Annotated in this window: 93 protein-coding genes and 2 pseudogenes; 35 read left to right on the forward strand and 60 right to left on the reverse strand. The window is 57.6% G+C overall.

Annotated elements, in window-relative coordinates; translation table 11 throughout:
• The first annotated feature begins 148 nt into the window (after positions 1-148).
• The 8 genes and pseudogenes from PuT2_RS10860 to PuT2_RS10885 all read left to right on the forward strand — a co-directional run bounded on the left by PuT2_RS10860 (position 149) and on the right by PuT2_RS10885 (position 22,909).
• Entirely contained in the window at positions 149-1,513 is a 1,365-nt protein-coding gene (locus tag PuT2_RS10860; protein ID WP_123661356.1) for a TolC family protein, read from the forward strand.
• A 9-nt stretch (positions 1,514-1,522) separates the two neighbouring features.
• Positions 1,523-12,031 (forward strand): annotated as a pseudogene (locus tag PuT2_RS10865) (Calx-beta domain-containing protein); the annotation flags it as partial.
• Positions 12,032-12,274: 243 nt separating this feature from the next.
• Positions 12,275-15,958: pseudogene (locus PuT2_RS16215) on the forward strand (Calx-beta domain-containing protein); the annotation flags it as partial.
• Positions 15,959-16,177: 219 nt separating this feature from the next.
• A complete protein-coding gene (locus PuT2_RS16220; protein ID WP_371596779.1) occupies positions 16,178-17,293 on the forward strand; it encodes a calcium-binding protein in 1,116 nt (371 codons plus the stop codon).
• On the forward strand, positions 17,293-18,960 hold the full coding sequence (locus PuT2_RS10870; RefSeq protein WP_093971077.1) for an ATP-binding cassette domain-containing protein: 1,668 nt from the start codon (positions 17,293-17,295) through the stop codon (positions 18,958-18,960). Before PuT2_RS16220 ends, PuT2_RS10870 begins: the two co-directional genes overlap by 1 nt.
• Positions 18,957-20,450, forward strand: coding sequence for an HlyD family type I secretion periplasmic adaptor subunit (locus PuT2_RS10875; protein ID WP_093971078.1), 1,494 nt, complete (start codon positions 18,957-18,959; stop codon positions 20,448-20,450). Before PuT2_RS10870 ends, PuT2_RS10875 begins: the two co-directional genes overlap by 4 nt.
• Before the next feature lie 79 nt (positions 20,451-20,529).
• On the forward strand, positions 20,530-22,137 hold the full coding sequence (locus PuT2_RS10880) for a peptide chain release factor 3 (RefSeq protein WP_093971079.1): 1,608 nt from the start codon (positions 20,530-20,532) through the stop codon (positions 22,135-22,137).
• 100 nt (positions 22,138-22,237) lie between these two features.
• Positions 22,238-22,909 (forward strand): hypothetical protein, encoded by a 672-nt coding sequence (locus tag PuT2_RS10885; RefSeq protein WP_093971080.1) that lies wholly within the window; start codon positions 22,238-22,240, stop codon positions 22,907-22,909.
• A 49-nt stretch (positions 22,910-22,958) separates the two neighbouring features.
• Here PuT2_RS10885 and bfr read toward each other — a convergent pair whose 3' ends face one another.
• The 3 genes from bfr to rpoN all read right to left on the reverse strand — a co-directional run bounded on the left by bfr (position 22,959) and on the right by rpoN (position 25,406).
• Positions 22,959-23,438 carry a bacterioferritin gene (bfr, locus tag PuT2_RS10890; RefSeq protein ID WP_093971081.1) on the reverse strand — a complete coding sequence of 160 codons (480 nt, stop codon included), beginning with the start codon at positions 23,436-23,438 and terminating at the stop codon, positions 22,959-22,961.
• Between the two features lie 128 nt (positions 23,439-23,566).
• Positions 23,567-23,845: a (2Fe-2S)-binding protein gene (locus PuT2_RS10895; protein ID WP_370318066.1), complete on the reverse strand. Its 279-nt coding sequence runs from the start codon at positions 23,843-23,845 to the stop codon at positions 23,567-23,569.
• A 139-nt stretch (positions 23,846-23,984) separates the two neighbouring features.
• Positions 23,985-25,406 carry an RNA polymerase factor sigma-54 gene (gene rpoN, locus PuT2_RS10900; protein WP_093971082.1) on the reverse strand — a complete coding sequence of 474 codons (1,422 nt, stop codon included), beginning with the start codon at positions 25,404-25,406 and terminating at the stop codon, positions 23,985-23,987.
• Between rpoN and PuT2_RS10905 the strand changes: the two genes are divergently transcribed.
• Positions 25,405-25,941, forward strand: a complete 537-nt coding sequence (locus PuT2_RS10905; RefSeq protein WP_093971083.1) for a hypothetical protein — start codon at positions 25,405-25,407, stop codon at positions 25,939-25,941. The genes rpoN and PuT2_RS10905 overlap by 2 nt on opposite strands.
• Positions 25,942-26,259: 318 nt before the next feature.
• Positions 26,260-27,954 carry a 2-isopropylmalate synthase gene (leuA, locus tag PuT2_RS10910; protein ID WP_093971084.1) on the forward strand — a complete coding sequence of 565 codons (1,695 nt, stop codon included), beginning with the start codon at positions 26,260-26,262 and terminating at the stop codon, positions 27,952-27,954.
• A gap of 78 nt (positions 27,955-28,032) precedes the next feature.
• Here leuA and PuT2_RS10915 read toward each other — a convergent pair whose 3' ends face one another.
• Positions 28,033-28,377, reverse strand: coding sequence for a DUF1840 domain-containing protein (locus PuT2_RS10915; protein ID WP_093971085.1), 345 nt, complete (start codon positions 28,375-28,377; stop codon positions 28,033-28,035).
• A 92-nt stretch (positions 28,378-28,469) separates the two neighbouring features.
• Between PuT2_RS10915 and PuT2_RS10920 the strand changes: the two genes are divergently transcribed.
• The 4 genes from PuT2_RS10920 to PuT2_RS10935 all read left to right on the forward strand — a co-directional run bounded on the left by PuT2_RS10920 (position 28,470) and on the right by PuT2_RS10935 (position 35,527).
• The gene (locus tag PuT2_RS10920; protein ID WP_093971086.1) at positions 28,470-32,414 is read left to right on the forward strand and encodes a phospholipase effector Tle1 domain-containing protein; all 3,945 of its coding nucleotides are present in this window, start codon (positions 28,470-28,472) and stop codon (positions 32,412-32,414) included.
• A gap of 80 nt (positions 32,415-32,494) precedes the next feature.
• Positions 32,495-34,180 (forward strand): arginine--tRNA ligase, encoded by a 1,686-nt coding sequence (gene argS, locus PuT2_RS10925; RefSeq protein ID WP_093971164.1) that lies wholly within the window; start codon positions 32,495-32,497, stop codon positions 34,178-34,180.
• Positions 34,181-34,192: 12 nt separating this feature from the next.
• The gene (locus PuT2_RS10930) at positions 34,193-34,852 is read left to right on the forward strand and encodes an SPOR domain-containing protein (protein WP_093971087.1); all 660 of its coding nucleotides are present in this window, start codon (positions 34,193-34,195) and stop codon (positions 34,850-34,852) included.
• A gap of 45 nt (positions 34,853-34,897) precedes the next feature.
• Positions 34,898-35,527 (forward strand): thiol:disulfide interchange protein DsbA/DsbL, encoded by a 630-nt coding sequence (locus PuT2_RS10935; RefSeq protein ID WP_093971088.1) that lies wholly within the window; start codon positions 34,898-34,900, stop codon positions 35,525-35,527.
• Positions 35,528-35,646: 119 nt separating this feature from the next.
• On the opposite strand, the gene metC is transcribed toward PuT2_RS10935, so the two are convergent.
• Positions 35,647-36,843, reverse strand: a complete 1,197-nt coding sequence (gene metC, locus PuT2_RS10940; RefSeq protein ID WP_093971089.1) for a cystathionine beta-lyase — start codon at positions 36,841-36,843, stop codon at positions 35,647-35,649.
• A 136-nt stretch (positions 36,844-36,979) separates the two neighbouring features.
• Here metC and PuT2_RS10945 point away from each other — a divergent pair, with 136 nt between their 5' ends.
• The gene (locus PuT2_RS10945; RefSeq protein WP_093971090.1) at positions 36,980-37,609 is read left to right on the forward strand and encodes a LysE family translocator; all 630 of its coding nucleotides are present in this window, start codon (positions 36,980-36,982) and stop codon (positions 37,607-37,609) included.
• Between the two features lie 82 nt (positions 37,610-37,691).
• Here the strand turns inward: PuT2_RS10945 and PuT2_RS10950 are convergent, their stop codons facing one another.
• Positions 37,692-38,765 carry an MBL fold metallo-hydrolase gene (locus PuT2_RS10950; protein WP_093971091.1) on the reverse strand — a complete coding sequence of 358 codons (1,074 nt, stop codon included), beginning with the start codon at positions 38,763-38,765 and terminating at the stop codon, positions 37,692-37,694.
• A gap of 176 nt (positions 38,766-38,941) precedes the next feature.
• Between PuT2_RS10950 and PuT2_RS10955 the strand changes: the two genes are divergently transcribed.
• The 4 genes from PuT2_RS10955 to PuT2_RS10970 all read left to right on the forward strand — a co-directional run bounded on the left by PuT2_RS10955 (position 38,942) and on the right by PuT2_RS10970 (position 44,441).
• On the forward strand, positions 38,942-40,123 hold the full coding sequence (locus PuT2_RS10955; protein ID WP_093971092.1) for an acetyl-CoA C-acyltransferase: 1,182 nt from the start codon (positions 38,942-38,944) through the stop codon (positions 40,121-40,123).
• A 145-nt stretch (positions 40,124-40,268) separates the two neighbouring features.
• On the forward strand, positions 40,269-40,730 hold the full coding sequence (locus PuT2_RS10960) for a DUF494 family protein (protein ID WP_093971093.1): 462 nt from the start codon (positions 40,269-40,271) through the stop codon (positions 40,728-40,730).
• A gap of 14 nt (positions 40,731-40,744) precedes the next feature.
• Positions 40,745-41,614, forward strand: a complete 870-nt coding sequence (gluQRS, locus tag PuT2_RS10965) for a tRNA glutamyl-Q(34) synthetase GluQRS (protein ID WP_093971094.1) — start codon at positions 40,745-40,747, stop codon at positions 41,612-41,614.
• Between the two features lie 124 nt (positions 41,615-41,738).
• Entirely contained in the window at positions 41,739-44,441 is a 2,703-nt protein-coding gene (locus PuT2_RS10970; protein ID WP_093971095.1) for a DNA topoisomerase III, read from the forward strand.
• Positions 44,442-44,472: 31 nt separating this feature from the next.
• Here PuT2_RS10970 and hemB read toward each other — a convergent pair whose 3' ends face one another.
• Together hemB and yihA are read right to left on the reverse strand one after the other, a co-directional pair.
• The gene (hemB, locus tag PuT2_RS10975) at positions 44,473-45,489 is read right to left on the reverse strand and encodes a porphobilinogen synthase (protein ID WP_093971096.1); all 1,017 of its coding nucleotides are present in this window, start codon (positions 45,487-45,489) and stop codon (positions 44,473-44,475) included.
• Positions 45,486-46,109 (reverse strand): ribosome biogenesis GTP-binding protein YihA/YsxC, encoded by a 624-nt coding sequence (gene yihA / locus PuT2_RS10980; protein WP_093971097.1) that lies wholly within the window; start codon positions 46,107-46,109, stop codon positions 45,486-45,488. The genes hemB and yihA overlap by 4 nt, the downstream gene beginning before the upstream one ends.
• A gap of 97 nt (positions 46,110-46,206) precedes the next feature.
• Here yihA and PuT2_RS10985 point away from each other — a divergent pair, with 97 nt between their 5' ends.
• The 3 genes from PuT2_RS10985 to ccsB all read left to right on the forward strand — a co-directional run bounded on the left by PuT2_RS10985 (position 46,207) and on the right by ccsB (position 50,405).
• Complete coding sequence (locus PuT2_RS10985) at positions 46,207-46,905, forward strand: c-type cytochrome (protein WP_173862540.1); 699 nt, start codon at positions 46,207-46,209, stop codon at positions 46,903-46,905.
• Between the two features lie 151 nt (positions 46,906-47,056).
• On the forward strand, positions 47,057-49,042 hold the full coding sequence (locus PuT2_RS10990) for a cytochrome c biogenesis protein ResB (RefSeq protein ID WP_093971166.1): 1,986 nt from the start codon (positions 47,057-47,059) through the stop codon (positions 49,040-49,042).
• 10 nt (positions 49,043-49,052) lie between these two features.
• Entirely contained in the window at positions 49,053-50,405 is a 1,353-nt protein-coding gene (gene ccsB / locus PuT2_RS10995) for a c-type cytochrome biogenesis protein CcsB (RefSeq protein WP_093971098.1), read from the forward strand.
• A gap of 198 nt (positions 50,406-50,603) precedes the next feature.
• On the opposite strand, the gene PuT2_RS11000 is transcribed toward ccsB, so the two are convergent.
• From PuT2_RS11000 to PuT2_RS11010, 3 genes are all read right to left on the reverse strand, one after another.
• A complete protein-coding gene (locus PuT2_RS11000; RefSeq protein WP_093971099.1) occupies positions 50,604-53,141 on the reverse strand; it encodes a bifunctional diguanylate cyclase/phosphodiesterase in 2,538 nt (845 codons plus the stop codon).
• Between the two features lie 42 nt (positions 53,142-53,183).
• The gene (gene lysA / locus PuT2_RS11005; RefSeq protein WP_093971100.1) at positions 53,184-54,449 is read right to left on the reverse strand and encodes a diaminopimelate decarboxylase; all 1,266 of its coding nucleotides are present in this window, start codon (positions 54,447-54,449) and stop codon (positions 53,184-53,186) included.
• A gap of 85 nt (positions 54,450-54,534) precedes the next feature.
• The gene (locus PuT2_RS11010; protein WP_093971101.1) at positions 54,535-54,732 is read right to left on the reverse strand and encodes a lipoprotein; all 198 of its coding nucleotides are present in this window, start codon (positions 54,730-54,732) and stop codon (positions 54,535-54,537) included.
• A gap of 35 nt (positions 54,733-54,767) precedes the next feature.
• Between PuT2_RS11010 and cyaY the strand changes: the two genes are divergently transcribed.
• Positions 54,768-55,100, forward strand: a complete 333-nt coding sequence (gene cyaY / locus PuT2_RS11015; protein WP_093971102.1) for an iron donor protein CyaY — start codon at positions 54,768-54,770, stop codon at positions 55,098-55,100.
• An 81-nt stretch (positions 55,101-55,181) separates the two neighbouring features.
• On the opposite strand, the gene PuT2_RS11020 is transcribed toward cyaY, so the two are convergent.
• Positions 55,182-57,668, reverse strand: a complete 2,487-nt coding sequence (locus tag PuT2_RS11020; RefSeq protein ID WP_093971103.1) for a penicillin-binding protein 1A — start codon at positions 57,666-57,668, stop codon at positions 55,182-55,184.
• A gap of 117 nt (positions 57,669-57,785) precedes the next feature.
• Here PuT2_RS11020 and PuT2_RS11025 point away from each other — a divergent pair, with 117 nt between their 5' ends.
• Genes PuT2_RS11025 through PuT2_RS11035 form a run of 3 tightly spaced genes read left to right on the forward strand, consistent with a single transcriptional unit; the run spans position 57,786 to position 60,595 of the window.
• Positions 57,786-58,361, forward strand: coding sequence for a shikimate kinase (locus tag PuT2_RS11025; protein WP_254046996.1), 576 nt, complete (start codon positions 57,786-57,788; stop codon positions 58,359-58,361).
• Positions 58,358-59,446, forward strand: coding sequence for a 3-dehydroquinate synthase (gene aroB, locus PuT2_RS11030; protein WP_093971104.1), 1,089 nt, complete (start codon positions 58,358-58,360; stop codon positions 59,444-59,446). The genes PuT2_RS11025 and aroB overlap by 4 nt, the downstream gene beginning before the upstream one ends.
• Positions 59,447-59,455: 9 nt before the next feature.
• On the forward strand, positions 59,456-60,595 hold the full coding sequence (locus tag PuT2_RS11035) for a deoxyguanosinetriphosphate triphosphohydrolase (protein WP_093971105.1): 1,140 nt from the start codon (positions 59,456-59,458) through the stop codon (positions 60,593-60,595).
• A 100-nt stretch (positions 60,596-60,695) separates the two neighbouring features.
• Here the strand turns inward: PuT2_RS11035 and dsbD are convergent, their stop codons facing one another.
• From dsbD to PuT2_RS15840, 22 genes are all read right to left on the reverse strand, one after another.
• Positions 60,696-62,645 carry a protein-disulfide reductase DsbD gene (dsbD, locus tag PuT2_RS11040; protein WP_093971106.1) on the reverse strand — a complete coding sequence of 650 codons (1,950 nt, stop codon included), beginning with the start codon at positions 62,643-62,645 and terminating at the stop codon, positions 60,696-60,698.
• Between the two features lie 14 nt (positions 62,646-62,659).
• Complete coding sequence (gene cutA, locus PuT2_RS11045) at positions 62,660-62,992, reverse strand: divalent-cation tolerance protein CutA (protein WP_093971107.1); 333 nt, start codon at positions 62,990-62,992, stop codon at positions 62,660-62,662.
• A gap of 175 nt (positions 62,993-63,167) precedes the next feature.
• Complete coding sequence (locus tag PuT2_RS11050; RefSeq protein ID WP_093971108.1) at positions 63,168-64,340, reverse strand: ABC transporter substrate-binding protein; 1,173 nt, start codon at positions 64,338-64,340, stop codon at positions 63,168-63,170.
• 265 nt (positions 64,341-64,605) lie between these two features.
• Complete coding sequence (gene rplQ / locus PuT2_RS11055; protein ID WP_093971109.1) at positions 64,606-64,992, reverse strand: 50S ribosomal protein L17; 387 nt, start codon at positions 64,990-64,992, stop codon at positions 64,606-64,608.
• A 191-nt stretch (positions 64,993-65,183) separates the two neighbouring features.
• Positions 65,184-66,179 (reverse strand): DNA-directed RNA polymerase subunit alpha, encoded by a 996-nt coding sequence (gene rpoA, locus PuT2_RS11060; RefSeq protein WP_093971110.1) that lies wholly within the window; start codon positions 66,177-66,179, stop codon positions 65,184-65,186.
• A gap of 165 nt (positions 66,180-66,344) precedes the next feature.
• Complete coding sequence (rpsD, locus tag PuT2_RS11065; RefSeq protein ID WP_093971111.1) at positions 66,345-66,968, reverse strand: 30S ribosomal protein S4; 624 nt, start codon at positions 66,966-66,968, stop codon at positions 66,345-66,347.
• 11 nt (positions 66,969-66,979) lie between these two features.
• A complete protein-coding gene (rpsK, locus tag PuT2_RS11070; protein ID WP_093971112.1) occupies positions 66,980-67,378 on the reverse strand; it encodes a 30S ribosomal protein S11 in 399 nt (132 codons plus the stop codon).
• Positions 67,379-67,392: 14 nt separating this feature from the next.
• Positions 67,393-67,758 (reverse strand): 30S ribosomal protein S13, encoded by a 366-nt coding sequence (gene rpsM, locus PuT2_RS11075; protein WP_093971113.1) that lies wholly within the window; start codon positions 67,756-67,758, stop codon positions 67,393-67,395.
• A gap of 34 nt (positions 67,759-67,792) precedes the next feature.
• Positions 67,793-67,906 carry a 50S ribosomal protein L36 gene (gene rpmJ / locus PuT2_RS11080; protein WP_003806928.1) on the reverse strand — a complete coding sequence of 38 codons (114 nt, stop codon included), beginning with the start codon at positions 67,904-67,906 and terminating at the stop codon, positions 67,793-67,795.
• Positions 67,907-67,938: 32 nt separating this feature from the next.
• On the reverse strand, positions 67,939-68,157 hold the full coding sequence (gene infA / locus PuT2_RS11085) for a translation initiation factor IF-1 (RefSeq protein WP_014752489.1): 219 nt from the start codon (positions 68,155-68,157) through the stop codon (positions 67,939-67,941).
• A 5-nt stretch (positions 68,158-68,162) separates the two neighbouring features.
• Entirely contained in the window at positions 68,163-69,488 is a 1,326-nt protein-coding gene (gene secY, locus PuT2_RS11090) for a preprotein translocase subunit SecY (RefSeq protein WP_093971114.1), read from the reverse strand.
• 12 nt (positions 69,489-69,500) lie between these two features.
• A complete protein-coding gene (gene rplO, locus PuT2_RS11095) occupies positions 69,501-69,944 on the reverse strand; it encodes a 50S ribosomal protein L15 (RefSeq protein WP_093971115.1) in 444 nt (147 codons plus the stop codon).
• 11 nt (positions 69,945-69,955) lie between these two features.
• Entirely contained in the window at positions 69,956-70,144 is a 189-nt protein-coding gene (gene rpmD, locus PuT2_RS11100; protein ID WP_093971116.1) for a 50S ribosomal protein L30, read from the reverse strand.
• Between the two features lie 3 nt (positions 70,145-70,147).
• Positions 70,148-70,669 (reverse strand): 30S ribosomal protein S5, encoded by a 522-nt coding sequence (rpsE, locus tag PuT2_RS11105; RefSeq protein WP_093971117.1) that lies wholly within the window; start codon positions 70,667-70,669, stop codon positions 70,148-70,150.
• Between the two features lie 15 nt (positions 70,670-70,684).
• Entirely contained in the window at positions 70,685-71,038 is a 354-nt protein-coding gene (gene rplR / locus PuT2_RS11110; RefSeq protein ID WP_093971118.1) for a 50S ribosomal protein L18, read from the reverse strand.
• Between the two features lie 21 nt (positions 71,039-71,059).
• Positions 71,060-71,593, reverse strand: a complete 534-nt coding sequence (gene rplF, locus PuT2_RS11115; RefSeq protein WP_093971119.1) for a 50S ribosomal protein L6 — start codon at positions 71,591-71,593, stop codon at positions 71,060-71,062.
• Between the two features lie 10 nt (positions 71,594-71,603).
• Complete coding sequence (rpsH, locus tag PuT2_RS11120; RefSeq protein WP_093971120.1) at positions 71,604-71,999, reverse strand: 30S ribosomal protein S8; 396 nt, start codon at positions 71,997-71,999, stop codon at positions 71,604-71,606.
• 11 nt (positions 72,000-72,010) lie between these two features.
• Complete coding sequence (gene rpsN, locus PuT2_RS11125; RefSeq protein ID WP_093971121.1) at positions 72,011-72,316, reverse strand: 30S ribosomal protein S14; 306 nt, start codon at positions 72,314-72,316, stop codon at positions 72,011-72,013.
• Between the two features lie 11 nt (positions 72,317-72,327).
• Positions 72,328-72,867: a 50S ribosomal protein L5 gene (gene rplE, locus PuT2_RS11130; RefSeq protein ID WP_093971122.1), complete on the reverse strand. Its 540-nt coding sequence runs from the start codon at positions 72,865-72,867 to the stop codon at positions 72,328-72,330.
• An 11-nt stretch (positions 72,868-72,878) separates the two neighbouring features.
• Positions 72,879-73,199: a 50S ribosomal protein L24 gene (rplX, locus tag PuT2_RS11135; RefSeq protein WP_093971123.1), complete on the reverse strand. Its 321-nt coding sequence runs from the start codon at positions 73,197-73,199 to the stop codon at positions 72,879-72,881.
• A gap of 9 nt (positions 73,200-73,208) precedes the next feature.
• Entirely contained in the window at positions 73,209-73,577 is a 369-nt protein-coding gene (rplN, locus tag PuT2_RS11140; protein WP_093971124.1) for a 50S ribosomal protein L14, read from the reverse strand.
• A 292-nt stretch (positions 73,578-73,869) separates the two neighbouring features.
• Positions 73,870-74,088: a hypothetical protein gene (locus PuT2_RS15840; protein WP_158214035.1), complete on the reverse strand. Its 219-nt coding sequence runs from the start codon at positions 74,086-74,088 to the stop codon at positions 73,870-73,872.
• Between the two features lie 3 nt (positions 74,089-74,091).
• Here PuT2_RS15840 and PuT2_RS11145 point away from each other — a divergent pair, with 3 nt between their 5' ends.
• The gene (locus tag PuT2_RS11145) at positions 74,092-74,658 is read left to right on the forward strand and encodes a LysR substrate-binding domain-containing protein (RefSeq protein ID WP_158214036.1); all 567 of its coding nucleotides are present in this window, start codon (positions 74,092-74,094) and stop codon (positions 74,656-74,658) included.
• A gap of 3 nt (positions 74,659-74,661) precedes the next feature.
• On the opposite strand, the gene PuT2_RS11150 is transcribed toward PuT2_RS11145, so the two are convergent.
• Positions 74,662-75,417 (reverse strand): Asp/Glu racemase, encoded by a 756-nt coding sequence (locus tag PuT2_RS11150; RefSeq protein ID WP_093971126.1) that lies wholly within the window; start codon positions 75,415-75,417, stop codon positions 74,662-74,664.
• Positions 75,418-75,555: 138 nt separating this feature from the next.
• Here PuT2_RS11150 and PuT2_RS11155 point away from each other — a divergent pair, with 138 nt between their 5' ends.
• Positions 75,556-76,440 carry a LysR substrate-binding domain-containing protein gene (locus tag PuT2_RS11155; RefSeq protein WP_093971127.1) on the forward strand — a complete coding sequence of 295 codons (885 nt, stop codon included), beginning with the start codon at positions 75,556-75,558 and terminating at the stop codon, positions 76,438-76,440.
• Here PuT2_RS11155 and PuT2_RS11160 read toward each other — a convergent pair.
• Positions 76,416-77,357, reverse strand: a complete 942-nt coding sequence (locus tag PuT2_RS11160) for a LysR family transcriptional regulator (protein ID WP_093971128.1) — start codon at positions 77,355-77,357, stop codon at positions 76,416-76,418. The two genes, PuT2_RS11155 and PuT2_RS11160, sit on opposite strands and share 25 nt — an antisense overlap.
• Before the next feature lie 107 nt (positions 77,358-77,464).
• Between PuT2_RS11160 and PuT2_RS11165 the strand changes: the two genes are divergently transcribed.
• From PuT2_RS11165 to PuT2_RS11180, 4 genes are read left to right on the forward strand one after another with little or no spacing between them, the layout of a single operon-like run.
• Entirely contained in the window at positions 77,465-78,598 is a 1,134-nt protein-coding gene (locus PuT2_RS11165; protein ID WP_093971129.1) for a cupin domain-containing protein, read from the forward strand.
• A 31-nt stretch (positions 78,599-78,629) separates the two neighbouring features.
• Positions 78,630-79,541, forward strand: coding sequence for a fumarylacetoacetate hydrolase family protein (locus tag PuT2_RS11170; protein ID WP_093971130.1), 912 nt, complete (start codon positions 78,630-78,632; stop codon positions 79,539-79,541).
• Between the two features lie 5 nt (positions 79,542-79,546).
• A complete protein-coding gene (locus PuT2_RS11175) occupies positions 79,547-80,569 on the forward strand; it encodes a carbon-nitrogen hydrolase family protein (protein ID WP_093971131.1) in 1,023 nt (340 codons plus the stop codon).
• Positions 80,570-80,580: 11 nt separating this feature from the next.
• Positions 80,581-81,330 (forward strand): FCD domain-containing protein, encoded by a 750-nt coding sequence (locus PuT2_RS11180; RefSeq protein ID WP_093971132.1) that lies wholly within the window; start codon positions 80,581-80,583, stop codon positions 81,328-81,330.
• A gap of 52 nt (positions 81,331-81,382) precedes the next feature.
• Here the strand turns inward: PuT2_RS11180 and PuT2_RS11185 are convergent, their stop codons facing one another.
• From PuT2_RS11185 to PuT2_RS11235, 12 genes are all read right to left on the reverse strand, one after another.
• Entirely contained in the window at positions 81,383-82,078 is a 696-nt protein-coding gene (locus tag PuT2_RS11185; protein WP_093971133.1) for an ABC transporter ATP-binding protein, read from the reverse strand.
• Positions 82,078-82,380 (reverse strand): branched-chain amino acid ABC transporter permease, encoded by a 303-nt coding sequence (locus PuT2_RS16225; RefSeq protein ID WP_371596782.1) that lies wholly within the window; start codon positions 82,378-82,380, stop codon positions 82,078-82,080. Before PuT2_RS16225 ends, PuT2_RS11185 begins: the two co-directional genes overlap by 1 nt.
• Complete coding sequence (locus PuT2_RS11190; protein WP_371596767.1) at positions 82,329-82,892, reverse strand: ABC transporter ATP-binding protein; 564 nt, start codon at positions 82,890-82,892, stop codon at positions 82,329-82,331. The genes PuT2_RS16225 and PuT2_RS11190 overlap by 52 nt, the downstream gene beginning before the upstream one ends.
• A complete protein-coding gene (locus PuT2_RS11195; protein ID WP_093971134.1) occupies positions 82,885-83,853 on the reverse strand; it encodes a branched-chain amino acid ABC transporter permease in 969 nt (322 codons plus the stop codon). The genes PuT2_RS11190 and PuT2_RS11195 overlap by 8 nt, the downstream gene beginning before the upstream one ends.
• Before the next feature lie 6 nt (positions 83,854-83,859).
• Positions 83,860-84,774: a branched-chain amino acid ABC transporter permease gene (locus tag PuT2_RS11200; RefSeq protein ID WP_093971135.1), complete on the reverse strand. Its 915-nt coding sequence runs from the start codon at positions 84,772-84,774 to the stop codon at positions 83,860-83,862.
• A gap of 265 nt (positions 84,775-85,039) precedes the next feature.
• Positions 85,040-86,215 (reverse strand): ABC transporter substrate-binding protein, encoded by a 1,176-nt coding sequence (locus PuT2_RS11205; protein WP_093971136.1) that lies wholly within the window; start codon positions 86,213-86,215, stop codon positions 85,040-85,042.
• Positions 86,216-86,259: 44 nt separating this feature from the next.
• Positions 86,260-87,459 carry a 3-hydroxybenzoate 6-monooxygenase gene (locus PuT2_RS11210; protein WP_093971137.1) on the reverse strand — a complete coding sequence of 400 codons (1,200 nt, stop codon included), beginning with the start codon at positions 87,457-87,459 and terminating at the stop codon, positions 86,260-86,262.
• A gap of 83 nt (positions 87,460-87,542) precedes the next feature.
• Positions 87,543-88,181: a maleylacetoacetate isomerase gene (gene maiA / locus PuT2_RS11215; RefSeq protein ID WP_093971138.1), complete on the reverse strand. Its 639-nt coding sequence runs from the start codon at positions 88,179-88,181 to the stop codon at positions 87,543-87,545.
• 4 nt (positions 88,182-88,185) lie between these two features.
• The gene (locus PuT2_RS11220; RefSeq protein WP_093971139.1) at positions 88,186-88,884 is read right to left on the reverse strand and encodes a fumarylacetoacetate hydrolase family protein; all 699 of its coding nucleotides are present in this window, start codon (positions 88,882-88,884) and stop codon (positions 88,186-88,188) included.
• Positions 88,885-89,087: 203 nt separating this feature from the next.
• On the reverse strand, positions 89,088-89,951 hold the full coding sequence (locus PuT2_RS11225) for a fumarylacetoacetate hydrolase family protein (protein WP_093971140.1): 864 nt from the start codon (positions 89,949-89,951) through the stop codon (positions 89,088-89,090).
• A 13-nt stretch (positions 89,952-89,964) separates the two neighbouring features.
• A complete protein-coding gene (locus tag PuT2_RS11230; RefSeq protein ID WP_093971141.1) occupies positions 89,965-90,903 on the reverse strand; it encodes a hydroxymethylglutaryl-CoA lyase in 939 nt (312 codons plus the stop codon).
• Positions 90,904-90,976: 73 nt separating this feature from the next.
• A complete protein-coding gene (locus PuT2_RS11235) occupies positions 90,977-92,185 on the reverse strand; it encodes a CaiB/BaiF CoA-transferase family protein (RefSeq protein WP_093971142.1) in 1,209 nt (402 codons plus the stop codon).
• 60 nt (positions 92,186-92,245) lie between these two features.
• On the opposite strand from PuT2_RS11235, the gene PuT2_RS11240 reads away from it, so the two are divergent.
• Complete coding sequence (locus PuT2_RS11240) at positions 92,246-93,367, forward strand: LysR substrate-binding domain-containing protein (protein WP_254046997.1); 1,122 nt, start codon at positions 92,246-92,248, stop codon at positions 93,365-93,367.
• A 59-nt stretch (positions 93,368-93,426) separates the two neighbouring features.
• Complete coding sequence (locus PuT2_RS11245) at positions 93,427-94,362, forward strand: alpha/beta hydrolase (protein ID WP_093971143.1); 936 nt, start codon at positions 93,427-93,429, stop codon at positions 94,360-94,362.
• A 164-nt stretch (positions 94,363-94,526) separates the two neighbouring features.
• Here the strand turns inward: PuT2_RS11245 and rpsQ are convergent, their stop codons facing one another.
• The 10 genes from rpsQ to rplC are packed head-to-tail and all read right to left on the reverse strand — an operon-like array spanning position 94,527 to position 99,280.
• Positions 94,527-94,802: a 30S ribosomal protein S17 gene (rpsQ, locus tag PuT2_RS11250; protein WP_093971144.1), complete on the reverse strand. Its 276-nt coding sequence runs from the start codon at positions 94,800-94,802 to the stop codon at positions 94,527-94,529.
• 1 nt (position 94,803) lies between these two features.
• A complete protein-coding gene (gene rpmC / locus PuT2_RS11255; protein WP_093971145.1) occupies positions 94,804-94,995 on the reverse strand; it encodes a 50S ribosomal protein L29 in 192 nt (63 codons plus the stop codon).
• A gap of 9 nt (positions 94,996-95,004) precedes the next feature.
• Positions 95,005-95,421, reverse strand: coding sequence for a 50S ribosomal protein L16 (rplP, locus tag PuT2_RS11260; protein WP_093971146.1), 417 nt, complete (start codon positions 95,419-95,421; stop codon positions 95,005-95,007).
• 2 nt (positions 95,422-95,423) lie between these two features.
• Complete coding sequence (rpsC, locus tag PuT2_RS11265) at positions 95,424-96,215, reverse strand: 30S ribosomal protein S3 (protein WP_093971147.1); 792 nt, start codon at positions 96,213-96,215, stop codon at positions 95,424-95,426.
• 9 nt (positions 96,216-96,224) lie between these two features.
• Positions 96,225-96,557, reverse strand: coding sequence for a 50S ribosomal protein L22 (gene rplV / locus PuT2_RS11270; RefSeq protein ID WP_199722959.1), 333 nt, complete (start codon positions 96,555-96,557; stop codon positions 96,225-96,227).
• Entirely contained in the window at positions 96,558-96,833 is a 276-nt protein-coding gene (gene rpsS, locus PuT2_RS11275; protein ID WP_093971149.1) for a 30S ribosomal protein S19, read from the reverse strand.
• Positions 96,834-96,845: 12 nt separating this feature from the next.
• Positions 96,846-97,673, reverse strand: coding sequence for a 50S ribosomal protein L2 (rplB, locus tag PuT2_RS11280; RefSeq protein ID WP_093971150.1), 828 nt, complete (start codon positions 97,671-97,673; stop codon positions 96,846-96,848).
• Positions 97,674-97,970: a 50S ribosomal protein L23 gene (gene rplW, locus PuT2_RS11285; protein ID WP_093971151.1), complete on the reverse strand. Its 297-nt coding sequence runs from the start codon at positions 97,968-97,970 to the stop codon at positions 97,674-97,676.
• A complete protein-coding gene (gene rplD / locus PuT2_RS11290; RefSeq protein WP_093971152.1) occupies positions 97,967-98,587 on the reverse strand; it encodes a 50S ribosomal protein L4 in 621 nt (206 codons plus the stop codon). Before rplD ends, rplW begins: the two co-directional genes overlap by 4 nt.
• 3 nt (positions 98,588-98,590) lie before the next feature.
• Complete coding sequence (gene rplC, locus PuT2_RS11295) at positions 98,591-99,280, reverse strand: 50S ribosomal protein L3 (protein ID WP_173862541.1); 690 nt, start codon at positions 99,278-99,280, stop codon at positions 98,591-98,593.
• Between the two features lie 322 nt (positions 99,281-99,602).
• On the opposite strand from rplC, the gene guaD reads away from it, so the two are divergent.
• Complete coding sequence (gene guaD / locus PuT2_RS11300; protein ID WP_093971154.1) at positions 99,603-100,940, forward strand: guanine deaminase; 1,338 nt, start codon at positions 99,603-99,605, stop codon at positions 100,938-100,940.
• Between the two features lie 45 nt (positions 100,941-100,985).
• Here guaD and PuT2_RS11305 read toward each other — a convergent pair whose 3' ends face one another.
• Both PuT2_RS11305 and rpsJ read right to left on the reverse strand, forming a co-directional pair.
• Entirely contained in the window at positions 100,986-101,762 is a 777-nt protein-coding gene (locus PuT2_RS11305) for a sulfite exporter TauE/SafE family protein (protein WP_093971155.1), read from the reverse strand.
• Between the two features lie 139 nt (positions 101,763-101,901).
• Complete coding sequence (gene rpsJ / locus PuT2_RS11310) at positions 101,902-102,213, reverse strand: 30S ribosomal protein S10 (RefSeq protein ID WP_093971156.1); 312 nt, start codon at positions 102,211-102,213, stop codon at positions 101,902-101,904.
• Positions 102,214-102,329 lie beyond the last annotated feature (116 nt).

Raw genomic sequence — 102,329 nt, forward strand, 5'->3', positions numbered from 1 at the left:
GCGATTTTGAGAGGATTTTGGCGGCACACAACAGATTTTGAGAGGAGTTTATTTTGTGCTTGTCGGCCTAGGTAAATTGACCCAGAATTATTTCAAAGTTTGTCTTTCTGTCTCTATTTTCTCTCTCGGCCTGGCCGGCCTGCCTAATATGACCAAAAAAATTTTTGCGCTAAAAAAACTTGGTGCGGCGTTGCTATTTGTCTCTCCGCTGTTGGCCCACACGGGCAAGGTCAATGCTCAAGCACTGGCCGACGAACTCGACCGCGTTCTTAAGCAGCACCAGCTTATACAAATGGTTGACGCCGACGTGGCCACCGCCCAAGAGCAGGTCAAGGTCGAACGCTCCGGCTACTACCCCAAACTTACCCTGCGTGCCGGCGCCGGCAAGCAGCATTTAAAGCGCCAAGAAGGTGAAAGCGGGCACTACGACCCCACCGAAACGAGTGTGGGTCTTAACCAGCTTATTACCGACTTTGGATACACCAATGCCCGCGTCGATGCGGCGCGTGCGGTCGTCCTCAAAGAAGAAGCGGAACGCGAACTGCAACGACAGAACCTGACTCTGGCCGCCATCGAAGCCCAGCTTCAGCTGATTCAGGCCTCGCAAGCCCTAAACTTTGCCAAGGCCTCCGAAGCCCGTATCAAAGAGCAGACATCACTTGAGAACGCCCGTATGGAGGCCGGCCGGGGCTACGCCACCGACGTGCTTCAGGCAAAAGCCCAGTTGGCCGGCGCCGAGGCTCGCCGTGTCGGCGCCGAGCGCATGCTCAGCCTGGCACTGCACCGCTACGAAACGGTGTTCGGCACTGCGCCCGTCAACATCAAAACGCTTCAGGCCATCCATATTCCTGTCGCCTTGATGCCAACATCGCAACAGCAAATCATCGAAGGTATTGCGATGCAAAACCCCGATGTGCTGGCCGCCATTCAACGCACCAACGTTACGCTGGCCGAACGTGATGTCGCCCGCAAAAACGAGCTGATGCCGCGTCTTAGCCTGGATGTCCGTCGGGCACGCAACCACGACTACGACGGGTCGCGCGGCCGCCGCGACGACACGCGCGCCATGATTAACCTTGAATGGCAATTTGATCTGGGCATGCGTGCCATCCACGTCAGCCGCTCTGCCGACCAGGCCATTGTGTCTTCGAAACAAAAGGCCGATTACGTGCGTGTTCAGGCCCGTGAAGAGGCGCTGAACGCGTGGTCCGAATGGCAAACCTCGCGTTTGCGTTCCGAACACCTGATCAATCAGGTCAATATTGCCGGCAACTTCCTTGACCTGGCCCGCAAAGAGCGCGAAATGGGTCGCCGCTCGCTGCTCGACATCCTGAACGGCGAGGTATCGCTGTTGAATGCGCAAAGCGATGCGACCGTTGCGCGCATCGACGAAGTCATTGCGGCTTACCGCTTGCTGCGCGCCGTGGGCCGACTGTCGCCGAACATTTTGCGCGAACCCGGCATTGTTGTTCCTGCTGAATCTTTGTTAACTGCTGCATTGCCCAACGGCTGAGTTTGAATCATGGCTGAACTTACTACTTCCCAAGCCGACGCCGTTGTACGCGCGGCCGAACTGCTTAACAGTTTTTTAAACGGCACACCACCAGACGGCATTAGCAGTCAGGCCGACGCGCTCAATGCAGCGCAGGCCATTTTGACCGCTGCCGGCCTGCCGGCCGACCAGGCGCAGCAAACCCTGCAGCAGTTCAATAGTTTGATCAGCCAAAACGCATTCAACCCGGCGGCGGCGCTCAATGTGGCACAGTCATTGGCCGCCGGCGGTGTATTCGGCAATCTGCCAGGCAACACCAGCCAACCGGGCCTGGGGCAAGCCAACCAGTTCAACGCCGACACCACAGTGGCGGCCTCTGGAACGGGTGACAGCACCTCGGGAAACACCGGGCCAACCCCAAGCGTCAGCGATATTTTCAGTGGGCCGATCAGCCCCATTACGACCGTGGGTACCGGCTCGAATGCCTCGATCCCTGGCTTTGCCAACCCATTTAACAGCACCATCCGCCCCGAAATTACAGGGCTGTCGCTCAATAACCGCCCGTCGTTTACCCACCAGGCACCGGCGCCCGAACGCACGGCGCTTACCGGCGACAGCACTGGCGCGGGCTCTCTGCCGCCAGGCACGCCTGTCGAACTGGCCTCACTGACCGCCGACGGCGCTTCGGGGCTGCTGTCAGGCAACACATCGGGCATTGGCAACGGCCTGGGCAACCTGGGCACCGGCGGCGTAGGCGGCGGCAATATTGGCGTTTTCAATAACTTCATCAATAACGCCAACCTTATTCCAGCATTCACACCAACCCCGCCAGCGCCTCCAGCCAACAATACACCGCCCACGGCCACCGTCAATATCAGCGCCGTACAAAGCAGTGTCCTCGAAGGGCCTACCGGCGCTACCACCACGCTGTTGTTCACCGTCAGCCGATCTGTTGCCGTGCGCGACGGGCAGGTTAGTTGGGCCGTGAGCGGCGTGTCGGCCGACTACTTTGGCGGCAGCCTGCCTGGCGGGGTCGTACAGTTTTCTGCCGGGCAGTTAACAGCCACGGTGCAAGTGACGCTTAACGGTAACTACCAAATCAACGGCGACCAGACGCTGGGGGTCACTCTCAGCAACCCATCCACCAATCACGTCCTGGGCACGGCGCAAGCCCAAACGCGCATTATCGACGACGACGGTACCGTCAGCATCAGCCCGTCTGCATCCGCCGTACTCGAAGGCGATGCGGGGCAAACTCGCGATGTCACCTTTACCATCACGCGCAGCACCCCGCATGGCACGGGCAGCGTCAACTGGGCCGCCAGCGGCCTCGATGCTGCCGATTTCGGCGGCACCGTGCCCTCGGGCACCGTCACGTTTGCCAATGGCGAACAAAGTAAAACCATTACCATCAGCATTGCCGGTGACCGCACCGTCGAACCCGACGAGACACTTACCGTTACGCTCAGCAACCCCAGCGCCAGCCTGACGCTGGGGCAGGCCAGCGCCAACACAATCATTACCAACGACGACGGCTGGGTCTCGGTACAAAGCCAGCAAGCGGCTGTACTTGAAGGCGATACCGGCAGTGTCAAGACGCTTAAATTTACGGTTACCCGCAGCAACGACAGCGGCGAGAGCACCGTCGACTGGGCAGTGAGCGGTATTAATGCGGCCGACCTGGTCGATGGCAGCGCACTGAGTGGCACGCTGTCGTTCCCTGCCGGCACCGACACGCAAGACATTGTTTTGCAGTTGCGGGGCGACCGCGACATCGAGCCCGACGAAACCGCCACCGTGACGCTGACCAATGCGCAAGGCAATATGCGCATCGACACCGCCACCGCTAGCACCGTCATTACCAACGACGACTTCGGCGTTAGCCTAAGCGGCGTCACCACCGATGTCATCGAGGGCGCTACCGGTACGACCACCAACGTCACGTTTACCGTCACGCGCTCGGCCGAGATGATGGGCGAATCGGGCGTCGACTGGCGTTTTGTACGCGTAGGCACCCACGCCGCCGACGCCAGCGATTTTGCCAATGGCCAAAACGGCTTGTCGTTGTCCGACGGCATGCCCAGCGGCCGGGTATTTTTTAACGACGGCGAATACACAAAGACCATTACCGTTCAAGTACAAGGCGACAATATCGCCGAAAGCGACGAAACCTTTGGCATTGTGTTGTTCAATGCCACAAACAGCGCACAAATCATTAATGGCGAAGCCTACGGCACGATTCGCACCGACGAATCGGTCTACAGCATCCAGGCTGTCACCGCCTCTACTGCCGAAGGCAACGGCGCCGATGGCATTCAAGAGTTCATCATCAGCCGCACTGGCAATACCAGTGCAGCCAGCAGCATTGACTTTGTCATTGAAGGCCAGGGCGAATTGCCCGCCGACGCCGCCGACTTTGCCAGTGGCCAGTTGCTCAACGGCACCGTTAGCTTTGCGGCAGGCGAGTCCAGTAAAACCGTGCAAGTCCGCTTGAACGGAGACACCACCATCGAAGGCTCGGAAACCTGGTCGATGCGCCTGGTGCCCGGTAGCGCCAACGCGCAGGTCGATGTCGGCATTGCGGTCGTCGCTATCAATAACGACGACCAGGCTGTCAGCATCACCGCCACCAGCGCCGTCGTTCGCGAAGGCAACGGTACGGGGACACCGCTTGTTTTTACGCTCACCCGAACCGGCGAATTATCGATTCCGGCAACGGTTGAATGGCAGGTGGCCGGCCGTACCGGACGCCCGGTCGACGCCGCCGACTTCGGCGGCACGCTGCCGTCCGGCGTCGTGCAGTTTGCAGCCGGGCAAGCCACAGCCACCATCACGTTCAGCCCTACCCCAGACAGCACCTACGAATTCGATGAAGGGCTTCAGGTTGTTATTACATCCAGCACGCCTGGCCTGACCATTACGCAAAACAGCGCCGACGGCGTGATACGCAACGACGACGTCTCGCTGACAGTCGATGCCGCAGCACTGACCGGCCCCGAAGGCGATGCCAACGCGCCAAAGTCGATCATCTTGCGCGTCGAACGCGCCGGCGACCTGGGCCACAACACGACGGTTGACTGGGCCTTGCTGTTCGAGGGCGGCAACCCGGCCAGTGCCGCCGACTTTGTCGATGGCACCGCCTTTAGCGGCTCGTTGTCGTTTGGCCCCGGCGAAACCGGTAAAGCCGTTACGCTGCAGCTGAGCCCAAACAGCCTGCTCGAAGCCGACAAAGATTTCCGCGTTGTGCTTAGCAACGCGAACGCCGGCGCACAGATCGTGTCGGCCAGCACCAGCGGGAAGATCACCAACGACGATGTCGTTTTCAACCTTGTCGACACCCCCGACGTGTTGGAAACACACGGCGCTCGCACCGTCACTTACACCGTACAGCGCACAGGCGACCTTTCCGGGGAGGACCTTATCGGCTGGAGCCTGACGCCTGGCGCCACACAAGGGGTAGACGCCACCGATTTTGTAGGCGGCGTCCTGCCCTCGGGCACGTTAGTCTTTTATGGCGGCGAAGATACCGCTTACATCACCTTCACTATCGCCGGCGACTCAAACTTCGAGCCCGATGAAAACTTTGTCATTACCCTGGGCGCCCCCAACAACGGCGCAACCGTTTCAAATGGTTCGGTTACCGGGCAAATTCTGAACGACGACAGCGTGTTCTCGGTTGTGGCCAACGCAAACACTGTGGTCGAGGGCAATGGCACCGACACGCCCGTCAGCTTCACCATTACGCGGTCCGGTTACCGGGGCGGCGAAAGCGACGTCCATTGGCGTATTGTGGGTACCGGCGAGAACCCCGTAAACGGCGAAGACTTTGCCGGCGGCGCCTTGCCTGGCGGTGTTGTAACGTTTGCCGAGAACGAAGGCAGCCAGACCGTTACCGTCAATGTCCGCGCCGACACCCTCATGGAAAACAACGAGACCTTGCGTCTCGAACTGTACGACCCATCGACAGGCTCGACCATTGGCACAGGCACGGCCGACGTCGTTGTGCAAAACGACGATACCGGTTTGCTCATTGCGCTGACCAGCAGCAATTTGGCAGAAGGCGACAGTGGCGAGCTCGTTCACCAATTTACGGTGACCCGAACCGGCGTACGTACCGGCACCACCACTGTCGACTGGACGCTGTATGCGCAAAGCCTGGGCCTGGATGCCGATGACTTCGTTGCGGGCCAGAACGGCCTGAATAATGCCAGCGGCTTGCCCTCGGGCACGATCACCTTCGCACCCGACGAGACCAGCAAAGTCATCGAAGTGCGCACAAAGGGCGATACCAGCATCGAAAACACCGAGGCGTTCTACATTGCATTAGGCAACGCCAGCAATAGTGCCGACATTCAGGTGGGTACGGTCAACGGCAGCATTGTGGCCGATGACATTGGCTTTGCGGTTACCGCCGAACAGACCAGCGTGACCGAAGGCGATGCAAACACCACGCAAGTGTTGCGCTTTACCATAACCCGCAGCGGCGACACCAACAGCGCCGCGACCATTCGCTGGGCAGCCACAGGCTTGCAGCCCGACGACTTTATCGACGGCACCCCTTTGACCAGCGACCTGGTGTTTAGCAGCGGCGAAACCACCAAAACGCTTGAGTTCACGCTAAAAGGCGACGTCACGGTCGAAGACACCGAAACCCTGACCGTTACCCTGACCAACCCCGACAGCAACCCGGCAAAGGCACAGACCCACATCACCCAGGCCACGGCAACCACCACGGTCACCAACGACGACACCGGGTTGTCATTAGGCACGACGCCGGTCAGTCAGAATGAGGGGCACACCGGCACCACCAGCTACACCTTCACCATTACCCGAACCGGCGAATTGACCGCCGGCAGCATCGACTGGCAGGTTAGCTTGCCCGGCAGCGGTGCTGCTGCCTCGTTGGCAGACTTCGCCACCGGTCAAGACGCGCTGGGCAACAACAACGGCCTGCCTTCGGGCTCGGTTACGTTTGCCGAAAACCAAACCACTGCCGTCATCACAGTGCAAGTCGCCGGAGACGGCTCCATCGAGCTGGACGAAGTATTTACCGTCAATCTGATCAACGCGCCGGCCAACACCCAACTGGTGCACGGCTCAGTCAACGGCGTCATTTTGAATGATGACCTGGGCTTTTCGATTGCCGCGCTTGACGCCGTCAAGGCTGAAGGGCAGTCAGGGTTAACCGCGTTTACGTTTACGGTGACAAGGGCGGGTAATCTTGAATCAGCCGCCACGGTTGACTGGAGCATCCCGGTTGGCGAGGACTTGGCCGGCGACTTTGACGCAATATCGGGCACGGTAAGTTTTGGCGAAGATGTGGCCAGCCAGACCGTAACGGTTTACGTCAACGGCGACACGGTGGTTGAAAACGACGAAACCTTTAACGTTGTGCTGTCGAACGGGCAGCTTGCGGGCGGTACCCCCGTCGCCATTATCGACAGCACGGCCCAAGGCACCATTAAAAACGACGACCAGAGCTTTGCCGTGTCGGCCCCGGCCACGCTGGCCGAGGGTAATTCGGGCAGCCAAACCCTGACGTTTACCGTTACCCGTAGCGGCGACACCAGCGCCCCCGCAACCGTGGCTTACCAGGTCACCGGCGGCGCCGGCCTTGACATGGACGACGTGATAAACGGCCTGCCCGCAAGCACGCTATCGTTCGCAGCAGGTCAGACCGAACAAACCGTGACGGTCACTGTCAAGAGCGACACGGTTGTCGAAGACAATGAAACCATCACGCTGACGCTAAGCAACCCCAGCGCCGGCATCATCGCCGAGGGTGCGGGTAGTGCCACCACCACCATTACCAACGACGACACCAACTACGCCATTTCAGCCCCCGTAGCCGCATTCGAAGGTACGACCGGAGCATATACCGAATTTACCTTTACCGTCACACGCAGCGGGGTCACAACGGCATCCAGCACGGTGAATTGGGCAGTAGATACCAGTGTGGGCAGCAGCCTATCGAACGGCGATTTTTACATCACCCAGCCGGGCGGCGTTACGCTGGTTGGCGGCATCCCCCAGGGTACAGTCAGCTTCGGCGCCGGCGAAGAGAGCAAAACCATTGTCGTGCGCGTGAATGGCGACACCACTATCGAAAGCGCCGAAAACCTGCGCATCAACCTGTCCGGCCCCAGCATCGGTACCATCGAAGCCGGCCAGGGCAGTGCCACCACGCAAGTACTGAACGACGACGCCATCTTCAGCATTGCCGCCGACGTCGCCTCCACCGCCGAAGGCAACATTGGCAGCAAAGAAGTCACATTTACCGTTACCCGCAGCGGCTACACCGGCGACGCACGCTCTCTGACCTGGACCTTTACCGGCAGCGGCGGTATCGACGCCTCTGACCTTAGCGACGGGCAGGCCACGACCGGCACCGTCAACTTTGCAGCAGGCGACTCGACCGCCCAAATTACCATTTGGCTCAAGGGCGACTCTAACGTCGAGACCGACGGCAACATCACGGTCACGCTGTCAAACCCACCGGCCAACAGCACCATAAGCACGGCCAGCGCCAGCACCACCATTACCAACGACGACGCCACGTTCAGTATTGCGGCGCAATCGGCTTCAGTTGGTGAGGGCAACGCAGGCTATATCCCCGTCACTTTTACGATTAACCGAGCCGACTTCACCTCGCAAACCAACACCGTCCAATGGCGCGTCGACACCACGGTTTCAGATGCGGTCAATGCCGCTGATTTTTATGGCGTACAGCCATCGGGGGTGCAGCTCAATAACGGCATCCCGTATGGCTCGCTGACATTTTCCCCTATCGAAAACAGTAAAACAGTCACCCTGTGGGTGGCCAGCGACAGCGCCCTTGAAGTCAACGAAAACCTGCGTGTTGTCATTGAAAACCCATCGGCAGGGTCTGAACTAGGCACCGCCAGCGCAACCACCCAAATTACCAACGACGACGCCGAACTGAACATCACGGCGGGGACAGCATCGGTTGCAGAGGGCGATGGCGGGCATGGCACTGGCGCCGCGTTTACCTACACAATCACGCGCACGGGCAATCTAAACCAAGCCTCGACGGTGAACTGGACGGTCGTACATGGCAACACTTCTTCCGCAGATTTTACAAACGGAACCAACGGCTACGGCAACACGAATGGAACGGTGACATTCGCACCCGGCCAGCACGAACAAACCTTCACCGTTTACGCCTACGGCGACACAGGCATTGGTAGCGTTGAAAACAACGAAAACTTCTCGGTGGTACTGAGTAACGCCAGTGCGGGCACGTCTATTGGCAGCACGGGCAGCTACAACAGCACCATCAACAACGACGACACCGAAGTCCTGATCAACTGGACGCAAGCCCGACAAGCTGAAAAAATTGAGGGTGAGTCGACCACTTACGAAATTACGCTGACCCGCACCGGCGACACAAACAAAATTTCCACCGTCAACTGGAACGTTTCAGGCCTGGGGTCAGTGTGGGACGATAGTACATGGGATACAGCCGCCAACGCCTCCGATTTTGGCGGGGTTTTCCCGTCCGGCACCGTGCAGTTTGCCTCGGGCCAAACCTCAACAACCATAACCATCACAGTCCCTGGCGACAACATCGTCGAAGGTGACGAGTGGTTCCGCGTGAATTTCACGAATGCCGGCGGCATTGACTACCTGAAAACCACCAATAACGGTACGTCTGGCACCGACCAATGGTTTAGCAGTACTGACACCGGCACCCTTACGCTTATTGGCGAAATCAAACGTGACGAAGCCATTTTCGACATCACAGACGTCCCCACCACCGGGCGCTCCAGATTCGAAGGAGACACCATCGCCGACGGCGGCTCGGGCGAGTACGTTGAACATACCTTTGCCGTTTACCGCACCATTTCAACAGCGGGTGAGGCCTGGGCCGAATGGAAACTATCTAACGGGGCAGTAGGCTACAGGGCCACCGATAGCAACGACTTCGTTGACGGGCAAGATGCCTTGAATACCAACGGCGGCTTACCCTCGGGGCGCCTGCTCTTTGGTGATGGCGAAACGGTCAAATATATTACCGTGAAGACCCGCACCGATGACGTCGGGGAGTGGGACGAGGCTTTCCGCGTGTACCTGTCGGCCGTTAGCGCCGGCAGCAGCATCGCTGAATATGACGGTAGCAATTACAGTCTCAATAATTACGTCGTTATTCAAAACGACGACACCCGTTTCGATGCATCGTCGGGCCGTGTCGCCGAAGGTGAGAACCTGACGTTTACCGTAACGCGGTCGGGCGACACGCGTGGCAGCGACTCGGTCGACTGGCAGATTGTGCTGCCCGGCGAAGAGACCGGCAACGAAAGCAATAACGTTACCAGCACTTGGTACAAGCTAGACGTGGCCGACCTGGACATGGACTGGATACAAGCCCACAACCCGGACGCCAACCTGGTTTGGAACGCAGAAACCCGCACACTAAGCGGCACGTTCACGTTCTTGAATGGCGAAAGCAACAAAACCCTGACGCTTAAAACCATTGACGACAACCTGACCGAAACCTGGCGTGAAGACGTTACCCTGACACTAAGCAACCCGCAAAACCTGGTTGACGACCCGAACATCGACCTGGAAACAGTGACTATTGGCGCTGGCAGCGCCGTCGGAGGCGTTACCGATAACGAACCCGACCCCATTGTTTCGGTAGAAGCCAGCACACCAACTATTTTTGAAGGCTCTAGCGGTACCAAGACATTTACCTATACGCTGACGCGCACCGATGTTGATGGCAACGGTACTGTCGACTACCCCACAACCGTCGTTTGGGAAATCAGTGGCAGCCTGATCAATTGGAGCGGAACAGGCGGCCCTCACATTGCGAGCGTCACCGGCACCGGTGTTACCAGCAACATTGTTAACAGCAGCACAACGAGGGGCACGGCTTACTTTGCCGCAGGCGAATTCAGCAAAACCATCACCGTCACATTAAACTCGGACTTGGTGGTCGAGTCAGACACCAACATTACTTTCCGGGTATTGCCAGCAAACGAAGGTTACTCATACGACGGGGACAACACGCAGAGCGGCTATGGCCCGGGCAACGCAGACCCTGACACCGCAGACAACACCGCCACCGTCGTTCTGCGCAATGACGACATTCGCCTCGCGATCGGCTCGTATTACTCAACAGTACCCCACAGTGGGGACCCAATCTCGGTTTACGAAGGCAAACCACTTACCTTCACGATTGCGCGCTACGGACGTCTCGACAACGAGATCACACTAACCTACAGCCTGATCAACGGCTCCACTTCGGGCGCTGATTTTTCGGGTACGACAGGTACCATTACACTGGCCGCCAACCAAAGCTCAACGACTGTTTCACTGACAGACCTGCTGCTTAAAGACGGTATTACCGAAAACACTGAAAACTTCACCATCGAACTGAAGGTGCCCTCTTATACCGACGGCTCTACGGTACGTTTCAACCAAGATCCAAACACAGCGAGCGGCGATGAGACTGTTAATATTGCTGCACAAATAAAAGACACAGACACCAGCTACACGTTAACGCCATCACTGGTCAGCCAAAACGAAAGTGGTCAAGGACAGTCGGCAACGTACGCTGTCACGGTAGCTCGCACGGGGTACGCCGACAGGGCTACGGTGTATTGGCGCGTTGAAGGGACCGGAGCAAACCCGGCCGACGCCAATGATTTCCCGAGTGGCGTCTTCCCCAGCGGCACTATCTATTTTGCGGCGGGCGACAACTCCGAAACCCTGACGTTCAACCTACAAGGCGATGGCTGCGTCGAACAAAATGAAAATTTCCGCGTCGTCTTGTATAAGGAATATCTCTACGGCCCTGGCGAAACGCGCGACATCAGCGTCAACAGCGCCACACTTACCGCCGTTAACGACGACACCGGCATCAGCATTGCGGACGCGACCATCACTGAAACCGACGGCAACCAAACACTGAGCTTCGAGGTGATCCGGTCGGGCGTGACCACCGGTACATCGACCATGAACTGGACGTTGCTCAACGGCACCACCGACGTGAACGACTTCGTTGGCGCAACGAGCGGCACGCTGTCATTCGGTGCCAACGAGACGAAAAAAACCATTTCCATCACCGTTGCCGGTGACGTAACACCCGAGCAACTGGAAACGTTCCAAATTCATTTAGACAATTTCAGCTCCGACGTCACCGACCCGATCGACACATCAGCCACGGGTACGATCAGCAACGACGACAGCAGTTTTTCGATTGCCGCCGACAACAGCAGCACCACCGAAAGCGGATCGCGTACGTTTACGATTACCCGCACGCACGACACCGTACAGTCGCAAACCATCAACTGGTCACTGGTATTCGACGGGACGGCCAACGCCAGCGATTTCACCGGGCAAACCACATCGGGCAGCGTCACCTTTGCCCCGGGCGAACTGACCAAAACCATTACCGTTACGCCCAACAACGACAACACCGCCGAAGCCGACGAAACATATTCTGTCAAGATCACACTGGGTACTGGTACGACCGGCGACATCATAACCACCGACACGGCCACGGGCGTGATTGTCAACGACGATGCGGCCTTTGCCATCAGTGCGGGCCAGAGCGACAAGGCCGAAGGCAGCGCGAACCCGACGGCGTTTACGTTTACCGTTACGCGTACCGGCGATACCAGCGGCAGCGGCAGTGTGAACTGGAAGCTGAGCTCGGCGTTGAGCGCCGTTAATGCGACCGACTTCAATAGCGTCGATGGGCAGACGCCGCTGGACGCTTTATCCAACAACAACGGCCTGCCCAGCGGGGCGGTCAGTTTCGCCGCCAACGAAACCAGCAAAACCATCACCATTTACGTCAACGGCGACAGCACCCAAGAAGCCGATGAGCCCTTCAGCATTACGCTGGAAAGCCCGTCTGGTGGGCAAATTCTGGCCGGTTCAGGCACGGCCAGCAGCACCATTGTCAACGACGATTCGACCATCAGTATTACCGCCGCCTCGGCCGACAAGGCCGAGGGCAACAGCGGCACAACACCCTTTACCTTTACGGTGACACGCAGCGGCGACCTGACCAGCGCCAAAACCGTCAACTGGGCCATTACCGGGTCGGGGCTACACGCCGCCGACGCCGACGACTTCGGCGGTTCGTTCCCCTCGGGTTCGCTTACCTTGCCGGCCGGGCAAGCCAGCGTGACCCTTACTGTTAATGTAAGCGGCGATCTGCTGGGCGAGGCCGACGAAGGCTTTACCGTTACCCTTAGCAACCCCGCCAGCGGCGTGACGATCGACCAGGCCACCGCCAGCGGCACCATTCGGGCCGACGACGTTGTCTTTAACGTGGCTGCCCCGACACAGCCGGCGCTAGACGAAGGCGGTACCGGGACGACCGAATTTGTCTTTATCGTGACACGTACCGGCAATTTAAACGGCAACCAAATCCTTAACTGGTCGGTCGCAGGTGTGGGTGACCACCCGGCCAATGCAGACGACTTTGCCGCTACAACCGGCATAGTCACCTTCACTCCCGGCCAACAAACCGCCGAAGTCCGGGTACAGGTCAAGGGCGATTACCAGGCCGAGAGCAACGAAGGCTTCCGCCTGACGCTGACCGGCCCAGACAGCGTCGTGTTTGAAACCGCCACGGCCGACGCCACCATCGTGAACGACGACGTGGCGCTGGCCATCGTCGCGACCGACACCCGGCACATTGAAGGCCATGACGGCATCGAAACCGTTTACACCTTTACCGTGACGCGCACCGGCAACCTGGCGCTGAACAGCACTGTCGACTGGGCATTTGACCCAGGTGCACTGACAAACGACGACCTTAAGGCCGGCCAGACACTTGCGGGCCAGCTGTCGTTTACCGACGGGGCCAGCAGCCAAACCATCACCATTACCGTACTGGGCGATCGCGACGTCGAGCCCGACGAAAGCTTCAGCATCAACCTGAGCAACGCTTCGACGGGCTCCCAGATTGTGACGAGCTCGGCAACAGGTACGGTCGTTAGCGACGATGTTGAATGGACATTGACACCGGCCTCGACACCGGTCGAAGGCGACAACGGCGCCACTGCTTATACCTTCACGATCACCCGCACGGGGGGCCAAGGGCCCACCAGCCTGAACTGGACGGTGTCCCCGCAAGGGGATCACCCGGCCGATGCCGACGACTTCGCGGGCGAGGCCTTCCCGTCAGGAGTGGTCAGCTTCGCCCAGGGCCAAATGACCCAAACCATTACCGTCTGGGTCTCGGGCGACAGCGTACTGGAGGCCGACCAGGGCTTTACCGTGAACATCTCGGTACCCGAAAACGCCAACGATGGCTTGCACCACACATTTGCCAACACCAGTGTTGATGCGATCATTGCCAATGACGACGACATTTTGGCCATTACGGCTACGGCCCCCGACGGGGCCGAAGGCTCGGGTACGGCAGGCGAACTGACCTTCACCGTCACGCGTACCGGCAGCCTGGCTGGCACGTCTACTGTTGACTGGCGTATTGTGCACGGCACGACCGATGCCGACGACTTTGTTGCCAATACCGGCACGGTTACGTTTGCCGATGGGGAAAGCACCAAAGTCATTACGATACGGCCCGCCGGTGATCGCACCGTCGAACTGGACGAAGACTTCACGGTCGAACTGTACAACCCGGGTGCTGGCAGTACCCTCAACCCCGACGCCACCACGGCCACAGGCACGATTCGTAACGATGATGTCGACCTGACCGTTACCGCTGTTGTGGGCAATATCGTTGAGGGTGACAACGCCGGCGCCGGCCGCCTGCATTACACCGTCACGCGTACCGGCGACCTGTCGGGCGAAACCACGGTCGACTGGGCGGTTATCGCCGGCACGGCCACCGCCACCGACTTTGCCGGCAATGTACTGCCGTCGGGTCAACTGACTTTCGCCGCCAACGAAACCGTCAAAGACATCTACATCGACCTTAACGGTGACGGCAGCTACGAAGGCAACGAAAACTTCACTCTGCAGTTATCGAACGCAACCGCCAATGCCGATGTCGTCAACAACAATGCCACCGGCACCATCACCGACGACGATGACCTGCTGAAACTGGTGGCCGTGGTTGCCGACCAACCCGAAGGCGACGTGGGCACGACCCAATTTACCTTCCGTATTGATCGTGTGGGCAGCGCCACCGGCGAAGCCAGCGTTCAGTGGAACGCCGCCGGTAGCAGCAGTCATGCCTTGTCTGCCGACGAGCTGGTCAATGCCACAGGCACCGTCACATTCGCCGATGGCGAGACTTTCAAAGAAATTACCGTCGAAGTCCGCGGCGACGTTCTGGGCGAATATGACGAAGGCTTCCAGGTCTGGCTGACCAACCCCAGCTTTGGCTCAACCATCGACACCAGCGTCAATGGCGGGCGTGTGGATGCTGTTGTACGTAACGACGACCCCGTCCTGTTCATTCGTGCCGACCACCCCAGCGGCATCGCCGAAGGCAGCGCCGGCATCAACGAAGACGGCACGCCCTACACCTTTACAGTCACCCGAAGCGGAAACACCGGCGTGACTTCCAGCGTGCGCTGGGAGGTCATCCCCACAGGCAGCGTTGCCGCCAATGCCGAAGACTTCGGGGGGTTCTACCCATCAGGGGTCGTGGCCTTCGGGGTAGGCGAAACATCGAAGACCATCACGATTTACGTCACTCAGGACGGTGACGGCGAACGCGATGAAACCTTCTCGGTGCAACTGTCCGACGCCCAAGGCGCCACCATTCTTGAAGGCCAGGCCGAAACCGTCATTCAAAACGACGACACCGGCCTGGTGATTACGCCGCTGGGCAACGTTGACAAACACGAAGGCAATGACGGCCAGACCACCGAATACACCTTCCGGGTAGAGCGTGTGGGCGATGCCAGTAGCGCCGCTTCGGTGCAATGGCGCGTTGAAGGCACGGGCACCTACCCCGCTAATGCCGGCGACTTCGTGGGTGGCGCCTACCCCGGCAGCACACTCACGTTTGCTGCGGGCGAAACCTACAAAGACATCGTGGTTCAGGTCGCCGGTGACAGCACGCTGGGCGCTGATCAAACCTTTGATGTGGTGCTGTACAACCCGGTCGACATCACCATCATTACCCCCAACGCCGGCGGCACCATACTGAATGACGACAGTCAGTTCTCGGTGGTTGCGGTTGACAGCGCACTAGACGAAGGCAGCAACGGCGTCACAACCGTATTCCGCTTCACTATTACGCGCAGCGGGGCTACCGACCTGCCCGCCGACATCAGTTGGTCGGTTGGCGGCACGGGGGCCGAGCCGGCCAATGCAGCCGATTTCGTAGGTGGCGTATTGCCCGGCGGCACGCTGTCTTTTGCCGCCAACGAAACCAGCAAAACCATCGAGATCGAGGTTTACGGCGACGACATCGGCGAAGCCAACGAACAGTTCACAGTGACGTTAAACGCCACCGCACCCGGCACCATTGTGAACCCGCTGCAAGGTACCGCGCGGGCCACCATTGTCGGCGACGATGTCGACCTGACCATTATTGCGCTGGACAGCGAGCGACCTGAAGGCCAGCCCGGCGACAACAATGCCTTAAGCTATCGCATCTTACGCGCCGGCCCCGACAACCAGGCCATCACCATCAACTACGCAATTTCGGGCGCCGTAAACGCCAGCGATTTCGGTATCCCGCTAACCGGCACCATTACGCTGGCCGCAGGCGTGTCCGAAATGCTGTTCAGCCTGCCTATCAGGGGCGATACCGAACGCGAAGGCAACGAAGCCTTTGACATTACGTTCACGCACCCGGCCCTGGCGGGCGGCAGCAGCAGCATCGGCGGCGTTATTGGCGATGACGATCTGGGGCTGGCCCTGACCGGCCCAGCCAGTGTCACCGAAGGCGCGGCAGCCACCACCCAAGTGCTGACTTACACCCTTACGCGCAACCCGTCAGACCAATCTGAAACCTTCTACTGGAAGGCGCTTTCGGGCGCCAACCAAGGGGCTGACGGCGATGACCTGGCTGGCGGGACTTTGCCGTCCGGCGTGCTGACGTTCGCACCAAACGCCACCGAACTCACGTTCAGCATTACGGTGCAAGGCGACAACTGGGTCGAAGCCAACGAGTCGCTGAACATTGTTGTCACCCGTACGGCCGACGCCACCACTGCACTGGTGTCGACCACCACAACCCTGGTTAATGACGATGTGGCCGGCAACGGCGATGATGTGTTGCGTGGCACGGCCAGTGACGACACCCTGCAAGGGCTGGGCGGTAACGATCAACTATTCGGCGGTAACGGGTCTGACACGTTGCTGGGCGGCGCGGGCAACGACGTGCTGACCGGCGGCATGGGGGCCGATGTGTTGACAGGCGGTGCAGGTGCTGACCGCTTCCACTACGAATCGCCCACCGAGGGTATGGACTCGATTCTCGACTTCGAGGCCGGGGTTGATGCCATCACCTTCAACCCAAGCAATTTCGGCGGGCTGACCTCGCTGTCGTCCATCTCTCAGGGTTACGACACCGACGTGCTCACCACGCTCAACCAACTGGCCGCCCAAGCCGATGCCGATGTTTATCGCATCAGTTTTGCACCCGGCCAGTTCCGGTTCGGCACCGGCGACAACGGTGAGCTCGACGAACTGGAAGCGGCGATTACCGGGGGCAATCACACCGGCGCAGCCTTCTTCCTGATTTCCGACGGTGATGTTACGCGACTGTATTACGACGCGGACACAGCTACTGGCGTCGATGGCAGTCAAATGGTGGCCCTGGCCGAAATGGCCAACCAGCCGACGGCGCACACCCTTCCCGAAGACACTATCCAACCACAAAGTACGTAATGCAGGAGTTTCTCAAGCGTCTTTCACGGCACCGGCAGTTACGCAACGAACTGCTGGTGTCGTCTCTATTGATCAACCTGCTTGGGCTGGCCAGTTCGCTTTACAGTATTCAGGTACTGAATCGCTATCTGGCCCTGGGTGTCGACGCCACCCTGATCAGCCTGACCCTGGGCGCACTGATTGCCGTTGTTTTCGAGCTGGTATTGCGCGGGGCACGATTAAAAATCGCGCAATGGCTGTGCGCGCGGGCCGACCGCGACTTATCCGTCGAGATTTTCGACAGTGCCGCGCGCGGGCAGTATGGCTTGCTGGATCAGCTCCCCGCCGCAGCCCGGCGCGAAATCATCGCTGGGCAATCCACTCTGCAACAAGTGTATGGCGCGCCGAATCTGGTCACCCTGCTCGACGCACCTTTTGCGTTGGTGTTTTTATGTGTGCTGGCGCTGATCAGCCCGGTGCTGGCAGTACTGGCGCTGTTGCTGATGGCCGCCGTGGCCGTGGTTTCGCTCATGGCGCAGCAACGGCTTGGCGACCCCATGCAGGCCCAAAGCAAGGCCAGCATTCAACTGGCCGGCCATCAGCATGCGCTGACCACACACGGCGAAATGGTTCGGGTGTTTTCGGCCGCAACACCGCTGGCCCAAAAATGGGACACCTTGGTCGAAGAGTTGACAGCAGTACGGGCAGAAACCAACCGCTTGCAGAACATCATGCAAAACGCCGCCTACGCCGGCACTTTGCTAATGAGCATGCTGGTCATGGGGCTGGGCGCGAAGCTGGTCATGGCCGGACACCTTGACGTGGGCACCCTGATCGGAGCCAATATTCTGGCCAGCCGCGCGTTAGCCGCGCTGACCCGCGCCCTTGGGCTGGGCGAGCAGATTGGCCGCGGCGAACGGGCGCTCAGCCTGATCCGGCAACTGTGCAGCATTCCCAAAGAACGCGCTGACGGCATGCGGCTATCGACGTACAACGGCGCAATGGCCCTTGAAGATCTTGCCTTTGCCTACCCCCGACAACCTACCCCCATATTCGAACACTTCTGGCTGAATATACCGGCCGGCCATGTCACGGTATTCAGCGGCGCCAACGGGAGCGGCAAGACGACACTGGCCCGGTTGTTCGCTGGCCTGCTCGAGCCGTCGCGCGGCCGTCTTCTGGCCGACCGCATGGACCTGCGACAAGCAGCGCCCGACTGGTGGCGCCACCAAATTGCCTACTTGCCACAAGAACCCGCCTTCTTCGACGGCACACTGCGCGAGAATCTGGTGGTATTGGCGCCCGACGCCACCGATGACGACATTCTGGCTTTGTGCCGCGAACTGGCCATTGGCCGGTTTATCGAAGCCGGCTCGGAAGGGCTGGACATGCCTGTGCGAAACGCTGGCGCGACCATTCCGGTGGGTATACGGCGCCGTCTGGCGCTGGTGCGTGCGCTGCTGGGTCAAGGGCAACTGGTCATTCTTGACGACCCTTCTGAAGGTGTAGACGCCGAGGGATGCAAAGCCCTGGCAGCCCTGCTGAACCGCCTGTCCCGCGAAGGCAGGACTCTGCTGATCATGAGTAACGAATCTTTCATTGTGTCGGCCGCACAAACCGTCGTTGACCTGGGCGCCAAGCCCACACCCAAAACGCTACGCAGCACGCTGGACGGAGAGGCGACATGACATCCAATCGCCCCGACACACCAAAACACGCCGATCTGAGCGCGGCGGCAGGCACCGACACGGTCGGTAGCAACGAAGACGCGCTTGAAACGCTCGCGCAACTGCAATCGGCCACACAGACCGGGCCCAAACCCCATCCCGTGCTTGAGCGCCTGTCGAAAAGCCGGCTAACGCAGTGGTTGGGACGCCTGTTGCTTCCCCGCAGCGACGACCCGGCTTTGCCAACCGACGAAATTGTGTCCAGTCGGATGACCATTCGATTCACGGGTCTGTTTCTGCTCGTTCTGCTGATCTGGTCTTTATTGTTCACGCTGGACATTGCCAGTCACTCGACTGGCGAGGTGATTAATGCCGGTCAAACCAAAACCGTACAGCACCTCGAGGGCGGTATTGTCCGGCGCATTCTGGTGCGCGAGGGCGAACGTGTGACGGCTAATCAGCCTCTGGCCGAAATCGAACGCGTCGCAAACGATGCCGAAATGCGAGAGCTGGAAGCCGCCATCGCCGGGCTGCAAATTCGCGCCTTGCGGCTAGAGGCACAACTGGCCGACGCCGACGACTTCGCGGTCCCCGACGACCTGACCACCCGCTTTCCGGAACAGGTCGAACTAGCGCGCGCCTTGTTCAAGGCGCAGAAGTCGCGGCTGGGCTCTTCTTCTGAAGAGCAAAAACAAAAAATAGAACAGCGCTTGGCCGAGCAGGCCGAATTGAAAAGCCGACAAGCCAGCACCGCCTCTCGACTCAAACTATTACGCGAACAGATCGGTATCAGTAACCGACTGATGCGGGAAGGGTTGGCCAACCGCTACGAACACCTTAACCTGCTGAAAGAGGAAGAGCAGGCGCGCGGAAGCCTGCTCGAAATCGAAGCGTCGCTGCGACGCGTTGAGGCCGCGCTTGGACAAGAACGTGCGGCGCTTGAAACACTGGGGTCGGGCGATACCGAGGGCTTACAGAAAGAGCTGGCCGATGTGCAGCGTCAACGCACAGAGCTGCAGGAACGTCAGCGCAAATTTACCGATAGCCAGGCGCGTTCGGTGGTGCGGGCCCCCATAGACGGGGTCGTCCTGACGCTGAATATTGTGACCCAGGGCGGCGTACTACAACCCGGAGGCACCCTGATGACGCTGGTCCCCGCCGACGAGCCCGTACTCATCGAGGCGCGTCTGCCCGTGGGCGACGTGGGCATGGTGCACGAAGGCCAGCCAGCGCGCATCCAGTTGATGTCGTCTGTGGCCCGCGGCTACACCCCCATGCAAGGCGAGGTCGTCGACATCAGTCCCGACTCGGTCATGGACGAGCAGAAAACACCTTACTATCGGGTACGCATCCGGCCGGCAGCGCTAGCGTTCGAAAACCACGCACTACGCTACCCGCTGCTGCCCGGCGTACCCGTCAGCGTGGCCATACTCACTGGGGAACGCTCGCTGTTCTCTTATCTGGCCAGCCCCTTGCTAGAGGGTATAAGCCAGGCCTTTACTGAGCCCTGACAAACCCCGGCTACAATGGGGGCTTGCTTTGCCCATGCCGTCGCCTGGCGCGACGGCGCTCAACCGCACTCACTCATTCATGTCATCCCTTATTGCCAACGAAGTCGCCCGTCGGCGCACCTTTGCGATTATTTCCCACCCCGACGCGGGTAAAACCACGCTCACCGAGAAACTGCTGCTATTCGCAGGCGCGATTCAAATCGCCGGCAGCGTCAAGGCACGCAAAGCCAGCCGTCATGCTTCATCCGACTGGATGGAAATTGAAAAGCAGCGGGGTATTTCGGTCGCGTCGTCGGTGATGCAAATGGAATACCGCGATTGCGTGATCAACCTGCTCGACACCCCTGGGCACCAAGACTTCTCGGAAGACACTTACCGGGTGCTGACGGCCGTTGACGCGGCGCTAATGGTCATTGACGCCGCTAACGGCGTCGAGCCCCAAACGATCCGCTTGCTGCAGGTTTGCCGGGCGCGCAACACCCCCATCATCACATTCATCAACAAGCTCGACCGCGAAGTCCAAGAGCCATTGAATCTGCTGTCCGAAATCGAAGCGCACCTGGGTATGGATGCCGTGCCGTTCTCGTGGCCGGTGGGCATGGGCCGTTCGTTCGGGGGGGTGTTCGACATCCGCCGCGACCGCATGCGCGTGTTTCGCGCCGGGCAAGAGCGCCGCAACGACGACGATGACCTGATCGAAGGGCGCAATAACCCTGAAATCGCCCAACGTTTTGGTGATGCCTTTGCCAAAGCCAACGACGAAATCGAACTGATTGAGGCCGCGGCCCCCGAATTTGACCATGCCGCCTTTTTGGCCGGCAAACAAACCCCGGTGTTCTTCGGATCAGCCATTAACAATTTCGGCGTACAAGAAGTGCTGGATGCCCTGGTCGACCTGGCGCCCCAACCTGGCCCGCGCCAAGCCGTACAGCGTCAAGTGCAGCCCGATGAGCCCAAATTCAGCGGTGTCGTGTTCAAGGTGCAAGCCAATATGGACCCGGCCCATCGCGACCGCGTGGCGTTCGTGCGCGTCAGCTCGGGGGAATTCAACCGGGGGATGCGGCTCAAGGTTTCGCGCACCGGCAAAGAAATTCGCCCCAACAACGTGGTGTCATTCTTGTCGCAACGACGCGAACTGGTGGAACAAGCGTACGCCGGCGATGTTATCGGTATCCCCAACCACGGCGTACTGCACCTGGGCGACGTCCTGACCGAAGGCGAAAACCTGCAGTTTACCGGGCTGCCCTTCTTTGCCCCCGAACTCTTTCAAGCCGTTGAAGTCAAAGATCCTTTACGTACCAAGCAATTGCGTACCGGCCTGACGCAACTGGGCGAAGAAGGCGCCATTCAGGTGTTCCGGCCCATTGCCGCCGGCGGCGCCTTGCTGTTGGGTGCAGTGGGCCAATTGCAGTTCGAGGTCGTGGCCCATCGGCTCAAAACCGAGTATGGCGTTGAAGCCCGGATGATGTCTTCGCGCTACAGTCTGGCGCGCTGGATAACCGCCAGCGATGCCAAAACGTTGCAGAAATTCATCGACAACAACGCGGGCAATATTGCCTACGACGTGGTCGAAGCGCCCGCATTTCTGGCATCATCGCAAGCGCAGCTGCGGGTGGTACAAGAGCTTTACCCCGACATTACCTTCCATACCATGCGCGAACATGGTGGCCAGGTGTTTACAAAGTAGTTCAAATTTTCAGCCTGTTTTTACGTTTGAATAGATGTGTTCACGTTCGGTTAGAAGCGAACGTTTTATACTTCGGATAACTCAGCTACCAAGGTTTAGGATGTCCTGGCGTTTCATTTTTGCCATTTTGGCCCTTTTTATGGCTGCCTCGGCCTGGGGCGGATTGCGCCTGGGCGAATGGCTGGTGGCCAACGGCCCCATGGCATCTGCGGCCCCCGGTCGCCCTGAAATCGCCCCGGTTCCCGTACTCGACGCCGATGGCCGGCCGTTTTCGGCTCAACCCCCGCAGCCTCTGGTCAGCGGGCGTCTGGCCATCCCCGAGCCGTTCGAATCGGTCGCCTGGGAAGTCGTCAACGAGAACCCCACCAACCTGCTGGCGTCCAACGTTATTTCTATTGCCACAACGCGCATCACAATGGCCGAGGCCGAGCAAATTGCCGCCCTTGAAAGCGGGCGTCTGATGGGCATCGCGGATGTCGGCGACCTGATTTCTGCTATTGGCAAACAAGGCGGGCAATCGGGCACACCGCTACAGCCCGTCGAGATGCCCGACCAACCGCCCGCTCCTGCGCTCGACAATACCGGCAGCTTGCCTGCCCAGCCAGGAAGCCACCCCTCGGCCTGGCTGGCGCAGTTGCGATCCGACCTGCAGGCATGCAACGCGCAAAGCTTCTTCGACCGCCCCAGTTGCGCCTGGGCGGCCCGCAACAAGTATTGCACCCCCAATAATGCCTGGGGCAAAGTCGAAGATTGCCCAGCCAAAAACTTTTAACAAAAAAGCCGCCCGGTTAGGCGGCTTTTTTATTGACATGACAGCGTAATTACGACGCGTCGTGACTCATTTGCGACTGCAGATAGTTTTGCAGGCCGACTTTATCGATCAGTTCGATTTGGGTTTCAAGCCAGTCGATGTGCTCTTCGGTGTCGTCGAGAATGTCTTGAAACAGATCGCGCGAGACGTAATCGCGCACCGACTCGCAATACGCAATGGCTTCTTTAACGGTCTCTTGTGCGCCCGACTCAAGTTTGAGGTCGCAGGCCAGCAATTCGGGAACGTCTTCGCCAATAAGCAGTTTGTGCAGATCTTGCAGATTGGGCAGGCCGTCGAGCATGAAAATGCGTTCGATCAGGCGGTCGGCGTGCTTCATTTCGCCGATAGATTCATCGTATTCGTGCTTGCCCAGTTTATCGAAGCCCCAATGATTGAGCATACGGGCATGCAAAAAATACTGGTTGATGGCGGTCAACTCGTTTTTGAGCTGCTTGTTTAGAAACTGGATTACGGTGGCGTCGCCTTTCATGTTTTTCTCCTGGAGGGGGCAGACCTAAAGGCTACCACGCCATGATGAGAATTTCATTAAAGACGCGAAGAAAACAACCACCGGGACGCATACCGCCCGGAGACTGTTACATTGAGCGCGGTGCTGGGTCAGGCCCGGCAGGCAATGACTTCGACGAATACTGCGGGTGCCGCGTCGTTAGCCGCGGGTTCGACCAGATCGCCCAACGGATGAACCGTTTGATGCGACGCCTGACGGCCCCCTGGCAAGTATTCGGCTGCAGTGTCTGCGCAGCAGCCACAACATGACGCCACCCCAAGCTGCGCTTGCAGGTCGGACATGCTGTGAGCGCCAGCGGCAACGGCTGCCTTGACTTGTCGCTCGGTGATAGCGTTACAGATACAAATGAACATGAGAACAATTATCATCTAGTTTCTTTGTGCGCGCAATACCCTGAATGCGACAAAAACCGATAATTTTGTAACCCGTTATGCCCTGACGTGCGGGCAGACACAACCCGTCAGCCGCCCATGCAGCACGACAGTCAGGCAAAAGCCCCGGCCCAGATCAGGCCGACATACTGGCCCGCGCCTTACGCACCGATGCAGGCTCGATGCCGTCTAGTTCGCGGTATTTAGCCACTGTTCGACGAGCAACGTCGACGCCTTTCTCGGCGAGCTTATCGGCAATTTTGGCGTCAGACAACGGCTTGGCGGGCGGCTCGGCGCGCACCATCTCGCGGATCATGGCCCGCACAGCCGTGGCCGACGTTGCCGGCGCCAACCCCTCACCGCCCAGGGCGGTACCCAAAAAGTACTTCAGCTCGAATACGCCCCAGGGCGTTTGCATGTACTTTTGCCGTGTCGTCCGCGATACCGTGGACTCGTGCAATTCGAGGGCTTCGGCAATATCGCGCAACACCAAGGGCCGCATGGCCTGTACACCTTTGTCGAAAAACGCCTGCTGGTGCTGAACAATAAATTGCCCCACACGTAAGACGGTTTCAAACCGCTGCGCGACACTTTTAACCAGACCATGCGCCTGCTGCAATTGCGCCTGTATCTCTGAACGGTCTGCTCCGCTCCGGTCTTCGCGCACCCATTGCTCGTAGACCGGATTCACGCGCAAACGCGGCACAGCCGCGCCGTTCAAGCGCGCTTCCCAGCCCTTTTTGCTCTTGATGACCACCAGCTCAGGGACGATATAGTCCGCCACACTTTGCGACCAGGCCCGCCCAGGCTTTGGGTCGAGCGTGAGAATAAGCTGATGGGCCTGGCGCAAGATGTCGGGCGAACACCCCAAAGCAGCCACCAGACGAGCGGCATTGCCCTGAGCCAGCAAATCCAGGTGCTGCGTGACCAGCGCCATCGCGCACGCCATCACCTCCGGGTCGTGCGCGGCGCGCTGACGCAACTGCAAAACCAGACACTCTGCCGTTGAGCGGGCACCCACACCTGCCGGATCAAACGACTGCAACAAGCGCAAGGCGGCGAGCAACTCATCTTCGTCCACCTCCAACTCGGCGGGCAACGCCCCCCGCACATCGTCCAGAGACACCGCCAGCAAGCCGTTCTCGTCCAGCTCTTCGATTAAAAGCTCTACCAGAGCCTGGTCCCGCCTACCTGCCCGCGTGAGGCGCAGCTGCTGCACCAAATGGTCTCGCAACGTGACCGCCTGCCCTATTTCCGGGCCGCCATCATCGTCGAAATCGCCACGCCCTGTGCCCGAAACACCTGCCGTCAGCGGGCTGTCGTCTACGTATTCATCCGATGGCGCATCGGCCCGGGCTTCGCTATCATCGGCGTCGTACTCCCCCTCGCGCTCCAGCAGGGGGTTGTCAGCAAGCGCCTGGGCTACTTCTTGCTCCAGGTCTTGGGCCGACAACTGCAGAAACCTGATCGACTGCTGCAGCTGCGGCGTCAGGGCCAGGTTCTGGCGTTGCCGCAGTTCTAACGAATGTCGCGATTGCATAGGTAAAATAGCCCGCATGAAAACAGATCCAGCCTACCAGCCCACCGCCCGCGACCATGCCGCGCTACGTCAAACCTTGCTCAAACTTACCGCAACGCACAAAATCGTGTGTACCGTGGTGGTGGTCGTCGTGGCCGTGCTGTGGTTCGAACTACTGACACGCCTAGTGGCTTTTGGCCGAGGTATTGATTATTCGGGGCTTGAAGCCTTGGGCGGGCCGGTTACGCAAATGCTAAAGCGCTATAACCCGTTCTTCTGGTGGGCGCTGGCAGCGCTGTGCACACTTATTATGGCCTATTTTCTGGTGTCTTTTGTGCGCAGCAGCAGGCGCCGGGTCGATGCCCGCATGGTCAACGCCAACGTCATTGCCGGGTTGGCCGCGCAGCTGTCCGAACCCGCCCTGACTGTGCTGCGCTGGGTTTGGGAAGACCCGCGCTTCCCCATTACTGTTGGAGACCTGCAACAAACCGCCACCGAGCTGCGCAGCGGCAGAGCCGCGAAAATCCAGCTTTCGCGAGAACATGCCGCCCTGCTGTCACGCAACGGCCCCTAGCCCACACTTGCCAATTTGGCGCAAATATGGTTGACTATGGGGTATGAACACCCAGGCCTTTACCCCTCTTAACACTACCGGCAACCCCGTTGCCGGCTTGGTTGCGGGTACGGCTAGCACACTCTCCCTTCTCTCGCTATCGCTGCTGCTACCGATCGGTTGCCGGGCCTAGCGTCATGTGGCAGTCCGGCAGCCGTTCAGCCACGCCCCCATTCCGTATTTCGTTATCCGTTATTTACCAACCTTGGGTTGATGCCGAATCTTCATTCGATGTTTACGGGTAACGCGCAGCAACAAACTTAGTGAAACAGGTGCAATATGCTCTCGAACCCCTCCGACAAATACCGTCCGTTCGTGCCGTTCGCGCACGAATTTTCTGAACGAACCTGGCCCAACAAAACCATCACGGCGCCCCCCATCTGGATGAGCACCGACCTTCGCGATGGCAACCAATCGCTCATCGAGCCCATGAGCGTCGAGCGCAAGCTGCGCTTCTTCGAACAATTGATCAAAATCGGTTTCAAAGAAATCGAAGTTGGCTTTCCATCCGCTTCGCAGACCGATTTTGATTTTGTCCGCAAGCTCGTCGACGAAAACCGTATCCCCGACGACGTCACCATTATTGTGCTGACGCAATCGCGCGAAGACCTGATCGAACGCACCGTTGAAGCGGCCGCCGGCGCCAAGCAAGCCATTGTGCACTTGTACAACGCCTGCGCGCCTGCATTCCGCAAAATTGTGTTCAACATGACCAAAGACGAAGTGCGCGCCTTGGCGGTAAAAGGTACGCAGTTGGTCAAGGCCTACACAGGCAAACACCCTGAAACCTCCTGGCGCTACGAATATTCGCCTGAAGTCTTCAGCACCACCGAACCCGAGTTTGCGCTTGAAGTGTGCGATGCCGTGGTCGAGGCCTGGGGCCCAACCCCCGCATCCAAAATCATCCTGAACTGCCCGGCCACCATCGAGGCTACAACGCCCAACTTGTATGCCGATCAAATCGAATGGATCAGCAAGCGTCTTAAAAACCGCGACAGCATTGTGCTGAGCGTTCACCCGCACAACGATCGCGGCACTGCGGTTGCAGCCGCCGAATTGGCCGTCATGGCCGGCGCCGACCGTGTCGAAGGTTGCTTGTTTGGTAACGGCGAACGCACCGGCAACGTATGTCTGGTCACCTTGGCGCTTAACTTGTACACCCAGGGCGTGCATCCCGGCCTCGATTTCTCCGATATCGACGAAGTGCGTCGTTGCGTCGAGTACTGCAACCAGTTGCCAGTACACCCGCGTCACCCGTATGCAGGCGATCTGGTCTTTACCGCGTTTTCGGGCTCGCACCAAGACGCCATCAAAAAAGGCTTTGCACAGCAACAGGCCGACGCCCTCTGGGAAGTCCCCTACTTGCCTATCGACCCGGCCGACGTGGGCCGCAGCTACGATGCGGTCATCCGCGTCAATAGCCAATCGGGCAAAGGCGGTGTGTCGTACCTGCTCGAACAAGAACACGGCTTGGTCTTGCCTCGTCGCCTCCAAATCGAATTCAGCCGCGCCATTCAACGCGTGACCGACGAAACCGGCCGCGAAGTCACCGCCGACGACGTCTACGAGTTGTTCCGCTCTGAATACCTTGACCTCGAACGACCCTGGAAACTGGTACGTCACCGTATTACCGGCGACCCCAGCGCCCAAGCTGGTCATCACTTTGCCATCGAAGTCGAGCTCGAACACAATGGCAAGGTATGCCACCTTAAGGGGCAGGGCGACGGCGCCATTTCGGCCTTCGTCAATGCATTGGGCATGGATGTCAGCATCCTCGACTACCACGAACACGCCATTGGCATCGGCACCGATACCCGCGCGGCATCGTACGTCGAAGTGCGCGTCGGCGAAGCCGGCCCGGGCTTTGGTGTAGGTGTTCACGCCGACATCGTCACCGCGTCATTCCTGGCCATCTTAAGCGCGGTCAACCGCAACGCCGCCATGGCAGCTCAGGCCGCCAAGGTTGCTGCTTAAAAAAGCTTACGCATAAAAACAAACCCCGCTGCTTTTGCAGCGGGGTTTGTTTTTTGGGGGCTCAAATTAAAAGGCGGGTTACCAGACCGGCGCCGGCTCCCAGGTGATATCGGCGTTCTGGTCTCGACACATTTTCATCATGGCCATTAACGGAAACGCGCGCTGACGAAACGTGACCGGCCGCGATATGGGGTGTTCTTTGACATCGTTTTCTTCGTCGTCTTCGTCTTGAAACGGCGAAGCGGTGTCATGAGAAATGGCGTGCTCGAGCCCCTTAATCAGGTCGTCGAGCTGAGCGGCGGTCAGTACGCCACGTTCGGGTAGCGTATCGTAGTGGCGCCCTGCGGCAGAGAGAATGTCGCGGGCATGCTGGGCAAACATCAAGACCTCAGCGGCCGGCTTTGCACGAAATACAACGAGCATGGTAGTTCTCCTCATGGCTATATTCATACACTACCCCAAGTCTTTCGGGTTGCCAAGCCGCACAATAACCGAACCAATCACAAGGGGCGGATATGCGGCAATTTTTCATCGCCACGGGGTTGCGGCGCCTGCATTATCTGCCCGTGGCACTCGTGTTTCTTTGGGTGGCCGGGACAAGTCTGGCGCAAGGGCATGACGGCACCTGCAGCACGCCCACCAACGCCACCCCCTGTGCGGCGCCGGGCAGCATCAGCCCACCCACCGTCGAACCGGGTGTCAATGCCAGCGCAGGCAACCCCATCGACCTGGCCAGCGGCAATAAATATCAATATGAAACCGACTGGCTGCCCGGGTTTGGTCGCCCCCAGCCGGCACTTACGCGCCACTACAGTGCCAATGACCGTCGCCGGTCGTTCATGGGCCAAGGCTGGCACCTTGACTACGACATCCGTGTACAGTCATTTGGCCATATTGCCATCATTACCCAGGCCAGCGGCGCCCGGCTACGCCTGGTGCGTAAGGGCGGCGGCTTTACCGCACCCGCCCATGGAAAACTGCACATGCAGGCCCACGGCTGGCTGTGGGTGTGGCCCAACCAGCAACAACTACGCTTTAATGCTGCCGGCTGGCTAACCCACATCACACAGCTCAACGGCATCACCCTGCACATTGCACGACACGCCACCGCCGGGCCACTCCTTCAGGCCATCAAAAGCGTCACCGTCACAAGCCCAACCGCGCCAGCCCAAGGTCGGCCCAACGCCGCACCACGCGACACCACCCTACATTTCGCATACCGCCTTCACGAAGGCCGGGCCTATTTGCATACGGTCGATAGCCCGGTCGGACGGTTTGTTTATGACTACGAACGTGCAGGCGACGAACCTCATCTTCGGCTGACTTCCATGCAGCGGCCCGACGGATCGCGGCGGCAATATCACTACGACCCGGCCCAACAAGCGGGCAACGCCTATGCGCTAACCGGCATCGACAATATCGGCGCGCCGCCCCTGGGCGCCCGCCACCGGGGCGGTCGCTGGGCTTATAACGCCAGTGGGCAGGTTGTCCGGTACACCGATCAAAACGATACCTACGCCGTCACCTATTTCAAGACACGCCCCGGGCAGCAACATACACAAGTGCAGCGCATCAGTACCTCGCCCCCTGCGCGCTCACCGCCGGCCTGGCGGGCTGATCCGTCCGAAAGCACCACCCAAATCCACTTTGATGTGCAGGGGCAAATCGCCAGGCTGACAGCCGTTACGGGGGCGGGCTGCCCGGGTTGCCCCGCTCCCGGTACGCGAGCTAGCTACGATCGTTTGGGGCAACTGGCACAGGTTAACGGCACCAAGCTGCAACGCGATGCCCGACAACGCTTACGCGCAATTGCCCCCGCTCATGCGGGTTGGGCCGGGCTGGCATTGAAATACAACGCCCAGGGGCAGCGCCACACTTGGCTTTCTAGCCTGACGGGTACCGAATCCCTGGTATACGACGCGCACGGGCTACCGCTGCAACGCCGGTTCGCCGGCGGCAGCTATTGGCAATACACCCACAATGCCCAGGGACGGCCCACACGTCTACTGGCCCAGAAAGACGCGCAGACACCCGCCATCGAGACGCACCTGCAATGGCAGGGCAGGCACTTGACTCTGGTGCGCCACCCAAACGAGACCGACAGCCGTCAATACGATGCGCAAGGCCGGCTGGCGACACGGACGCTCACCCGTTCAGATCACGGGCCCGCATCATTCACAGAGCGCTTTGCGTACGACACACAACACCGACTGATTCGTCATGACCTGGCCGAAGGTGGCGCATTGCACTACGCATGGGGTTGGGGGCAGCAGCTTTTAACTGTTACCTGGGAAACGCGCTCTGGTCAGCGGCACGCAGTTATCGCCAACGCCAAAGACACGAGCAATGCGAAGCAAGCCAAAGGGTACTCATTTGGCAATGGGGTCCATATCCTGACTGTGCTTCGGGCCAACGAAAGCTGGTTGTTGATGTCGGGGGGTGCTGAAACCCGAAAAATATTGCGGGCGCATCACTACCGGCACGACGCGCAAGGCAGGGTGGTCATAGAAGACATTTTTCAGCCAGCGGGCAACGCGCCAGCAGCGGGCCACGCCCCCTTTACGCGATATATCTACGCGTACGACCGGGCCTCACAATTGATTGCCGCAGCGCTGTACGCGCCACAAACGCCACGGTCTGCGCATCCTGGGCACTTACGCCCGGCAACCGCCACGCCCGCCCAGCTATTTTGGTATGCCCATGACGACAATGGCGCCACCGCTGCCATACACACGCCGGCCCTGCCCAAAACGCAGTACCCCCGCATCACCCGCAACGCCGATGGCCTGCCTGCAACCATTGGCGACCGAAAGCTAACTTACGGCCCAGACCGACGTCTGAAAGCAGTACAAGATGACAAAGGGCTTGACGTGCGCTACGCCCACAACGCCTTCGGTCAGCGCATACGGCGCAGCGGCCCGGCAGGCACCACGCATTATTGGTTTCTTGACCGCCGTCTGGCTGCGGAAACCTGGCCAGCCAAAGCAAGCGCCGCCGTGCCCACACCCACTAACAGTGCCCATGGCTCGCATGCTATGGCCCCGAAGACGCCTATTTCCCGGCGTTATATCTATGCTCACCACGTCCCGATTGGCTTCATCGATTACCAGGCGGCCAACCCCGACGGTGCATTGTTTTACGTACAAGCCGACCTGACAGGCACGCCGCGCTGGGTCACCAACGCGCAGCAAGAAATTATTTGGGAAGCCCGCTACGAACCATGGGGCAGAGCCGTTATCGTTAACCGCCCAGCAACCGCAACGCCAAGCTTGTCGTTCAACCTGCGCGCACCCGGCCAATACTTTGACGACACGACCGGTTGGCACGACAACCTGCTACGTACCTACGACGCCGAATTCGGCCATTATCTCGAACCCGACCCTCTGGGGCCGGTGCCGGGCAATTCGGCTCTGGGGTACGCCGGTGGGCAACCCCGCCGCTACGTTGACCCTCTGGGCCTCATGCTGTTTGCGTTTGACGGCACCCGCAACGACATGAGCACCCACACCAACGTCTGGCGCCTGAGCCAACGCTATACCGAAGATGCCGTGTTTTACCAGCCGGGCCCCGGCAACCCGCACAATACCGATTGGGATGCGGTCACCGCCTACAGTGCACCCCGCATTATTGAGGCCCAGTGGCAATCGTTGCTGAATACCCTTGCCGCAGCGCCCGCTTCGCCCGACGCAGTCATACCCATCGACATTATTGGCTATTCGCGCGGCGCAGCCATGGCCCGGCATTTCGGCAATCAAATCAGTCAATACGTCAACCAGGGGCTGTTTTCCTTTCATGATCTTCAACGCGGCCTAGTCACAGCTTGCGTCGACCTGCGCTTTATGGGCTTGTTCGACACGGTGGCCCAGTTCGGCCTGAACGGCCAGCACAACGCCGCCTACGACCTGACCGTGAACGCCGGATGGCAATGGGTAGCTCATGCCATCGCCCTACACGAACGGCGCGCACTGTTCCCGCTGACCAGCGCCGCCGACACGCAACCCGGCAATGTGGTCGAAGCGCCTTTTGTCGGGGCCCATGCCGATATTGGTGGTGGCGTACTGTACGACAGCCAGGGCCAACCCAGCCGCCGGGGCAACCTGCACAACGTTGCCTTGAACTGGATGCTGTGGCAGGCCCGTGCCGCCGGGGTAGTGCTGGCTGACAGCCCTGAGGACACGGCAGTCACCGCTCCCTACCTGCACGACGAACGCAGCGCCACCCTGCGCAGCCTTCAAGACGGCGACCGGCGCCTTGACCGCGCTGCAGGCACGCTGTGGCACACCTACCAAGACCAGCATGCGCGCCTGGGCCACAACAGCCGGGCGGCAGCCGAAGCCTTTATCGACCGCTACGACAACTGGCGCCGCAGCGCCGGCAACGAAGTGGCCACCGTTGACATGGCGGCCTATACCCGCTGGCTAGAAACGGTAATGGCATGGCCCCCGCCAGACAATCCCTGACCGACGGCCGCCACGACAGCGCCGGGCAAATCACGCTATCATTCAAACTTGCTTTTTCTTTTCACCATCACGTCTTATTTATGCTTCCCGGGCAACAACATACCCTTATCGCGCTTATTACGCGCGCCGTCTCGCAAGTCGTCCCCGACGCCACCCCTGCGGTCACACTCGAACGCCCGAAAATCGCCGCACACGGCGACATAGCCACCAATATCGCCATGCAGCTGGCCAAGCCGGCCCGCCGCAATCCGCGCGAACTGGCCCAGCAGATTGTCGACGCGCTGATGGGGCAGCCCGAAACCGCTGCGCTCATCGAGACAGCCGAAATCGCCGGCCCCGGGTTCATTAATTTCCGACTGACCGCTGCTGCGCGTCAGGCCGTCCTGCAGGTGCTGCAAGACGAAGGCGAACGCTACGGCAGCCAGCCCGCCAATCATCAGAAGGTTCTGGTCGAATTTGTTTCGGCCAACCCCACAGGGCCGCTGCACGTCGGCCATGCACGCCAGGCCGCGCTAGGCGACTCGTTATGCCGCCTGTTCACCGCACAAGGCTACGACGTTACCCGCGAGTTCTATTACAACGACGCCGGCAACCAAATCGATAACCTGGCCATCAGCGTACAGGCGCGCGCACGCGGTATCGCCCCCGACGCGCCCGAGTTTCCCGCCGACGGCTACAAGGGTGATTACATTCTTGATATTGCCAACGACTTCATCGCGCGCAAAACCGTCAAGGCAGCCGATGGCGACGAGGTCACAGCCACCGGCAACCTCGACAGCCTCGACGACATTCGCCACTTTGCCGTCGCGTACCTGCGCCGCGAGCAAGACCTCGACCTGCAAGCCTTTGGCCTGAAATTCGACAACTTCTATCTCGAAAGCTCACTCTATACGTCCGGGCGCGTCGAGAAAGCCGTCCAAACACTGATCGACAACGGTCACACCTACGAAAACGAAGGCGCGCTCTGGCTGCGCACTACCGAGCTCGGCACCGGCGACGACAAAGATCGTGTCATGCGCAAGTCAGAAGGTGGCTATACCTATTTTGTGCCCGACGTGGCCTACCACGTCGCCAAATGGGAACGCGGCTACCATCGCGCCATCAATATTCAGGGCAGCGACCACCACGGCACCATCGCACGCGTACGGGCCGGCCTGCAAGGCCTGGAAATGGGCATTCCCCAAACCTTCCCCGAATACATCCTGCACAAAATGGTCAAGGTGATGCGGGGCGGCGCCGAAGTCAAAATTTCCAAGCGGGCCGGCAGCTACGTTACCCTGCGCGACCTGATTGAATGGGTGGGGCAAGACGCCGTACGATTCTTCCTGGCCCAGCGTCGCGCCGACTCCGAATTCGTCTTCGATATCGACCTGGCGCTCTCAAAAAGCGAAGAGAACCCGGTCTACTACATCCAGTACGCGCATGCGCGCATTTGCTCCATGCTCGCGCAATCGGCGCCTACCGCCGCACAGCTGGCCTCGGCCGATATCAGCCGCCTGGTCGCGCCCACCGAGTTCGCACTGCTGCAGCGCCTGGCCGAATTCCCTGCGGCCATCACGCTGGCCGCCAACGAACTGGCACCTCACCACATTGCGTTCTGGCTGCGCGACTGTGCCGCCGACTTCCACGCCTGGTATAACGCCGAACGTGTCCTGGTCGACGACGACGCCCTGAAGATGGCGCGCCTGCGCTTGGCCCGGGGTACGCAACAGGTGCTGGCCAACGGCCTGGCGCTGCTGGGCGTTTCGGCCCCCGAAAAGATGTAATTACCGGCACCTATGGCAAAAAGTCGCAAATCCAACGCATCAATGTTCAAAGGCAGCTCGCTGTTCACGCTGCTGTTCGGGCTGATTCTGGGCCTGGCCATTGCGGCCGGGGTCGCCTGGTTTGTTACCCAGGTGCCCATGCCATTTACCGACAAGTTCAGTCGTTCTGCACCCACTACACAGTTGCCCGACGTACGCGACGCCCCCGATCCCAACCAAGCCCTCATGGGCCGAGGTGGCGCGGGTGCACCGGCCGACGCCGCTGCGGTTACACCGCCGCAGGCGTTACCGGGCAGCGCACCCGGGGTTACGCTGCAAGACGATATCGGGGCGTTGCTGACCACACTGGGTGCACCAGCCGCAAACACCGCACGCCCGACAGCGCCCGCAGCAGCAGCCGGCAGCAACAAGGCACCTGCGGCAAAACCGGCACCCGGCACACAAACCACCTACTATCTGCAAGCCGGCGCATTCAGGGCCGAGGCAGACGCCCAGGCCATGCGTGCGCGCATCTTGTTGCTGGGCGAACAGGCGCAAGTGCAGCCGGCACAAATCAATGGCACCACCCTGTACCGCGTTCGGGTCGGCCCTTACAAAGGCATCGACGACATGAACCGATCGCGCGTTACGTTGTCCAACGCCAAAATCGACACCACTGTGGTCAAGCCCTAAACCCGCCACCACTTGGCCTTTATTTACTTTTGAACAGGACTACTCATGGCATTGAACACCTTTGTTTCCCGTCTGCTTTCTGCCGCCGCACTAGGCCTGGCAGCGTTGCTGCCCCTTTCGGCAAGCGCACAAGGCGCCTTCACCAAAGTCACGCCCGAACAACCGTCCGACACGCCCGGCAAAGTCGAAGTGCTCGAATTCTTTTCCTATGCCTGCCCACATTGCGCCACCATGGAGCCCATGGTCGAGAAATGGGAAAAGACATTGCCCGAGAACGTCGTCCTGCGCCGCGTACCCGTTGCGTTCAATGCCGGGATGGTCGACCTGCAACGCCTGTACTACGTGCTTGAAAGCCTTGACCGTCTTGACCTTCATCCCAAAGTTTTCAAGGCACTGCACACCGAACGCAAGCGTATTTATGACAGCGGGGCCATTGCGCAGTGGCTGTCCACCCAGGGTATTGAGCCCAAGCAATACGAAGAAGCCGCTCGCTCGTTTGGCGTAACCTCCAAGGTCGCACGCGCTAAAGAGCTTGAAAAAGCCTACGATATCCAGGGTACACCCACCCTAGGCGTTGGCGGCAAATACACCACTTCGCCTAGCATGACTGGCAGCTACGAAGGCACTATCACCCAGGCCCAGAAGCTTCTGGACGAAGTGCTACAGGCAAAATAAGCAGTATTGGCGGGGCTGCATGGGCGTGCACCCCGCAAATAAAAAGGGCGCCGACCGGCGCCCTTTTTATTTGCCATAAACAATTCGACACTAGCAACAGCGCCGCCCCAGATTAAAAGTCACTTCCCGGCAACGGCCAACGCCTGCTGAATGTCTGCAATTAGATCGGCTGGGTCTTCCAGCCCAATATGCAGACGCACAATGGCGTTCTCTGATTTCGACCAATAGCTGTGTACGGCAATAGCGCCGGGCTCGACCAACTGCACCAGGCTTTCGTAGCCACCCCACGAAAACCCAATACCAAACAAGGTCAGGGCGTTAACAAACGTTTCGGCCTGGGCGGGCGTCAGCTTAAGCTCGACCGCCATCATGCCGTTTGAGCCATGGCAATCGCGCTGCCATAGCGCATGGCCCGGGTCGCCCGACCAGGCGGGGTGGAAAATATTGACGACGTCATCGCGGCCGGCCAGATATTGGCACACCTGCAGCGCATTTTGCGCATGCTGACGCAAGCGGATGGGCAGGGTGCGCACCCCTCGCAAGGCCAGCCAGGCATCGTCAGCGCTGATCGAATACCCCATGGCATAGTGCGTCTGGTTCAGCCGCGCAATAACGTCGGCGTCGTTGGCCGCCACCGCCCCCAACATCAGATCAGAATGACCCCCAATGTACTTGGTGCCCGCCATGACGGACACATGGGCGCCCAGCTCCAGCGGACGATACAGGTAGCCCGACCCCCAGGTGTTGTCAGTCACCAGCAGCAAATCATGCTGCTGCGCAAACTTGGCCAGCGCCGGAATATCGAGCATCTCGAACAGCAGCGAACCGGGCGACTCGACATACAGCACACGGGTTTCCGGACGCAGTAATGGCTCGAGGTCAGCGACCGTAGCGCGGCTGTAGGTTACATCGATATTCATGCGCTTCAGGACGGTTTTATCCAGATAACGCATAGGCCCATACACACTGTCGGACACCAGCATATGATCGCCGGCCCCCAGCAGCGCCATGACCGACAATGTCATGGCCGACAAGCCCGACGGCGCCAGAAAGCAACGCTCGGCGCTTTCAAGCGCACACACCACAGACTCGAGGGCTTCGTGGGTTTGCATGCCAATGCGGCCATATGTCACGCCACGGTCGCCAGCCAGTTGGGTAGCACGGGCTTTAGCCAGGGCATCAAGGCTTTCAAAGCGTACCGTGCTGGTACGCACAGAAGGCAGGGCTACCGGCGCAGCGCCCGTTGCCGGATCAAAAGGCGCCATGCCCGTGTGCATTAATAGGGTATCGAGATGATGATTTTTTGAAGCGCTCATGAGTATGTAGAACGGTCGCTGGCGCCCGGCAAACAAACGATTGCGGAAGCAACCGTCGGCAGAACGACGTTGGCGACTCAGAAATGATTTAACATCGGCCGGTTCAATACTACCTCACCCCGACCCGAATCGCCTTATGCTGACCTTCGATCTTGCTCTGTCTTTTTTCGGCATCGCCGTGCTGCTGGCGCTTAGCCCGGGGCCCGATAACCTGTTCGTGCTTATGCAATCGGCGTTGTGGGGGCGCACGTCGGGCATGATGGTGGTACTGGGCCTGTGCACTGGCCTGGTCGGCCATACGCTGGCCGTCGCGGTCGGCCTTGCGGCCGTATTTGCCGCCTCTGAAGCTGCATTCACCGCATTAAAACTGGCTGGTGCCGCCTACCTGCTGTATTTGGCCTGGGGGGCCTGGCGTGCCCCCGTCAGCACCCGCGCCGATGCCCGTCCGCCGCAACTATCGTACGGTGCCTTGTACCGGCGGGGCATTTTCATGAATCTGACCAACCCGAAAGTGTCCTTGTTCTTTTTGGCCTTCTTGCCGCAATTTACGTCGCCGGCACGCGGTTCGGTGGCGTTGCAAACGGTTAGCCTGGGGGCCTTGTTCATGTTGGCCGCATTTGTGGTGTTTGCCTGCATTGCGCTGTTTTCCGGCTGGTTCAGCCAGCATTTGCAAAAATCGGCCACCACGCAACGGCTGATCAACCGGGGCTCGGCCCTGGTGTTTGTCGGCCTGGCCATCAGGCTGCTGATGGCAGGGCGGCAATAAGCACCCGGGCAACGCCCCTAGGCGCGCCAAAACGCGCAGCAGCGGCGCAGTACCTGCTGCGCCAGCTTGCATGCAGCATGCATCACGCGTGACTGAACCTGTAAACGCCGTCTTCAAAGACCCGTTTCAACTTGCCTTCAAACCACAACGCATGCAGGTGCGCCAGCGCCTCGCCAATGGCAAACGACAACTGGTGCGGGTCGAGCTCTCGTTTGAACATCATGGGAACGATTTCGCCGGCCGTGGTAGGGCGGGCACAGGCTGCATACACTTCTTCGAGCCGATCGGCGTGGTGGGCGCATTGCTGGGCGATACGCTCGTGCAGGCCCACAAACGGGCGACCATGCGAAGGCAAGACCAGCGTGTCGTGGGGTAATTCGTCGTAATCGCGCAGCGACTTCAAATACAAGGGCAGGGGGTTGGACTCGGGCTCGAAGTCGAACACACTGACGTTGGTTGAAATACGCGGTAATACCATGTCGCCCGAAATAAGGACCTTCAAGGTGTCGCAATACAGCGAAACATGCTCGGGCGCATGACCATAACCCATAATGACGCGCCACTCCCGCCCCCCGATTTGCAGACGGTCATCGTTCATGATGCGAATAAACGAGGCGGGCATATCGGGTACATGACTGGGGTAATACTTGCCGCGCTCGCGGATTTTTTCCTGGGCTTGCGGGTCTTGCAAGCCATGACGCAAGAAGTGCTGCAGCGCAATGTGACCGCCTGTTCCGCCACCCGCACCAGCATCACCCGGCGCCGCCGGGCGTGACCACAACCGGGCAATCGCAAAATCAGTCATCGACATCCATAATTGCACGCCCCACCGTTCGCACAACCAATGCGCCAGGCCCACGTGGTCGGGGTGCATGTGCGTCACAATCACGCGCAGTACCGGCAGACCTTCAAGCTGGGTATTGAAAATGTCTTCCCACAGTGCCTTTACCGGTTCGCGCGACACCCCGGTATCGACAATGGTCCAACCCTCACGTCCGTCGATCTGGTCGCGCATCAGCCATAAATTGATATGGTCGAGCGCAAAAGGCAAAGGCATGCGAACCCAGCGCACCCCATCGGCCACGGCCAGCGCGTGACCAGGATCGGGCATCGTGTTGCCCATGGGATAGCTGAGTTTTTGTTCGTTTGGGTTCATACTGGGTGTCTCCGGTACAACGTAAAAAATTTCACTTTGATCTGATGTTTGGATTTATCTTAACTCAGTGTTAACACTAAAATTTTCAGGTTTCGCTAGAATAAACACTTAAATAAACATTTAAAACCTAAAGTATTCTGTCCATACCTCTTACCTTATTACCAAGGAGCACAACCATGTCTGACCCCATCGTCCTCGTCTCGGTAGCCCGTACGCCCATGGGCGGCATGATGGGCAGCCTGTCCGGGTTGGCTGCTCACGAACTGGGCGCCATTGCCATTAAAGCCGCCCTCGAGCGTGCGGGCGTTTCCGGCGACGCCGTCAACGAAGTCATCATGGGTAACGTACTGCAAGCCGGCCAGGGCCAGGCGCCTGCTCGCCAAGCCGCGCTGGGCGCCGGTTTGCCCCAGGGCGTTGGCTGCACGACCATCCACAAAGTCTGCGGTTCGGGGCTTAAAGCTGCCATGTTCGGGCACGACCTGCTGGTCGCCGGCAGCGCCGACGTCGTCGTTGCGGGCGGCCAAGAAAGCATGAGCAACGCCCCCTACCTGCTGCTGCGCGGTCGCCAAGGCTACCGTTACGGCCACTCTACCGTGTACGACCACATGGCCCTTGACGGCCTCGAAGACGCCTACCAGCGGGGTACTGCCATGGGCGTATTTGCCGAAGCCTGCGCCGACAAATACAGCTTCACACGCGAAGAACAAGACGCGTATGCGCTCGAATCGCTGCGCCGTGCCCGCGCTGCCACCGAAGACGGCAGCTTCAAATGGGAAATCGCACCAGTGACCGTCGCCGGCCGCAAAGGCGACACTGTCATCGATGCTGACGAAGGCCCCGCCAAAGCCATGCCCGAAAAAATTCCCGCGCTTAAACCAGCCTTCAAAAAAGACGGCACAGTCACAGCTGCGAACGCGTCATCCATTTCCGACGGCGCCGCCGCCATGGTAATGATGCGCGAATCGACGGCTAAAAAACTGGGCGCTACACCCCTGGCCCGCGTGGTTGCGCATGCCCAGCACTCGCAAGCTCCCGAGTGGTTCACCACAGCACCTGTCGGCGCACTGAAAAACCTCTTGGCCAAAACCGGCTGGAGCGCGAACGACGTTGATCTCTACGAAATCAACGAAGCCTTCGCCGTCGTCACCATGGCCGCCATGCGCGAACTGAATCTGGATCACGCCAAGGTCAATGTTCATGGCGGCGCCACCGCTCTGGGCCACCCCATTGGGGCATCGGGCGCACGCCTGGTCACCACGCTGGTCGGCGCGCTGCGCAAAACCGGCGGCAAGCGCGGTATTGCTACGCTATGTATCGGCGGCGGCGAAGCCGTCGCCATGGCTATCGAAATGGTCTGATCGCTTAGCCACATCCACGCTGCGGGTGCCGCCTCTAACGCGCCCGCAGCGTATTGCCTACAGTCTTTTTCCCGGCTTGCAGCGGTCGTAAAAACCGCGTACAGTGAATTCCGGTATTACCGATTTTTCCTCTAAGCCGCACCTTATGTACGATATCCTCGTCTACCTTTTCGAAAACTACTACACCCCACAAGCCTGCCCCGATGCCGACGTTCTGGCGCACAAGCTGGCTGCCGCCGGGTTCGAGCACGAAGACATCGACGAAGCCCTGGGGTGGCTCTACGGGTTGGCACAAACAACCGAGCACTGCGTTCAGTTATCACAGGTGCCTCAAAGCAACAGCACCCGCGTCTACACCGACCACGAATACCAAAGTCTGGGCACCGAAGCCATCGGCTTTATCAGCTTCCTCGAAGGCTCGGGGGTTTTGCCGGCCGCGCTGCGCGAAATCCTCATCGAGCGCGCCGAAGCTGCGGCCGAATCGCCCATTCCCCTCGAAAAGCTCAAGATCCTCACCCTCATGGTGCTCTGGAGCCAGGAAGCCGAGGTCGATCATCTGGTGCTCGAAGAACTGCTCACCGACGAGCACACCCGGCTGTCGCACTAAGCGGCGCTACCTGCATGGCGGCAGTACCTTCCGTGCCAACCGGCTACATCGGCCGGTTTGCGCCTAGCCCCAGCGGCCCGCTGCACGACGGCTCCCTGGTAGCGGCCATGGCCAGCTACCTCGATGCCCAAGCGCATAACGGGCAATGGCTCTTACGCATCGAAGACATCGATACGCCGCGCGTTGTACCCGGTGCCGACCAGGTCATCATGGGCCAGTTGCAGGCCCTGGGCATGCACTGGGATGGCGAACCCGTATGGCAATCACAGCGGTTGCCTGCCTATCAAGCGGCTTTCGAAACCCTCAAGGCCCAAGGCCGGGTATTTGGCTGCGGCTGCACCCGTCAGCAAGTAGGTAAAGGCCCTTACCCGGGCACGTGCCGAAACGGCATTCCTTTTGGCGGCCAGGTTCGGGCATGGCGCTTTCGGGTCGAACCGGGCGTGGTGCCCTTCAACGACCGCTGGCTGGGGCCGCAACAGCAAAATGTGGCCCACGACGTTGGGGACGTGATTATCCGGCGCGCCGACGGCTTGTGGGCTTACCAGTTTGTCGTCGTGGTCGACGACGCCTTCCAAGGCGTGACCGACATTGTGCGCGGGGCAGACCTGCTTGACTCTACCGCTCGCCAAATACTGCTGGCCCGTGCACTGGGGGTCACCCCCCCTCGCGTCATGCATGTCCCACTGGTGCTCGACGCTCACGGCTTAAAGCTATCGAAGCAAAACCATGCCGAGCCGTTCGATTGCGACAACCCGTTGCGCACACTGAACCGGGCTTGGGTCCGGCTGGGCTTTGACAGCCTGAATGACGCCACCAGCACGGCCGATTTCTGGGCCAAAGCCACCCAACACTGGCGAGCCAGATTTCAACATTTGATATATTGAGCCCATTCGCGGCCTGCCACGGCGTGGCAAAATTGGCCCATTCGCGGCATCTTCACTTGCACGGGGCCCGCCACCCCTCGTATGATCCGCGCTATTGCTGCCAACCCGCAGTTACTGGAACACAATGACTAAAACGCTGATTATTGCCGAGAAGCCCTCGGTAGCCCTTGATATTTCGCGCGCCCTTGGCGGGTTTACGCGCGAGGGGGATTACTTCGAAAATGATCAATATGTGCTGGCGTCCAGCATCGGCCACCTGCTGAGCCTGGTCGCGCCCAACGATCCGGTGCGCGGCAAATGGAGCTTTGCCCATTTACCGGTCATCCCGTCGCAATTCGAACTGGGCCCGGCCGACAAGCGCTCCAGCGAGCGCCTGAAACTGCTGGTCAAGCTGCTCAAGCGCAAAGATGTCGGGGCTATCATTAATGCCTGCGACGCGGGGCGCGAAGGCGAACTGATTTTCCGTTATATCGTGCAATACGCGGGCGTCAACAAGCCCATCAAGCGGCTTTGGCTGCAATCCATGACGCAATCGGCCATTCGAGAGGCCTTCGAAAAGCTGCGCGACGACGACGATCTCAAGCCCCTCGAGGCTGCTGCACGCTCGCGCGCCGAAGCCGACTGGCTGGTGGGCATCAATGGCACACGGGCCATGACCGCCTTCAACAGTAAAGACGGCGGCTTCTTTAAAACACCGGTGGGGCGGGTGCAAACGCCCACCCTGGCCATCGTCATGGAGCGCGAAGAACGTATTCGCAAGTTTCAGTCGCGCGATTACTGGGAAGTGCACGCCACATTTGTGGCCGCGGCAGGGTTTTACCCCGGCCGCTGGTTCGACCCTAAATTCGTCAAAAACGAACAAGACCCCGAACAGCGCGACTCGCGCCTGTGGTCTAAAACTGCCGCACAAACCATTGTGGCGGCCTGCCGCAACCAACCGGGCAAAGTCACCGAAGAGTCCAAGCCCACCACGCAGATGTCGCCGGCACTGTTCGACCTGACGTCGCTGCAACGCGAGGCCAACTCGCGCTTCGGGTTTTCGGCCAAGGCCACGCTGGCTCTGGCACAAACCTTGTACGAACGTCATAAAGCGCTTACCTATCCTCGTACCGATTCGCGTTATCTGCCCGAAGACTACCTGCCCACGGTCAAAGACACCGTAGCAGCGCTGGCTGAAGCCCAGTCCAATGTAGCGGCCGGCATGCAGCCGTTTGCCAAGCAGTTGCACAAGTCGGGCTGGATCAAACCCAACAAACGCATCTTCGATAACAAGAAGGTGTCAGACCACTTTGCCATCATTCCAACGCTGCAGGTTCCCAAAGACCTCAGCGAGGCCGAAAGCAAAATTTACGAAATGGTCACGCGCCGTTTCATGGCGGTGTTTTTCCCGGCGGCCGAGTTCCGCGTCACCACGCGCATTACCGAGGTATCGGGACACCACTTCAAAACCGAGGGTAAGGTGCTGGTGTCGCCTGGCTGGCTGGCCATTTATGGCCGCGACGCCCAAGGTGACGACACCAACCTGGTGGCCGTTGCCCAAAACGAAACAGTCAAAACCGACGAGATCGAAGCCCGCGACCTGGTCACCAAGCCACCCGCCCGCTTTACCGAGGCCACGCTGCTGTCAGCTATGGAAGGGGCCGGTAAGCTGATCGATGACGAGGCGCTGCGCGAGGCCATGTCCGAGCGCGGACTGGGCACGCCAGCCACCCGCGCAGCCATTATCGAAGGTTTATTGAACGAAGGCTATTTGCGCCGCGAAGGGCGCGAAATGGTGCCCAGCGCCAAAGCACGCCAGCTCATGACGCTGTTGTCGGGCCTTGGCGTTAGCGAACTGACATCGCCCGAACTGACCGGCGAATGGGAACAACGCCTGAAACAAATCGAGCAACGCCAGCTCGACCGCGATGAATTCATGCGCGAAATTGCGCAAATCACACAAATCATCGTCAAGCGCGCCAAAGAGTACGAACGCGACACTGTCCCAGGCGACTACGCTACGCTAAGCACACCGTGCCCGAAATGCGGTGGGGTGGTTAAAGAAAACTATCGTCGTTACGCCTGCACCGCCTGCGACTTTTCTATCGGCAAGCATCCGGGTGGCCGCACCTTCGAGGTACCTGAAGTCGAAGCACTGCTTAAAGAGCGCACACTGGGCCCGCTGTCTGGCTTCATCAGCAAAATGGGGCGGCCTTTTGCCGCGCTCTTGCGCATTACCGACGACTACAAGCTTGAGTTCGATTTCGGCCAGAACGATGCCGAGAACGAAGAAGCGGTGGACTTTTCCGGCCACACCCCGCTGGGGGCTTGCCCCAAATGCGGTAGCCAAGTGTTCGAACATGGCATGAACTACGTGTGCGAAAAATCCATCGGCCCCGAAAAGTCGTGCGATTTCCGATCGGGCAAAGTCATTTTGCAGCAAGAAATTGCCGCTGCTCAAATGCAAAAGCTGCTGGCTGATGGCAAAACCGACTTGCTGGACGGCTTTGTCTCCAGCCGCACCAACCGCAAGTTCAAGGCGTTTTTAGTTAAACAGGCTAACGGCAAAATCGGCTTCGAATTTGAAGCTCGGCCCGAAAAAGCCGGTGCCAAAAAGACCGCCGCGAAGAAAACAGCAAGCAAAACCGCTGCTGCGACTGCGACCGAAGATGCCAGCACGACAACTTCTGCCGTAAAGAAAACCGCGGCTAAAAAGACAGCCGCCAAGAAAACGGCAGCCAAGAAGGCCGCCACCAAAGCAAGCAAAACGGCAGCCAAAAAAACTGCCGTCAAGAAAGCGACAAAGGCGGTAGCGGCAACGGCCGATGACGACGATCCACCGTTTTAATTAAGAGGCACCGCCGCCCCGGCGGCACCCCTTATTGCTGCTCACGCAGCAAGCGTGCGGCATCCAGTGCAAAGTACGTCAGAATGCCGTCGCCACCGGCGCGCTTGAAGGCCAATAGCGACTCCATCATGACCTTGTCATGATCGAGCCAGCCATTGGCCGCTGCGGCCTTGATCATGGCGTATTCGCCGCTGACCTGGTAGGCGTAGGTGGGCATGCCAAATGCCTGTTTAACATCGCGCAGTACATCTAAATACGGCATGCCAGGCTTGACCATGACCATATCGGCGCCTTCGCGGATATCGGCCGCAACTTCGCGCAAGGCCTCATCGCGATTGGCCGGGTCCATTTGATACGTGGCTTTGTTCGATTTACCCAGATTAGCCGCCGAGCCGACTGCGTCGCGGAAGGGGCCATAAAATGCACTGGCGTACTTGGCCGAATAGGCCATGATGCGGGTGTAAATCAACTGATGCGACTCGAGTGCACGGCGGATTGCGCCAATACGGCCATCCATCATGTCGCTAGGCGCCACGATATCGACACCAGCCTGAGCCTGTACCAGGGCCTGCCGTGTCAAGATCTCAACTGTCGGCTCGTTCAGCACGTAACCGGCATCATCAATCACGCCGTCTTGCCCGTGGCTGGTGTAAGGGTCAAGCGCGACGTCGGTCAACACACCCAATTCGGGAAACCGTTTTTTAAGCTCGGCCACCACGCGCGGCACCAGTCCGTCAGGGTTGGTCGCCTCAATACCGTCGGGGGTCTTCAGGGCGCTGTCGATGACGGGAAAAATAGCCAACACGGGTACGCCCAGGTCAACACAAGCCTGTGCCGCCTCGAGCAATGTATCGGGCGAGTAGCGCACCACACCCGGCATGGACGGCACGGGCTGGCGCACGCCCTGGCCCTCCATAACAAAAACCGGGTAAATAAGGTCGTTGGTTGTCAGGACATTTTCGCGTACCAGACGGCGCGAAAAATCGTCGCGGCGATTGCGGCGCGGACGATGTGCGGGGAAATCGGCATTAACAAGAAATGAGGTCATGGCACCACCTGCGGAGAAATCCAGTTTTCGATATGGGCGGCCGCCTCTTCGAGCCCGATGCGGTGGGTGGAAGAGAACGGAATCGCCTTGAGTGTACCGATATCGGCCAACTCTTTTTTAATGGCATGTACAGCCTTGATACGCTGCCCGTACGGGAATTTATCGGCCTTGGTCAGCAAGACCAGTACCGGACGCCCCGTGGGGGCGATCCAGCGCGCCAGCCGTCGGTCGAGTTCGGTCAGGCCGCGACGGATGTCGAGCAACAACACAACGCCGGCCAACGACTGGCGCTCGTGCAGGTAACCGCCCAGTACGTCGGCCCACTCTTCGCGCGCCTCGCGGCCAATGGCGGCATAACCGTAGCCCGGCAAGTCGACCAAGTATCCCAGGGCTTCGCCCTGCGTGATCGGGTCGGGGATGCCGAACATATTGATAAGGCGCGTGCGCCCCGGTGTTTTGCTGGAAAAGGCCAGTCGACGCTGGTTGGTGAGCACATTAATGGCCGACGACTTGCCGCAATTTGAGCGCCCGACGAAACAAACTTCGGGGGCGCCCGGCTCGGGGAGTTGGTCGAGGCGTGCAGCCGACGTGGTGAACGCGGCACGATGGAGAATAGACAATGGCGGTACCTGATCAGGTTTAATTTAAACGCTATTGTATAATTGCAGGTTTGAAACTGTTGCGGCTATTTTTAAATCGCGATCCATCGAGGTCTTCATGAAGCGTACGCTTTCCAAAATGCTTGTGGCCAGTGGTTTATTGCTGGGCTCTTCCCTTCTTGGCGTCAGCCACGCGGCTGACGTTATCGTCTCAAAACCCGACGCCGCCAAGGGCGAACAGCTTTACGCCAACGGCGACGCTTCGCGCGGCATTCTTGCCTGTGCCTCGTGCCACGGCGCAGCCGGCAACAGCACATTGCCCGTCAACCCCAACCTGGCTGGCCAGGCCCACGAATACATTGCCAAGCAACTGCGCGACTTCCAAGGCATAGATGGCGCCCAGCCCACACGTCGCGCCGCTGGCGGTGCCAATTCGGTCATGACAGCCATCGCCACACCGCTGTCCGAAGACGACATCAAAAACGTTGCCTACTACCTGTCGCTGCAAAAGCTCGACTTCGAAAAAGCCGCCACAGCCACTAAAGAAGGCTCGATGGAGCGCGGTCAGCACATCTGGCGCGGCGGCTTGATGGAGCGTGGCGTACCCGCCTGTGCGGCATGTCACTCGCCTAATGGCATGGGCATTCCCAGCCAGTTCCCCCGTCTGGCAGGTCAATACCCCAACTACCTCGAAGACCAGCTCAAACTCTTCCGTAGCAACGACCGCGCCAACAGCCCCATGATGCACGACATCGCCGACCGCATGTCCGACTCCGACATTTCGGCCGTTGCCGACTACGCGGCTGGTCTGCGCTAACTGAACCGCTTTATGCAGAACTAATTCTGCATTAAACGGTCACATAGGGGGGGCTCTTACCAGCGCCCCCTTTTTTTATGAATTGCATCCCGTGAATCAAGCTTCCTCCTTGCGCCAGTGGGGCACCGACCTCTTCGAACTCCTGGGCTCGATGCGCTTTGCCGTCAGCCTGCTCATGTTCATTTGCGTGGCCAGCATTATCGGCACGGTGTTGCCGCAAAACCAGGTCTCGGCAACCTACATCGATCAGTTCGGGCCATTCTGGTACTCGCTCTTCGACGTCTTTGCCATCTGGCACGTGTACAACAGCTGGTGGTTTTTGCTGATCATGGCCTTTCTGGTCGTGTCGACATCACTTTGCCTGCTGCGTAATGCGCCAAAAATGGTCAAAGACATGCGCTCGTTTCGCGAGCATGTCCGTGGCAGCAGCCTGCGCGCCTTCCATCACAAGATCGAGACCGACAGTCAGCAAGCGGTCGAAGCAAGCACGGGTCGCGTGCAGCAACTGCTCGAAAAACAAGGCTACAAGGTCAAAGTACGCACCGACGGCGACAGCCGCCTGATCGCCGCCAAAAAAGGCAGCTCCAATAAACTGGGCTACATTTTTGCCCATGCCTCCATCGTCGTCATTTGTGTCGGCGGTATTCTCGACAGCGAGCTTCCGGTCCGCCTGCAAGTCTGGCTAGGCGGCAAAGCCCCCATCACCGAAAACATGCTCATTGCCGATGTCCCCGAGTCGGGGCGCCTATCGGCAGCCAACCCCAGCTATCGGGCCAACATGCTGGTCCCCGAAGGCGGCCAAAGCAGTCACGGCATCGTGTCAACAGGCGAGGGCGTTCTTGTTCAGCCGCTGCCGTTCTCCATCAAACTGGCCAAGTTCGATGTCGAGTACTACTCCACGGGCATGCCCAGCAGCTTCAAAAGCTACGTTGAAGTCCACGACCCCGACACCGACGAGCGTTTCGAACGTGTCATCGAAGTCAATGAACCGTTGCGCTACAAGGGCGTCACGGTGTATCAGTCCAGCTTCGACGACGGCGGCAGTTCCGTCGACTTCAAAGCTTTCCCGCTTACCGGCACGGCACGCGACACCTTCGACGTATCGTCAACCGTTGGCGAGCGCGCAGACATTACCCTTAACGCCAGCACCCAGCCCACGCCATTGCGCCTCGAAGTCTCCGGCTTGCGCGTCATCAACGTCGAAAACCTGCAGGTTAATGCCGACCCGCAACCCCGCGCCGTGCTCGAGCACGTAGCTTCGGTCACGGGCAGCGCCACCAGCACCCGACAAGAAAACCTGCGCAACGTCGGGCCCAGCGTCCAGTACCGTCTTATTGGTGCCGATGGCCAGTCATACGAATACAACAATTACATGATGCCCATGGTGCTCGATGGCGGGCCGGTATTTCTGGCAGGAGTGCGTCGCAACGCGTCCGACAACTACCAGTACATCCGCATTCCGGCCGACACCAACAGTTCGCTCAATGCCTTTATGGACTTGCGCGCTGCCCTGAACGATCCGGCGCTTCGCAACGAAGCTGCGGTGGCATTTGCCGCCGAAAATTCCAGCAACCCCGAGCAACGCGCGCTGCTGGAAAGCGCAGCGGCCGGCGCCCTCGAAGCCTTTGCTGCCGGCGGCTTCAACGCCATTCTGGCGCGTGTACCCGACGCCGAACGCGAACGCTTCCTGAGCTTTGCCGTCCCCATGATTCAGCTGTCGCTCACGCGACTGCGCGATATCGACCGCGCGGCACGGGGGCTTGCGCCCATCGACTACGAAGGCACCGACGGCCCGCGCGAAACCCAATGGCTGCAACAAGCCTTGCTGGCCCTGGCTAACCTGACCGACTACCCCGCGCCTGTGTTGCTCACCCCCACCAACTTCAACCACATCGAAGCCAGTGTGTTCCAGGTGGCGCGCAGCCCGGGCAAAAACACCGTATATTTGGGGTGTTTGTTCCTGGTTATTGGCGTATTTTCAATGTTCTACGTGCGCGACCGCCGGATCTGGGTCTGGGTACAACCCCAGGGTACGGGCAGCCACTGGTTGGCCGCCATGACATCCCAGCGCCGTAACCTCGATTTCAACCACGAATTCGACCGATTCCAGGCAGCTATCAAAAAGCTGTCTACGTAAGAGGCTCACCATGTCCGATACTTCTGTTTCTTCTCCTGCATGGGATGACGCCATGAGTGCCAGCGGCGACGGCCGCGGGCTGCGCGGCAAACCCGACTGGTCCGATATCGCGTTTTTCCTGTTGCTGGCCGCAGGCGCGGCCTGGGCGCTGGTTCGCTTCCCCGACAACATGGACATCTACGAGAAGTTCATTCTGGTCGGTGCGGTGCCCGGCGTCGCCTGGATGGCGTGGCTGTGGCGTCCGTTGCGCACCTTGTTTATTGCTGCCGGGGTCAGCGCGCTGTTCGCCATCTGGCTTTATGCGGCCGGCGGGCCCATCGACCAGGGCGACATCACGCGGGCCGAATCCGTATTCTTCCTGAAGTATCTGTTTTCGTCGCAGTCCGCCATTCTCTGGATGTGTGCGCTGTTCGTGCTGGCCACAGTCTGCTACTGGGCAGGGTTCTTCAGTAAAACCGCAGCATGGCTGGGCACGGCCTTAACGTGGGGCGCTGTCTATGCGGGCACTACCGGCATGCTGGTGCGTTGGCGCGAAGGCCATTTGCTGGGTCCCGATATCGGCCATATCCCGGTCAGCAATCTCTACGAAGTCTTTGTTCTGTTCGCCCTTATCACGGCACTGTTCTATCTCTACTACGAGCGTCGCTACGCCACCCGCGCGTTGGGGGGCTTCGTGCTGCTGGTGGTCACGTCGTCGGTTATTTTCCTGCTGTGGTACACCTTCACGCGCGACGCCTTCGAAATACAACCGTTGGTACCCGCACTTAAAAGCTGGTGGATGAAAATCCACGTACCGGCTAACTTCATCGGATACGGCACTTTCTCGCTGGCCGCCATGGTGGGCTTTGCCTACCTGGTTAAAGAACACGGCGAAACCAAGTCGCGTAAAAAGCTCATACCGCTGTTTTTGCTGGGCGCCATCCTGTGCGCTGAGCCGCTCATGTTCGGTTCGCGCGAACTTTCGGCCACCTGGATGCTTTACTTCGGTTTGGGCGCTGTCATCGTCGGCATTATTCTGGCGTTTCGCGGCCCCATCGCCAAAAGCCTACCTTCGCTCGAAATTCTCGACGACATCATGTATCGGGCCATTGCGATTGGCTTTGCGTTCTTTACCGTAGCCACCATTTTGGGGGCACTGTGGGCCGCCGACGCCTGGGGCACTTACTGGCAATGGGACCCTAAAGAAACCTGGGCGCTTATTGTGTGGCTTAATTATGCGGCCTGGCTGCATATGCGGCTCATGAAAGGCCTGCGTGGCGCCATGGCCGCCTATTGGGCGCTGGTGGGCCTGGTCATTACCAGCTTTGCCTTCCTGGGCGTCAACATGTTCCTGTCCGGGCTGCACTCGTACGGCGAACTGTAAGCACGCCATCAAGCGCCTGCTCCATCATGCGCAGGCGCGCCACTTGCATGAACAAAAAGGCCGGGTATCCCCGGCCTTTTTTATGGCTTAGCGTTGCTATTTCTCTTTATATCGTACCGGAGTAGTGGCACTGCTACCGCGTGTGTTTCACGGCCCTTATAGAACGTACCTTTAGCGTTCAGGTCGTGTCACCCAGGGCTACAACGTTCGGCCGAAATCGTCTGGGTTGGGCTGCACGTAGTAGCCCACAAACTGGCGCGTTTTATGATCGTCGATAAAGCCGGCGCTGCTGGACGCATGAGGAATCAGGTCGGGCGACTGAGGCCGCGAAATGACATAACCCTGCACGTAGTCGACACCCAAGTCTTTCAGGGTACGCAAGGTAGGGATATCTTCAGCCCATTCGGCAATGGTGAACATATTCAGGCTTTGCGCCAGGGTCACAATGGCGCGCACGATGGCTACATCGGTAGGGTGGTCATTCATGCTGCGAATAAACGCACCATCGATCTTCAAGGCATTGGCCGGCAATTGCTTAAGGTATGCAAACGACGTGTAACCGGCGCCAAAGTCGTCTAGTGCCACACGCGCCCCCAGGCTTTGCAAGCGCGTAATAAAACTGCGCGTACTGGCCAAATCGTGCAACGCTACGGTTTCTGTAATTTCTACCAGCAACTTACGGGCCACATGGGCGTAACGCTCGAATGTGGCAAAAAACTCTTCAACAAAGGGCTCGTCGTTAAGAGACATGCCGCTTAAATTGACGCAAACAAAGGCAGTGTTGTCGAGCTTTCCTGAGTTTTCGTCAAGCCAGCTTAATGTTGTGTTGACCACCCAGCGGTCGATCTGACTCATGACGCCGCTTTCTTCGGCTGCCGCGATAATTTTTCCGGTAGGTACCAGCTTGCCATTGCGGTCGTGCTTGCGCAGCAAGACTTCAAAATTCAGCGAACCAAAGGGGTCGCTTAGCGACATAATGGGCTGCATCACCAGCGACAGGCCATCGGACGAAAACCCACTGTTGAATTCGCGCAGTAGCCGCAGCTCCTGGCCTTGCTCGGCCAATTGACGGGCATCGTGGCGCTGCACCAGCACCTGCCCGGTTTGCGACTTGCGCGCCATTCGGGCAGCACGCTTGGCGACCACAATGGCATCTTCGGGTTCGAGCTGAGTATGCTCAAGCTCGACCAAGCCCATAGAACATTTGAACTTGAAGGGCGCGCCGCCAATCATCAACGGACGAACCAGAAGGTCGTCGATGATCTTCTGCGCCAGTTCGCGGGCCCTCTCAAGGGTAACGTTAGTAAAAAACAGTAAAAACTCAGAGCCCGTCAGCCGGCCCATTTGACCGTTCAGGCCTAATATTGCTTTAACGCGATCGCAGATTTGCCTCAGCACATCATCGCCCACCGCTTTGCCGTACAGGTTGTTGACGGTTTTCAATGAGTTCAGCTCAAGGTAGCCCAACTTGTACGTCTCGCACTCGGCCATGCGCTCAAGGCTGACCCGCAGCTCGGCGTCTACGCCATGGTGATTCAAGGTGTCGGTAAGCGGGTCGCGGTTGGCCTGCAAACGCAATTGCGAAATAGCATCGGTATGGCCGGTGATATCTTGCAGTGAGCCTTCGATCTGGTCATTTTCCAGAACCGCTTTAACCCGGTACGAGCTGCGCTTCTGGTCGGGCGACTGACGCAGGTTCTGCATTTCAAGTTCAACCTCGCCATCTCGCTCGAGATGATCGACCAGCTTGATCCAGGCTTGGCGGCCGAAATGATTTTCCCATAAGGCCTTTTCGCCCTCGAGGTTGGCTACTCCCAGCATGGCCAACAGCGCGGGATTCGCCCGGGTCAGGGCACCGCTCATGGAAAGGGTAAACAAACCCACCGGGGCGACGTTATACACCCGGCTCAGTTCGGCTTGCGCCTTAATGCGATGATGACGCTCTTTACGTTCGCTATTGGCAATAACCAACGCAATCAGCAGACTGGACACAAACGCGGCCGCAATATGCATGATGGTGTCGTCAAACAGATCGACATGCAGCGCCGACGCAAACAGGCCCATGGCACCCGAACCAATGCCGATAACAACAGCAAGGGTTACGCTGTACCAAACGGCCTCGACAGAGCGGGTTAAACGAATGGCGCGAACCAGCAAAAACGCAACCAGGGCAATAGCAACGCCCACAACGCCCCACATGACGGGCAGAAACTGGTCGTAAGGCAACGCCAATGCCGCCACCAGCAACAATATGCCCGAGAAACGGCCCAGCGCCTGCAACCGCGCATGGCCAATTTGGGCTAGCTCGCTACGGAACAGTTGTGTGAACAGGGCGTAAGTCAGGATGTAATACAGCGCGATGGTGACCGCACGCATTAGCGGCACCAGGGTGAGAGGTACGGCCTGGCCTAACCAGAGCGTATCCCAGCCCATGGACAAGGCTGTCAGCCGCAAATTACCAACAAGCCAACCCGCGAACAGCACATACAGCCATTTACGACTGGCGGCAGCGACGAGCAACAAGGCCAAAGACAGCGCCAGAACCACGCCTTCGAGCATGGGAATGGCCTGAAAAGCACCCGAGGCGAAATAACTGACTCGCCCCCAATAGATGAGCGTACCCAGCGCAAAAAGCACGACGACGAACGGGACGGTATATGCGGCAAATGCACTGACCACACGATCAAGGCCGGTCTCGCCGGGCTTAGCCTGCGTTTGGTCTTGTGCTGGTTTCATACCGCTCAAAATACAACCATCCTGCTCCCCGAGCTTGCTGCGTTAATCAAGTACGACTTCATGTTCAAAAAGGCTTTCCAGCTTCTCACGAGGGCGCACCACGGTAAAGGTGTCGTTATCGACCATGACCTCGGCGGCACGCGGACGCGTATTGTATTGACTGGCCATGGTGAAGGCATAGGCCCCCGCAGACATAATCGCCAATAAATCGCCCTGCGCCAATGCCAGGCTACGATTACGGGCCAGCCAGTCACCGCTTTCACAGATGGGGCCAACAATATCGTAGGTTTGTACTTGCCCGCCAACCGGCGTCACAACCTGCTCAACGCTGTGCCATGCATCGTAAAGCGTGGGGCGGATCAGATCGTTCATGGCCGCATCGACAATAGCGAAGTTTTTAGCATCGGTATGTTTCAGATATTCGATGCGTGTGAGTAACACACCCGCGTTGCCCACCAACGATCGCCCGGGCTCGAGCACTATTTGCAAATGCCCGAAACCTTGCGCGTCAAGCTTTTCGAACACTTTGTCGAGGAGCATTTTGGGCGTCAAAGGGGTCTCGTCGGTGTAACGAATCCCGATACCGCCGCCCAGGTCGAGGTGCCGGATATTCACACCCAGGCCTGCCAAGTGCTTAATAAGCACCAACAATTTGTCGAGCGCATCGAGATAAGGGCTGACCTCGGTGATTTGCGAGCCGATATGACAATCGACCCCGACAATGTCGAGGCTGTCGTACTGCAACGCGCGCTGATACACGCCGGGCGCGTCTTCGATGGCAATACCGAACTTGTTTTCTTTCAGGCCGGTAGAAATATAAGGGTGCGTCTGGGCATCGACATCGGGGTTGACACGCAGCGATACAGGCGCAACCTTACCCATGTCGTGAGCCACCTGGGCCAGGCGCTGAAGTTCGGGTTCGGACTCAACGTTGAAACACTTTACGCCGGCCTTGAGCGCGGCGCGCATTTCCCACTCTTGTTTGCCAACACCCGAAAACACCACTTTACCGGCATCGCCGCCAACGGCCAGCACGCGAGCCAGCTCGCCGCCCGACACGATATCAAAGCCGGACCCGAGCTTGCGAAACTCGTTTAAGACCGCCAGGTTGGAGTTGGCTTTCATGCCATAACACACCAGCACATTACGGCCGATAGCCGCTTGCTGATATGCCCCCCAGGCATCGTGCAGCGCCCGCTTTGAATAGACGTATAGCGGGGTGCCGAAGCGCTCTGCCAGTAGGGTCAGGGGAACGTTTTCGGCGTGAAGCACACCCTGATGAAACGCAAAATGGGGGGAGACGGTCATTGTGAAGCTTTTATTACAATTAACAAAAAACAGCGTCTAATCATATCAATGATCAGACGCCGATAGGAGTTTTAACATACGAGGGTTAACGCGATGTTGCAGGCCCTTCAGACATGTTTTGCGGGGCCGGTGGCGGTTGCGTCAGTGCTGGATCGGGGGCTTCGGGGGGCGGCATGTAAAGCGCCCCTTTGTAGCCGCAGGCAGCCAACGTCAAAAACATGGCCATGCTGGCTACAATGCGGGTAACCGATGCCGCGGTTGTCGATGTACAAGTCGCGCGCATAAATTCATACTCCAAAAGCTTTGCAGGTAGCCATTATGAACGAAACAGAATTTCTTGCACGCAGTGAAGCCATCCTGGACCACATCGAAAGCCAGTCTGACGACTGGATGTCGCTTTATGACATCGACGTCGAAGCCAATCGTAGCGGCAACGTATTAACGCTGATTTTCGACAACAGCATTCATGTCGTCATCAACAGCCAGGCGCCCATGCAAGAAATGTGGGTGGCGGCGCGCAGCGGGGGCTTTCATTACCGCTTCGACGGCACGCATTGGGTCGATACCCGTGGCGGCCCAAACATGGCAGACGCACTTTCACAGATTTGCACCGAAGCCTGCGGCGGGCAACCTATTAAAGTCGTGGTGTAGCCTGCCAAGAGCGCTAGGCTACCGGCGCTTGCTGCACCGGTAGCTCACCAGCCTTCAGGGCGGTACCGCCCGAAAGACTGGCTAGAACTGCACACGTTGGGGTTGTGCCGCTTCGGGGGCAGGGCCATACGACGGACCGCCACCACCCAACTGATCTAACAGCGCCCCAATGCCATCAGCCCCCCCAGCCGGCGCCGCACCACTCGGTGTAGCCCCTTGGGGAATCTGGCCATTCAGCATGAGCTCTTCAGGCGACGGCAAACCGACCCGGGCCACGGCCTTGCCTGGCGGGAACTCGGCAAAGTAAAAGTCGCCGCCTTCGCGCGTCAAACCTTCGGGCAACGGACCGGGCTCAGCAATAGGCTGGTCTTTAAGCGCTACGCGCATGTAATCAAGCCAGATCGGCAGCGAAGCGCCACCCCCCGTTTCGCGAGAGCCCAACGACCGCGGCTGATCAAAGCCCATCCAGGCCACGCCCACAATATTTGGAGTGAAGCCAGCGAACCAGGCGTCGTGAGAATCGTTGGTAGTGCCGGTTTTACCGCCGACATCAGGGCGTTTCAGATCGCGTGCCAAACGCGCTGCCGTACCTTGGCGAGCAATACCGCGCATGATGTCGTTCATGACATAGGCCGTACGCGGGTCAATAACACGTGCAGCCGCGTCTCCGGCCACAACAGGCTTGGCCTGCATAATGACCTTGCCATCGGCATCGGTCACGCGGTCGATAAGGTAGGGCGGCACCCGGTAACCCCCGTTAGCAAACACCGAATACCCACCGGCCAGTTGCAGCGGCGTCACGCCGCCCGCCCCAAGGGCCAAGGGCAGCACTGCGGGGTTACGCGCACGTTCGAAACCAAAACGGGTGATGTAGTCTTGCACGTACTGCGGGCCAACCGCTTGCATGATACGTATAGACACCATGTTTTTGGACTTATACAAACCCTCGCGCAGGGTCAGCATGGGCTCGTAGGTATTGCCGTAGTTTTTGGGCTCCCACGCTTTCGAGCCGGTTTGCTCTGCCGTCAAACGGAAGGGCTCGTCGGATACCTGCGTCGCAGGTGTCATGCCGCGCTCGAGTGCACTGGCGTAGATAAAGGGCTTGAAGGCCGAGCCGGGCTGACGCCACGCCTGCGTCACCCGATTAAATTGCTCTTCAAAGTCAAAGCCGCCCACCATGGCCCTGATGGCGCCGTCTTGCGGGCGCAACGCCACAAAAGCCGCCTGCACCGAAGGACGATTTAAGAGCTCCCAGGCGTCGCCATTTTTACGGACATACACCACCGAACCACGCGAAATGCGGACGTCGGCCTTGGCGTTTTTAGCCAAGCCCCGAGCTACGACCTTAAGGGCCGATTTGTCGGTGATCTCGACAATTTGTTCCGGGCTACGCGCTACTACGATCTTGTCTGGCGCGGCAGACAACACCAGGCCAACCAGCAAGTCGTCGCTATCGCGGTACTTGTCCTGGATTTTCTCAAGAACGGCATCGAACTGCTCGGCGTTGTTCTCTATACCATCGGGCAAGTCGATAGTTTCTTCAGGACCGGGGTAAGGCGCACGACGGGTGTAGTCAAGAATGCCGTTGCGCACGGCCTCGTAGGCCTGCTGCTGCTCTTTTGAGTCGATGGTGGTGTAGATATTGAACCCACGCGAATAGATGTTGTCTTGGTAAACCGTAAACAACAACTGACGCGCCAGCTCTGCCGCGTATTCGGCATGAATGGCATAGCCGCCCGCAGGCGTGCCAGGGGCCGACTTCAGCACAATGGGCTGAGCAGCCGCCTGCTGATACTCTTCGGGGGTGATATAGCCCAGGTCGCGCATGCGGCCCAACACATACATTTGGCGTGATTTTGCACGCGACAAATTGGCAATAGGGTTAAACCTCGACGGTGCCTTCGGAATGCCCGCCAGCATGGCGGCTTCGGCAAGTGTGATGTCGGGCAACGGTTTGCCAAAATATGTACGCGACGCCGCCGCAAACCCATACGAACGATGCCCCAGGTAAATCTGGTTCATGTACAGATCGAGAATTTCGTTCTTCGACAGGGTGGCTTCGATTTTGAACGTCAGCAGCAGTTCGTAGAACTTGCGGGTGTAAGTTTTTTCTGAAGACAAATAGAAATTACGGGCCACCTGCATGGTAATGGTGCTGGCGCCTTGCGTTTTGGCCATGCTAACCATATTTGCCAACGCTGCACGCCCCACGCCCATCCAGTCGATACCACTATGCTGGTAAAAACGGTCGTCTTCAGCCGCCAAAATCGCCGACTTCATGACGTCGGGGATCTCGTTGAACCGCAGCACATTGCGCCGCTCTTCGCCGAATTCGCCAATCAGGACCTTGTCGGCCGTGTAAATACGCAGCGGCACCCGCGGCCGGTAATCGATCATGGCGGACAAGTCGGGCAGGTTAGGCCAGGCCAACGCCAGTGCCAGCGTCCCCAACAATGCGCCACACAAGCCCAGGCCGGCAAAAAACACGGCTGTTTTGATCAGAAAACGCCGGACCCAATGACTTGATTCGGGGGCCGCGTTTTTGGAAGATTTTGCAGATGAACTCATTTAAGGGCGATTTTAAGTCGGGGATGAATCAGACTATGATGGATGCTTCAGGTTTATGTAACAGTTTAATGCAGCATCCGCGACCACTGGCCCGTTGGCTAGTGGGATAATACACAAATGAACGACACGACACGCAACCTTGCCGAACCCTGCGTGGTGGCTTTGCCGCACAACCGCCCGATTTTTTTGGTGGGCATGATGGGCGCCGGTAAAACAACCATTGGGCGCAGCCTGGCCAAAATACTGGGCCGCGAATTCATTGACCTTGATCAAGCCATTGAAGCGCGCTGCGGCGTGCCGGTTTCACATATCTTTGAGGTCGAAGGCGAAGAAGGGTTCCGTAAACGCGAAACCCTTTTACTCGACGAATACTCTCAGCAACCGGGTATTGTACTGGCGACAGGCGGCGGTGCGGTACTTGCGGCGCAAAATCGGCGCATCCTGGCCGAACGTGGCGTGGTTGTTTATTTACGCGCCTCTGACGAAGAACTCTACCGTCGTGTCGCCAAAGACCGCAACCGCCCACTGTTGCAAACCGCCAACCCGCGCGCCCGCGTAACCGAATTACTTACCCAACGCGCCCCGCTCTACGAAGAAGTCGCCCACGTCGCTTTCGACACGGGCAGCATGCCCATTGCCCAAGCCGCCGACGCCCTGGTTCAACTGCTTAAATCAACTCCTGTTCCATCATGACTACAACTGTCAACGTTGCCACCCCCGGTGGGCATTACCCCATTCACATCGGCACGGGTCGCCTCGACCACCTTCACGAAAGCGTGCCCGCCGATGCCACTGCCATCGCACTCGTCACCAACCCCACAGTAGGCGACCTGTATGCCAAAAGGGCAACAGCAGCCCTGCAAAAGTCGGGCAAAACAGTCATTACCATTACGCTTCCCGACGGCGAAACCTACAAAGACTGGCAAACACTTAATCTCATTTTTGATGGCTTGTTACAAAACCGCCTCGACCGCAAATGCCTGCTGGTCGCACTGGGCGGCGGCGTTATCGGCGACATGGTCGGCTTTGCCGCGTCAAGCTACATGCGCGGCGTACGCTTTTTACAGGTACCCACTACGGTGCTGTCGCAAGTCGACTCGTCAGTCGGTGGCAAAACCGCCATTAACCACCCCCTGGGCAAAAACATGATCGGTGCGTTTTACCAGCCCATCGCAGTCGAAATCGACATCGATGTGCTCCACACGCTGCCCGAACGCGAAATTTCCGCGGGCCTGGCCGAAGTCATCAAGTACGGTTTAATTATCGATGCCGAATTCTTCGACTGGTGTGAAGCCCATGTCGATGCACTTCGCGCACTCGACGCCGATGCAATTCGCTATGCCATCCAACGGTCATGCGAACTTAAAGCTTATGTCGTTGGCCAAGATGAACGCGAATCGGGCCTGCGCGCCATACTTAACTTCGGTCACACCTTCGGGCACGCGATTGAAGCCGGCATGGGCTATGGCGAATGGTTGCACGGTGAAGCCGTGGGCTGCGGCATGGTGCAGGCAGCCGCACTGTCTGCGGTCACCACCGGGCTCGATGCCGCTAGTGTCCAGCGTGTTCACGACCTGGTCCATGCCATTGGCTGCCCGGTCGTACCGCCCAACCTGGGTACCGAGCGCTGGGTCGAACTGATGCAGGTAGACAAAAAAACCGAGGGCGGGCACCTGCGCTTCGTGCTTCTGCCTAAAATAGGCCAGGCCGTTGTGCAAGGCGCACCCCTTAATGTGGTGCGCGACGTCTTGCATAAAACGGCAGTCCCGGTTTTATAAGGAGCTTGAATGGCGGTGTTGGCCCCGTACGCATGTCGTCCAGAACAGTCCCGAGGCCGGGTCCATCCCGAAGCACCGCCTGCCGGCCGCACCGAGTTCCAACGCGACCGCGACCGCATCATTCATTGCAATGCCTTCAGGCTGCTCGAATACAAAACCCAGGTCTTCATCAACCACGAAGGCGACCTGTTTCGTACGCGCTTGACGCACAGTATCGAAGTCGCGCAAATTGCCCGCAGCCTGGCGCGTAACCTGGGCCTGCACGAAGACCTGACCGAGGCCATTTCGTTGGCTCACGACCTGGGCCACACGCCGTTTGGGCACGCCGGCCAAGACGAGCTTAACGCGTGCATGCGCGAACTGGCGCCCAGCGCTGGCGGCTTCGAACATAACCTGCAAAGCCTGCGCGTGGTCGACACCCTCGAAGAGCGCTATGCCGCGTTTAATGGCCTGAATCTGTGCTTCGAAACCCGTGAAGGCATCCTTAAACATTGCTCGTTAAAGCATGCCCGGCAACTCGGCGTCATTGGTGAACGATTCATCCTGCGGCAGCAGCCTTCGTTAGAAGCGCAAATTGCCAACTTGGCCGACGAAATCGCCTACAACAACCACGACATCGACGATGGCCTGCGTTCGGGTTTGATTACCATCGAGCAACTACAAATGCTGGAAATTTTTGCCACGCATCATGCTCAAGTCACCCGCCGCTATCGCAACCTCGACCGTAAACGCGTCATTGCCGAAACGATACGGGCCATGATCAACACGCTGATCATTGACCTGACCGACACCACCCTGGCCAATATCGAACAGCACCAGCCCGACAGCCCCGATGCCGTCAGGCGCTGCCCGCCGCTGGCGGCATTTTCGCCGCCCGTACGGGCCCAGGCCGACGCCCTGAAGCGTTTCTTGCTTGAAAATTTGTACCGGCACCACCAGGTGATGCGCATGACGACCAAGGCACGACGCATTGTGCGCGAACTGTTCACAGCCTACTTGAACGAGCCCCGGTTATTGTCAAAAGAGTACCGGCGCGACAACGACGCCGAGCAGGCCCGCGCAATTGCCGACTATATTGCCGGCATGACGGACCGCTACGCCATAAAAGAGCACCGCGAACTGTTCCAGATGAACGGCGCGCAGGTGTAAGCCAACAGGCGGTGCCAGGCGCCTATCGCGGCAACCACAGACGCAATAACACCCAGCCAGGCAAAAGCGCCCATCCCGGGTCTTAATCAAATACGTCAGACTATTTATTTGCGGCTAATGCCCGCTGCAGCACTACCGCAAAATCGGTGGCTTTCATGAAACCCACCACACGCTCGTCGGCCAAATGCTGGCCATTCGCCTTGAAAAACATAATGCCGGGCGGCCCGAACAAACTGAAGCGACGCAGCAGGGCACGATCGTCATCGGTATTTTTGGTGACGTCGGCCTGAACCAGCACAAACTGTTGCATCAATTGGGCAACTGTGGGGTCGGTAAAAGTAAAGCGCTCCATTTCGATGCACGACACGCACCAGTCAGCGTAAAAATCGAGCAGCACCGGGCGATTACTATTGGCCAACAAATGGTCGAGCTCTTGTACCGAAGCCACCTTGACGAACTGCGATTTAATATTTGCTGATGCTGACCCTGCCGGCACAAGGCCATTCGACGCCGCGCTGCCAGATGCCGGCAAACCGCCTGCCAAACCAGCGCTTGTCGCCTGCCCAGACGACTGAAGCGCCACAAGGCCAGACAATGGCTGAAGTACGCTGTAGGTACCGCCGGCCACGCCCACCAGCATCAAGACAGCCCAAACCGCCAGCACGGCACCGCACGCCTTGCGCAAGTATGCCCAGACACCCGCGTCAACCCGACGGAACATACCCAGCATAATAGCCGTCCACATCGCCAGAATGATCCAACCCGCAACCATCACACTATCGGGCAACACGGGATTGAGCATCCACCACGCCGTCGCCAGCAGCATCACCCCAAACGCTTGGCGCACACCTTCCATCCAGGGCCCGGCTTTGGGTAGCAGGGCACCGGAGCCCGCACCCAATACCAACAACAACAGACCTTGCCCCCAAGCCAGGGCAAACAGAGCACTGCCGCCCAACACCCAATCGCCCGTTTGCGAGATAAACAGCAATACGCCGGCCAACGGGGCCGCTACGCACGGCCCGACAATAAGCGCCGAGAGCAAGCCCATGACAAACGCGCCGCCGTAATGGCCACCGGGAATTTGCGACAGGCGCTGGCTGAGCGCCGACTGCCATTGCGAGGGCGCCTGAAAGTTATACACATTGAACATGGCCAGGGCCAGCAAGGCCAGCAAGAGGGCAAACACCGACAACACCCATGGCGTTTGCAGCCAGGCCGCCAGGCCCGCTCCAACCAGGCCCGCCGCCACGCCCATGGCGGTATATAACAGGGACACCCCCAGCAAATAAACAGCCGCCAGCGACAGGCCGCGCCAACGCCCCGGCGTAGCACCCGCGCCCTGGCTGCCGGCAATAACGGCCAGCACAATAGGCACCATGGGCAGCACGCAAGGCGTAAAGGTCAGCAACACGCCCAGCAACAGGGCCAGGGCAATAATCGTGATGGCATCGGCCTGAGCAAGATACCCGGCCAGGCCGACATCAGTGGCTCTGATGGCATCGGTAAACGATGTTTTGTCGGCAGGATTGACGATGGTCGACAACGGTTCGGGCACTGCATCTGTGGCGCCCGGCCCCGATACGGTATAGCCGTTTTCGCCCGGCGTGAGGGTAAGGGACTTGGTAATAGGCGGGTAGCACAGCCCGGCGTCGGCACACCCTTGGCTGGTGATGTCGAGCGTTTGAGCGCCCGTTGCCCCGGGTTTAAGCGACACCGCCAGCGTCACTTGCCGGTAGTAGACCTCGAGGTCTTCCCCGAAAGTTTCATCAAACTTCACCAACCCCGGAGGGAATGCCACAGCCCCAATCAAATCAGGATCGGGCTGACTGGCCAGCGCAAAACGCGTCCGGTACATGTAGTACTCGGGCGCAATTTTGTAATGTATGCGCAGCTCGTTCGGGCCGTTCATGGCCGCCGACATAACGAAGGCGACATCAGGATCAAGAAACTCTTCTTGTGCGTTTGCCGGGGCCATGACCATGTGGCCGATAGCCGCCAGCAACCCGATGACCAGCATTAAGATCCGGGCGTATAACCTGTACAACATGAGGTGTCCTGATGTTATGAGTCGATTGGGCGCGTTTGCGCACGCACCCAGTCAATATACGCTTCGTGGCCGCCGATGACGGGCAAAACCAGCACCTCAGGCACCTGGTAGGGGTGCAGCTCACGAATTTTTTCTATGACGTCGGGGACACGCGCCTGCGTTGTTTTTATGGTGAGGGGGATCTCTTCGGTGCCCTCGAGCACCCCTTGCCACATATACATGGACAACCCCGGCGCGCCAAGGTTCACACAGGCAGCCAAGCCGTCTTCCACCAGATAGTGGGCAATGCGCTTGGCCAGCAGGGTGTCGGGGGCGTTGGTAAGCATTACAACCAGGTCGGTACTCATGAGCGCTCGCTACGCGAGCCCGCGGGCTACGGGCAACGCCGTCAAGTTTAACTCAGGCCCATCAGGCCAGCCCGAGCTGGCCCAGTCACCAACAAAAAAGCCCCGCAGCTAATGCCGCGGGGCTTTGAACGAACAACGAACGCAGCGGGCTGTACCACGCTGTATCAGCCGCTATTTAGTTCATTTTGCACTCGGGAGCAAAAACGTCGTTGTGCTTTTCGAGCACTTTGCGGACAACTTTAGGTGCCAGCTCGCCCTTGTCGTTACGCACGATCTGAATCAGGTAGTAGTCCTGAATAGGATGGTGGTTGGTGTCGTAGGCGAAGTTACCGCGAACCGACTGGAATTCGGCTTTGCGCATGGCATCGCGGAAGGCGTCGGCTTTAGACATATCGCCACCGTTGGCTTTCAGGCCTGCGCCAATAGAGTTCGCGGTATCGTAGGCCAAAGCGGCGTAGTGGGTTGGGGTACGGCCATACTCAGCCTCGAACGCCTTGACGAAATCGGCATTACCGGGAACGTCGAGGCTAGGCGCCCACAATGCAACGGTATACAGGCCTTCGGCTGCGTCGCCAGTGGCTTTAAGCATACGCAAGTCCATCGAGAACACAGGCAGAACCATAGGAATGGTTTTGTTCAGACCGGAAGCGGCATATTGCTTGGCGAAGTTAATACCAAGACCACCAGGGTGGAACTGATAAATAGCATCGGGCTTCATGTCGCGGATACGCGCCATTTCGATGGAGAAGTCGGACTGGTCAAGCTTGGTATAGATTTCGGCCAGAACTTCGCCTTTGTACAAGCGCTTGAAGCCGGCGAGTGCGTCGCGACCCGCTTGGTAGTTAGGTGCAAGCAACACGACTTTTTTGTAGCCCAGTTCGTTTGCGGCAGCACCACCGGCAGCGTGAACCGCCGAGTTTTCGAACGAAGTGACGAAATAGTTTTTATCGCAACGCGAGCCGGCGAAAGGCGATGGGCCCGCGTTGGGGCTCACGAAGAAGCCGCCTGCCCCGGTAATAGAGGGCACGATTGCAGTCGATACATTAGAGAAAATAGGGCCTGAGAACAGACGAATACCGTCAGCCACCATACGATCGACGATTTGCTTGCCGTTGGCCGGCTTGAGGCCGTCGTCTTCAGCGATAACATTAACGGCCACACCACCCAGCTTGCCGCCGCCTTGCTTGACTGCAAGGTTAAAGCCGTCGCGAGCGTCTTCACCCAGGTAGCCCGCAGGGGTGCTAAGTGTGGTGATAAAACCAATACGGACTGGCTCTTGTGCCTGGGCAGACGCGCCCAGCGCCATCATGGCCGAGGCCACACAACCTAATGCAAGTTTTTTCAGCATGTACTACTCCTTTGAAATTAATTTCAGTGAAGGGCGGCAAATTGTTATTGATGAAAATATGCCACCCGTTCCATTCAATCTGAAACACCTGTGAAGCTTATTGGTTTTTATTTCTGACCACAACATGAATGGGGCAGGGTTTTCCCCGGATTCTTTAAAAAAAGTTGAAACTTGAACTACTTTTTAATAAAAAAACCCCGCTGCTTGTGGCAACGGGGTTTTAAAAATCGGCAGAATCAGAGCCCTGCCAGACTCGCATCAGCGCTTATTCAGCGTCTTCAGCCTGTTCGACTTCAGGACGATCGACCAGTTCCATGTAAGCCATGGGGGCGTTGTCACCCTGACGGAAACCCATTTTAAGAACACGGGTGTAACCACCGTTGCGCTCTTTGTAGCGGGGACCGATTTCGGCGAAAAGTTTGACGACGGCGTCGCGGTCACGCAGGCGAGCAAACGCAAGACGCTTGTTGGCCAGTGTGGGCTCTTTACCCAGAGTAATCAGGGGTTCGATAACGCGGCGCAATTCTTTGGCTTTGGGCAACGTGGTTTTGATGGCTTCGTGAGTAATCAGCGAAACGGCCATGTTGCGGAACATTGCCAAACGGTGGCTGCTGGTGCGGTTAAGTTTACGTAATCCACTACGGTGACGCATGATATTTCCTTTGAATCTTGTGGCCCTGCACCGGCATTACCAGTACGTGGCACGGTTGAACAGCTCTTCTATCGGTAGTTAACCCGCGGGCTGTTGGTAAAAAAGCCCGGCAAGCCCAATGCCTGCCGTGCAAAACGATGTGCCGGGTACGGCAGCCAACCTAAAACGGATGCCCGCCGTACCCGCCAGTATTAAGGACGCTCGAGACCCAGGGGCGGCCAGCTTTCCAGCTTCATGCCCAGTGTCAGGCCGCGTGCAGCCAATACTTCTTTGATTTCGTTAAGCGACTTACGACCCAGGTTAGGCGTTTTAAGCAGCTCGTTTTCGGTGCGCTGGATAAGATCACCGATGTAGTAAATGTTTTCAGCTTTAAGGCAGTTGGCCGAACGAACGGTAAGTTCGAGATCGTCGACGGGACGCAGCAATACGGGGTCGATCTGCTCTTTGCTACCGCGCGTACCGGTCGATTCGGTCGCGGCTTCGCCGGCGCCTTCAAGGGCGGCAAACACCGAGATCTGATCCATCAGCAAACGAGCCGACTGACGTACGGCTTCTTCAGGAGAAATGACGCCGTTAGTCTGGATGTCGAGGATCAACTTGTCGAGGTCGGTGCGCTGTTCAACACGGGCGCTTTCGACGGCATAGCTGACGCGACGAATAGGGCTGAACGATGCGTCGAGTACGATGCGACCAATGGTGTGCTGGCGGTCTTCGGACAGCGCGCGCACGTTACCGGGCACATAGCCGCGGCCTTGCTCAACCTTGATCTGCATCTCGAGGACGCCTTCTTCTGTCAGGTTGGCAATGACGTGGTCAGGATTGATGATTTCAACGTCGTGGGGCAGCTCGATGTCGCTGGCCAATACCGCACCGGCGCCTTGCTTACGCAGCGTCAGGGTGACTTCTTCGCGGTTGTGCAGCTTGAACACCACGCCTTTCAGGTTCAGCAGAATGTCGACGACGTCTTCGCGCACGCCGGGCAAGGTGGAGTATTCGTGCACGACACCGGTAATTTGTACTTCGGTAGGCGCGTAGCCAACCATGGAAGACAGCAAAATGCGGCGAAGGGCGTTACCCAGGGTGTGACCATAACCGCGCTCGAAGGGCTCCATGATGACTTTGGCGTGGTTCTTGCCAACGGATTCGACTTCGATAGAACGGGGTTTAAGCAAAGCTTGTGACGACATAAAGATTCCTTTTCAATACCCTCGGCTCGTTACACCGATAAGGCTGACGGACGTAGAAACGCCGGGTGCATTGAATATATGACACACGGCGGGGAATACACTGCAAAGCCCACTTTTCGGAAAAGACCAAAAAGTGGGCTGTTGTCTGAGACTGCAGACGGCAGATTAACGCGAATACAATTCAACAACCATTGACTCGTTAACGTCGCGAGCGACATCAGCGCGGTCAGGGGCTTGCTTGAATGTACCGGTCAATTTGTTGGCGTCGACTTCAACCCACTGGGGGAAACCGATACCAGCGGCCAGATCGAGTGCTTCGCGAATACGACCTTGCGATTTGGCTTTCTCACGAATAGTGATGACGTCGCCGGCTTTCACGATCATGGAAGCGATGTCGGCTGTACGGCCGTTCACTTCGATGGCGCGGTGGTTAACCAACTGACGTGCTTCAGCGCGTGTCGAGCCAAAGCCCATGCGGTATACCACGTTATCGAGGCGCGATTCCAACAACTGAATCAGGGTCTCGCCAGTGTTACCACGGCGACGCTCAGCCTCAGCGAAATACTTGCGGAATTGCTTCTCGAGAACGCCGTACATACGCTTGAGCTTTTGCTTTTCGCGCAGCTGCAGACCGTAGTCAGACGTACGGGCACCTGAAGTGCGGCCGTGTTGACCAGGCTTCGATTCGATCTTGCATTTGGAATCGAGCGAGCGACGGGCGCTTTTCAGAAAGAGGTCGGTACCCTCGCGACGCGAGAGTTTGCATTTAGGTCCAATGTAACGTGCCATGATGCTTCCTATTAAATGCGACGGCGCTTGGGCGGACGGCAGCCATTGTGCGGAACGGGTGTGATATCGGAGATGCTGGTGATCTTGATACCCAGAGCGTTCAGCGCGCGCACCGACGATTCACGACCAGGACCTGGGCCCTTGATACGGACTTCAAGGTTCTTGATGCCGTATTCGAGCGCGGTACGGCCTGCCGATTCGGCAGCGACCTGTGCGGCAAACGGGGTCGATTTACGCGAACCCTTAAAGCCGGCACCACCCGATGTCGCCCACGACAAGGCATTGCCTTGACGGTCGGTGATCGTGATGATTGTGTTGTTGAAAGAAGCGTGAACGTGCGCAATGCCGTCCGACACGACCTTCTTGATTTTTTTGCGTACGCGCGAAGCGCCGCTATTTGCTTTCGCCATCTTCTAGTCCTCGATTATTTCTTCAGGGAAGCAGCTGCGCGACGCGGCCCTTTACGGGTGCGTGCGTTGGTGCGGGTACGCTGACCACGCACTGGCAGACCACGCTTGTGGCGCAGGCCACGGTAGGTTCCCAGGTCGATCAGACGTTTGATAGAAAGTTGTACTTCACGACGCAGGTCGCCTTCGACCGTGAACGAGCCTACTTGTTCGCGAATGCGCTCGAGCTCTTCATCGGTGAGGTCTTTCACTTTTTTCGAGTGCTCGATGCCGGACGCGTCACAAATTTGACGGGCACGGGTCGGGCCAATACCGAAAATTGCGGTAAGACCGATTACGGCGTGTTTGTGCGGCGGAATGTTGATGCCAGCAATACGGGCCATGACTGTTCCTTGTTAAATCTGTTACGTTTCGGCTTTAGCCTTGACGCTGCTTGTGACGGGGATCGGTGCAGATAACACGTACCACGCCGTGACGTTTGATAACTTTGCAATTACGGCAAATTCGTTTTACCGATGCCATTACTTTCATGGTTGACTCCTAGTTTCCTTAAGCCGGGCCGCTTATTTAGAGCGGAATACAATTCTGGCACGCGACAGATCATAGGGCGTGAGCTCCACTGTGACCTTGTCACCCGGCAGAATCCGGATGTAATGCATGCGCATCTTGCCTGAAATATGGCCTAACACTACGTGACCGTTTTCGAGCTTGACACGAAAAGTTGCGTTGGGCAGGTTCTCGACTACTTCACCCTGCATCTGAATGACGTCATCTTTTGCCATTTTTTTTACCGCATAGGCAAACCCGCGCCCTTGAAGTTAGCCTTCTTGAGCAGCGAATCGTACTGGTGGGACATCATGTAGGACTGAACCTGAGCCATGAAATCCATCGTCACCACAACAATAATCAAGAGTGAAGTGCCGCCGAAGTAAAACGGAACATTCCAGCGCATCTGCATGAACTCGGGCAACAAGCACACGAGGGTAATGTAGATAGCACCAACCAGGGTAAGGCGCATCAGGATCTTGTCGATGTAACGCGCAGTTTGATCACCTGGACGGATACCTGGAATGAAGGCACCACTCTTTTTCAGGTTGTCTGCAGTCTCGCGGCTGTTGAACACCAGAGCCGTGTAGAAGAAGCAGAAGAAAATGATTAAAGCCGAGAACAGGGTAATGTAAAGCGGCTGCTGAGGCGACAGGGCTGCAGCCAGATCGCCCAACCAGCTCATGCTAGGGTTGGCCGAGAACCAGCTGGTTACCGTGGCGGGCAGCAAAATAAGCGACGAAGCGAAGATGGGAGGGATAACACCTGCCATATTCAACTTGAGCGGCAAATGCGAGCTTTGACCACCGTACACTTTATTGCCAACCTGACGCTTGGCGTAGTTGACCGTAATACGACGTTGTCCACGTTCGACGAAGACAACGAAGTAAGTTACGGCAACGGCCAGAACCAGGATGAACAAGGCCGACAGAATCGACATGGCGTCGGTACGTACCAGATCCATCAGACCCGACAATGCGCTGGGCAAGCCCGCCACAATACCGGCAAAAATCAGGATGGAAATACCGTTACCCAGACCGCGCTCGGTGATTTGCTCGCCCAGCCACATGACAAACATGGTGCCGGTAACTAGCGTTATCACTGCGGTAAAGCGAAATACCATACCCGGGTCGATGACCAAACCGGGCTGGGATTCGAGCGCAACCGCAATACCCACCGCTTGTACCAGCGCCAGAAGCACCGTTCCGTAGCGTGTGTATTGGGTAATCTTGCGACGACCTGCTTCGCCTTCTTTCTTGATGGCCTCGAGCGTAGGCACCACCGATGACATCAGCTGCATAATGATAGATGCAGAGATGTACGGCATGATCCCCAGTGCAAGCACCGAGAAACGTTCGAGGGCGCCACCCGAGAACATGTTGAACAAGCCCAAAATGCCGCCAGAGTTCGTCTGGAACATTTCGGCCAATGCGTCTGGGTTGATGCCCGGGACGGGTACATGCGTACCCAACCGGTAAACCACCAGGGCGAGCAACAAGAACACGATACGGCGTTTTAAGTCGCCGTAGCGCGGACCTGCTTTACTCTGTGCCTGAGCTTTAGCCACCCGTTACCCCTTTTATTCAGCCAGCGAACCGCCGGCCGCTTCGATAGCGGCACGAGCACCCGCTGTAGCCGAAACGCCCTTGAGTGTGACTTTGCGGGAGAGTTCACCCGACTTGATGACCTTGACGTAACGAACGCCTTGGCCAACCACACCGGCTTGCTTCAGAACCTGGACGTCGATGTCGTCGACGGGCAGATTTTGCAGCTCGGACAAACGGACTTCGGCGTGCAAGTGGCGACCCAGTGGCGTGAAGCCACGCTTGGGCAAACGACGGTACAAAGGCATTTGACCGCCTTCGAAGCCGACTTTATGGAAGCCGCCCGAACGCGATTTTTGACCTTTGTGACCACGACCACCTGTTTTACCCAGGCCCGAGCCAATGCCACGGCCTACGCGGCGCTTGGCATGCTTGCTACCAGGAGCAGGTTGCAACGTATTTAATTGTGTTTCTGACATCTCGATTCCTTTCAGGCTTCCGAGACAGTCACGAGGTAATCCACTTTGCGGATCATCCCACGGACCTCGGGGGTGTCAACCAGCACGCTGCTGCTGTTGACACGACGCAGGCCCAGGCCGCGAACGGTTTCGCGGTGAGACTGCTTGGTGCCAATAACCGAGCGCACGAGCGTTACTTTGATTTGTTTCTGTGTCGTCATGACTTACCCCAGAATTTCTTCAACCGACTTACCACGCTTGGCGGCGATGTCGGAAGGTGTCGAGCAGGCTTGCAGACCGTTCAACGTGGCGCGAACCAAGTTGTAAGGATTGCTGGAACCGAGGCTCTTGGCCACAACGTTGCGAACACCCATCACTTCGAAGATAGCGCGCATTGGGCCGCCGGCGATAACACCGGTACCTTCTGCCGCAGGCGAAATGAGAACGGTAGACGCACCGTGCTTACCTACTACGGTGTGGTGCAAAGTACCGTTTTTAAGCGGTACTTTGTGCAGACCACGACGGGCCTGTTCCATAGCCTTTTGAACGGCAACGGGAACTTCGCGGGCTTTGCCCTTGCCCATGCCGATGCGGCCATCGCCATCACCAACAACGGTCAGCGCAGCAAAGCTCATGGTGCGACCACCCTTTACCACTTTGCTGACGCGGTTGACCGCAATCATTTTTTCACGCAAGCCGTCGTCATTTTCTTTGTCGGCGGTATTCTTGCCTTGTGCTTTAGCCATTTGACAATTCCTTGCTTAGAATTTCAGGCCGGCTTCACGCGCGGCGTCGGCCAACGCTTTGACGCGGCCATGATAACGGAAGCCCGAGCGGTCGAAAGCAACTTGTTCAATACCAGCTGCTTTTGCTTTCTCGGCAACACGCTTGCCCACCAAAGTTGCGGCTTCGACGTTACCGCCGTTAGCCATTTCTTTGCGGACTTCTGGTTCGAGCGTCGAGGCGCTGACCAGAACGCGGTCACCTTCCGGCGAAATAATGTTGGCGTAAATGTGCGAGTTCGAACGGTGCACCGCCAGGCGATGTACGCGCAGCTCGGCGATTTTCCGGCGAGTGGCAACCGCACGACGCAAACGGGAGATTCTTTTGTCCATAATTCTTCCTTGCCTACGCGCTTATTTCTTCTTGGCTTCTTTGAGGATGACTGTTTCATCCGAGTAACGCACGCCTTTGCCCTTGTAGGGTTCGGGTTCGCGATACGCACGGATTTCAGCAGCTACCTGGCCAACGACTTGTTTGTTTGCACCTTTGACCACGATTTCAGTCGGGGTCGGGCATTCGACTTTAATGCCCTCGGGTACTTCGTAAACGATATCGTGCGAGAAACCGAGTTGCAGTTTGAGCGCAGCACCCTGAGCCTGAGCGCGGAAACCCACGCCAACCAGGTTCAGTTTACGCTCGAAGCCGGCGCTCACGCCGGTAACCATGTTGGCTACCAGGGCACGAACCGTACCCGACATTGCTTTGGCATGACGCGAGTCATTGGCCACTGCGAATGTCAGTTTGCCGTCTTCGAGTTCGACCTTGACGTCGCCGGTCAGGGCCTGGGACAGTGTGCCCAGAGGACCTTTGACAACGATCTGGTCGGGATTGATAGTTGTTTCAACGCCTTTAGGCAGTTGAACAGGATATTTTGCAATACGTGACATATGATTCCCCTTATGCTACGTAGCAAAGTACTTCGCCGCCAACGCCCGCAGCGCGTGCTTTGCGGTCGGTCATGACGCCACGGGGGGTCGAAACGATGGCAACGCCCAGGCCGTTCATGACTTGAGGAATTGCGCTGCGACCTTTATAGATACGCAGACCGGGGCGCGATACGCGCTCGATGCGTTCGATAACCGGGCGACCGGCGTAGTATTTAAGGCCAATTTCGAGAACAGGTTTAGCCTGCTCACCGGTGACCTGGAAACTGTCGATGTAGCCTTCGTCTTTCAGCACGGCAGCAATAGCTACCTTCAGCTTCGAGGAGGGCATGGTTACCGACGTTTTGTTGACCATTTGTGCGTTACGAACGCGGGTCAACATGTCGGCGATGGGATCGCTCATGCTCATGGTGTTTTCTCCTACCAGCTAGCTTTAGTCATGCCAGGCACTTCGCCACGCAACGCCATTTCGCGCAGCTTGTGACGGGTGAGCCCGAACTTGGCAAAAACACCGCGAGGACGGCCAGTAACAACGCAACGGTTGCGCTGACGGCTCGGGCTCGAGTTACGAGGAAGTTTTTGCAGTTGCAAACGTGCCTGATAGCGCTCTTCGTCAGTTTTCGACTGGTCGTCGATAATGGCTTTGAGTGCTGCACGCTTGGCAGCGAATTTTTCGGCCAGCTTGGCGCGTTTAATGTCGCGATTAATCAGTGAAAGTTTAGCCACGTCATCGCCCCTTAATTGCGGAACGGGAAGCTGAAGGCTGTAAGCAGCGCTTTGGCTTCGTCGTCAGTCTGGGCAGTAGTAGTGATGCTGATGTTCAGACCACGAACTGCGTCGATTTTGTCGTATTCGATTTCGGGGAAAATGATTTGCTCTTTCACCCCAACGTTGTAGTTACCCCGGCCGTCGAAGGCGCGACCCGAAATACCACGGAAGTCGCGTACGCGCGGCAGAGCCACGGTAACCAGACGATCGAGGAATTCGTACATGCGCTGACCACGCAGGGTGACCATGCAACCAATGGGGTAGTTTTCACGGATTTTGAAGCCCGCGATAGCCTTACGTGTTTTGGTGACAACAGGCTTTTGACCGGCGATCTTGGTGAGATCGGCAACAGCGTTTTCAATAACCTTTTTGTCGGCCACAGCTTCGGATACACCCATGTTCAGGGTGATCTTGGTGATGCGCGGCACTTCCATGACACTTTTGTAGCCAAATTTGGCCTGCAGGTCGGCTACGACCTTGCTACGGTAGAACTCTTGTAAACGAGCCATTTTGTCGCCCCTTACGCTTTAGCGCCAACGACAGCGCCGCTGGAACGAAAAATACGAACTTTGCGGCCATCGACTTCTTTGATACCCACGCGATCGGCTTTACCGGTCTCGGGGTTGTACAACGCGACATTCGAGATATGAATGGGCATTGTTTTGTCGATGATGCCACCCTGCGAACCCGCCATAGGGTTGGGTTTGACGTGTTTTTTAACAACGTTGATGCCTTCGACCAGAACGTGGTCGGCATCGACGCGCTGCAGCACGGTGCCGCGGCGCTTTTTGTCGCGACCGGTCAACACAATGACTTCGTCGCCTTTACGGATCTTTTCCATTGTCGCTCCTTACAGCACTTCTGGGGCCAAGGACACGATCTTCATGAACTTCTCTGTACGCAGTTCGCGCGTAACAGGTCCGAAGATACGGGTGCCGATGGGTTCCAGTTTGGCATTGAGCAAAACTGCGGCGTTACCGCCGAACTTGATCAACGAGCCGTCTTTACGGCGTACGCCTTTGGCAGTGCGAACTACCACAGCGTTGTAAATTTCGCCTTTTTTGACGCGTCCGCGCGGTGCGGCTTCTTTGACGCTAACTTTGATAACGTCGCCGATAGCGGCATAACGGCGCTTGGAGCCGCCCAACACTTTAATGCACATGACAGAGCGTGCACCTGTGTTATCGGCCACGTCCAGCGTGGTCTGCATTTGTATCATGATTTTTCCTGTGCCAACTTAGCCAAGCCTGCCTTACCAACCATTGGTAAACCGCCTGACCAGTTTTGGTCCCGTCAGGCTTGTTGCCAAGCCCTGGGTTGAAATCTGCCTAAATTGCCAAAGCTACCGGTTATTGCCATTTACCGTTTAAGGTAAACACCCAATTTCGCAGGCAGCTTTAGCCTGGTACTACTTTATGGGGGTTTGCCGGCCATTAGCCAGCAAGTTCTCTAGTATATGGCGCCTTGCTAATTAAAGCAAGACGTTTTATACGCAAGGTATTGATTCCAGCCTAAATTTGCAACATCACGTCATTTTGCGGGGAAGTATCTTTACGATGCACATCGACCGCCAGCAACGCGCCGCTTACCGGACAATACCATTCGGTCATGGCCAGATCGGCGTGCAAGTTAATACACGCCTGGGCCGGTGCATTTTCATGCCTGCGCGAAACCGCCCCCGATCGCCAGGCGGTAGAGCCGCTGCACAGAATGTGGTTGGCAGGCGACACGACATGAATGCCACGATGATCTTTAAGTATGCGCAGGCTATCGGTAAGCCGCCCAACCTCAACGGCATCGCTGTCGGGCGCTACCAGCGCAGCAGGGCCGGTTTGCTCGACCTCTGCATCATGCCTTTCGACCCAACACCCACAGGCGGCTATCAGCAAACGGCTCTTGTTCGCGACACGCCAATCGTCACAGGCGCACGCGAGCAAGGTCTTACGCCTGACATCCCGCTGACGTTCAATGACCTGGATGCGCATCGATTGATCATTCCGGGTCGCAGCGACCCGCTCAGGCAATATGTTGAACACAGCCTGACCCGCCGCGGCCTTCGGTTCAGACTGGCCGTCGAAACCGATACGCTGAATTTATGTCTGGAGTTTGCCCGAAAAGGATTGGGCCTGACGGTCTTGCCGGGTTGTGCCGTACAACCTCAGTGGATTGGCGAAGACATGGGGTGGGCGCTGCGTGAAGGACGTCGCCTGATCACGACCACGTTGGCCGAAAGTTTGAGCAATGGACGCTGGTATGGTGCCGAGCCCGCCGACCTCAGTCTGCGCGGGCCCGAAATTTAAAGCTTAGAAACGGCCGGACAACAGGCTGCCTGCATTTTCCACCTTACGGTCGAGGCCCAAGGCTTTGAGCATTTGATAAACCGTGCTGATGGCTGCGGTGGTTACCGGCAAGCCCAGGCTGTTTTCAACTTGCTGCACCGACTGGAACGACGGCATTTGCACGCAAGCCGACAATACGACCGCATCGGCGTTGGCGGTGTTAACGCGCTTGATATGCTCAGCCGGAGCCAGCGGGTTCTGACGGCCAACTTCGAGGTTGTCGGGGATTTCGAGCGAAACAGCGTCGAGCACTTCGATGCCTTCGCTTTCGATGTAGTCAACGACGAGCTGTGTCAGGGGTTTCATGTAGGGTGTCAGAATAGAGACCTTCTTGGCACCCATTGTGTGCAAACCTTCGACCAATGCGCCAGCGCTGGAAATAACGGGTGCAGGGTTGCCGTTATCGACAGTCACCTGATGCAAACGCTTTTCCGATTCGCGGTGGTAACCCTTGCCCATGCTCATGATGGCGACCAGGCAGGCATAACCCAGCACATCAACCTGCGCATCCGACAGCTCGAGCGCGCAACGGTCGGAGTCTTTGTCCATGGCGGCGAGTTCGTCTTTGGTCACTTTCTTCATGCGCATGCGGCTTGAGTGGAACGTGAAACGCTCTTCGGGGAACTGAGCCGCGCGGCTAAGCAACATGAGGGGGATCTCAGTTTCCATCGTGGTGTTGGAACTGGGGACGATTTGACCAATACGGTAGATACGAGACATAAAACACACCTTTTAAATGAGTTAGCGCTAAGATAGTCGCTGATTTCTTCGACTAAAACCAATACAAATTTCGTCTTGAGAGTCAGGTTTAGGCTATAGGCCCGCCCCGACCCCCACGCAAGGCCTTTGCACCTGGGCATGGAACTTCGACAACTTCGCTACTTTACGGCACTGGCCGAAGAGCTTAACTTTACGCGTGCCGCCGAACGCCTGCACATATCGCAGCCCCCGCTCAGCGCGCAAATTGCCCAGCTCGAGGCCGAGCTGGGCGTCAAGCTGTTCGAGCGCAACAGCCGCAAAGTTTCGCTCACCGACGCAGGCGTCGCCTTTCTGCGCGACGTCCGGGTTATCCAGGCACGACTGAAAGAAGCCACCCAGCGCGTACAAGATATCCATTCTGGGCTGGCCGGCCGCATCGAAATCGGCTTGTCAGGGTCGCATTTTTTAGGGCCATTGCCCCAGTGCATTGGTGAACTGGCGCACGCCTACCCGGACATCGATGTTGTGCTGAACGAAATGGCACCGAACGACCAACTGGACGCCCTGCGCGAACAGCGTATCGACATCAGCATCTCGAGGCAATACGTCGAAGACGACCTGCTGCGCAGCGAACCACTATGGCCCGACCCGTTGTGGGTTGCGCTACCGCAAGGCCATGCCTTGAGTGGGCAGACAGTGCTCCGGCTCGACCAACTGGCCGACGAGCGGTTCATCATGCTGCGCCGCGACACATCGAAATTTGCCCAGCAAATATACAACGCCTGCCTGGAGCGAGGCTTCACCCCCAACGTCATTCACGCCGTGTCCGAGGTTCCCGCCCAGCTCAGCCTGGTCAGCGCCGGGCTAGGGGTGGCTATCGTACCCGGCTCGACGCGGCGCTATCGGGCGCAAACCCTAAGCTTTTGCCCACTCGAAGACATCGGCATCCATACTCAGGTGCATGCCGTTGTTCGTAAAGCGCACCGAAAATCAGCCATCGATACCGTCTTGCGACAGCTTCAATCGTTCTCGTCTGCCTCGTGATAGCGGGTGACGTCGCGTATGCAGTCCAGCGCGCGCTCGATAGTATTAGGGAAGATTTCGTCATTTCGCCAATACATCGATACCGACCCAAAACCCTGCAACTCGACCGGCACAATACGAATCAGGTTTAAGCGCGACAACATTTGCGTAGACCGATGCGACGCCGTACCAATGACATCACTGTTGGTCAGCAGGGTAATGTTGGCGATGACGGAATTGGACTCAATGTAATTTCTGGGCAGCTTCCTGCCAGCCGACGCCAGAGCAGCCTCGAGGGCGTTGCGTACAGGCGTCTCCCGGGGCCAAACAATCCAGCGATAACGCTCAACATCTTCCCAACCGATCGACTTCTGGGCAAACAACGGGTGGCCGGGCCGGGCCACCAGATCGACCGGCTCGACATACAGCAACTCGCTGCTGATCTGACTATGATCATGCGCCTGCTTGCTGGTGCGTCCGATCAAGACATCGAGATCGCCTTGCGCCAGCAAAATAAGCAGGCGATCCATGGTGCCCTCGACCAAATCGACGCGCAGTTCAGGCATACGCTCGCCCATGCGCAAAATGGCCAATGGCGCAGCCACCGATGCCGCGGCCCCCGATGCCCCGATCACCACCCGACCCGACACCCCGTCACGCAAAGTCATCATGTCGACTGCGGCCCGATCCAGCTGCGAGAGCACACGCCGAGCGTGCTCGATCATCACCTGCCCGTGCGGCGTGGGCACCAGACCCCGGGCATGCCGCTCGAACAGTGTCAGACCCACGTCCTCTTCCAGCTCTTTGAGCCATTTGGACAAGCCCGGCTGTGTGGTGTTCAGCATTGTTGCCGAATGGCTGAGATTCCGGGTTTGCTCGAGGCTGAGCAAGTAGCGCAGATTGCGAAGCCGGATCCGGTCGGTCCAGTCTGTAGCCATGTCTTGTCCTGAAGTAGCGTGACCGGCTTGTCATCCCCGGTCAAAACGAATATAGTCTTCGAAAATTATGGTTATTTTATAAAATCCTAACCTCTGAGGGTCACACCATGAAATCATCAGCCCGCGAGAACAACAATTTCCGCGAAGACGTTCTCGGTCGTGCCAACGTCGAAGATACACCCGAACTGCTGGCTTACTACGACGAGCTCGAAAAAATGAATACTGCCGCCCTCTGGACGGTGGCCAATAAAATCGAACCCTGGTTCCCGCAATCAAGCTCGGTACCCGTACTGTGGCGCTTTAAAGAGCTGCGCGAACACGTCCTGAAATCGGTATCGTTGGTGTCGCCCGAAAAGGCCGGCCGCCGCGTAATTTATCTCGACAACCCGGGCCGCCGCGATGTTGCAGCTGCTGTAGGCTGGTTGTATTCGGGCCTGCAAGTCATGCACCCGGGCGAACTGGCCTCGGCACACGCTCACTCGGCCAGCGCGCTGCGCTTCATTATGGAAGGCAAGGGCGCTTTCACTATTGTTGACGGCCACAAAATGACCCTCGGCGCCAACGACTTTGTTCTGACGCCCAACGGCACGTGGCACGAGCATGGCGTCTCGGAAGACGGCACCGCCTGCATCTGGCAAGACGGCCTCGATATCCCCCTGATGAACGCGCTGGAAGCCAACTTCTACGCCGTCCACCCCGACTTGCAACAAGCCGTCACTTACCCTGTCGATGACAGCACCGCCACTTGGGCCAACCCCGGCCTGGTGCCCGCCAACGACAAATGGTCGCATGGCTACTCACCCTTGCTTAAATACGAGTGGGCACCGACCTACGAATCGTTAAGCCGTTACGCCAAAGTCACCGATGGCTCGCCTTTTGACGGCGTGCTGATGAATTACGTCAACCCCAAAACCGGCGGCCCGGTCATGCAAACCATTGGCGCCAGCATGCAAATGCTGCGTCCCGGCGAGCACACCAAAGCACACCGTCACACCGGCAGCTTCATTTATCAGGTAGCGAAGGGCCAGGGCTATTCCATCATTAACGGCAAACGCTTCGACTGGCAAGAACGCGACATTTTCTGCGTGCCGTCGTGGGCCATGCACGAGCATGCCAACGCCAGCAACAGCGAAGACGCCTGCCTGTTCTGCTTCAACGATATGCCGGTCATGAACTCGCTGGGCCTGTACCGCGAAGAAGCGCTCAAAGAAAACGACGGTCACCAAAAAATCATCGACTAACCTCTTACTCTGACTCACTCAAGGATTACTCATGCGTTTAGTTACTTATCGCCGCTCTGTCAACGAAGAAAGCCGCCTGGGCGCGCTGGTCGACAACCTGGTCATTGACCTGCAATGGCTGGGCGATGCCGCCGGCATCGACTTGCCCGCAGACATGCTCGACTTCATTGACTTGGGCCCCCAGGCTGTCAAAAGCGCCACCGAGCTGCTGAACACCTACCGCGAAGACTGGCCCGTCGGCGTGGCCATCCCCGTACAAAACGTCAAGCTGTTGGCACCTATCCCCCGCCCACGTAAAAACATCTTCGGTATCGGCCTGAACTACACCGAGCACGTCGCTGAGTCGGCAAAATCGCTCGACACGTCGCCCGATCTGCCCAAGCAGCCCGTCATTTTCTCGAAGCCGCCCACCACCGTCATTGGTAATGGCGACGCGATCGAGCACAACGCAAAAATCACTCAGCAAATGGACTGGGAATGCGAACTGGCCGCCATTATTGGTACACGCGCCAAGCGCGTCGAGCGCAAAGACGCGCTGCAGTATGTCTTTGGCTACAGCATCATGAACGACATCAGCGCACGCGATAACCGCCGCTCGGGTCAGTGGATCTACTCTAAAGGCCAAGACACCTACGCCCCGTTTGGTCCTTGCATCGTCACCGCCGACGAAATCGGCGACCCACAAAACCTGAAACTCTGGCTCACCGTCAACGGCGTCGAGAAACAGAACTCGAACACCGCTTACATGCTGTTCAAAGTCGACGAACTGATTGCCGACATCAGCCAGGGTATTACGCTTGAGCCCGGCGACATCATCGCTACAGGCACCCCCGCAGGTGTTGGCGCTGGCCGCACGCCCCAAGAATGGCTCTGGCCCGGCGACGTTGTCGAATGCCACATCGAAGGCATTGGCTCGCTGCGTAACCCTGTTGTTGCGGTGTAAGCCTTATGCTGAACTTACCTAAAACCAAGGTAGCGGCCGTTCAGGCCGCCCCGGTATTCCTGGATACCGACGCTACGGTCGAAAAAGTTTGCCAGCTGATTAAAGAAGCTGCCGACAATGGGGCCAAACTGGTCGCGTTCCCCGAGGTCTTCATTGCCGGTTACCCCTACTGGAACTGGTTCATGTCGCCCGTCGAGGGCAGCCCCTGGTTCGAAAAGCTGGTGCGTAGCGCCATCGAATTGCCCGGCCCTGAAATCCGTCGCGTTGCTCAAGCGGCTAAAGCCAATGGCGTGCACGTCGTCATCGGCTGCAACGAGCGCAACAAGAACGGTATCAGCACGCTGTACAACACGCTGGTATTCATTGGCCCCGACGGCAAAATTTTGGGTCGCCATCGCAAGCTGGTACCCACCTGGGCCGAGAAACTGACCTGGGCCAATGGCGACGGCAGTTCGCTCCGCGTATACGACACCGCCATCGGCAAAGTGGGCGGCTTGGCCTGCGGCGAAAACACCAACACGCTGGCGCGTTTCAGCTTGCTCGCACAAGGCGAAATGCTGCACATCGCCAGCTATATTTCGCTGCCGGTTGCACCGCCCGATTACGACATGTCCGAGGCCATCAAGGTTCGCGCCATGGCGCACTCGTTCGAGGGCAAGGTCTATACGATTGTGTCGTGCTCGACCGTATCCGAAGAAATCATCGACACATTCAAGGCTACGCACCCGCAAGCCGAAACGCTGCTTCGCCGCGAAAACAGCGCTTTTTCGGGCGTGATTGGCCCCGATGGTCGCGTGGTCGGACAGCCCCTGATCGACAAAGAAGGCATCGTCTACGCTGATGTCGACCTGTCAAAGTGCATTCAGCCTCGCCAAATGCACGATATCACCGGGCACTACAACCGCTTCGATGTCTTCGACCTGCGTGTTAACCGCCGGCCCCAGCAAGCTGCCCAATTCTTCGATACTGACAGCGCTGTCAACTTCGAAGATGACGACAGCGATGAAGCTGCCGACGAAAGCCGTTAATTGATGTCGGTATGAACGTCCTGACTGAACTGGCTTCGCTCGATACCAGTGTCACCGAGAAATCGGTGACACTGGCCGAGCAGGCCTACCGGGCGATCAAACGTGACATCGTCTCGGGGGCCTTGCCCCCGGGCTCGGCACTACGCCTTGAGTTTTTGAAAGGCCGATACCAGCTAAGCTTTTCGCCCCTGCGCGAAGCGCTAAACAGACTGCAAAGCGAACGACTTGTCGACGCGGCTGCCCTGAAAGGTTTTCGGGTGTCCCCCTTGTCGCTCAAAGAAATGCGTGACTCGATGAACACGCGCATTCTGATCGATTGCGAAGCACTGAAGCGCTCGATTGAACGCGGAACCGACGACTGGGAAACCCATGTCGTAGGTAGCCTGCATACGTTGTCGTTGGTAACCCGACGCCATAACAATGGCGAATTGGGCGAGACCTACTACGACCAGGTCGAACAACGCCACCTTGGCCTGCATCAGGCACTGATCAGCGCGTGCGATTCGCGTTGGCTGCTAGAGTTTTCTATGACGCTGTACGTTCAGACCGAACGCTACCGTCGTCCAATGTTGGTTGACCTGTACAAAAACAGCGCACCGCGCGATGTCTCTAAAGAGCACCGCGACCTGGTCGACGCCACACTTAGCCGCGACACATACGCCGCTACCCAATTGCTGACCCAGCATTACCAAAAAACGGCCGACCTCATCGAGGCTTCGCTAAGCAACGCCCCAACGCCGGCCAACAACAAAAAGGGCTGAACGCCTTTCGGCCCCAGCCCCTTTTTACAGCAGCGTATAAGCGCTTAAACGCTTAAACCCCCAGATACTGATTGACCAGATCGGGTTGCGCCATCAGCTCGTCGGAAGTGCCGTTCCAGACGATACGGCCTTTTTCGATGATGTGGTGACGATCGACCAGGTGGTGCATCTCTTTGAGGTTTTTGTCGATCAACAAAATGGTTTGGCCTTCGCGCTTTAGGCGGTTAAGGCAAGCCCAGATTTCTTGACGAATGACAGGGGCCAGGCCTTCGGTCGCCTCGTCAAGAATAAGCAAACGCGGGTTGGTCAACAACGCCCGGCCAATGGCCAGCATTTGCTGCTCGCCGCCCGACAACGTACGTGCCGACTGAGTGCGACGCTCGAACAACCGCGGGAACAATTCGTACACTGCTTCCAGCGTCCAGGGGCCCTGGGTATCGTTGCGCGACGTTGCGTACAGGTTTTCGTAGACGCTTAACGAGCCGAACACGTGACGCCCTTCGGGCACCAGACCGCAACCCAGGCGAGCGATACGGTGCGGACGATAGCCATTGATGACTTCGTCACCCAGGCGAATCGTACCCGCCCGCAAGGGCAACATGCCCATGATGGTACGCACCGTAGTGGTTTTACCCATGCCGTTACGGCCAATCAGCGACACGACGGTTTTATCGGGGATTTCAAGGTCCAGGCCAAACAAGACCTTGCTTTGACCATAGCCGGATTCAATTTTTTCAGCTTTTAGCATTATTCATTTCCCAGGTAGGCATCACGCACCTCGGGGTGCTCGCGGACTTCGTCTGGTGTCCCCGTGAAAATAGGATGACCATAGACCAATACCGTCACGCGGTCGGCCAATGCAAACACAATGTCCATGTCGTGTTCGACCAGCAACATGGCGTACTGGCCCTTAAGGCTGAGCAGGATGTCTTTCATGAGCATGGACTCTTCAGCCCCCAGGCCAGCCATGGGCTCGTCGAGCAACAGCACGGGTGCATTCAGAGACAACGCCACCGCCAGTTCGAGCTGACGTTTTTCGCCGTGAGCCAGNCGGGTGCATTCAGAGACAACGCCACCGCCAGTTCGAGCTGACGTTTTTCGCCGTGAGCCAGAGAGGACACGAGCTCGTTGGCCCGATGCGCCAAACCCACTTTTTCCAGGGCTTCGCGAGCGGGCTTGCGCAGGGACTCGTCTTTACGGGCGTTGCGCCACAAGCTGAACCGCTTGTTAGTACCTGCCTGCACCGCCATGGCCACGTTATCTTCGACAGTAAAGTCGTGATAAAGCTGGCTGATCTGGAACGAACGAGCCAGGCCCACTGCAGCGCGCTCGTGAGGCGGTACGCGGGTGATGTCTTTGCCGTCGAGCAGGATCTGACCCGAGTCGGGCATGATCTCACCGCTGATTTGGGAAATCAGGGTCGTTTTACCGGCCCCGTTAGGGCCGATCAATGCGTGAATTTCGTCGGCGTAAACCGTCAGGTTGACGTCATCGGTAGCCGCCAGTGCGCCAAAAGACTTGCGCAGGTTGCGGATTTCGAGTTTGGGTTGTTTATTAGTCATTATTGCGTCCTCCGACCAACCAGCCAAAGATGCCTCGGCGGCTAAAGAGAACCACCAAAATCAAAACCGGGCCCAAGAAAAGCATCCAGTTTTCGGTCCAGGCCGTCAACACTTGCTCGAGGCCCAGATATACGGCCGCACCGATAATGGGGCCAAAAATAGTACCCATACCACCCAGAATAATCATGGCCATGATTTCGCCTGACTTGAGCCAAGACGCCATATCGGGGCTGGCATACAGGGCATAGTTAGCCCACAACACACCGGCCAGGCCCGTACCCGCTGCAGAAATTACAAAGGCCGTGAGCTTGTAGCGCATCGGGGCGTAACCCAAGTTGATGTTACGGCGTTCGTTTTGCTTGAAACCGCGCAGCACCATACCGAAGGGCGAGTTGACGATACGACGGCACACCCAGACCCAGACAATCAGCATGGCCAAGCACAGGTAATAGAAGGTGACGTTGTCATCGATGTCGAGACCCGGGATGACATTACGGTTGGTGATGGACATACCATCATCGCCACCGTACTGAACCAGGCCGACGAGTACGAAGTACAGCATTTGTGCAAAAGCCAGCGTAATCATGATGAACTGGATGCCGCTAGTACGCAGCGACAACGCCCCCATGACCAGACCCACCAGCGCGGCAATGATCATGGCCAGCGGCCAGATGATGAGCGCGGAGTTGCTGCCGGCCCAGCCGAAAATGGTGTCGCCCATGTCCATATGGAAACCGATAATGCCGACCACATAGCCGCCAATACCAAAAAACGCCGCGTGGCCAAAGCTGACCAGCGCGCCATAACCCAGGATGAGGTCGAGACTGACTGCGGCCAAGGCATAGATGACAAAGCGTGTCACCATGCTGACCAGAAAGGTGTCGTCGCTGACGTTGGCGATCGGCGGCACCAGAAGAAGCAGGGCAAAAATTATGCCGACAATGATGTATTTACGGGTCATTATTATTTACCTTTGTGCGGGAACCAGCCCACGGGGTTTAACCAGCAGGACAATTGCCATAAGAATGTAAATACTGGCCGAGACCAGGCTGGAGCTGACCGAATCGCTATATTCGGGCGGCAAGATCTGGGACATCCAGATCGGGATATAAGCCCGCCCAAACGAATCGACCAAACCCACCAACAACGAACCCACCAATGCACCACGTACAGAACCTACGCCACCGACCACGATAACAACCAGGGTGGTGATGAGGATTTTTTCGCCCATACCGATTTCGATAGCCAGCAACGGGGCGCCCATGACGCCGGCAAAACCACCCAGGAAGGCACCTAGACCAAATACCAGCAGGAACAGGCGGCGGATATTAATACCCAAGGCATCGACGATTTCGGCATCGTCGGCACCGGCGCGCACCAGCATACCAACACGCGTGCGCGAAATAAGGAACCAGAGCCCAATCGCCACCAGCACGCCAGCGCCAATAAAGGCCAGACGCATGACCGGGTAATTTAAGCCGGGCAAAATTTGTACCGAACCTGACAGCAGGGGCGGAATGTCGACAAATGGCGGGCTACGGCCAAACACCAAGGTGACCAGCGCATTGGTGAAGAAAATCACACCGAGCGTGGCCAGCACCTGATCGAGGTGATCACGGTGATACAAACGGCTGATAATGAGCTTTTCAACGATAAGGCCATAGACCCCCGCGCTGAATACAGCTGCAATAATGGCTACGGTAAACGAGCCGGTAATGGCGACTGCCGAGGCCGCGCAAAATGCGCCCACCATATAGAACGAGCCATGCGCCAGATTCACGACATTCATGATGCCGAAAATCAGGGTCAGGCCCGCCGATAGCAGGAACAACAGGGCACTGTACTGCAGACCATTCATGGCCTGCTCTACGAACATATACATGGGAGCTTTCCGTTTGCGCCGACAACAAGCGAGCAGAACGCCCGAATGCAATCAGCTGGTCTTTGTGTTGGTTCTGCGAGCGCAGGGAGCTTAAAGAGGCAAGACCACAGAGATAGTAGCGAAAAACGAAATACGCCGGCGTCTCCAAGAACCCTTAAGTCTTTGTGCTAACAGTAGACTTCTTAAAATTTTCTCTACTTTAAACACAAATACTTTAACCTTCAAGCTTCTTGTAAGATTACCGGCGTATTTTTTACACTTTTTTTCAGTTCATCTGGCACTCAGCGACGTAAGGATCGGTGTGATCCTTGACGATGGTGTCGACAAATTTATAGTCGAGCTCGCCTTTTTCGTTGGGCTCGACACGCACCATGAACCAATCTTGAATCGGATGATGGTTAGCGCCAAACTTGAAGTTGCCACGCACGCTTTCGAAGTCTGCTTTAAGCAGTGCAGCACGGAACTCGTCAGCCTTGCCGGTGACATCGCCACCTACCGCTTTCAGGGCTGAAGCCATCAGGCGGCCCGTGTCGTAAGAGGTTGCGGCATACACGGTAGGACGACGGCCATATTCTTTCTGGAACGCTTCAACAAACTGCTTGCTGGCCGGGTTGTCCATGCTCGCTGTCCATTGGGTGGTCAGGTAAAAGCCCTTGCTGGCGTCGCCAGTGGCTTTGAGCATGCGGTCGTCCATTGAGTACAACGTCGTGACCATTTTGACTTTCTCGCCCAGACCAGAGTTGGCCCACTGCTTTGCAAAGTTGATGCCGGCGCCACCGGGCAAGAACTCAAATACGGCTTCAGGCTCGAGCGAGCGGATACGTGCCAGTTCGACCGAGAAGTCGGATTGATCAAGCTTCGTGTAGATTTCGGCAACGATTTCGCCTTTATAAACACGCTTGAAACCACTGAGGGCATCGCGGCCGGCCTGGTAGGCGGGGGCCATGATGACCATTTTCTTGATGCCCATGTTGTTAGCGGCAATGGCGGCACTGTCGCTATACGAATCGTTCTGGAAGGCCACCGAGAAATAGTTTTTCTCGCAACCCTTACCAGCAAATGTCGACGGACCCGCGTTCAGGCTGACGTAAAAACCACCCGACTTCATGACGGTAGGCACGACGGCAACCAGCACGTTCGAGAAGTTAATGCCGGTGAACAGGCGAACGCCGTCTTGCACCATTTTCTCGGCAATCTGCTTGCCCGAGCCCGGTTTGAGACCGTCGTCTTCGACGATGACATTGACAGGCACGCCACCCAGCTTGCCGCCTTCTTGCTTGACGGCCAACAAGAAGCCGTCGCGCTCATCTTCACCGATATAACCGGCAGGTGTCGACAAGGTCGTAATCAAGCCGATGTCGAGCGGCTTGTCGGCGGCGTGGGCCATAGCGGCGGTCAGCCCCAGGGCCATGCCCAAACCTACTTTTTTCAGCAGTTTCATTTAAATCTCCTCCCGAGATTGCAAGTGTTGAATCAATGCGGATGTTAGCGCGGCTCGAGACAATTGTCTTTACGCCAGCCATATAACCATTCGAGCTGTGTGTAAAACTGTTCTTGTGTTTTGCCTTTCCAGAGCAAATTACGCACTTGGCGCTCGACGCCTTTGGCATGATAAATGCGGCCCATTTCGCGAGTAGACCACACGACCCGGGCAGTACGCGGGATACGCACCGACTCGTACAGGCGGAACGCCGCATCGAGATCGCCTTCGGCTTTGGCAAAAGCTTCGCCCAGCGTAACTGCGTCTTCGATAGCCATGCACGCGCCCTGTGCCATGTATTGCGTCATAGGGTGGGCGGCATCACCCAACAGGGTACAGCGGCCATGGCCCCAAGCCTCGACAGGGTCGGCGTCGGCCGTGGCCCAACGACGCCAGGAAGTGGGGCGGTCGAGCATTTGGGCTGGGCGCGGATGAATGCCCTGGAAGTAAGACAAAACTTCTTCTTTACTACCTTCGCGAACGCCCCATTCTTCTTGGTCGCGGCTATGGAAAGTCACCACCAGGTTGTATTGCTTACCGGCGCGCAAGGGGTAGTGCACCAGGTGACAGCGTGGACCAGCCCAAAGTACAGGTGCATTGATTCGCAGGTCTTCGGGCATGTTGTCGCGCTCTACCACAGCGCGGTACACCACGTGACCGGTCACACGATGCTGGGCGCCAATGGTGCGCGCACGAATGACCGATTTCACCCCGTCGCAACCCACCACCGCATCGGCCTTATAGACCTCGCCTTTGGTGTCGGTTACTTCGACGCCATTGGGGCCAACTTTGACGTTTTCAACGTGCGTGGAGGTTTTGAACTTGATGAGCGGATTGTCTTGAACCGCCTCGAGAATTGACAGGTGGATGTCGGCGCGGTGAATCACGGCGTAGGGGTTGCCAAAGCGCTCGCGAAATTTCTCACCGGTTTCGATACGCACCACTTCAGTCGCGTCGATAGCGTCCATCATGGTGGTGTGATCAGTAAATACGGCGCGATTGCGCGCTGCCTGACCGACGCCCAAGGCGTCAAGCGCGGCAAAGGCGTTAGGGCCCAACTGAATACCGGCGCCAATTTCGCCAATCTGGTCGGCTTGTTCGAGCAGCAGGATTTCGAGACCTTGCCGCGAGAGCGACAGGGCTGCGGCCAGGCCACCGATCCCGCCCCCAACAATAATCACTTTCTGTTTCGCAGTGTTTGTCATGGTGTCCACCTTATGTAGAGACGTGACGAACCCCAGCCTATCGTTATCGGGCCGTCACGTACCTGACTGATTTTAAATAAAGATCAGGGTTGATAATCGGGTTGCTTTGCCGGCGCCGCTTGCTGAAACGCGGGTAAGGTATTGCAATGCTCGTAGACGGCCATCACCCGCTTGTAAGGGGTCAGGTCGCACTTCATGCGCAGCGCATTGGCCACTTGCGGCACCAGGCAGCAATCAGCCAGCGATACTTGCTCGTCAAAACAGAATTTTTGCGACCCGGCGCGCTCAAGCAGGGCTTCGAGCGATTTGAAGCCTTCGGCAATCCAGTGCGCATACCATGCGTTTTTCTGCTCTTCGGTCACGCCCAGCTCTTTGACCAGATACTTCAGGACACGAAGATTATTAAGCGGATGGATATCGCAGGAAATTAGATTGGCCAGCTCAAGCACACGAGCACGCTTGGCCGGGTCGGCCGGGATCAAGCGTGGCTCTGGGAACTTTGCGTCGAGGTAGTCGGCAATGGCCAGCGACTGACCCAGATGAAACCCGTTATCGTCAAGCATGGGTACGCTGGCGCTGGGGTTCTTCTGGACGTAATCGTCGTTTTTGTGCTCTAGCACACGGATATTGACGGGCACCTGATTAACCTGCGCCTGCTTGAGGCCCAGGATAATACGCACGCGATAAGACGCGGAGCTGTTGAAGAAGGTGTAGAGATCCATGGCCTTACACCACCTTAACCTGAATTGCCCCCAAACCTTCGACTTTACCGACCATCAGGTCGCCTTTGACGACCGCGCCCACGCCTTCGGGGGTACCAGTGTAAATGAGGTCGCCCTCTTCGAGGCGGAAGTACTTGGAAAGATAGGCAACGGTTTCGGCAACCGACCAGATGAGTTTGTCGATGCTGCTTTTTTGTTTGACCTGACCATTAACCTCAAGGGAGATTTCAGCCTTTTCGAGATGACCGGATTGCGCTACCGGGTGCAGCGGGCCAATTGGGCCGCTGTCGTCGAATGCTTTGCCCAGCTCCCAGGGGCGGCCCATTTCACGCATTTTCATTTGCAAGTCACGACGGGTCATGTCCAGACCGACCGCGTAGCCCCATACATGGCTAAGTGCGTCTTCGACGCTAATGTTGGAACCGCCCTTGCCAATAGCCGCGACCAATTCGATTTCGTAGTGGTAGTTGCTGGTTTCGGAAGGGTAAGGAATGGACAGCGTGTCGCCATACGCGACCGGACGGACAGAGTCGGCCGGCTTGCAGAAGAAGAAGGGCGGTTCGCGATCGGGATCGAAACCCATTTCGCGGGCGTGAGCGGCATAGTTGCGACCGACACAATACACACGGCGAACCGGGAACGTATCGGACGAGCCGACCACCGGGACGGCAACAATTTCGGGAGCTTTTACGACGTATGACATGGCAGTCTCTTTAATGTGGGTGCCACACCATTGCGGGCGGCAGACGTGTTTTAAATGGTTTTTTTAAATATACGTCTTTTACGCGCGCTTGGGGCTATTTTGGTATACGCGAAAAGATGAAATATTTTTATCAGGCATAACCAAAAAGAATACCTTTAAGTTATGCCGACCCAACACGCCTGCCGTTACTGCTGAATTACCGATTACTGTTTGGATGACCGCACGGCAACTTCGACGTCACCAATGCCCTGCATCGTGACACGAATGGTGTCCCCCCCCACGACTGGGCCGACACCTTCAGGCGTGCCGGTGAACAGAATATCGCCGGGCTGCAGGGTGTAGAACGACGACGCATATTCGATAAGTTGCGGGATATTAAGGATCAGATCACGCGTATTGGCCTTCTGACGGGGCTCGCCGTTGACGGTCAACTCAAAGTCGAGCGCCGATGGGTCGGTCAATTCATCAGAAGTCACCATCCAGGGGCCGACAACGCTGTACGAGTCAATCGACTTACGCAGACTGCGCTCTTCGGGACCACGGGTAGTCATATCCAGGCCAATGCAATAGCCCGCCACATGATCGAGGGCGTTCGCCTGGCTGATGTTGCGGCCGGCCTTGCCAATGACCACTACAACTTCGGCCTCATGGTCGTTACGACGGTCGGGGTGCTCGATATCAACACCTGCGCTGACGCCAACCAAAGAACTGGTCGCTTTCAGGAACAGACCAATTTTCTGGATCTCGAGAATGGCGTTCTGGTGGTGAATCTGCTCGTCGGTACGCGCCTCTTCGAGGTGCTTCTTGTAATTGACCGGCGCAGCAACAATTTTGCCAGGGTTAGCTACCGGGCTCAGAAAGCTGACGCTGCTCACCGCATGAAATTCGGCGCTAGGCAAAAGGGCATCGATGCGCGCACGCACCTGGTCAAGATTGGCAATAAGCAAGTCGACGGTGGGTGCGGGGTAGCGGATTTCGGGAAGGACGTCGAGCGCGGCGGTGACGTCAAATACGCGGTCACCCTGGACCACACCCAGTCGGTTGTCATTAAAACGGCAGATTTTCAATTTGAGGCTCCGGTTAAATATTGCGCACCGCGTCGGGAACGGGGTAGCGGCGCGTATAAGGCCCCGCCTTGGCCACCTGGCCGGGCACATCGTGGCCGACAATTTCAGGCAGCAGGCGGGAAATTTCTAAAAGTCGGGTCAGGTCGACCCCAGTGTCATAGCCCATGGCATCAAGCATATGGACCATATCTTCGGTACACACATTGCCACTGGCCCCCGGCGCAAACGGACAACCGCCCAGTCCGCCCAAAGAAGCGTCGAAACGATCGACACCTGCCTGCAACGCGGCCAATACATTGGCCAGGCCCATCGCTCGGGTGTCATGAAAATGCGCAGTCAAGATCAGATCGGGCCAGCGCTGTTTTACCGTGTCGCACAACCGCGCAACCTGCGCCGGGTTGGCCACACCGGTGGTGTCACACAGGCTAACGGCCTGAATACCCATATCGGTATAGCGCTGCACCAGATCCAGCACCGTGGCTTCAGGGACCTCGCCATCGAACGGGCAACCAAAAGCCGTCGATAACGACGCGTTAATGGCAGCGCGGCCATCGATGTAGTCGACGACCTGTCGGAACTGTTCAAGCGACTGTGCCTGCGTCATACGCAAGTTGGCCAGGTTATGCGTGTGGCTGGCCGACATGAACAGATTGATTTCGTCGACATTGCAGGCCAGGGCACGCTCGCAACCTCGTACATTGGGTACCAACGCCGCGTAAATCACCCCATCGACCCGATCAATTTGCGACATCACCGCTTCGGCGTCCGCCAGGTTCGGAATAGCCTTTGGCGACGTAAACGATGTGACCTCAATCTTGGCCAACCCGGTGCGCGACAGGGCATTGATCAATTCAATTTTTTGCTCTGTCGGTATAAAACGAGGCTCAATCTGGAAGCCGTCGCGTACGGATACTTCTTGTATGTACAGTTTTTTGCGTGATGAAGTGCTCATGGTCAACCTTTGTGTTTAGCGGCAGCGCAGGCCGACTTGCGCGATATGCCGGCTAGCCTGCCTGGGACGCGAATCAAGCCAGCCCCGCTTCGCGCATCTGCGCATACTGTTCCGGAGTGACGCCAATACGCGCCAGCACTTCTTCAGTGTGCGCCCCTAGCTCAGGCCCTAACCAACGCGTCTGGCCCGGTGTTTCGCTAAGCTTAGGCACAATACCTGGCAAATCTACGGCCTGGCCATCAGGCAGCTCGAACGACTGGATCATGTCGCGTGCACGGTAATGCGCATCTTCGTAGATGTCTTTTGCCGTGTAAATGCGACCACAGGGCACCGAGGCCGCATCCAAAGTTTCAAGAATATGATCAAGCGTATGCTGCGCCGTCCAAGCCGCAATCACCCCATCAATCATTTCCGTTTGCTTGGCACGACCGTCGTTCTGCGCCAGCGCGGGGTCTTCGGCTAAATCGGGACGACCAATGGCGGCCATCAGGCGCTTGAAGATACCATCACCGTTTCCGGCGATAGCCACATAACTGCCATCTTGGCACAGGTAAGTATTGGAGGGCACGATGCCCGGCAAGGCCGAGCCCGTACGCTCGCGAATATTTCCTCCAACGGAGTACTCAGGAATCAGGCTTTCCATAACGGCAAACACGGCTTCGTACAAAGCCACGTCGATCATTTGGCCTTTACCCCCGTTAACCTTGACATGATGCATGGCAATAAGGGCGCCCACGACGGCATACAACGACGCCAGCGTGTCGCCCAGGCTGACACCGGTACGCACCGGCGCACGGTCGGGGTAGCCTGTAACGTAGCGCAGGCCGCCCATACACTCGGCAATGGCTGCAAAGCCTGGCTTTTGGCTGGCCGGGCCGGTTTGGCCATAGCCCGAAATGCGCACCATGATCAGCGAAGGATTAAGCGCATGTAAGGTCTCCCAGCCAAGCCCCCATTTCTCTAGGGTGCCGGGCCGAAAGTTCTCGATCACGACATCGGCTTCGGCCGCCAGCTTACGCACGATTTCCTGGGCTTCAGGATGCTTCAGGTCGAGCGTTACTGACTTCTTGTTTCGACTTTGGGTGTACCACCACAGCGAGGTACCCTTGTGTAACTTACGCCAGGTACGCAACGGGTCGCCCTTTCCGGGGGGCTCGATTTTAATGACCTCGGCACCAAACTGCGCCAGTAAGGTGCTGGCGTAAGGGCCGGCGATCAAGGCGCCCAGCTCAAGGACCTTAACGCCTTTAAGGGCGAGAGGCTGGGCTTCTGCTTGTGTCATGTCGTCTCCGGGAAGATATCCGGGGTTGCTGCTGTGCACCCCGGGACCAAAAGAATGGCGATGCCAGCATACGCTGCCAGAGCTATCGCTTTACAACATGGTGCCTTGTTATTTACCCTTGGTAAAGCAGTCATATCCGATAGCATCATCGCAAAATACGATGGTACGCTGAACCTGGCCGTTATGCTTGGACTCGATATTGCGCACCCGTTAACACCTGACTTTATTTTCATGACGATCGACCCCAAATCTTTAAAGCTGTTCGTGCAGGTCATGCAGGCCGGCACCATCGCTGCTGTTGCTCAGCGCGAACACATTGCCGCTGCCGCAATCAGTCGACGCATTGCCGACCTGGAAACCACTCTGGGCGTCGCTCTGGTCGAACGCAGCAACAAAGGCCTGCTGCCCACTGCGGCCGGCCAGGCACTGATCAACCGTTCGCATCGTGTGCTGAACGAGCTCGACGGCATCGCACTCCAGATGCACGAGTATGTATCGGGCGTTAAGGGGTACATCCGTATCCATGCCAATATGTCTGCGACCAACCAGTTTTTGCCTACCGAACTGCAACAGTTTCTGTCTTGCCACCCGAACGTGCGTATTGACCTGACCGAAGCGCTGAGCACCGAGATTGCGCAGTCGGTGGCCGACAACGCGGCAGACATCGGCATTCTGATTGCTGACGAAAGTACCATGCAGCCCGCCGGCGCAATGGTGGGCAAAACAGCGGGTATCGAATACTTGCCTTACCGCAACGATACCCTTGTCATCATTACCGCTCAGGATCATCCACTCTCCTCTTCCCACCGCGTGCGCTTTGCCCAAACGCTAGACTATGTATACGTTGGCCTGCCACAAGGCAGCCAGCTTAACCTTCAGTTAAGCCGTGCCGCGTTAGCCCTGGGACGGGCGTGGCAAAGCCGTTTTCAGGTGGCCAGCTACCATGCCTTATGCCTGATGGTCGAAGCCGACCTGGGAATAGGGCTTGTGCCGCTGCGTATCGCACAAACGCATGCCAAAGCACTGAACATTCGCCAGGTTCAGCTTGACGAACTTTGGGCCCGTCGTCAGTTGAATCTTTGCGTTCGCTCGATCGACACGCTGTCGCCCAGCGCCAAACTGCTGGTTCAACACATGACACAGTTCGTTACGGCAACCAGCCCACAAACGTCGTTATCATAAAACAAAATGAGCGCGCTCATTTTTATTTTTATTAGAAAAACTTGAATGGAGACTCCCATATGCGACGTTTAGCCATCGCGTGCCTTAGTGCGACCCTTTTCCTGGCCGCACCGGTCAGTGCCCAAAATAACGCCGAGCCCAAAGTGTTCCTTGAGTACACACAAACCGAACTCGACCGCAACTACAACCAGGCAGACTGGGCCGCCAATATCAAGCAACTGGTCCAACGCTACGACCTGCGCAGCGACGTGACACGTCAACGCCTGGGTGCCCCTGAGCGCTTCGCGTACGGAGATGACAAAGTCGAAGGGCTCGATTTATTCCGGGCCAAGGCCGACAACGCCCCTTTACATGTGTTCATCCATGGCGGCGCCTGGCGCGCTGGCAAAGCGTCAAACTACCACTTCCCAGCGGAAATGTTTGTCGACAACGGCATCAGCTACGCTTCTCTGGACTTTGGCAACGTGCAAGACATCGGCCTTGACGGCATGACAGCGCAACTGCGCAAGGCCATTGCCTGGATCTACAAGAATGCCGATAAGCTGGGCATAGACCCAGAAAAAATCTACATTTCAGGTCACTCATCTGGCGCCCACCTTGGCGGCGTCTTGCTAACGACCGATTGGTCGTCCCTGGGCGTACCGGCGAACGTCATCAAGGGGGCAACACTTATTTCGGGTATGTACGACCTGAAGCCCGTACGTATGTCGGCACGTTCTTCGTATGTACCGTTTACAGACGACATCGAAAATGCCATGAGCACTCAGCGCCATCTGGACAAAATCACCACGCCTGTAATTTTGGCCTATGGGTCGCTTGAAACTGATGAGTTCAAACGCCAGACTGCAGACTTCGCTAAAGCCATGCAAACCGCAGGCAAACCCGTCGAATTGATCAAGGCAGACTTGTTCAACCATTTCGAAATGATGGACGACTTCGGCAACCCCTACGGGCAAGTATCAGCGGCCGCCATCAAGCAAATCAAAAGTAAATAAGCCGCAAACCATACGCGCCAGGGCACGAACCCAGGCGTTACTGATATTTATGCGCACACATACGCGACAAAACAAAAAGCCCGGAGGCATTAGCCCCGGGCTTTTTGTTGTGATGTAAGTTGTACTGCAGAACACCCGCACAAAACGGGGCTCTGCAAGCCAAATTACACGATGCGTACAGCTTCGATCAGACGGGTGACTGTCCAGGCCTTGTTACGGCTGATAGGACGGCCTTCTGCGATCTCGACGGTGTCGCCTTCGTTGTACTGATTGGTTTCGTCGTGTGCCATGTATTTAGCAGAGCGGACAACGATTTTGCCGTATACAGGATGCTTAACGCGACGCTCTACGCGAACGACGACGCTTTTGTCCATCTTGTTGCTGACAACTTTACCGATCAGCGTACGTTGACGCTTGGTGGTGTTTTGAGTTTCGCTCATTTTACTTTCCTGCCTTCTCAGTCAGGACTGTGCGTACACGAGCGATGTCGCGGCGTACCTTACCCAACTGACTGGTGTTGGAGAGTTGCTGAGTGGCGCGTTGCATACGCAAACCAAATTGCGCCTTCAGCAGGCTCTCGAGCTCGGTCTGGAGCTCTTTGGAATCTTTAGAACGGAGTTCGCTGGCTTTCATGAGGTCTCCTTAAGCGCCGATACGACGAGAAACGAACGTCGTGGCAATTGGCAACTTAGCGGCGGCCAGGCGGAAAGCTTCACGTGCCAGCTCTTCACTGACACCTTCCATTTCGTAGATCACCTTGCCGGGTTGAATTTCTGCGACCCAGTATTCAGGATTACCTTTACCGTTACCCATACGAACTTCAGCAGGTTTCTGCGAAATTGGTTTGTCGGGGAAAACGCGAATCCAGATACGACCACCACGTTTGATGTGACGGTTGATCGCACGACGAGCAGACTCGATTTGGCGAGCGGTCAGACGGCCACGGCCTGTGGCTTTAAGACCGAACTCGCCGAACGACACTTGCGCACCGCGCGTAGCCAGACCAGTGTTACGGCCTTTCTGCTCTTTGCGGTATTTTCTGCGTGACGGTTGCAACATGTTTATTCTCCTTCAGCTGGTGCTGCCGCCGCAGCATCAGGCTTACGAGGTCCGCGACCGCGGCCACCCGCAGGACGACGGCCATCAGGACGGTCACCGCGAGGTGCACGACGTGGACGGCGCTCTTCATCGCGAGGCGCTGCGGTTTCAGGGGGCATTTCGCCGTTAGGCAGCATGTCACCCTTGTAGACCCATACTTTGATACCGATGATCCCGTAAGTCGTTGCCGCTTCGGAAGTGCCGTAGTCGATGTTGGCGCGCAGGGTGTGCAGAGGCACACGACCTTCGCGGTACCATTCGGTACGGGCAATTTCGATACCGTTCAAACGACCGGAGCTCATGATCTTGATGCCTTGGGCACCCAGACGCATTGCGTTCTGCATAGCGCGTTTCATGGCGCGGCGGAACTGAATACGCTTTTCGAGCTGTTGGGCGATCGAGTCAGCAATAAGCTGGGCATCGGTTTCGGGCTTGCGGATCTCTTCGATGTTGACGTGCACAGGCACGCCCATCAGACGCTGAAGATCGGCCTTCAAGCTTTCGATGTCTTCGCCGCGTTTGCCGATCACCACGCCCGGACGAGCCGAGTAAACAGTGATACGTGCATTCTTGGCGGGGCGCTCGATAACGACGCGACCAACCGAAGCGCTTTTCAGCTTTTTCTTGAGGTATTCGCGAACACGGATATCGTCGGCGAGCATGCCACCGAATGCCTTGTCGTCTGCATACCAGCGAGAAGTCCAGTTACGATTAACCGCGAGGCGGAACCCAATCGGGTGTACTTTTTGTCCCATTGCGACTCCTTAAGCGCCGACTTTGACCACAATGTGGCAAGTCTGCTTCTCGATACGGTTACCGCGGCCTTTCGCACGTGCGGAGAAACGCTTCATGGACTCGCCTTTGTCAACATAGATAGTGGTGACTTTCAGTTCGTCGATGTCGGCGCCGTCGTTGTGCTCGGCGTTGGCGATTGCGGACTCAAGGGCTTTCTTGAGAATGCCCGCGGCTTTCTTGGGGGTGAACGTCAGGATGTTCAGCGCCTGCGAAACCGATTTGCCACGGATCATGTCCGCAACCAAACGGGTTTTTTGCGCTGAAATGTGGACGCCACGGATAATTGCTGTAGTTTCCATCACTTACCTCTTGGACTTTTTGTCCGCTGCGTGGCCCTTGAATGTACGGGTCAGAGCGAACTCGCCGAGTTTGTGACCGACCATGTTCTCGTTGATGTAAACGGGAACGTGCTGGCGGCCATTGTGCACAGCAATCGTCAGCCCAATGAACTCGGGCAGGATGGTGGAACGGCGCGACCAGGTTTTGATCGGCTTTTTGTCTTTGCCTTCGACGGCGGCATCTACCTTTTTGATCAGGTGATCGTCGACGAATGGGCCTTTTTTAATCGAACGTGCCATTATGTACGCCCCTTACTTGCGCTTGCGACGCGAGACAATCATGTTGTCTGTGCGCTTGTTGCTTCGAGTGCGATAGCCCTTGGCCGGTGTACCCCATGGGCTGACCGGTTCACGACCTTCGCCAGTACGTCCTTCACCACCACCGTGCGGGTGATCGACCGGGTTCATGGCTACACCACGAACTGTAGGACGTACACCGCGCCAGCGCATGGCACCGGCTTTACCGATTTGACGCAAGCTGTGTTCTTCGTTACCCACTTCACCAATCGTTGCACGGCAATCGATGTGAACGCGGCGAACTTCGCCGGAGCGCAGACGCACCTGAGCGTAGACACCTTCGCGGGCCATCAGGACAGCCGACGCGCCGGCCGAACGTGCCAACTGGGCACCTTTGCCAGGCAACATTTCGATGCAGTGAATGGTGGAACCGACGGGGATATTGCGGATAGGCAATGTGTTACCCGTACGGATGGGAGCTTCTTTACCCGACAACAGTGTTGCACCGACTTCAAGACCGCGCGGGGCGATGATGTAGCGACGCTCGCCGTCGACATAGCACAACAGTGCGATGTGGGCGGTACGGTTGGGGTCGTACTCGAGACGTTCAACTTTGGCAGGAATGCCGTCTTTGTTGCGACGGAAGTCGACCAGACGGTAGTGCTGCTTGTGACCACCCCCACGGTGACGTACCGTGATGTGACCGTTGTTGTTACGACCGGAGCCGCGCTTTTTCTTTTCGAGCAGAGCTGCGAATGGTGCGCCTTTGTGCAGATCAGGCGAAACCACCTTGATCATGCCACGACGACCAGCCGAGGTCGGCTTGACTTTAACGAGTGCCATTTAGTTCACCTCCGTAAAGTCGAGTTCTTGACCTTCTTTGAGCGAAACATAAGCTTTGCGCTCGTTGCGGCGGCGACCGACGAAACGACCAAAGCGTTTTTGTTTGCCCTTTTGGTTCAGGACCTGAACGGAATCGACTTCGACTTTGAAGAGAAGCTCGACCGCAGCCTTGATTTCAGGCTTGGTAGCGTCAGCTACCACACGGAAAGCGATTTGCTGATTTTTTTCGGCGACGAAAGTGGACTTTTCGGTCACGATCGGGGCCAGGATAACTTGCAGTAAGCGTTCGGCGTTCATCCCAACATCTCCTCGAGTTGAGCGATAGCCGGCTTAGTGATCAACACATTTTTGTAGTGGATCAGCGAGAGCGGATCGGCATAACGCGGTTCGACAACAGCAACGTGAGGCAGGTTGCGAGTTGCGAGGTAAACGTTTTCGTCGAGTGTATCGGTGATGATAAGCACCGACTCAAGACCCATGCTTTTGAGCTTGTCGGCGGCAAGCTTGGTCTTGGGAGACTCGAGCTCGAAGCTTTCGACAACGGCGATGCGGTCTTCGCGAGCCAACTGCGAAAGGATCGCACGAATACCGGCGCGATACATTTTCTTGTTGACCTTTTGCGAGAAGTTCTCGTCGGGGGAGTTAGGGAATGCGCGACCACCTCCGCGCCAGATAGGCGAGGATGTCATACCGGCACGGGCACGACCTGTGCCTTTTTGGCGCCAGGGTTTTTTGGTGCTGTGCTTGACTTCGGCGCGGTCTTTCTGAGCGCGGTTGCCGCTACGTGCGTTAGCCTGGAAGGCTACGACGATTTGGTGAACCAGTGCTTCGTTGAAATCGCGACCAAACACGGTGTCGGGCGCTGCAAAAGTAGCGGACGACTGACCTTGATCATTCAGGAGCTTGAGTTCCATTGCTTACGCCCCTTTCTTGGCCGACATCTTGATGGCCGGACGAACGATAACGTCGGCATTTTTGTGGCCGGGCACAGCGCCCTTGACCAACAACAAGCCGCGTTCTGCGTCGACGCGAACGATGTCAAGATTTTGAACAGTGCGGGTTACGTCACCCATGTGACCAGCCATTTTCTTACCGGGGAAAATACGACCCGGATCTTGTGCCTGACCGATAGAACCAGGAACGCGGTGCGAACGGGAGTTACCGTGAGAAGCACGCTGCGAACTGAAGTTATGGCGCTTGATGGTACCGGCAAAGCCTTTACCAATTGTTGTGCCAGTGACGTCAACTTTTTGACCAGCTTCGAATACGCTTTCGACGGCCACAACTGCACCTGCCGTAAATTCGGCGGCCTTGGCTGGATCGAGACGGAATTCTTTGAGGATGCTACCGGCTTCGGCGCCGGCTTTTGCGTAATGGCCTGCAACAGGCTTAGTTACGCGAGTTGCACGGCGTGTACCGTATGCAACTTGAACGGCCGCATAGCCATCAACTTCAGGGGACTTGACCTGGGTGACGCGGTTGTTGGACACGTCCAGTACTGTTACCGGGATGGACTCGCCTTCCTCGGTAAAAATACGGGTCATGCCAACTTTGCGACCAACCAGCCCAAGCCGGTATGCGGCAGGCGTAGGTGTCGAGTTCGACATCATTTTCTCCATTCCCGACTACGATTGGTCGGGGCTAAATTACGTGAAAAAACCGCACAAAAGCTTGCACATAAAGCAATGCATTCAGCACGCGCCTTGTACGCAGTTTCACAATACTTGTTTAAACCAAGTGACGCTTTTTTGGTTAAGCCTTGCAATTTAACATGAAAACCCGATTTTTTGCAAATGTCACAATGGTTTATGCGCGACGGTCAGGTCGAAACGTTGGCATCGCGCCGCACATTTCTTTGCGCATGCGCTAAAGTGCAATCTCGGGCGCTGCATTTGCGCTGGTTCATACAATAACAACACGGAGTCAGACATGGCGACCTCTGCCAATCGCACCGCAATTCGTGGTGCTTATGTCACATTTACCGACAGCCCATTCAGTGCCGGCGACAGCGCGGCCATGCATTTCGAAGCCGACGGCCTGATTATCATCGACGATGGGGTCATTACATTTTCGGGCAACTACGCCGATGGCGCACACCTTGTTCACGGACACCCGGTCACCCACTACACCGATGCGGTTATTTTGCCCGGGTTTATCGATACCCATGTGCATTACCCCCAACTGCAAATCATAGGGGCCTATGGGGCGCAGCTTATCGATTGGTTGAACACCTATACCTTCGTCGCCGAGCAACAATATGCCAACCTGGACTACGCCCGCGAAGTATCGGATGTTTTTCTTGACGAGTTGACGCGCGCGGGCACCACGACGGCAGCCGTGTATTGCACCGCACACCCTAATTCAGTTACGGGTTTTTTCGAAGCCGCACAACGACGCAATATGCGCATGATTGCAGGCAAGGTTCTGATGGACCGCAATGCGCCTGAAGCGCTTTGCGATACTGCACAAAGCGGCTTCGATGACTCATTGGCGCTTATCAACACCTGGCACGGCAAAGGGAGACTGCATTACGCCATTACACCCCGCTTTGCGCCGACCAGTACCGAAGCACAACTTGAGGCGGCCGGCGCGCTTTGGAAAGCACGCCCCGACACGTATATGCAAACTCACGTGTCAGAAAGCCTCGACGAAGTCGCCTGGGTAAAGTCACTGTTCCCAGACCGCCAGAACTATCTCGATGTGTATGCTCATTACGGCCTGATTGGCCCGCGTGCAATCTTTGGCCACGCCATTCACCTTGAGCCTGCAGAATGGGATGTCATGGCCTCGAGCGGCTCCAGTATTTCTCATTGCCCGACATCCAATACATTTCTGGGCAGCGGCTTATTCGACTTTGAAAGGGCGTTTCAACCCAAGGCCCCACAGCAACCCGTCAGAACGGGACTGGCCAGCGACGTAGGCGGCGGCACCTCGTTGTCGATGTTGCGTTGCATGGGCGAGGCCTACAAGGTGGGACAACTGGGCGGGTATTCAGTTTCGGCCGCCAAAGCCTTTTACATGGCCACGCGCGGAGCGGCAAGGGCGCTCTACCTTGAGGACCGAATCGGGTCGATTGCAACCGGATTTGATGGGGACCTGGTGGTTCTTAATCGTAAATCGACGCCATTGCTGCAGTTCCGCGATAGTTACTGCAATTCGATTGAAGAGGTGTTGTTTGTACTGATGACATTGGGCGACGACCGTGCCACCCAGGCGGTGTACATTGCGGGCGACCTGGCCTATGTGGCCCCCGCCGACGTTGACTAACCTGACGCCGGTTTCGCTGTGGGGCCTTGCCCCGCAGCAGCAGTTTTACCCTAAGGCTGTTGCACCATCCCAAGCCAATTTCAAACCTGTCGAAAATAGAAAGAAATACATCAGCCTGAAGAATGCCACGGGGTTGATTTTGTCATGCAACCAAATTCCAAGCTTGACCCCGATAACCGCCAAAGGGGCCAATATCAGCGACGTCGCTAAATTAGTGGCATCGAGCAAGCCTAAAGCGGCATAGGGCACCAGCTTTACATAATTAACGATGGCAAAAAATATGGTCACTGTACCGACCATCAAGCGCTTGTCGAGCTGCTTGGGCAGCAAATACATCATCAGGGGCGGGGCGCCGGCGTGGGCCAGAAAGCTGGTAAACCCCGACACGCCCGCCCAGAATCCGCCCTGAATGCGATCGACCGCTTCGTTGACGCCCTTGTTGGGCTTGATGGTCCGCCAACGTTTACTCCAGTGATTCAGCGTGAACAGTATCGCCATCAAACCGAGCAAAAGCTTGAGGACAGCATCACTAACGTATTCGAAGGCAAGGTAGCCTGCTAACACACCAAGCAGTGCACCTGGAATCAGTCGCATCATCAATGATGTATTCCAGGTCGAGATCCATGCCTTCAACCCGGTAAGGTCCATGACGCATAAAATTGGCAGCATAATGCTGGCCGCCTGAACCGGCGATACCGTCAGGGCCATCAGCGGTACCGCCAACATGCCAAGCCCCCCGGCAAACCCGCCTTTGCCAATGCCGACGATAAGCACGCCGGGCACAGCCACCAAATAAAACCATGGGTCGGAAATTAACGACATGCCATTACCTGTTCTATAACGCTTTCCTGGCTTTTTTTGCACCCAGGGTCATGGTGAAAACATTTTGCCGATCGGCAAAATAAAAACGCCATGCTAGGCATGGCGTTTACGCTGAATACACAGCAACCGCTTTTACGACTTACTGCAGGGCGATTTCAACATCGACGCCGGCAGGCAGGTCGAGACGCATCAGAGCGTCGACGGTCTTGTCGGTAGGATCAACAATGTCCATCAGGCGCTGGTGCGTACGAATTTCCATTTGGTCGCGCGCGGTCTTGTTGACGTGAGGCGAGCTCAACAGATCGTAGCGACGAATACGCGTAGGCAGTGGTACGGGACCACGCACTACCGCACCCGTACGCTTGGCGGTTTCAACGATTTCAGCTGCCGACTGGTCGATCAGCTTGTAATCGAAGGCTTTCAAACGGATGCGGATTTTTTGGTTTTTCATGGAGATTCCTAAAGAACGATAAAGGTAAAGGGCAAAGGCCCCTTACCTTAATTTGAAGAGTTATTGCGCTAAATTAAGCAATAATTTTAGCAACGACACCGGCGCCGACGGTACGG

The sequence above is a fragment of the Pusillimonas sp. T2 genome, from assembly GCF_002236805.1.
Taxonomy (GTDB): Bacteria; Pseudomonadota; Gammaproteobacteria; order Burkholderiales; family Burkholderiaceae_B; genus Neopusillimonas.

Excerpts from the sequence above, each read along its gene's own strand:
- PuT2_RS10860 (WP_123661356.1), top strand. The coding sequence starts at position 149 with ATGACCAAAAAAATTTTTGCGCTAAAAAAACTTGGTGCGGCGTTGCTA.
- PuT2_RS16220 (WP_371596779.1), top strand. The coding sequence starts at position 16,178 with ATGCTGTTCAGCCTGCCTATCAGGGGCGATACCGAACGCGAAGGCAAC.
- PuT2_RS10870 (WP_093971077.1), top strand. The coding sequence starts at position 17,293 with ATGCAGGAGTTTCTCAAGCGTCTTTCACGGCACCGGCAGTTACGCAAC.
- PuT2_RS10875 (WP_093971078.1), top strand. The coding sequence starts at position 18,957 with ATGACATCCAATCGCCCCGACACACCAAAACACGCCGATCTGAGCGCG.
- PuT2_RS10880 (WP_093971079.1), top strand. The coding sequence starts at position 20,530 with ATGTCATCCCTTATTGCCAACGAAGTCGCCCGTCGGCGCACCTTTGCG.
- PuT2_RS10885 (WP_093971080.1), top strand. The coding sequence starts at position 22,238 with ATGTCCTGGCGTTTCATTTTTGCCATTTTGGCCCTTTTTATGGCTGCC.
- bfr (WP_093971081.1), bottom strand. The coding sequence starts at position 23,438 with ATGAAAGGCGACGCCACCGTAATCCAGTTTCTAAACAAGCAGCTCAAA.
- PuT2_RS10895 (WP_370318066.1), bottom strand. The coding sequence starts at position 23,845 with ATGATAATTGTTCTCATGTTCATTTGTATCTGTAACGCTATCACCGAG.
- PuT2_RS10905 (WP_093971083.1), top strand. The coding sequence starts at position 25,405 with ATGAAAACAGATCCAGCCTACCAGCCCACCGCCCGCGACCATGCCGCG.
- rpoN (WP_093971082.1), bottom strand. The coding sequence starts at position 25,406 with ATGCGGGCTATTTTACCTATGCAATCGCGACATTCGTTAGAACTGCGG.
- leuA (WP_093971084.1), top strand. The coding sequence starts at position 26,260 with ATGCTCTCGAACCCCTCCGACAAATACCGTCCGTTCGTGCCGTTCGCG.
- PuT2_RS10915 (WP_093971085.1), bottom strand. The coding sequence starts at position 28,377 with ATGCTCGTTGTATTTCGTGCAAAGCCGGCCGCTGAGGTCTTGATGTTT.
- PuT2_RS10920 (WP_093971086.1), top strand. The coding sequence starts at position 28,470 with ATGCGGCAATTTTTCATCGCCACGGGGTTGCGGCGCCTGCATTATCTG.
- argS (WP_093971164.1), top strand. The coding sequence starts at position 32,495 with ATGCTTCCCGGGCAACAACATACCCTTATCGCGCTTATTACGCGCGCC.
- PuT2_RS10930 (WP_093971087.1), top strand. The coding sequence starts at position 34,193 with ATGGCAAAAAGTCGCAAATCCAACGCATCAATGTTCAAAGGCAGCTCG.
- PuT2_RS10935 (WP_093971088.1), top strand. The coding sequence starts at position 34,898 with ATGGCATTGAACACCTTTGTTTCCCGTCTGCTTTCTGCCGCCGCACTA.
- metC (WP_093971089.1), bottom strand. The coding sequence starts at position 36,843 with ATGAGCGCTTCAAAAAATCATCATCTCGATACCCTATTAATGCACACG.
- PuT2_RS10945 (WP_093971090.1), top strand. The coding sequence starts at position 36,980 with ATGCTGACCTTCGATCTTGCTCTGTCTTTTTTCGGCATCGCCGTGCTG.
- PuT2_RS10950 (WP_093971091.1), bottom strand. The coding sequence starts at position 38,765 with ATGAACCCAAACGAACAAAAACTCAGCTATCCCATGGGCAACACGATG.
- PuT2_RS10955 (WP_093971092.1), top strand. The coding sequence starts at position 38,942 with ATGTCTGACCCCATCGTCCTCGTCTCGGTAGCCCGTACGCCCATGGGC.
- PuT2_RS10960 (WP_093971093.1), top strand. The coding sequence starts at position 40,269 with ATGTACGATATCCTCGTCTACCTTTTCGAAAACTACTACACCCCACAA.
- gluQRS (WP_093971094.1), top strand. The coding sequence starts at position 40,745 with ATGGCGGCAGTACCTTCCGTGCCAACCGGCTACATCGGCCGGTTTGCG.
- PuT2_RS10970 (WP_093971095.1), top strand. The coding sequence starts at position 41,739 with ATGACTAAAACGCTGATTATTGCCGAGAAGCCCTCGGTAGCCCTTGAT.
- hemB (WP_093971096.1), bottom strand. The coding sequence starts at position 45,489 with ATGACCTCATTTCTTGTTAATGCCGATTTCCCCGCACATCGTCCGCGC.
- PuT2_RS10985 (WP_173862540.1), top strand. The coding sequence starts at position 46,207 with ATGAAGCGTACGCTTTCCAAAATGCTTGTGGCCAGTGGTTTATTGCTG.
- PuT2_RS10990 (WP_093971166.1), top strand. The coding sequence starts at position 47,057 with ATGCGCTTTGCCGTCAGCCTGCTCATGTTCATTTGCGTGGCCAGCATT.
- ccsB (WP_093971098.1), top strand. The coding sequence starts at position 49,053 with ATGTCCGATACTTCTGTTTCTTCTCCTGCATGGGATGACGCCATGAGT.
- PuT2_RS11000 (WP_093971099.1), bottom strand. The coding sequence starts at position 53,141 with ATGAAACCAGCACAAGACCAAACGCAGGCTAAGCCCGGCGAGACCGGC.
- lysA (WP_093971100.1), bottom strand. The coding sequence starts at position 54,449 with ATGACCGTCTCCCCCCATTTTGCGTTTCATCAGGGTGTGCTTCACGCC.
- PuT2_RS11010 (WP_093971101.1), bottom strand. The coding sequence starts at position 54,732 with ATGCGCGCGACTTGTACATCGACAACCGCGGCATCGGTTACCCGCATT.
- cyaY (WP_093971102.1), top strand. The coding sequence starts at position 54,768 with ATGAACGAAACAGAATTTCTTGCACGCAGTGAAGCCATCCTGGACCAC.
- PuT2_RS11020 (WP_093971103.1), bottom strand. The coding sequence starts at position 57,668 with ATGAGTTCATCTGCAAAATCTTCCAAAAACGCGGCCCCCGAATCAAGT.
- PuT2_RS11025 (WP_254046996.1), top strand. The coding sequence starts at position 57,786 with ATGAACGACACGACACGCAACCTTGCCGAACCCTGCGTGGTGGCTTTG.
- aroB (WP_093971104.1), top strand. The coding sequence starts at position 58,358 with ATGACTACAACTGTCAACGTTGCCACCCCCGGTGGGCATTACCCCATT.
- PuT2_RS11035 (WP_093971105.1), top strand. The coding sequence starts at position 59,456 with ATGGCGGTGTTGGCCCCGTACGCATGTCGTCCAGAACAGTCCCGAGGC.
- dsbD (WP_093971106.1), bottom strand. The coding sequence starts at position 62,645 with ATGTTGTACAGGTTATACGCCCGGATCTTAATGCTGGTCATCGGGTTG.
- cutA (WP_093971107.1), bottom strand. The coding sequence starts at position 62,992 with ATGAGTACCGACCTGGTTGTAATGCTTACCAACGCCCCCGACACCCTG.
- PuT2_RS11050 (WP_093971108.1), bottom strand. The coding sequence starts at position 64,340 with ATGCTGAAAAAACTTGCATTAGGTTGTGTGGCCTCGGCCATGATGGCG.
- rplQ (WP_093971109.1), bottom strand. The coding sequence starts at position 64,992 with ATGCGTCACCGTAGTGGATTACGTAAACTTAACCGCACCAGCAGCCAC.
- rpoA (WP_093971110.1), bottom strand. The coding sequence starts at position 66,179 with ATGTCGTCACAAGCTTTGCTTAAACCCCGTTCTATCGAAGTCGAATCC.
- rpsD (WP_093971111.1), bottom strand. The coding sequence starts at position 66,968 with ATGGCACGTTACATTGGACCTAAATGCAAACTCTCGCGTCGCGAGGGT.
- rpsK (WP_093971112.1), bottom strand. The coding sequence starts at position 67,378 with ATGGCGAAAGCAAATAGCGGCGCTTCGCGCGTACGCAAAAAAATCAAG.
- rpsM (WP_093971113.1), bottom strand. The coding sequence starts at position 67,758 with ATGGCCCGTATTGCTGGCATCAACATTCCGCCGCACAAACACGCCGTA.
- rpmJ (WP_003806928.1), bottom strand. The coding sequence starts at position 67,906 with ATGAAAGTAATGGCATCGGTAAAACGAATTTGCCGTAATTGCAAAGTT.
- infA (WP_014752489.1), bottom strand. The coding sequence starts at position 68,157 with ATGGCAAAAGATGACGTCATTCAGATGCAGGGTGAAGTAGTCGAGAAC.
- rplO (WP_093971115.1), bottom strand. The coding sequence starts at position 69,944 with ATGTCAGAAACACAATTAAATACGTTGCAACCTGCTCCTGGTAGCAAG.
- rpmD (WP_093971116.1), bottom strand. The coding sequence starts at position 70,144 with ATGACGACACAGAAACAAATCAAAGTAACGCTCGTGCGCTCGGTTATT.
- rpsE (WP_093971117.1), bottom strand. The coding sequence starts at position 70,669 with ATGGCTAAAGCACAAGGCAAGAATACCGCCGACAAAGAAAATGACGAC.
- rplR (WP_093971118.1), bottom strand. The coding sequence starts at position 71,038 with ATGGACAAAAGAATCTCCCGTTTGCGTCGTGCGGTTGCCACTCGCCGG.
- rplF (WP_093971119.1), bottom strand. The coding sequence starts at position 71,593 with ATGTCACGTATTGCAAAATATCCTGTTCAACTGCCTAAAGGCGTTGAA.
- rpsH (WP_093971120.1), bottom strand. The coding sequence starts at position 71,999 with ATGAGCATGAGCGATCCCATCGCCGACATGTTGACCCGCGTTCGTAAC.
- rplE (WP_093971122.1), bottom strand. The coding sequence starts at position 72,867 with ATGGCTCGTTTACAAGAGTTCTACCGTAGCAAGGTCGTAGCCGACCTG.
- rplX (WP_093971123.1), bottom strand. The coding sequence starts at position 73,199 with ATGGAAAAGATCCGTAAAGGCGACGAAGTCATTGTGTTGACCGGTCGC.
- rplN (WP_093971124.1), bottom strand. The coding sequence starts at position 73,577 with ATGATACAAATGCAGACCACGCTGGACGTGGCCGATAACACAGGTGCA.
- PuT2_RS11145 (WP_158214036.1), top strand. The coding sequence starts at position 74,092 with ATGAATGCCACGATGATCTTTAAGTATGCGCAGGCTATCGGTAAGCCG.
- PuT2_RS11150 (WP_093971126.1), bottom strand. The coding sequence starts at position 75,417 with ATGTCTCGTATCTACCGTATTGGTCAAATCGTCCCCAGTTCCAACACC.
- PuT2_RS11155 (WP_093971127.1), top strand. The coding sequence starts at position 75,556 with ATGGAACTTCGACAACTTCGCTACTTTACGGCACTGGCCGAAGAGCTT.
- PuT2_RS11160 (WP_093971128.1), bottom strand. The coding sequence starts at position 77,357 with ATGGCTACAGACTGGACCGACCGGATCCGGCTTCGCAATCTGCGCTAC.
- PuT2_RS11165 (WP_093971129.1), top strand. The coding sequence starts at position 77,465 with ATGAAATCATCAGCCCGCGAGAACAACAATTTCCGCGAAGACGTTCTC.
- PuT2_RS11170 (WP_093971130.1), top strand. The coding sequence starts at position 78,630 with ATGCGTTTAGTTACTTATCGCCGCTCTGTCAACGAAGAAAGCCGCCTG.
- PuT2_RS11175 (WP_093971131.1), top strand. The coding sequence starts at position 79,547 with ATGCTGAACTTACCTAAAACCAAGGTAGCGGCCGTTCAGGCCGCCCCG.
- PuT2_RS11180 (WP_093971132.1), top strand. The coding sequence starts at position 80,581 with ATGAACGTCCTGACTGAACTGGCTTCGCTCGATACCAGTGTCACCGAG.
- PuT2_RS11185 (WP_093971133.1), bottom strand. The coding sequence starts at position 82,078 with ATGCTAAAAGCTGAAAAAATTGAATCCGGCTATGGTCAAAGCAAGGTC.
- PuT2_RS11195 (WP_093971134.1), bottom strand. The coding sequence starts at position 83,853 with ATGACCCGTAAATACATCATTGTCGGCATAATTTTTGCCCTGCTTCTT.
- PuT2_RS11200 (WP_093971135.1), bottom strand. The coding sequence starts at position 84,774 with ATGTATATGTTCGTAGAGCAGGCCATGAATGGTCTGCAGTACAGTGCC.
- PuT2_RS11205 (WP_093971136.1), bottom strand. The coding sequence starts at position 86,215 with ATGAAACTGCTGAAAAAAGTAGGTTTGGGCATGGCCCTGGGGCTGACC.
- PuT2_RS11210 (WP_093971137.1), bottom strand. The coding sequence starts at position 87,459 with ATGACAAACACTGCGAAACAGAAAGTGATTATTGTTGGGGGCGGGATC.
- maiA (WP_093971138.1), bottom strand. The coding sequence starts at position 88,181 with ATGGATCTCTACACCTTCTTCAACAGCTCCGCGTCTTATCGCGTGCGT.
- PuT2_RS11220 (WP_093971139.1), bottom strand. The coding sequence starts at position 88,884 with ATGTCATACGTCGTAAAAGCTCCCGAAATTGTTGCCGTCCCGGTGGTC.
- PuT2_RS11230 (WP_093971141.1), bottom strand. The coding sequence starts at position 90,903 with ATGAGCACTTCATCACGCAAAAAACTGTACATACAAGAAGTATCCGTA.
- PuT2_RS11235 (WP_093971142.1), bottom strand. The coding sequence starts at position 92,185 with ATGACACAAGCAGAAGCCCAGCCTCTCGCCCTTAAAGGCGTTAAGGTC.
- PuT2_RS11240 (WP_254046997.1), top strand. The coding sequence starts at position 92,246 with ATGCCAGCATACGCTGCCAGAGCTATCGCTTTACAACATGGTGCCTTG.
- PuT2_RS11245 (WP_093971143.1), top strand. The coding sequence starts at position 93,427 with ATGCGACGTTTAGCCATCGCGTGCCTTAGTGCGACCCTTTTCCTGGCC.
- rpsQ (WP_093971144.1), bottom strand. The coding sequence starts at position 94,802 with ATGAGCGAAACTCAAAACACCACCAAGCGTCAACGTACGCTGATCGGT.
- rpmC (WP_093971145.1), bottom strand. The coding sequence starts at position 94,995 with ATGAAAGCCAGCGAACTCCGTTCTAAAGATTCCAAAGAGCTCCAGACC.
- rplP (WP_093971146.1), bottom strand. The coding sequence starts at position 95,421 with ATGTTGCAACCGTCACGCAGAAAATACCGCAAAGAGCAGAAAGGCCGT.
- rpsC (WP_093971147.1), bottom strand. The coding sequence starts at position 96,215 with ATGGGACAAAAAGTACACCCGATTGGGTTCCGCCTCGCGGTTAATCGT.
- rpsS (WP_093971149.1), bottom strand. The coding sequence starts at position 96,833 with ATGGCACGTTCGATTAAAAAAGGCCCATTCGTCGACGATCACCTGATC.
- rplB (WP_093971150.1), bottom strand. The coding sequence starts at position 97,673 with ATGGCACTCGTTAAAGTCAAGCCGACCTCGGCTGGTCGTCGTGGCATG.
- rplW (WP_093971151.1), bottom strand. The coding sequence starts at position 97,970 with ATGAACGCCGAACGCTTACTGCAAGTTATCCTGGCCCCGATCGTGACC.
- rplD (WP_093971152.1), bottom strand. The coding sequence starts at position 98,587 with ATGGAACTCAAGCTCCTGAATGATCAAGGTCAGTCGTCCGCTACTTTT.
- rplC (WP_173862541.1), bottom strand. The coding sequence starts at position 99,280 with ATGTCGAACTCGACACCTACGCCTGCCGCATACCGGCTTGGGCTGGTT.
- guaD (WP_093971154.1), top strand. The coding sequence starts at position 99,603 with ATGGCGACCTCTGCCAATCGCACCGCAATTCGTGGTGCTTATGTCACA.
- PuT2_RS11305 (WP_093971155.1), bottom strand. The coding sequence starts at position 101,762 with ATGTCGTTAATTTCCGACCCATGGTTTTATTTGGTGGCTGTGCCCGGC.
- rpsJ (WP_093971156.1), bottom strand. The coding sequence starts at position 102,213 with ATGAAAAACCAAAAAATCCGCATCCGTTTGAAAGCCTTCGATTACAAG.